General features: G+C 42.1%; 110 protein-coding genes and 2 other annotated features (1 of these 112 cut by a window edge). Of the genes, 22 read left to right on the top strand and 88 right to left on the bottom strand.

Annotated elements, in window-relative coordinates; translation table 11 throughout:
* Window positions 1–537 carry the 5' portion of an SPFH domain-containing protein gene (locus tag A5883_RS01515; RefSeq protein WP_060791488.1) on the bottom strand. It extends 339 nt beyond the left edge of the window, so the window shows 537 of its 876 coding nt (coding positions 1–537); it begins with the start codon at window positions 535–537; the stop codon falls past the left edge of the window.
* 165 nt (window positions 538–702) lie between these two features.
* Here A5883_RS01515 and A5883_RS01510 point away from each other — a divergent pair, with 165 nt between their 5' ends.
* Complete coding sequence (locus A5883_RS01510) at window positions 703–1,059, top strand: hypothetical protein (protein ID WP_005228172.1); 357 nt, start codon at window positions 703–705, stop codon at window positions 1,057–1,059.
* A 39-nt stretch (window positions 1,060–1,098) separates the two neighbouring features.
* Here the strand turns inward: A5883_RS01510 and queG are convergent, their stop codons facing one another.
* Entirely contained in the window at window positions 1,099–2,274 is a 1,176-nt protein-coding gene (gene queG, locus A5883_RS01505) for a tRNA epoxyqueuosine(34) reductase QueG (protein WP_005228165.1), read from the bottom strand.
* Between the two features lie 259 nt (window positions 2,275–2,533).
* Here queG and A5883_RS01500 point away from each other — a divergent pair, with 259 nt between their 5' ends.
* From A5883_RS01500 to dhaL, 4 genes are all read left to right on the top strand, one after another.
* Window positions 2,534–4,858 carry an HAD-IC family P-type ATPase gene (locus A5883_RS01500; protein WP_005228162.1) on the top strand — a complete coding sequence of 775 codons (2,325 nt, stop codon included), beginning with the start codon at window positions 2,534–2,536 and terminating at the stop codon, window positions 4,856–4,858.
* 199 nt (window positions 4,859–5,057) lie between these two features.
* The gene (dhaM, locus tag A5883_RS01495; protein ID WP_005228160.1) at window positions 5,058–5,462 is read left to right on the top strand and encodes a dihydroxyacetone kinase phosphoryl donor subunit DhaM; all 405 of its coding nucleotides are present in this window, start codon (window positions 5,058–5,060) and stop codon (window positions 5,460–5,462) included.
* Entirely contained in the window at window positions 5,459–6,442 is a 984-nt protein-coding gene (dhaK, locus tag A5883_RS01490; RefSeq protein ID WP_005228158.1) for a dihydroxyacetone kinase subunit DhaK, read from the top strand. Before dhaM ends, dhaK begins: the two co-directional genes overlap by 4 nt.
* 14 nt (window positions 6,443–6,456) lie before the next feature.
* Window positions 6,457–7,062 (top strand): dihydroxyacetone kinase subunit DhaL, encoded by a 606-nt coding sequence (gene dhaL, locus A5883_RS01485; RefSeq protein WP_005228156.1) that lies wholly within the window; start codon window positions 6,457–6,459, stop codon window positions 7,060–7,062.
* Between the two features lie 77 nt (window positions 7,063–7,139).
* On the opposite strand, the gene A5883_RS01480 is transcribed toward dhaL, so the two are convergent.
* The 4 genes from A5883_RS01480 to hisS form a co-directional block, all read right to left on the bottom strand.
* On the bottom strand, window positions 7,140–9,008 hold the full coding sequence (locus tag A5883_RS01480) for an acyltransferase family protein (RefSeq protein WP_074934116.1): 1,869 nt from the start codon (window positions 9,006–9,008) through the stop codon (window positions 7,140–7,142).
* 198 nt (window positions 9,009–9,206) lie between these two features.
* Window positions 9,207–10,082: a YitT family protein gene (locus tag A5883_RS01475; protein ID WP_010750004.1), complete on the bottom strand. Its 876-nt coding sequence runs from the start codon at window positions 10,080–10,082 to the stop codon at window positions 9,207–9,209.
* 155 nt (window positions 10,083–10,237) lie between these two features.
* Window positions 10,238–12,013 carry an aspartate--tRNA ligase gene (aspS, locus tag A5883_RS01470; RefSeq protein WP_086337869.1) on the bottom strand — a complete coding sequence of 592 codons (1,776 nt, stop codon included), beginning with the start codon at window positions 12,011–12,013 and terminating at the stop codon, window positions 10,238–10,240.
* Window positions 12,014–12,024: 11 nt separating this feature from the next.
* Window positions 12,025–13,323: a histidine--tRNA ligase gene (hisS, locus tag A5883_RS01465; RefSeq protein ID WP_060791494.1), complete on the bottom strand. Its 1,299-nt coding sequence runs from the start codon at window positions 13,321–13,323 to the stop codon at window positions 12,025–12,027.
* A 534-nt stretch (window positions 13,324–13,857) separates the two neighbouring features.
* Window positions 13,858–14,065 (bottom strand) — a binding site (T-box leader).
* A gap of 189 nt (window positions 14,066–14,254) precedes the next feature.
* Here hisS and A5883_RS01460 point away from each other — a divergent pair.
* Window positions 14,255–14,689 (top strand): acyl-CoA thioesterase, encoded by a 435-nt coding sequence (locus A5883_RS01460; RefSeq protein WP_086337868.1) that lies wholly within the window; start codon window positions 14,255–14,257, stop codon window positions 14,687–14,689.
* A 90-nt stretch (window positions 14,690–14,779) separates the two neighbouring features.
* The gene (locus tag A5883_RS01455) at window positions 14,780–14,950 is read left to right on the top strand and encodes a hypothetical protein (RefSeq protein ID WP_008379536.1); all 171 of its coding nucleotides are present in this window, start codon (window positions 14,780–14,782) and stop codon (window positions 14,948–14,950) included.
* Window positions 14,951–15,018: 68 nt separating this feature from the next.
* Here the strand turns inward: A5883_RS01455 and A5883_RS01450 are convergent, their stop codons facing one another.
* The 6 genes from A5883_RS01450 to A5883_RS01425 form a co-directional block, all read right to left on the bottom strand.
* Complete coding sequence (locus A5883_RS01450; protein ID WP_086337867.1) at window positions 15,019–15,657, bottom strand: PepSY domain-containing protein; 639 nt, start codon at window positions 15,655–15,657, stop codon at window positions 15,019–15,021.
* A gap of 107 nt (window positions 15,658–15,764) precedes the next feature.
* Window positions 15,765–17,123: a sensor histidine kinase gene (locus A5883_RS01445; RefSeq protein ID WP_086337866.1), complete on the bottom strand. Its 1,359-nt coding sequence runs from the start codon at window positions 17,121–17,123 to the stop codon at window positions 15,765–15,767.
* Window positions 17,113–17,820, bottom strand: a complete 708-nt coding sequence (locus tag A5883_RS01440; protein WP_008379528.1) for a response regulator transcription factor — start codon at window positions 17,818–17,820, stop codon at window positions 17,113–17,115. Before A5883_RS01440 ends, A5883_RS01445 begins: the two co-directional genes overlap by 11 nt.
* Before the next feature lie 141 nt (window positions 17,821–17,961).
* Window positions 17,962–19,398: an ABC transporter ATP-binding protein gene (locus A5883_RS01435; protein WP_086337865.1), complete on the bottom strand. Its 1,437-nt coding sequence runs from the start codon at window positions 19,396–19,398 to the stop codon at window positions 17,962–17,964.
* Window positions 19,395–20,096, bottom strand: coding sequence for an energy-coupling factor transporter transmembrane component T (locus tag A5883_RS01430; RefSeq protein WP_086337864.1), 702 nt, complete (start codon window positions 20,094–20,096; stop codon window positions 19,395–19,397). Before A5883_RS01430 ends, A5883_RS01435 begins: the two co-directional genes overlap by 4 nt.
* Window positions 20,093–20,692 carry an MptD family putative ECF transporter S component gene (locus A5883_RS01425; RefSeq protein WP_016609843.1) on the bottom strand — a complete coding sequence of 200 codons (600 nt, stop codon included), beginning with the start codon at window positions 20,690–20,692 and terminating at the stop codon, window positions 20,093–20,095. The genes A5883_RS01430 and A5883_RS01425 overlap by 4 nt, the downstream gene beginning before the upstream one ends.
* Window positions 20,693–21,244: 552 nt before the next feature.
* Between A5883_RS01425 and A5883_RS01415 the strand changes: the two genes are divergently transcribed.
* Complete coding sequence (locus A5883_RS01415; protein WP_086337863.1) at window positions 21,245–21,820, top strand: helix-turn-helix transcriptional regulator; 576 nt, start codon at window positions 21,245–21,247, stop codon at window positions 21,818–21,820.
* A gap of 24 nt (window positions 21,821–21,844) precedes the next feature.
* On the opposite strand, the gene A5883_RS01410 is transcribed toward A5883_RS01415, so the two are convergent.
* From A5883_RS01410 to nox, 5 genes are all read right to left on the bottom strand, one after another.
* Window positions 21,845–23,464, bottom strand: coding sequence for an ABC transporter ATP-binding protein (locus A5883_RS01410; protein ID WP_086337862.1), 1,620 nt, complete (start codon window positions 23,462–23,464; stop codon window positions 21,845–21,847).
* A 195-nt stretch (window positions 23,465–23,659) separates the two neighbouring features.
* Window positions 23,660–24,019 (bottom strand): 50S ribosomal protein L20, encoded by a 360-nt coding sequence (gene rplT, locus A5883_RS01405; RefSeq protein WP_010749133.1) that lies wholly within the window; start codon window positions 24,017–24,019, stop codon window positions 23,660–23,662.
* 63 nt (window positions 24,020–24,082) lie between these two features.
* Window positions 24,083–24,283: a 50S ribosomal protein L35 gene (gene rpmI, locus A5883_RS01400; RefSeq protein ID WP_003128650.1), complete on the bottom strand. Its 201-nt coding sequence runs from the start codon at window positions 24,281–24,283 to the stop codon at window positions 24,083–24,085.
* Window positions 24,284–24,343: 60 nt separating this feature from the next.
* Complete coding sequence (infC, locus tag A5883_RS01395) at window positions 24,344–24,865, bottom strand: translation initiation factor IF-3 (RefSeq protein WP_005228103.1); 522 nt, start codon at window positions 24,863–24,865, stop codon at window positions 24,344–24,346.
* A gap of 47 nt (window positions 24,866–24,912) precedes the next feature.
* Window positions 24,913–25,036: a sequence feature (ribosomal protein L20 leader region), on the bottom strand.
* Window positions 25,037–25,135: 99 nt separating this feature from the next.
* Window positions 25,136–26,470 carry a H2O-forming NADH oxidase gene (gene nox, locus A5883_RS01390; protein ID WP_005228102.1) on the bottom strand — a complete coding sequence of 445 codons (1,335 nt, stop codon included), beginning with the start codon at window positions 26,468–26,470 and terminating at the stop codon, window positions 25,136–25,138.
* A gap of 333 nt (window positions 26,471–26,803) precedes the next feature.
* On the opposite strand from nox, the gene A5883_RS01375 reads away from it, so the two are divergent.
* Window positions 26,804–27,439 carry a pentapeptide repeat-containing protein gene (locus tag A5883_RS01375; RefSeq protein ID WP_010749132.1) on the top strand — a complete coding sequence of 212 codons (636 nt, stop codon included), beginning with the start codon at window positions 26,804–26,806 and terminating at the stop codon, window positions 27,437–27,439.
* Here A5883_RS01375 and A5883_RS01370 read toward each other — a convergent pair.
* Together A5883_RS01370 and A5883_RS01365 are read right to left on the bottom strand one after the other, a co-directional pair.
* Entirely contained in the window at window positions 27,436–28,341 is a 906-nt protein-coding gene (locus A5883_RS01370) for a magnesium transporter CorA family protein (protein WP_060791518.1), read from the bottom strand. The two genes, A5883_RS01375 and A5883_RS01370, sit on opposite strands and share 4 nt — an antisense overlap.
* 89 nt (window positions 28,342–28,430) lie before the next feature.
* On the bottom strand, window positions 28,431–29,075 hold the full coding sequence (locus A5883_RS01365; protein ID WP_010749130.1) for a deoxynucleoside kinase: 645 nt from the start codon (window positions 29,073–29,075) through the stop codon (window positions 28,431–28,433).
* Window positions 29,076–29,380: 305 nt separating this feature from the next.
* On the opposite strand from A5883_RS01365, the gene mvk reads away from it, so the two are divergent.
* The 5 genes from mvk (at window position 29,381) to A5883_RS01340 (ending at window position 35,677) form a co-directional block, all read left to right on the top strand.
* Window positions 29,381–30,313 (top strand): mevalonate kinase, encoded by a 933-nt coding sequence (gene mvk / locus A5883_RS01360; protein WP_176323942.1) that lies wholly within the window; start codon window positions 29,381–29,383, stop codon window positions 30,311–30,313.
* Window positions 30,306–31,304, top strand: a complete 999-nt coding sequence (mvaD, locus tag A5883_RS01355) for a diphosphomevalonate decarboxylase (RefSeq protein ID WP_086337860.1) — start codon at window positions 30,306–30,308, stop codon at window positions 31,302–31,304. The genes mvk and mvaD overlap by 8 nt, the downstream gene beginning before the upstream one ends.
* 36 nt (window positions 31,305–31,340) lie before the next feature.
* Window positions 31,341–32,423: a phosphomevalonate kinase gene (locus A5883_RS01350; RefSeq protein WP_005228086.1), complete on the top strand. Its 1,083-nt coding sequence runs from the start codon at window positions 31,341–31,343 to the stop codon at window positions 32,421–32,423.
* Complete coding sequence (gene fni / locus A5883_RS01345) at window positions 32,420–33,460, top strand: type 2 isopentenyl-diphosphate Delta-isomerase (protein ID WP_086337859.1); 1,041 nt, start codon at window positions 32,420–32,422, stop codon at window positions 33,458–33,460. The genes A5883_RS01350 and fni overlap by 4 nt, the downstream gene beginning before the upstream one ends.
* A gap of 294 nt (window positions 33,461–33,754) precedes the next feature.
* Window positions 33,755–35,677 (top strand): heavy metal translocating P-type ATPase, encoded by a 1,923-nt coding sequence (locus A5883_RS01340; protein ID WP_086337858.1) that lies wholly within the window; start codon window positions 33,755–33,757, stop codon window positions 35,675–35,677.
* Between the two features lie 81 nt (window positions 35,678–35,758).
* Here the strand turns inward: A5883_RS01340 and celB are convergent, their stop codons facing one another.
* From celB to rpsO, 4 genes are all read right to left on the bottom strand, one after another.
* Window positions 35,759–37,099, bottom strand: coding sequence for a PTS cellobiose transporter subunit IIC (gene celB / locus A5883_RS01335; RefSeq protein ID WP_086337857.1), 1,341 nt, complete (start codon window positions 37,097–37,099; stop codon window positions 35,759–35,761).
* Window positions 37,100–37,101: 2 nt separating this feature from the next.
* Entirely contained in the window at window positions 37,102–38,502 is a 1,401-nt protein-coding gene (locus A5883_RS01330; protein WP_086337856.1) for a glycoside hydrolase family 1 protein, read from the bottom strand.
* Window positions 38,503–38,712: 210 nt separating this feature from the next.
* A complete protein-coding gene (pnp, locus tag A5883_RS01325; protein WP_005231801.1) occupies window positions 38,713–40,830 on the bottom strand; it encodes a polyribonucleotide nucleotidyltransferase in 2,118 nt (705 codons plus the stop codon).
* A gap of 470 nt (window positions 40,831–41,300) precedes the next feature.
* Window positions 41,301–41,570 carry a 30S ribosomal protein S15 gene (gene rpsO / locus A5883_RS01320; RefSeq protein ID WP_005228072.1) on the bottom strand — a complete coding sequence of 90 codons (270 nt, stop codon included), beginning with the start codon at window positions 41,568–41,570 and terminating at the stop codon, window positions 41,301–41,303.
* Window positions 41,571–41,786: 216 nt separating this feature from the next.
* Here rpsO and A5883_RS01315 point away from each other — a divergent pair, with 216 nt between their 5' ends.
* Entirely contained in the window at window positions 41,787–42,647 is an 861-nt protein-coding gene (locus tag A5883_RS01315) for a MurR/RpiR family transcriptional regulator (protein WP_005228070.1), read from the top strand.
* A gap of 226 nt (window positions 42,648–42,873) precedes the next feature.
* Here the strand turns inward: A5883_RS01315 and A5883_RS01310 are convergent, their stop codons facing one another.
* From A5883_RS01310 to A5883_RS01290, 5 genes are all read right to left on the bottom strand, one after another.
* Window positions 42,874–44,184, bottom strand: a complete 1,311-nt coding sequence (locus tag A5883_RS01310) for a family 20 glycosylhydrolase (RefSeq protein ID WP_086337855.1) — start codon at window positions 44,182–44,184, stop codon at window positions 42,874–42,876.
* A gap of 322 nt (window positions 44,185–44,506) precedes the next feature.
* A complete protein-coding gene (locus A5883_RS01305; RefSeq protein ID WP_086337854.1) occupies window positions 44,507–45,046 on the bottom strand; it encodes a flavodoxin domain-containing protein in 540 nt (179 codons plus the stop codon).
* Between the two features lie 33 nt (window positions 45,047–45,079).
* Window positions 45,080–45,649: a TetR/AcrR family transcriptional regulator gene (locus A5883_RS01300; RefSeq protein ID WP_086337853.1), complete on the bottom strand. Its 570-nt coding sequence runs from the start codon at window positions 45,647–45,649 to the stop codon at window positions 45,080–45,082.
* A gap of 281 nt (window positions 45,650–45,930) precedes the next feature.
* Complete coding sequence (locus tag A5883_RS01295; RefSeq protein ID WP_005228027.1) at window positions 45,931–47,112, bottom strand: AI-2E family transporter; 1,182 nt, start codon at window positions 47,110–47,112, stop codon at window positions 45,931–45,933.
* A gap of 15 nt (window positions 47,113–47,127) precedes the next feature.
* Window positions 47,128–47,481 carry a PTS glucitol/sorbitol transporter subunit IIA gene (locus A5883_RS01290; RefSeq protein WP_005228025.1) on the bottom strand — a complete coding sequence of 118 codons (354 nt, stop codon included), beginning with the start codon at window positions 47,479–47,481 and terminating at the stop codon, window positions 47,128–47,130.
* A gap of 118 nt (window positions 47,482–47,599) precedes the next feature.
* Between A5883_RS01290 and A5883_RS01285 the strand changes: the two genes are divergently transcribed.
* The 3 genes from A5883_RS01285 to A5883_RS19075 are packed head-to-tail and all read left to right on the top strand — an operon-like array spanning window position 47,600 to window position 49,187.
* Window positions 47,600–48,622 (top strand): lactonase family protein, encoded by a 1,023-nt coding sequence (locus A5883_RS01285; protein ID WP_060791538.1) that lies wholly within the window; start codon window positions 47,600–47,602, stop codon window positions 48,620–48,622.
* A 19-nt stretch (window positions 48,623–48,641) separates the two neighbouring features.
* The gene (locus A5883_RS01280; protein ID WP_005233740.1) at window positions 48,642–48,992 is read left to right on the top strand and encodes a hypothetical protein; all 351 of its coding nucleotides are present in this window, start codon (window positions 48,642–48,644) and stop codon (window positions 48,990–48,992) included.
* Between the two features lie 33 nt (window positions 48,993–49,025).
* A complete protein-coding gene (locus A5883_RS19075) occupies window positions 49,026–49,187 on the top strand; it encodes a hypothetical protein (protein ID WP_005228019.1) in 162 nt (53 codons plus the stop codon).
* A 43-nt stretch (window positions 49,188–49,230) separates the two neighbouring features.
* Here A5883_RS19075 and A5883_RS01270 read toward each other — a convergent pair whose 3' ends face one another.
* From A5883_RS01270 to A5883_RS01220, 11 genes are all read right to left on the bottom strand, one after another.
* Window positions 49,231–50,778, bottom strand: coding sequence for a bifunctional metallophosphatase/5'-nucleotidase (locus A5883_RS01270; protein ID WP_086337852.1), 1,548 nt, complete (start codon window positions 50,776–50,778; stop codon window positions 49,231–49,233).
* A 176-nt stretch (window positions 50,779–50,954) separates the two neighbouring features.
* Window positions 50,955–52,238: an ABC transporter substrate-binding protein gene (locus A5883_RS01265; protein ID WP_086337851.1), complete on the bottom strand. Its 1,284-nt coding sequence runs from the start codon at window positions 52,236–52,238 to the stop codon at window positions 50,955–50,957.
* A gap of 16 nt (window positions 52,239–52,254) precedes the next feature.
* On the bottom strand, window positions 52,255–53,547 hold the full coding sequence (locus A5883_RS01260) for an MBL fold metallo-hydrolase (protein WP_086337850.1): 1,293 nt from the start codon (window positions 53,545–53,547) through the stop codon (window positions 52,255–52,257).
* Complete coding sequence (locus A5883_RS01255) at window positions 53,531–54,349, bottom strand: carbohydrate ABC transporter permease (protein ID WP_005228015.1); 819 nt, start codon at window positions 54,347–54,349, stop codon at window positions 53,531–53,533. The genes A5883_RS01260 and A5883_RS01255 overlap by 17 nt, the downstream gene beginning before the upstream one ends.
* 4 nt (window positions 54,350–54,353) lie before the next feature.
* On the bottom strand, window positions 54,354–55,235 hold the full coding sequence (locus tag A5883_RS01250) for a carbohydrate ABC transporter permease (protein WP_005228014.1): 882 nt from the start codon (window positions 55,233–55,235) through the stop codon (window positions 54,354–54,356).
* Complete coding sequence (locus A5883_RS01245) at window positions 55,235–56,308, bottom strand: ABC transporter ATP-binding protein (RefSeq protein ID WP_005228012.1); 1,074 nt, start codon at window positions 56,306–56,308, stop codon at window positions 55,235–55,237. Before A5883_RS01245 ends, A5883_RS01250 begins: the two co-directional genes overlap by 1 nt.
* A gap of 474 nt (window positions 56,309–56,782) precedes the next feature.
* Entirely contained in the window at window positions 56,783–58,276 is a 1,494-nt protein-coding gene (gene abc-f, locus A5883_RS01240; RefSeq protein WP_086337849.1) for a ribosomal protection-like ABC-F family protein, read from the bottom strand.
* A 495-nt stretch (window positions 58,277–58,771) separates the two neighbouring features.
* Window positions 58,772–59,200: a hypothetical protein gene (locus A5883_RS01235; RefSeq protein WP_005228008.1), complete on the bottom strand. Its 429-nt coding sequence runs from the start codon at window positions 59,198–59,200 to the stop codon at window positions 58,772–58,774.
* A gap of 170 nt (window positions 59,201–59,370) precedes the next feature.
* Complete coding sequence (locus A5883_RS01230) at window positions 59,371–62,049, bottom strand: cation-translocating P-type ATPase (protein ID WP_005228006.1); 2,679 nt, start codon at window positions 62,047–62,049, stop codon at window positions 59,371–59,373.
* Window positions 62,050–62,311: 262 nt separating this feature from the next.
* Window positions 62,312–64,318 (bottom strand): methionine--tRNA ligase, encoded by a 2,007-nt coding sequence (gene metG / locus A5883_RS01225; RefSeq protein WP_005228005.1) that lies wholly within the window; start codon window positions 64,316–64,318, stop codon window positions 62,312–62,314.
* A gap of 328 nt (window positions 64,319–64,646) precedes the next feature.
* Window positions 64,647–65,135 carry an immunoglobulin-like domain-containing protein gene (locus A5883_RS01220; protein ID WP_086337848.1) on the bottom strand — a complete coding sequence of 163 codons (489 nt, stop codon included), beginning with the start codon at window positions 65,133–65,135 and terminating at the stop codon, window positions 64,647–64,649.
* 207 nt (window positions 65,136–65,342) lie between these two features.
* Between A5883_RS01220 and A5883_RS01215 the strand changes: the two genes are divergently transcribed.
* Window positions 65,343–65,618, top strand: a complete 276-nt coding sequence (locus A5883_RS01215; RefSeq protein ID WP_005228003.1) for a hypothetical protein — start codon at window positions 65,343–65,345, stop codon at window positions 65,616–65,618.
* Between the two features lie 50 nt (window positions 65,619–65,668).
* Window positions 65,669–66,499 (top strand): NUDIX domain-containing protein, encoded by an 831-nt coding sequence (locus tag A5883_RS01210; protein WP_005228002.1) that lies wholly within the window; start codon window positions 65,669–65,671, stop codon window positions 66,497–66,499.
* 145 nt (window positions 66,500–66,644) lie between these two features.
* Here A5883_RS01210 and A5883_RS01205 read toward each other — a convergent pair whose 3' ends face one another.
* From A5883_RS01205 to opp3b, 5 genes are read right to left on the bottom strand one after another with little or no spacing between them, the layout of a single operon-like run.
* A complete protein-coding gene (locus tag A5883_RS01205; RefSeq protein WP_015510419.1) occupies window positions 66,645–67,643 on the bottom strand; it encodes an RNA-guided endonuclease TnpB family protein in 999 nt (332 codons plus the stop codon).
* Window positions 67,644–67,673: 30 nt separating this feature from the next.
* On the bottom strand, window positions 67,674–68,612 hold the full coding sequence (locus A5883_RS01200) for an ABC transporter ATP-binding protein (RefSeq protein WP_005227998.1): 939 nt from the start codon (window positions 68,610–68,612) through the stop codon (window positions 67,674–67,676).
* Between the two features lie 14 nt (window positions 68,613–68,626).
* Window positions 68,627–69,679: an ABC transporter ATP-binding protein gene (locus A5883_RS01195; protein ID WP_216593164.1), complete on the bottom strand. Its 1,053-nt coding sequence runs from the start codon at window positions 69,677–69,679 to the stop codon at window positions 68,627–68,629.
* Window positions 69,679–70,722 carry an ABC transporter permease gene (locus A5883_RS01190; RefSeq protein ID WP_005227994.1) on the bottom strand — a complete coding sequence of 348 codons (1,044 nt, stop codon included), beginning with the start codon at window positions 70,720–70,722 and terminating at the stop codon, window positions 69,679–69,681. Before A5883_RS01190 ends, A5883_RS01195 begins: the two co-directional genes overlap by 1 nt.
* Window positions 70,722–71,663 (bottom strand): oligopeptide ABC transporter permease, encoded by a 942-nt coding sequence (gene opp3b / locus A5883_RS01185; protein WP_005227991.1) that lies wholly within the window; start codon window positions 71,661–71,663, stop codon window positions 70,722–70,724. Before opp3b ends, A5883_RS01190 begins: the two co-directional genes overlap by 1 nt.
* Window positions 71,664–71,747: 84 nt before the next feature.
* On the opposite strand from opp3b, the gene A5883_RS01180 reads away from it, so the two are divergent.
* On the top strand, window positions 71,748–72,083 hold the full coding sequence (locus tag A5883_RS01180) for a DUF3899 domain-containing protein (protein WP_005227990.1): 336 nt from the start codon (window positions 71,748–71,750) through the stop codon (window positions 72,081–72,083).
* Between the two features lie 100 nt (window positions 72,084–72,183).
* Here A5883_RS01180 and A5883_RS01175 read toward each other — a convergent pair whose 3' ends face one another.
* From A5883_RS01175 to A5883_RS01120, 12 genes are all read right to left on the bottom strand, one after another.
* Window positions 72,184–73,845 carry a peptide ABC transporter substrate-binding protein gene (locus A5883_RS01175; RefSeq protein ID WP_005227982.1) on the bottom strand — a complete coding sequence of 554 codons (1,662 nt, stop codon included), beginning with the start codon at window positions 73,843–73,845 and terminating at the stop codon, window positions 72,184–72,186.
* Between the two features lie 438 nt (window positions 73,846–74,283).
* A complete protein-coding gene (gene pcp, locus A5883_RS01170) occupies window positions 74,284–74,931 on the bottom strand; it encodes a pyroglutamyl-peptidase I (protein WP_005227979.1) in 648 nt (215 codons plus the stop codon).
* A 30-nt stretch (window positions 74,932–74,961) separates the two neighbouring features.
* A complete protein-coding gene (locus A5883_RS01165; protein ID WP_086337847.1) occupies window positions 74,962–75,882 on the bottom strand; it encodes a DUF979 domain-containing protein in 921 nt (306 codons plus the stop codon).
* The gene (locus A5883_RS01160; RefSeq protein WP_010749105.1) at window positions 75,883–76,566 is read right to left on the bottom strand and encodes a DUF969 domain-containing protein; all 684 of its coding nucleotides are present in this window, start codon (window positions 76,564–76,566) and stop codon (window positions 75,883–75,885) included.
* A gap of 195 nt (window positions 76,567–76,761) precedes the next feature.
* On the bottom strand, window positions 76,762–77,829 hold the full coding sequence (gene rlmN / locus A5883_RS01155) for a 23S rRNA (adenine(2503)-C(2))-methyltransferase RlmN (RefSeq protein ID WP_015510422.1): 1,068 nt from the start codon (window positions 77,827–77,829) through the stop codon (window positions 76,762–76,764).
* Window positions 77,830–78,129: 300 nt separating this feature from the next.
* Entirely contained in the window at window positions 78,130–78,426 is a 297-nt protein-coding gene (locus tag A5883_RS01150; protein ID WP_074934078.1) for a hypothetical protein, read from the bottom strand.
* An 8-nt stretch (window positions 78,427–78,434) separates the two neighbouring features.
* Window positions 78,435–78,806 carry a type II toxin-antitoxin system PemK/MazF family toxin gene (locus A5883_RS01145; protein ID WP_005227961.1) on the bottom strand — a complete coding sequence of 124 codons (372 nt, stop codon included), beginning with the start codon at window positions 78,804–78,806 and terminating at the stop codon, window positions 78,435–78,437.
* Window positions 78,807–78,815: 9 nt separating this feature from the next.
* Complete coding sequence (gene alr / locus A5883_RS01140; RefSeq protein WP_086337846.1) at window positions 78,816–79,937, bottom strand: alanine racemase; 1,122 nt, start codon at window positions 79,935–79,937, stop codon at window positions 78,816–78,818.
* Window positions 79,938–80,059: 122 nt separating this feature from the next.
* The gene (gene acpS, locus A5883_RS01135) at window positions 80,060–80,425 is read right to left on the bottom strand and encodes a holo-ACP synthase (RefSeq protein WP_015510424.1); all 366 of its coding nucleotides are present in this window, start codon (window positions 80,423–80,425) and stop codon (window positions 80,060–80,062) included.
* Between the two features lie 203 nt (window positions 80,426–80,628).
* The gene (gene cshA / locus A5883_RS01130; protein WP_074934076.1) at window positions 80,629–82,152 is read right to left on the bottom strand and encodes a degradosome RNA helicase CshA; all 1,524 of its coding nucleotides are present in this window, start codon (window positions 82,150–82,152) and stop codon (window positions 80,629–80,631) included.
* Window positions 82,153–82,647: 495 nt separating this feature from the next.
* Window positions 82,648–83,943, bottom strand: a complete 1,296-nt coding sequence (locus A5883_RS01125) for an ISLre2 family transposase (protein ID WP_086337845.1) — start codon at window positions 83,941–83,943, stop codon at window positions 82,648–82,650.
* A gap of 220 nt (window positions 83,944–84,163) precedes the next feature.
* A complete protein-coding gene (locus A5883_RS01120) occupies window positions 84,164–84,364 on the bottom strand; it encodes a hypothetical protein (RefSeq protein WP_086337844.1) in 201 nt (66 codons plus the stop codon).
* 389 nt (window positions 84,365–84,753) lie between these two features.
* Between A5883_RS01120 and A5883_RS01115 the strand changes: the two genes are divergently transcribed.
* A complete protein-coding gene (locus A5883_RS01115) occupies window positions 84,754–85,965 on the top strand; it encodes an IS110 family transposase (RefSeq protein ID WP_176323941.1) in 1,212 nt (403 codons plus the stop codon).
* Between the two features lie 596 nt (window positions 85,966–86,561).
* Here the strand turns inward: A5883_RS01115 and A5883_RS01105 are convergent.
* The 32 genes from A5883_RS01105 to A5883_RS00955 all read right to left on the bottom strand — a co-directional run.
* A complete protein-coding gene (locus A5883_RS01105; RefSeq protein WP_086337842.1) occupies window positions 86,562–87,188 on the bottom strand; it encodes a hypothetical protein in 627 nt (208 codons plus the stop codon).
* A 268-nt stretch (window positions 87,189–87,456) separates the two neighbouring features.
* Complete coding sequence (locus A5883_RS19070) at window positions 87,457–87,699, bottom strand: hypothetical protein (RefSeq protein ID WP_086337841.1); 243 nt, start codon at window positions 87,697–87,699, stop codon at window positions 87,457–87,459.
* Window positions 87,700–87,879: 180 nt separating this feature from the next.
* On the bottom strand, window positions 87,880–88,131 hold the full coding sequence (locus A5883_RS01095; RefSeq protein WP_086337840.1) for a hypothetical protein: 252 nt from the start codon (window positions 88,129–88,131) through the stop codon (window positions 87,880–87,882).
* A 17-nt stretch (window positions 88,132–88,148) separates the two neighbouring features.
* Entirely contained in the window at window positions 88,149–88,370 is a 222-nt protein-coding gene (locus tag A5883_RS01090) for a hypothetical protein (protein ID WP_086337839.1), read from the bottom strand.
* 2 nt (window positions 88,371–88,372) lie between these two features.
* Window positions 88,373–88,948, bottom strand: a complete 576-nt coding sequence (locus tag A5883_RS01085; RefSeq protein ID WP_086337838.1) for a recombinase family protein — start codon at window positions 88,946–88,948, stop codon at window positions 88,373–88,375.
* Between the two features lie 15 nt (window positions 88,949–88,963).
* On the bottom strand, window positions 88,964–89,569 hold the full coding sequence (fic, locus tag A5883_RS01080) for a protein adenylyltransferase Fic (RefSeq protein ID WP_086337837.1): 606 nt from the start codon (window positions 89,567–89,569) through the stop codon (window positions 88,964–88,966).
* Between the two features lie 231 nt (window positions 89,570–89,800).
* Window positions 89,801–90,058, bottom strand: coding sequence for a Txe/YoeB family addiction module toxin (locus A5883_RS01075; RefSeq protein ID WP_086337836.1), 258 nt, complete (start codon window positions 90,056–90,058; stop codon window positions 89,801–89,803).
* A complete protein-coding gene (locus A5883_RS01070; RefSeq protein ID WP_086337835.1) occupies window positions 90,055–90,321 on the bottom strand; it encodes a type II toxin-antitoxin system Phd/YefM family antitoxin in 267 nt (88 codons plus the stop codon). The genes A5883_RS01075 and A5883_RS01070 overlap by 4 nt, the downstream gene beginning before the upstream one ends.
* A gap of 122 nt (window positions 90,322–90,443) precedes the next feature.
* Entirely contained in the window at window positions 90,444–92,603 is a 2,160-nt protein-coding gene (locus A5883_RS01065; protein ID WP_086337834.1) for a DUF3991 domain-containing protein, read from the bottom strand.
* A 36-nt stretch (window positions 92,604–92,639) separates the two neighbouring features.
* Window positions 92,640–93,884, bottom strand: coding sequence for a MobP2 family relaxase (gene mobP2 / locus A5883_RS01060; RefSeq protein ID WP_086337833.1), 1,245 nt, complete (start codon window positions 93,882–93,884; stop codon window positions 92,640–92,642).
* Window positions 93,881–94,360 (bottom strand): hypothetical protein, encoded by a 480-nt coding sequence (locus A5883_RS01055; protein WP_086337832.1) that lies wholly within the window; start codon window positions 94,358–94,360, stop codon window positions 93,881–93,883. The genes mobP2 and A5883_RS01055 overlap by 4 nt, the downstream gene beginning before the upstream one ends.
* Window positions 94,361–94,364: 4 nt before the next feature.
* Window positions 94,365–94,637: a hypothetical protein gene (locus A5883_RS01050; RefSeq protein WP_086337831.1), complete on the bottom strand. Its 273-nt coding sequence runs from the start codon at window positions 94,635–94,637 to the stop codon at window positions 94,365–94,367.
* A 698-nt stretch (window positions 94,638–95,335) separates the two neighbouring features.
* A complete protein-coding gene (locus A5883_RS01045; protein ID WP_086337830.1) occupies window positions 95,336–96,184 on the bottom strand; it encodes a hypothetical protein in 849 nt (282 codons plus the stop codon).
* 58 nt (window positions 96,185–96,242) lie between these two features.
* Window positions 96,243–96,617, bottom strand: coding sequence for a thioredoxin family protein (locus A5883_RS01040; RefSeq protein ID WP_086337829.1), 375 nt, complete (start codon window positions 96,615–96,617; stop codon window positions 96,243–96,245).
* Window positions 96,607–97,230: a hypothetical protein gene (locus tag A5883_RS01035; RefSeq protein ID WP_086337828.1), complete on the bottom strand. Its 624-nt coding sequence runs from the start codon at window positions 97,228–97,230 to the stop codon at window positions 96,607–96,609. The genes A5883_RS01040 and A5883_RS01035 overlap by 11 nt, the downstream gene beginning before the upstream one ends.
* A 7-nt stretch (window positions 97,231–97,237) precedes the next feature.
* Window positions 97,238–98,926 carry an NlpC/P60 family protein gene (locus A5883_RS01030; RefSeq protein WP_254907810.1) on the bottom strand — a complete coding sequence of 563 codons (1,689 nt, stop codon included), beginning with the start codon at window positions 98,924–98,926 and terminating at the stop codon, window positions 97,238–97,240.
* Complete coding sequence (locus A5883_RS01025) at window positions 98,923–101,586, bottom strand: hypothetical protein (protein WP_086337827.1); 2,664 nt, start codon at window positions 101,584–101,586, stop codon at window positions 98,923–98,925. Before A5883_RS01025 ends, A5883_RS01030 begins: the two co-directional genes overlap by 4 nt.
* Window positions 101,583–101,912, bottom strand: a complete 330-nt coding sequence (locus A5883_RS01020; protein WP_086337826.1) for a hypothetical protein — start codon at window positions 101,910–101,912, stop codon at window positions 101,583–101,585. Before A5883_RS01020 ends, A5883_RS01025 begins: the two co-directional genes overlap by 4 nt.
* A gap of 76 nt (window positions 101,913–101,988) precedes the next feature.
* Window positions 101,989–104,367 carry a pLS20_p028 family conjugation system transmembrane protein gene (locus A5883_RS01015; RefSeq protein ID WP_086337825.1) on the bottom strand — a complete coding sequence of 793 codons (2,379 nt, stop codon included), beginning with the start codon at window positions 104,365–104,367 and terminating at the stop codon, window positions 101,989–101,991.
* Window positions 104,368–104,403: 36 nt separating this feature from the next.
* Complete coding sequence (locus A5883_RS01010; protein ID WP_086337824.1) at window positions 104,404–106,959, bottom strand: VirD4-like conjugal transfer protein, CD1115 family; 2,556 nt, start codon at window positions 106,957–106,959, stop codon at window positions 104,404–104,406.
* Window positions 106,956–108,518, bottom strand: coding sequence for an ImmA/IrrE family metallo-endopeptidase (locus tag A5883_RS01005; protein ID WP_086337823.1), 1,563 nt, complete (start codon window positions 108,516–108,518; stop codon window positions 106,956–106,958). Before A5883_RS01005 ends, A5883_RS01010 begins: the two co-directional genes overlap by 4 nt.
* Entirely contained in the window at window positions 108,508–108,705 is a 198-nt protein-coding gene (locus tag A5883_RS01000) for a hypothetical protein (protein ID WP_086337822.1), read from the bottom strand. The genes A5883_RS01005 and A5883_RS01000 overlap by 11 nt, the downstream gene beginning before the upstream one ends.
* Window positions 108,706–108,772: 67 nt before the next feature.
* Entirely contained in the window at window positions 108,773–109,792 is a 1,020-nt protein-coding gene (locus A5883_RS00995; RefSeq protein ID WP_086337821.1) for a hypothetical protein, read from the bottom strand.
* A 70-nt stretch (window positions 109,793–109,862) separates the two neighbouring features.
* Window positions 109,863–110,765, bottom strand: a complete 903-nt coding sequence (locus tag A5883_RS00990; RefSeq protein WP_086337820.1) for an LPXTG cell wall anchor domain-containing protein — start codon at window positions 110,763–110,765, stop codon at window positions 109,863–109,865.
* 66 nt (window positions 110,766–110,831) lie between these two features.
* A complete protein-coding gene (locus A5883_RS00985; protein ID WP_086337819.1) occupies window positions 110,832–111,698 on the bottom strand; it encodes a hypothetical protein in 867 nt (288 codons plus the stop codon).
* A 9-nt stretch (window positions 111,699–111,707) separates the two neighbouring features.
* Entirely contained in the window at window positions 111,708–112,052 is a 345-nt protein-coding gene (locus A5883_RS00980; RefSeq protein ID WP_086337818.1) for a hypothetical protein, read from the bottom strand.
* A complete protein-coding gene (locus A5883_RS00975) occupies window positions 112,006–112,263 on the bottom strand; it encodes a hypothetical protein (RefSeq protein WP_086337817.1) in 258 nt (85 codons plus the stop codon). Before A5883_RS00975 ends, A5883_RS00980 begins: the two co-directional genes overlap by 47 nt.
* 8 nt (window positions 112,264–112,271) lie before the next feature.
* On the bottom strand, window positions 112,272–112,448 hold the full coding sequence (locus A5883_RS19065; protein ID WP_176323939.1) for a hypothetical protein: 177 nt from the start codon (window positions 112,446–112,448) through the stop codon (window positions 112,272–112,274).
* On the bottom strand, window positions 112,441–112,803 hold the full coding sequence (locus tag A5883_RS00970; protein ID WP_086337816.1) for an HU family DNA-binding protein: 363 nt from the start codon (window positions 112,801–112,803) through the stop codon (window positions 112,441–112,443). Before A5883_RS00970 ends, A5883_RS19065 begins: the two co-directional genes overlap by 8 nt.
* 268 nt (window positions 112,804–113,071) lie before the next feature.
* On the bottom strand, window positions 113,072–113,263 hold the full coding sequence (locus tag A5883_RS00965; protein ID WP_086337815.1) for a hypothetical protein: 192 nt from the start codon (window positions 113,261–113,263) through the stop codon (window positions 113,072–113,074).
* Window positions 113,264–113,461: 198 nt separating this feature from the next.
* Window positions 113,462–113,833, bottom strand: a complete 372-nt coding sequence (locus A5883_RS00960) for a hypothetical protein (protein ID WP_086337814.1) — start codon at window positions 113,831–113,833, stop codon at window positions 113,462–113,464.
* A 206-nt stretch (window positions 113,834–114,039) separates the two neighbouring features.
* Window positions 114,040–115,343: VaFE repeat-containing surface-anchored protein (locus tag A5883_RS00955; protein ID WP_141108409.1), on the bottom strand; the 1,304-nt coding region annotated here is incomplete at its 5' end.

Genomic DNA, 115,343 nt, shown 5'->3' with positions numbered 1-115,343 from the left:
GACTTCACTTGTATTGCCTCGCAACGTCAGATCATCGTCATTGAACGTGTCATAGGGGTATTGCGTCGCAATATGACGAATCGCTGTTTCACTTTGGATCTCAATGAAATCTTGGTAATAATCGACATCAAACAATGCTTTTGCCGTATCTACGACTTTAAAAACCACCACCGCCGAGATCTCGATCGGGTTTCCATCTGAATCATTGACCTTCAACAGCGAACTGTTAAAGTTGCGGACTTTCAATGAAACATTGATTTTTTGGGTTAATGGGGTTGTCACGAACAAGCCGTTGTCTTTAATGGTTCCTAAGTACTGCCCAAAAAAGAGGATCGCTTTGGCTTGGTTGGGCTGTACGATCGTTAACGAACTAAGGAAAAGAAACGAAACGATCCATAAAAGAATGCTGAGAACGATTTCGAGAACGCTCTCATTTACGAACCCATGATAAAACAAATAACCGCCGCCAACTAATAACCCGATCAGCACAACCAGTGCTAAATACCCATTCACATGAAATGTCTGTTTTTCTGTCATTTTTATTCCTTCCCTTCTTGCTCTTATCTTACCTTGGTTAAAGCCGCTGTGCAAATGTTCTTGCGCATATCAGGGACGATTCCCAATCAAGCTATTTTGTTTTCTGCAACTTTCCCGTTACAATTAAGGTAGGACAAAATTTTTCTCAAAAAAGGGGTAATTCTTATGGCACAAAAAATTGACTTAGAAACGAGTAAATGGTCGTTGGAATCGATCATTAAAACGGTCGGCACCGATCTATCCTCTGTTGTAGAGGTACAAAACAAAGATGGCATTGACGTTGTAGTGATCTCGAAAGACGAGTGGCAACATCTTTTGGAATTACTCGATGCACGTCATGCAGAAGGCTATCGGTTGGAACAAGAGCTTCCTGAAGAAATTTTAGTTGACGTTGCCGATACCGACAACCAATACACCGAAGAAGGCGAGTTAGAAATGGAGCTGCCTGAGCGTGTGCATCCAGCACCTGATTTTGAACTGGATTCAGAAGAAATCGTTGAAAGTGATGACGTACTAGATTAAACAAAAAAGCAAAACGGCCACAGGCACGTTTTGCTTTTTTTATAGCTCTTTTTCCTGCTTTTTGGTAATGACCGCTTGCAATCGTTCGATAGCAGGTTGCAATTCTTGCTGTGCTTCTTCTTCGGGTTCTAACTCTGCACACCGTTGCAGTCGCTCTAACCACATCTCTGGTTCTTTGACGCCCAACTGTCCAATGGCCCAATAAGCCGTTCCTCGAATCACTGGCCGCACGTCTTCTGTCGCACAGCGCCAAATCGCTGGCAAGGCACTGCGGTCTCCCACATTGGCTAAGGCGATGATGGCATTACGCTGCAGCGGTTTTTTCCCCCGCCAAGAGCCAGATAGATGGCCAAATTGTTCTTTGAAGGCTTTGTTTGATAAAGATAACATCGGTTGCAGTTTTGGATAAACGGTATCGACTTCAGGCTCCATCTCTTGATGAAAATGGAAGTCCTTCCCCCGATTATAAGGGCAGACCAACTGACAAATATCGCAACCGTAAATCACGTTATGCATCTTTTTGCGGTACTCTTCTGGCATCATGCCCTTCGTCTGGGTTTGATAGGACAAACAACGCTGGGCATTCATCCGACCATCGCCCAATAACGCTTTAGTGGGGCAAGCCGTCACACAACGCATGCAATCCCCACAACCAAACGGGACTTCTTCATCTGGTTCAAGAGAGATATTGGTGACGATCTCCCCGAGATAAACAAACGAACCAAATTCTTCTGTGATCAGCAAGCCATTACGACCGATAAAGCCAAGACCCGCCCGCTGCGCTGCCGCCACATCCACCAATTCCCCTGTATCGACTTGCGGTGCGAAACGCCATTCGACTTGTTCTTCCATCGTTTGCGCTTGTTCTTTGATAAAGGCGATCAAGCGATCCAACCGTTCTCGCAAAATATCATGGTAATCGATGCCCCACGAGGCACGGGCAAACATGCCACGTTTTTCATCCCGCGGGACTTTCTCTTTGATTTTTGTCGGATAAGCTAAAGCGATCGCAATGATCGTTTGCGGATTTTCAAATGTCCGTTCAGGATAGATACGCTCTTCGATCACGGGATGCTCAAAACCAGAGGTATGGCCTTTGGCTTTTTGTTCCCGCAAGGAAGGCTCCAATGCCAAAAACGGCTCCGCTGAAGCAAACCCGATCTTGTCGATGCCAAGCCGCTTGCTTTCTGCAATAATTTTTTCTTTTAAAGACATGCTCGCTACCCTCTTTTGTCCGCTAAGCATCTGCTTCTCGGCTTTTTCTCTTCCCCTATTATACGTAAGCACCAGAAAAAAGTCGATGGTGCGGTTTGTTCCCCCAGTTTTTTTCTTTCTTTAAAAGAACACGTGTTGATTGTTTAAGATTTTAATTAATTTTATCATTATTTTCCTCGCAACGATTGCATTGAATTTTTCGAATGCTAGACTAGATAAAGGAATCAGAAAGAAATGAACAAATGAAATGGAGATGCTTATGACTCAATTACCCACCGGCTTGACTGCAGCAGAAGTCGCCAAGAAAACCCAAGAGGGGCTGCACAATGATTATGAAACAAAAACCAGTAAATCAACTGCTGCGATCATCAAGGACAATTTACTGACGTTATTCAATTTTCTCAACCTATTGATTGGCGTTTTTTTATTTGCCGTAGGCGCCTATTCCAACATGTTCTACTTAGCGATTATTTTTGTGAATATCACCATTGGGATCAGCCAAGAATTGCACGCACGTAATTTAGTAAAAAAACTCTCACTTGTTTCACCGCAAACGGTACGAGTGATTCGAGATGGTCAAACCCATGAGATTTCAGCCAAAGAATTGGTCTTAGAAGACTCAGTCATTCTTGGTGCTGGGGACCAAATCCCCGCTGATATGACGGTGCTTTCTGGACTAGTCGAAGTCAATGAAGCGATGCTGACTGGTGAAGCCGATCTGGTTGTCAAAGAAGCAGGTGCTTCCTTACTCTCAGGAAGTTTCATCGTCAGCGGTGAAGTGACAGGAAAAGTCATTCATGTCGGTGCAGAAAACTACGCAGCGAAACTAAGCAATGAGGCGAAGGTCCACAAACCGATCCGCTCTGAGCTGCTTGCTTCGATCCGTAGTGTATCCAAATTCACTAGCTATGTGATCGTTCCTTTAGGGGTGATTTTGTTCTTCCAAGCCTTTATGATGCGAGATGCTGGGATCAAGGAATCCGTCGTCGTTTCTGCCGCTGCCTTATTAGGAATGTTACCAAAAGGACTTGTCCTGCTGATCAGTATCGCCTTGACGACAGGTGTCATTAAATTGGCCAAAAAACGGATTTTGGTCCAAGACATGTATGCCGTTGAAACCTTGGCGCATGTCGATACCCTTTGTCTGGATAAGACGGGGACGTTGACGGAAGGCCATATGGTTCTCGAATCGATCGTTCCTCTCCAAGCTGGCAGCGACCCTAACATGCTCTTAGGGAATTATTTGGCAGCCAGCACAGATAACAATTTGACGATGCAAGCATTGCGTCAAGGCTGCCCTGAGCTAACGGATCATCAGCCGATCGAAGTCGCTGCCTTTTCTTCACAGCGCAAATGGGGTGCTGTAGCTTTTGAACATCTAGGAAATGTCTATCTTGGCGCACCTGAAAAAGTCGCTGGCTCTGCTGCCTTGCCGCAAGTCAAAGAAGCGCAAGAAGCAGGTCTGCGGGTGTTGATTTTAGCCGTAGAGACCGATCCAAAAGCGCCAGCATCCTTTGACCCAACCAATGCACAAGCGGTGGCTATCTTGATTTTATCTGATATCATCCGCCAAAACGCTGAAGAAACCTTGGCTTACTTAGCCGATCAAGGCATCGATCTAAAGGTGATCTCTGGCGATAATCCAATAGCTGTCGCTGCGATCGCCCATCGTGCAGGTCTTGCGAATGCCGATCAAGCCATCGATCTTTCTACCTTAACGACCGAAGCAGAAGTCCGAGAAGCTGCGACACGCTATACGGTCTTTGGTCGTGTGACTCCTGAACAAAAGAAACTACTCGTTCAAGAATTAAAAGCCAATCAACGGACCGTTGCCATGACGGGTGATGGCGTCAACGATGTGTTGGCACTACGGGAAGCCGACGTCAGCATTGCAATGGCTGCTGGCGACAGTGCGGCTCGTCAAATCGCTAACTTTGTCTTATTGGATTCTGACTTTACTACGTTGCCAGATGTTTTATTTGAAGGACGCCGCGTCGTCAATAACGTGACCAAAGCGTCGGGAATCTTCTTTATCAAGACGATTTACAGCTTCTTGCTCTCTTTGGTTTGTATCCTGACATCCAGCGCCTTTCCGTTCTTGCCGATCCAAATCACATTGATCGACTTAGCAATTGAAGGTTATCCATCTTTCTTCCTTTCCTTTGAAGAAAACAAAGCACCGATCAAAGGTCGTTACTTGCCGACAGTCTTGCTCAATGCGTTGCCAAATGCCTTGTTGGTGTTAGTCAATTACTTTGCGATCCGCTTTTTACAAACCGACTACGGTTGGTCGCAATTTGATACGACGACCTTGTTGTACTATTTGTTGATCGGGATCAGCTGTATCGCTGTGATTCGCGCTTGCTTGCCATTAAATCCATTGCGATTGTTCTTAGCGATTACCACTACCGTGGGGATCTATGTCGCAGCAATGCTTTTCCACGGATTGCTGGAAGTCGGTTTCTTGACCGCCGTAACATTGCCTTACTTCCTTGGCATGATGGCATTGAACATCTGCCTGTACGTGGGGCTTTCTTTCCTAACGAAGCGCTTTTCAGCCAAAATGCTTGTTAAACAATCCTAACCAATTCTGCCGCATCGTCTTTCTTTATCCAGAAAGACGATGCTGTTTTTTTGTCCTCTCCATAGGTGCAACCATACAAGAAGAAAGAAATTTGGTATACTGAACCTGTAGGCGGTTTCAACAAGGACGGTGTTTCTTTGGAAAAGGCAACCCCCTTGTCAAACAGCCAAATTTAATCAGAAAGTGTTGGTGAAATTGGATGAAAAAAAGTATTTTACTCGTTTCTCACAGTCAGCAACTCACCGAAGGATTAAAACAGATGATCGAAGAAATGGCTGATGGCGAGTCAGTCACGATCTATTCTTTAGGCGGGACAGCAGAAGGAGAGCTGGGTTCTGACGCCACGAAAATCGTGGATGCCGTCAACGAATCCGCAGACGCTGAACTGATCTTAGTCTTTGCCGATCTAGGCAGTGCCGTTTTGAATGCCGAACTTGCATACGACATGCTGGAACCTCAGCAACAAGAACGCTATCACCTGATCGACGCGCCGCTGGTGGAAGGTGCATTTGCTGCAGCGATCACCGCTGGTTTCAGTGATGATTTGGCGCAAATCGTTGCAGAAGCAAAAAAAGCAGCCGAGAAAGGATGGCATGAAGCATGAAAAAAATCATTAATGATCCCTCAATGATCGTAGAAGAAATGTTGGCCGGTATCGTAGGCAGTTATCCTGAACTGGTCCATCAAGTCGCCGACTCACGGGTGATCGCTAAAAATAATCAAAAAGAACAAGTCGGTCTTGTTTCTGGCGGTGGGAGTGGACATGAGCCGGCCCATGCTGGCTTTGTCGGTGATGGGATGCTTAGCGCCGCCGTTTTAGGCGATGTCTTCACCTCCCCGACCCCCGACCAGATTTTGACGGCTATCCAAGATTCTGATCAAGGACAAGGCGTCTTGCTGATCGTCAAAAACTATACTGGCGATATCTTGAACTTTGAGATGGCCAAAGATATGGCAGAAATGGAAGAGATCACGACGGAGATCGTGGTCGTGGATGATGATATCGCTGTTGAAAATAGCACCTATACTGCTGGCAAACGAGGAGTTGCCGGTACGGTCTTAGTCCACAAGATTTTAGGCGCAGCTGCTCGTAATGGTGCCAGCTTAAGCGAATTAAAAACATTGGGCGATGCCTTGGTTGCATCGATCAAAACCATTGGGGTCGCATTAAAAGCGGCAACAGTTCCTGAAGTTGGGAAACCAGGTTTTGACTTAGCCGATGATGAGATCGAGTATGGCGTGGGCATCCACGGCGAACCTGGTTACCGTCGAGAAAAACTGAAACCCTCACGTGAACTAGCACAAGAGTTGGTGGAAAAAATCTTAGCGGATTATGAAAAGACCCCAGAAAAAGTCGGTGTCTTGATCAACGGTATGGGTGGTACGCCGCAAATGGAGTTGTTCGTTTTTGCCAATGATGTCGCGAAATTACTCGCAGAAAAAGACATCCCTGTCTCCTTCCATAAAGTCGGCAATTTCATGACTTCCATCGATATGCAGGGACTTTCACTGACCATGATCGATTTCAGCGAAACGGATCACACCGATGCGTTAAATGAAGACGTCACAACAATAGCCTGGTAAAGGAGCGAATAGAGATGCAATTGACAACAGAAACGGTGCAAGCATGGTTAGATACCTTCACGAAAGAAATCGAAGCAAACAAGGCCTATTTAAGCGATTTAGATACACCGATCGGCGACGGGGACCATGGCAACAATATGGCACGCGGCGTAGCTGCTTATCAAGAAGCCTATGCCAAACAACAGCCAACGACGATCAGTGATACCTTTAAAGTCTTCTCAATGGCAATGATCTCAAAAGTCGGCGGCGCTTCGGGTCCCCTTTATGGTTCGGCGTTTATGAATATGACCAAAGCAACGAAGGAACTAGAAACAATCGACTCCTTTGAACAATTAGGTACGATCGTTGAAGAAGGCTTGACCGGCATCAAAATGCGGGGAAAAGCTGAGTTTGAAGACAAAACGATGGTCGATGTCTGGCAACCTGTCGCAGAAGCCTTGAAAAAAGGGGATTTGACCAAGGACACGATCGAAGCAGCGAAAGAACATACCAAAGAACTTGTTGCTAAAAAAGGCCGTGCCTCTTATGTTGGTGAACGTGCCATCGGTCATATCGATCCCGGATCAGCTTCTAGTGCGATTTTGTTTGACTCACTGTTAACGGTGATAGAAAAAGATTAAAAAACGATGCTCTTTCAAAGCACCGTTTAAGACAAAAGACAAACCTTATGATTGCGTAAGGTTTGTCTTTTTCTTGCTTATTCCTCTTGTAAAATCGTTTGGGCAACTAGCTTCACGTATTGATCCATGCCATCTGGATTTGGATGGACCCGATCTTCATAGAACCATGACTCTTGGTCATTACTCAAATCATACCAATCGATCAAGGTCATATTGTCGTATTTTTCCGCCATGCGCTCCAACATCCGATTGACTTCATTTTGCCAACGCTGTGTCGGCACCCGCACATTGATCCAGTAGACTTTGCGATCACCGATCTCATTCATAAAGCTATCAAATTGGGCTTCTGTAAAGGAACCATTCGTTCCAAGCCCCACAAGGACGGTATCCCGCAAAAGATTTTTTTCTTTCAAGTCTTTGATCAATTCAGGGCTCGCATACAGCTGGCGCCCAACATCCCCATCAACTACCGCTTGGGTAAAGACTTCTTTCAAGTCAGCCGTTGCATCCAGCATCACAGAATCACCAAAAGCCGTGATTTCAAGAGATTCCGCTTTTTTCACTTGGGCTGCTGTTAGATCATATTTTTCCATGATATTTTTTTCATCTTCACTCGTGTTCGCCTCATCGTCTGCTTCATTGCCTTCAGCATTCGCATTCTTTTGCGATTGCTCAGCCGCTTTTTTATTGGCCGCAATGTTGTCTTTCAACTGCTGCTGTTGGGCATCGACATAATTCGTCGGTGCAGTCACGACGCCAAACAAAGCAACGAGGGTAATGAGTAAGCTGGGCACTAACCACGGTTTTTTCCAACTAAAAATTGGTTTACTGAACCAACCGCGGACCGTTCTGAATGTATCTTTGTACTGGAATTTACGCATTGGGTTTTCGATAAACCGATAGGACAATTCACTGATAAACAAGATCAAGAATAGTTCCACTAACGTGTGCATCAGCACGTTCTCACCGATATTTCCCACTTTTGCTTCGTAAAATATCATCACTGGAAATTGATACAAATAGATCCCATAACTGCGCTTGCCGATATAACTGAAAATCGGATTACTCAATACCCGATTCAAACTGGCTCCGGGATGAGCGGTGACTGCCACAAGAATCGTGCATAGGATACTGATCAAGAACATGCCGCCATAATAGACAAAGGTCAAATGATCATCTAAGAAAAAGAACGCTGCGATCAGACCAGCCAAGGAAGCAAAACCAGAGATATTTAAGACCCGTTTGGCTTTTTGCGGTATCTCTTTCTTCAAGTGGGTACTTGGCCAAATGAATGCTAAGGCACTCCCCATCCAGATCGAAAAGAGTCGCGTATCTGTTCCATAATAGACCCGTGTCGGATCGGCGCCTGGTGTGTAAAGGACCGCTAACAGAACTGCCGATAAAATCGTGACTGCGGCAGTAAATTTAAAGGCGCGATGCCTCTGCTTGCCGATTTTCATCAACAAAATAAACACTAAAGGCCAAATCAGATAGTTCTGTCCCTCCACAGCCAGTGACCACAGATGGGTAAAGGGGGATTCATTGCCGAACCGATCAAAATAGGATAACCCATGATTGATCTGCCACCAGTTGTTGTAATACAGCAGCGAGCTAACAAAAACCCCGCGCAAATTATTCAGCAGGTTTCGCTGGAACAAAGTGATATACGCTGCTGAGATAAGCAGCATCACCACCATTCCTGGATAGAGCCGTTTCATCCGCCGAACATAAAAATCTTTGACTTTGATTTTGCCGTTTTGATCCCACTCTTGCCTCAGCAAGTCAGTGATTAAATAACCTGATACGACAAAGAATACTGGAACTCCTAAATACCCGCCTCGCATATGAGTAGGTAGTAAATGATATAAAATAACGCCGATGACTGCCAAGGTTCGAATGCCGTCAAACCCGGTAATATAGCGGCTTGTGCTTAAACGTTTATTCATTTTTCAACCACTTTTCTCTAATTGATCCAATTGTTTCATAAAAAAACAATTTCAGCATGAACGCTATTGATTCCATACTCTCATAATTTACCAGAAATCCCCCATATAAAGCTAGCAACATCTGCTATATTTCAAAAAAATTAATTTTTGGCGAAAAAAAAGTACTTCTATAAAGAAATACTTTTTTCAACTCCTTTTTCACAGTTCTTCTTCATAAAAGCGACCCAAAATCTGGACATTTTCTGCAATACTGACAAAGGCTTTTGGATCAGCTTCTTTCATGGCACTGCGCAGCATCGGCAGTTCAAAGCGTGTCACTACCGTCAGCAAAACCGTTTGTTTGTCATGCTTGTACGCCCCTTCGGCTTCATTGATGATGGTAATCCCTCGCCGCATATGTTTTTGGATCGTTTGAATGACTTCTTCTGGGTTGCGGGTGATGATCGTCACCTGCATTTTCTTTTGCTTCGTAAAGACCGCATCCGTCACTTTTCCACTGACAAAAATCGCGATCGCACTATACAACGCATATTGCCAGCCAAACAAGATCCCTGCGGCGAACAAAATAACAATGTTAAAGAAAATCGATATTGAGCCGATCGTCTTCCCTGTCCGTTTGCGGATGGCAATGCTGACAAAATCCAGCCCTCCAGAAGAAAGACCATTCTTCAAGGCATAGCCGATCCCCACTCCATTGATGGCACCACCGAAAATCGCACAGATCATCGGGTCCGTCGTAACGGTTTCTTCGGGTAAAATTTGCACGAATAAGGAGGTGAGTAAAACAGTAATTCCAGTAAAAATCGTAAACTTGTGGCCGATCTTAAACCAACCCAGGAAAAATAATGGCACATTCAACAATAAAAGCGCAAGGGATAAGGGGATATAAAACCCGAGCCCTTCTCTTGAGATCGTGGTGATGATCTGAGCGACACCGGTAATGCCGCTGGAATAAATATTACCTGGTTGATAGAAGAAATTGACCGCAATCGATGCCAGCAGCGCATAGACGATCGAAAACGAAAGTTTGTTGGCGTATTCTGGATGAGGGAGCCATTTAAACAGAGGAGTCATTGCATTTCATAGCCTCACTTTTTTGATTTGCCTTTATTATACTTCAGCTCATAAAAAAAGAAACGAGCAATGAAAGAAATGGGTGAATTCTCATGAACTTTTTTCATTCATTCACCAATTTCTATTTCATCACTCATTTCATCATGGTTTAACGCTTATTCGTTTTCTTCAACCGTTGTTACATCGATGTTCAAGTCAAACAATTGCATTGGCGAAACGGTACTTGGCGCTTGAGACATTGGATCAGCTGCTTTCCCATTTTTAGGGAAAGCAATGACTTCGCGAATGTTTTCTTCACCAGCCAAGAGCATGACTAACCGGTCTAACCCAAGGGCGATGCCGCCATGTGGTGGGAACCCATAATCCAAAGCATCCAATAAGAAGCCAAATTGATTTTGCATCTCGCGACGTGAGAAGCCTAGCGCTTCAAACATATGCTCTTGCACTTCCCGTGTATGGATACGCAATGATCCGCCACCTAGCTCGTAACCGTTTAGCACGATATCGTAGGCTTGCGCATAGACTTTTGAAGGGTCTGTCGTTAACAACGGCAGATCGCTTTCTTTTGGCAATGTGAATGGATGGTGAGCAGAAACGTAGCGGCCTGCTTCTTCATCGTATTCAAATTGCGGCCAATCAGTGACCCATAGGAAGTTGAATTTGCTCTCGTCGATCAAGCCTAATTCTTTTCCTAATTTATTACGGATCGCCCCCAATGTTGCTGAAACGATCGCAAAAGAATCGGCACCAAACATCAGAATATCGCCAACTTCCGCATTAGCTGCTGCAATGATCGCGTCGGTCGCTTCCGTCAAGAATTTAGCGATCGGTCCTTTCAATCCATCTTCTTCAACTTTGACCCATGCCAATCCTTTGGCACCAAATTGGCCAGCGTAATGACCTAGATTGTCCATGTCTTTTCTGGAGTATTTGTCTGCAGCCCCTTTGGCGTTCAAGACTTTCACAACGCCGCCTTTTTCAAGAGCCATTTGGAAGACTTTAAAATCAACGTCTTTCACAACTTCTGATAAGTCGATAAGCTCCATGTCAAACCGTGTATCTGGTTTGTCACTGCCGTAGCGTCCCATTGCCTCATCATAGGTCATCCGTGGGAATGGCAAGGTAACTTCGATGCCTTTGACTTCTCGCATCACTTTTGCCAACAGCTCTTCCGTATAGGTTTGGATTTCTTCTGCCGTCAAGAAAGAGGTTTCGATATCGACTTGGGTAAATTCTGGTTGACGGTCGCCCCGCAAATCTTCGTCACGGAAGCAACGTACGATTTGATAGTAGCGATCGAAGCCAGCACCCATCAATAACTGTTTAAAAATTTGTGGTGATTGCGGCAACGCATAGAAATGACCTGGATAGATCCGTGAAGGAACCAAATAATCCCGCGCACCCTCTGGTGTTGATTTTCCTAGATAAGGTGTTTCGATATCCAAGAAGTCGTTCGTATCTAAGAAATTGCGGATCGCTTGCGTCGTTTTCGCCCGCATCACGATGTTGTTCGTCATTTTTGGACGACGCAAGTCTAAATAACGGTATTTCATGCGAATCTCATCGCCAACGGTTTGATCATCTTCAATCAAGAAGGCTGGTGTTTTTGCAGTGTTTAAAATCGTGATTTCGCTGATCATCACTTCATAGGCACCTGTCACCATTTTCGGATTGATGGCTTCTGGTGCACGATTGATGACTTGACCTGTTACTTCTAACACATATTCACTGCGGCATTTGTCCGCGATTTCCCAGGCTTCTTTCGAAACCTCAGGATTGAAGACGATTTGCACGATCCCTTCTCGGTCGCGCAAGTCAATAAAGATCACGCCCCCTAAGTCACGGCGCTTTTGCACCCAGCCTTTTAGAGTCACTGTCTGGTTTAAATGGGTCTCATTTACTAACCCGCAATATACTGTACGTTTTGTCATTCTTTTTCTCCTCACTCAAACATTTTGGTTGTCATTTCATCGTAGATCTCATCGAAGCGGGCATAAAGATCCGCTAACGGAAATTGTTTTTCTTCACGGCTTGCCATGGATTTGATATTGATCACTTGTTCTGCTAATTCTGTTTCGCCTAGAGTCAGAACCAACCGTGCCCCTTGCTTATCAGCAGATTTGAACTGGGCTTTGGCTTTACGATCCATGAAATCACGATCGGCAGAAAAACCGAAATTACGAATCGCTTGCACGACTTTCAGCGCTTCTAAATTGGTTTCTTGTCCCAAACCAACCACATACGCATCTAACTCATTCAAAGCAGGAATCACAACTTCTTCAGCTTCCATAGTGATCAATAAACGTTCGATCCCCAAAGCAAAACCAAAACCAGGTGTTTCTGGTCCGCCTAGCTCTTCCACTAAATGATTGTAACGACCGCCGGCACAGATGGTGGCTTGCGCCCCCATTTTTGGTGCCTCACTCATGATCTCAAAAATCGTGTGAGTATAATAATCCAGACCGCGCACCATATTTGAATCGATCTCATAAGGGATCTCCAACGCATCCAGCATACTCGTTACGGTTTCAAAATGTGCCTTGGCATCTGGTGTTAAGTAGTCTAGGATCGATGGTGCATCCGCCACGAATTTTTGGTCACGCTTATCTTTACTGTCAAGGACCCGCAAAGGATTTTCATGCAAGCGGCGTTTTGAATCCTCACTAAGCTCCGCTTCATGGGGCGCTAGATAATCGATCAACGCTTGCCGATAGTTTTGGCGTGTTTCTTTGTCGCCTAATGAATTGATGACCAAGCGCAATTGACTCAGTCCTAATTGACGATAAAAATCCATTGCCATCGCCATTGTCTCAACATCGGTCGCTGGATTTGCTGAACCGAAAACTTCGACACCGATTTGGTGGAATTGACGCAAACGGCCTTTTTGCGGACGTTCATAACGGAACATTGGTCCCATGTAAAACACTTTATAAGGCTTCGTATGTTCTGGTCCGAATAGTTTGTTTTCGACATAAGAACGAGCGATCGGTGCGGTGCCTTCTGGACGCAACGTCACATGACGCTCTCCTTTATCGTAGAAATCATACATTTCTTTTGAAACGATATCCGTTGTGTCCCCGACACTGCGGGCGATCACTTCAAAGTGCTCAAAAATCGGTGTCCGAATTTCGTTGAATTGATAATCGCGAAACACTAAGCGTGCTGTTTCTTCCACAAATTGCCATTTTTCGGATTCTCCTGGCAAAATATCGTTGGTTCCTTTTGGACGTTGGTAACTCATCGTATGCATCCTCCTATTTGTTTCATGGTTGCCCATGTTCTTTGCTTTCATTGCTTGTTTGCTTATTCACCTATTGCTTGTTGCTCATTGATGTGGGTGGGTTGTTCTCGTGTTTGACTTTTGGGTTATTGCGCTCTTTGCCGTTGGTTGCTGGTCATCATTTCGTTGGCTTCGACTGCAATTGAACGAAGCAAAAAATGCCAAGTACAGCTTTCATGTCTCACTTCTTACGCCAGTCATAGTGATTCCTAGTTCGGTTACTACGCTCCCTACGTCGCCTAGTACTGTTCATCATCTATTCTGTCTTGCTCCGCAAGCCAATCCCAGTGATTCCTAGTTTGGTTATTACGCTCCCTACGGTCGCCTAGTACTCTTCATCATCTATTCTGTCTTGCTCCGCAAGCCAATCATAGTGATTCCTAGTTCGGTTACTACGCTCCCTACACTCGCCTAGTACTGTTCATCATCTGCTCTGTTCCGCTTTGCGGACCAGTCGCAGTGATTCACAGCAAAAAACTCGCCCTTGTTTTTTTATACAAGGGCGAGTTTTGATTACACGCGGTACCACCTAAATTCGAGAAATGTTCTTCTCCTTCGCTCGATTAACGCTCGGTCACGGAACAGCTTTTCTTCTGTTCATCTCCAGATTGTCTTTCCTTTACACGTCCTAAACTGCTTTCAGCCGGGGCAGTTTTCTCTTTTAAGGAGTAGAATAAAGTACTCGATCCTTCACTGATTTTTGATATTATCTATAAACTACAAGAAAGCTATGAAAAAGTCAAGGTGTTTCACTGTCTTTTTCACTCCGCTGATCTCTAGTAGCATTTTCTCTAGTGGCCAACGCAAAGAAGCTCTCCTTCTGTTTGCTTTTCTTCCTTTTTGCGTTATGCTGAATAACGAAGGTTTTGTTTCTATGAAAGGAGCTGTTTTTATGTCTTTATATTCAGGCTATATCCGTCAACCACACTACTATGAGACCGATCAAATGGCGATCATCCATCACGCCAATTATATCCGCTGGTTTGAAGAAGCCCGCGTGGAATTACTCGCGTTTTTGGATTTACCATATCATACCATCGAAGAAGCGGGCTTGATCGTTCCCGTGCTGGAAGTCAGTGCGCAATACAAAACGATGATTCGCTACGAAGATGAGGTGCGAATCGATGTTTTGGTCGACAAATATACTGGCACGCGTTTGGATTTTCGCTATGAGATCTACAAAACTAGTGATGGTCAGTTGGCAACGACGGGGACTTCAAAGCATTGTTTTTTAGCAAAAGAGACCAATCGCATCGTGCATCTGAAGCGTAGTTTTCCTGAAATCCATCAACGATTTGCTGATTATGCTGCCCTGTCAGGGGAATAATCAATTCTGATCACTCATTTAAGTCAAAATCCTTGCTTTTTGAAACGGCTTTCGTATAATCAAAAGTAATTTCAGGGAAGGATGATGGCGATGTACGTGATTAAAGTTTTGCATGGTTACATTGGCAAAGATGGTCGTCGCACTCGTGAAAAAATTCCAGACAAGTTATGGGTCTTTGAAGATCGGAAGCAGTCCGAAGCATTTGCAGATAAAATTGGTGGTCGCGTCAAACCGTTAACTGAAGTCAAACAGCATACGTAAAGAAATAAGCCGTTATCGTCTTTTGCGCATAGACGATAGCGGCTTATCTTTTTTACTGCAAAACAGGATTAGTCATCCAATTCGGTTTCTAGTACTTCACCTGTTTGGGCATTGATTTTCACATCTGTTTGTTTGTTGCCATCTTCTACCTTGACTTCCCAATAGGTTACATTCATTTCTTTGTCTAATGACCAATCTGTTGCTTGACCACCGCCAGCTTCTTTCACGGCGATATCAGAAATTTCTTCCAATGAAAGCAAGTTGGTTAGGTCCAATTGATCGGCATCTTTTTTGACACCGTTTTGTTCATCGGCATCCAATTTTTCCGTTCTTTCTTCAGAAGTTTCTTTGGTTTCTGCATCGATCTTTAATTCAAACTCATTCGTGTCATCCACGCCTTCTACTTGGTAGAAGTAATTGCCAAAAGAAGTATCCAAATCAATCGAAGTGATCGCTGCATCTGGGTATTTGTCTTGGAATATTTGGATCGCTTCTTCTACGGTCACCGTAGGTAAGCCGCCATTGGCGATCGCTGCACTGCTTGAAGAGCTGTCTGTTGCTTGTGACGACGTTGTTTCACTCGATGAGGCAACTGTTGTGCTTGAGCTGCTGTTTTGCACAGGTTCTGAATTTCCCGTGTTGTTTTGTGTACATCCTGCCAATAATCCTAATGCGGCAATTCCGAATAAAATAGTTGTTTTTTTCATGTTTCATTCCTCCAATTGTTTGTGTATTCCTTTTTTCTATATATTTAGAATAACAAGTTCCTCATGAAAAAGAATCAAAAATGCTTGAAGAAAATCTAAAAAAATCTTCATCTTTCTCTTTCATTTGGAAAGGCAAGTTTAAAGATACTGCCTTGCGGTTGATTGTCTGTCACGGTAATTTTGGCATGATACTTGTCTGCCAGCTGTTTTACCAATGAAAGCCCGATGCCTGAACCAGCAATCTGACTGGAACGAGAATCTTCTACTCGATAGAACCGTTCGAAAATCAAGGTTTTCTTATCATCGGGAATCCCAATGCCAAAATCGGCGACGGTCAAAGACATCTGTGTCTGCTCTTGCGTCAAGGTCACATGAATCGGCTGATCGGCAGGTGAATACTTCGCGGCATTTTCTAACAGGTTTTGGATGATTTGCTGGAAGTCACGTTTATGCCCACGTTTCATACATTGGTTCTCCACAAAATATTCAATCGATTGCGGAACGATCGTCGCTTGTTTTTCACACTCTTCTCGGACGATCTGGGAAATATCAACGAGGGTCATTTCATCTTGGGATTGATTTTTTTCTAGGTCCAACAATTGATTGCTCAATGTTTCCAAACGCTTCGACTCTTTGTCGATAAACGCCATTGAGGAAGGAATGACTTCGGGATGTTTGGTTCCACGCCGCTGGATCAATTGGACATGTCCGCGAATCGCAGCTAAAGGTGTTCGCAGCTCATGGGAAGCATCGGCAACGAACCGTTTTTCCCGTTCGATCGTCTCTCGCTGTTCTTTCAATAATTTATTAAAGGCCAATGCCACTGAACGAATCTCGATGGGCTCTTCAGAAACCGTCAGTTCTCCTGTTCGACTTTGTTCAATCGCAGCAATTTCTTGCGCCATACCCGTAAGCTTCTGACTCCATTTCCCGACACTCCAATAAATCAGCAGACTGCCCACGACAACAGCGATCAGATTCAAGAAACTGCTGATCATAAAGAGTCCATAGGCTAATTCCACACTATCCTCCCCATTGATAGCGATCGTCACCTGATCCCCATCGACTTCTTGGGTTTTCGTGTAATAGATGCCCTCCTCTGTAAAAACGATGTCTTCGAGAAAAGGAATCACTCGCCCTTGATTGATATCGGCAAAAATCTCTTCCGCATCTTCTGATGAAACGACACTGCCATCGGCTAAGATCACTTGCAGGGCGTCTTCTTCATCTGCCGAGACATAGGCATTGACGAGAAAGTCCCAGGCATCCCCTGATGCCTCACCTTTTTCGATGGCTTCAAGGATGTTGCTGGCACGATTTTCGATATGTTCAAACAAATAACCTACGGATAATAAAATAAACAGCAGATTGAAGAGAATCAGCAGACCAAAGAGAATCAAGGAAAAGCGGCTCGTCAATTGAAATTGGGCTGTTTTTCTACGTTGGTTGGCTGGCTTATTCTTCATGATCGGTCCTCAAGACATAGCCTAATCCACGAACGGTTGCGATCATTTTGCCTTTGCCGCAAACATCCAGCTTGTTCCGCAGTGTGCGGATATAGACATCTACAACATTCGTTTGGCCGTCGTATTCATAGCCCCAAATCTCATTCAATAGGTCATCTCTCGTTTTGACGACCTCGGGTTCTTTCATCAATTCATATAAAATCCCAAACTCTTTGGGCGTCAACTCAATGGTTTCACCGGCAACCTGAACCAAGTGCTTGGCGATGTCCATCATCAGCTCCCCCGCCACTAATTGGTTTTGCTGGTTCTTTTGTTGTTTGGCTTCTCGTTGCAACCGCCGCTCGATCACCCGAATTCTGGCAAACAGTTCTTCGATTTCAAAAGGTTTCGTTAAATAATCATCTAATCCGACATCCAGCCCCGTCACCACATCGGCGGTTTGATTTCTGGCGGTCATCATCAAAATCGGGATGTCGCTTTCTTTGCGTATCCGCCGCGCCACTGTGATGCCGTCATAGATTGGCAGCATCCAATCCAATAAAATCAGATCAAAGGCATTTGCTTGCTGATTGAACAAGGTCAATGCCTCTTGCCCATCTTTGGCCCAGACCGTGTCATATCCCTCAAAAGTCAATTCGGTCTGAATAAAACTGGCTAAACTTTCTTCGTCTTCTACTAGCAAGATCTTCAAGGCCATATGCGCTCCTCCTCCTGTTTTGCTTCTATCATAACGGATTTTTTCAAAACTTCCTAACTGATTGAAAGAAAAAAATCATGAAGATTTTTTCATGTTCAACCAAAAAAGACGGCATGAACCCAGGTCCACTCCGTCTTTCATTTATTCCATATTTTTTGCTAGCTGATACGTGCCAACGAGTTCCCCTTGTTGGAGTTGAAGCACGTAAGGACATGTTTCAGCTAAAAACTCACGATCATGACTGATCACCGCTAACAGATCAACTTCTTTAGCGACTGTTCGCAACAGTTTTACGACTTCTTCCATTTGCTGCAAATCTAACCCACTCGTTGGTTCATCGAAAAACAACAAGCGTTTACCAGAAAGCAGGGCACTGCCGATGGCAACTCGTTGTTTTTCCCCACCTGACAAGGTTTGCGGATGTCGGGCAAGGAGTGGTGTTAAGTGCAACAATGAAACAATTTCTTCAAAACGCGCTGGGTTTTGGGCTTTGATCAGCAGCTCTTTTTCCACTGTTTCAAAAAACAGCTGCAAGTTAACATCCTGCATCACAAGAAAGCTTTCCTGCAGCAGCTGCTTTTGGGTCCGCTTTTGTCCATTGATGGTAAATACTGCTTCTGGGCATTTTTTTAATCCTGACAGGACTTGCACCAACGTACTTTTGCCAGCACCATTTGGTCCAACGATCCCCACCGCTTGCTTCGTCGGCAATTGTAGTTCAGGCAAGTTGAGCGCCCAATTTCTGCTGTTTGCTGAGCGTTTCGATTGCTTGATCTGCAGATGCGTTGCCCTTAATCCAGTCTTTTCTGGCAAAGATTCTCGGCAGTGCTGAGTTTCCAATGCCGCCTCGCCTACTTTTCGCAATCCCAACTCGTGAATTGCCTCCTCGGGCAGTGACAAAAGCTGAGCTGCTGGATAAGACGCCCGCAATCGTCCTGCTTCTAATAGACAGAAGCGATCTGCCAGTGGCGCCAAATACGCCAAGCGGTGTTCGGCGATCACAATGGTTTTCCCTTGTTGTTTTAAAGAAGCCAATCCTTGAGTCAACTTTTGGATCGCTTCTTGATCCAAATTACTGGAAGGCTCATCCAATAAGAACACATCATGGGGCAACATCGTGGCTGCAGCGAGAGCAATCAGCTGCTTCTCCCCACCAGATAGGTCAAAGACACTAGCATCAAGCAACGGGGTCAGGGAAAACTGCTGTGCTACTTCGGTGATTCGCTGCCGAATATTTTCTGGTGCGACGCCCGCATTTTCCATCGAAAAAGCTAACTCCGAATAGACATCCGTGGTGAAAAATTGCGTCTTGGGGTTTTGAAAGACGACGCCAATCGTCTGGGCATAATGGGAGAAATCGGCAACTGGCAAGTCTGTTTCTCCGACACGGATCTTTCCTTGCACTTCGGCGGGATACAGCTCAGGGATCAAGCCATTCAAAACATTGAGCAAGGTCGATTTTCCGCTGCCGCTAGCGCCGCACAAAACGATGACTTCCCCAGCTGCGACCGTCAAAGAGAGCTCAGATAATACGGTTCGATTTTCTCGTTTCACTGACACTTGTTCTAATGTGATCATCCAAGCCACATCCTTTTCACGATAAAGCCGCATAATGCTAAAAAGACCAAGCCATCCCACCAGCGCAGCTTCAGTTCGTGGACGGTGGTATGGGGAGTTTCTGATGCTAGCCCGCGAACCAGCGCCGTAGCCGACAGTTCGGTTGCGGTCTTTTCAGCCGACATCAGTAATGGGATCAAAAAATACTCCGCACTTTGCAGCGGATGAAGCAAGATAGAACCTGCCGACAGCGAGATGCCGCGAAAGCGCATCGCTTGGCGAATACTTTTGAAATCTTGTACCAATGTGGGAAAAAAACGAAATAAGACTGCCAAAGGAACTAACAATACGTTGGGCACGTGCATTTTTTGCAGCGCAGCCATCCACTCACTGTTTTTCGTCCCGCTAATGGCAAAAGCCGCCGCCATGATCGTTGGTAATAAGCGGCGATAACCGACGGAAAAGAAATCCAGCAACACGATCAATGCGTGGTTGCCTTGGCGAAACAAGAAACTATCTGCCATTGTCAGCAAAACAAACACGCCATAGAGCAGCAAGCCTTTTTTCCAAAAGCCGCTGACTATAAATAGTAGCAGTAAGAAAGTGACAAAGGCAAACTCATCGATCCAGCTGATGGTCACCATCATAGTAAAACTAGCAAAGAGAATCACCGCTAATTTGCTGCGGGGATCAAACCTTGTTTTCGACACATTCCTCACCCTTTATGCGATTGGATCGTTGGTTGAAAATGTTTTTCCATCAAGCGACTGCCGATACCTAAACCAGCCACCGCACCAATCAAAACCGCCAGTGCACAAAGTCCTAACATCAAATTGGAGGTATGAGCAAACACGCCGGCAATGTAGGTTTCATCTTTTCCACGAGCCACTAATGAATCGATGTAGGCATTTTTCATAAACCACAGGGGTAAGATCGGACCCATCAAGCCAAAACTAAAGACGATATAACTCGCCAGTACGCGAACGTTCTCTTTGAGCTTTGTTTTGTATTGGATCAAATCAGCTGCTAAGGCACAAATCATATTGGGCAAAAAGGCCAATGGAAAATGTCCTGAAATCAAAAAAAAGAGCCCTACCACGGTACCCATAATGGTGATTGCGCCAAATTTCGGTACTTTATTCAATAAAATCAGATAGATAATGCCAGAAAACAAAGCGGTGACTGCTGGAATAAATAAATTATGAAAACCTGGGATCACAAAACGCAAAATCAATAGACAGACGCTCATTAAAAGAAAATAGATCGCTGTATAGATCCCTACTGCAATTAAATCTTGAACCTTTAGTTTTTTCACTGCGTATTCGCTCCTTCTTGCAAGCAATCAATGAAAAAATCGTTGCTGCTTGCTTGTACAAACTTATTTTTACAAAGCCTCAGTATAGCACAAAGCAGACGTTTTTATGGGGAGATATGCTTACCAACAGTCGATTTTCTTCTAAAACAGAACCAACAAATAGAGGTGTCTTCTGAATGGCTCCATTTCAACACACAGGTACCTTTAAAGAATCACTAATGGAAAAATGAATCTTTCACACGCTTAGTTGTTTTCTCCTCTTCCCATCTTTGCGAAATTAATGAATAATAGACAAGGACAAACACTTAAAATCAGCAAAGACTCGCCATCTTTTTTCTTTTTTTTAGAAACCAGCAGGTATGTCTAAAAAAAAACAATAACCAAGTTGACCGTCGCTTGTTAACGGAAGAAAATCAACGCTGTACCGCTATGTAAACACCCCAAACCCAACTGTAAAAACATTTTGACACTTGATTTCAAGGTATTGTCAAAGACATTTGATCGTTAGAATGCAGACATTGGCCTAAACTAATGGTAGAAGGAGCGGATAAAATGAACTTAAGCAAACAAATAAAAAAACATCGGGAACGATTAAGTCTCTCTCAGGAAGGGCTGGCAGAAAAACTCTATGTCTCCCGACAAACGATCTCCAATTGGGAGAATGAAAAAAGCTATCCTGATGTTCACAATTTATTATTGCTCAGTGTTCTATTTGATGTTTCTTTAGATGAATTAGTCAAAGGGGATGTTGAACAAATGAAAGAAACGATTGAGAAAACAGAAATGGATCGTTACACAAAAATGATGCTGCTTTTTATACTATTGACCGCACTCTCTGTTGGGCCTGCTCTTTATTTACCCGGATACTGGTGGATTGTCCCGCCTCTATGTTTTTGGCTCGTCTCCATGTATGCCGCATTAAAGATCGAAAAAATCAAGAAAACCCAAAATATCAAAACGTATAAAGAGATCGTTGCCTTCATGGAAAATCAAGACCTCGATGCCATTAGGATAAAGCGCGACGTCAAAAAAGATTTCCTTTCAACAGCAGTCATCGTCGTGGTCTTTACCTTGATCGTCGGTATCATCGCATGCCTTAGTACACTGCCGCATTTACTGATGCGCTGATCAAAACACAGGTTGAAGCTGCTTTTATGATGAAGCCGCTTCAACCTGTGTTTTTTTCAATTCAATGATCTCATCCGCATAAATCAAATTTTGCGGGCGATGGGTGATCATAATGACTAGTTTATTTTTCAATTGGTCTTTGATCGCTGCAAAAAGCTTTTCTTCTGTTGTTTCGTCTAAAGCAGATGTGGCTTCATCAAGGACAATGACTTCTGCGTTTGTGAAAAACAATCGGGCAAAAGCGATCCGCTGTTTTTCCCCACCAGAAAGGTTGGCTCCTTTTTCTCCAATTTCAGCAGACAGTCCTCCCTTGAGTGCCTGATAGAATGCGCCTAATTGACATTTTTCTAATACCGCTATGATTTCCTCGTCTGCGATTTCCTTATCAAAAATAATATTCTCTTTCAGCGTTCCTTGGAAGATTGGGGCATCTTGCGATAGATAAAAGATATGCTCATAGAAATCATTTAAGTTGTAAGCAGCTAAATTTTTGTGATTGATCAGGATCGCACCGGTCGTCGGCTGATACAAGCCTAAAATCGTTTTGACCAGCGTTGATTTTCCTGCGCCGCTTTCTCCTACTAACCCATAAATCGCTCCCCGCTTCAGCTCCAGTGTGCTATTGGTTAAGATTTGCTTTTCTTGAAGTGTGACGGATAGATCCTTAACTGTGATGCAGTTGATGGTCTCAGACAATGCATCGCCTTGTGTTAATGCTTTGTCCTCTGGCAGATAGAAAAATTCGTTTAACCGTGCAAAGGCAACTTTATCTAAGTTGTATTGAACAAAAATCACGTTAAATATTGCAACAGGCGTGTAGATTCGATCCACATAAATAATCAGTGCTGCTAAACCGCCCAAACTGACCGTAATCTGATTTGTAAATGCCAGTACCACAATTGCGACTTTGATCAATGCGACTAAAACTGCAAAAAAACCAAAGAAAAACTCATGGATCATCGTCATTTTTGTCAAACGTTCTGTTGTGTCAGCAGACATGTTTTTATATTGTGCGATCTCTTTTTCAAACCGTTTATTGATCCGAAACGTGACCATTTCCGTTAGTCCGCGAATAAAGGTGCTATTCATGGTTTCTTCTGAAACTAGCGCACGTTCTTTAAGAGAGCGTAAAACTTTCAAAAGCAGATTGGTCACGATAAACACCACTAGATAGCCTATAAGGATCGCTGGAATCAATCTTTTATCGATCATAGCAATAAAAGCTAAGTTAAACAGTGTTTCGGGAAGCAATTCTTTAAACAAGCGTCCGTAAAAATTCAAATGGATATTTCTGCCTGCCGTTGCTCCCGCTTCGGTTTTCTGTAAGAGTGCTCCAGAGCCGATCTGTAAGTATTCGGAATAGGCAATCTTGCTGATTTTTACTAAAGCTTGTTCTTTGAGATAGAAATACATGCTGTTGTACAATGTTGTTTTTGGTTTCTGCTCGAGATAGGACAAAAGTGGTACCAGTACTAGCGTTAACCCATAGATAAAAACAACTGGCCAATCAAGTGTCTTGCCAAATGAATCGAGTAGTTTTTGAAAATAAAAAACATTCGCGGCACTCAAAAATGAGACCGCAATTCCAATCCCAACATATACCGTCAATCCTTTTTTAAAATGCCGCCATAAATCAATTGCCATCGTATGCTCCTTTTGCTGCAGTGTTCGTGGAAAAATCGTAAGGTAAATAAAACAAACGCTTTCAAAAGTATAATCTATTTTTCGCTTAATGGAAAGAAACATATGAAAGATAGTGAGAAACCATTCTTCGGTCATCGAGAAAAAACAAAAAAACCCCGCTCAAAGAGCGGGGCTAACGTTGTTGCCAACGATTGATTATTTGTTTAAAGCGTCTTTTGCTTGGTCAGCTAATGCAGTAAATGCTGCTGCATCGTTTACAGCCAAGTCAGCTAACATTTTGCGGTTGATGTCGATTTCAGCTAATTTCAAGCCGTGCATCAATTTTGAGTAGCTTAAGCCATTCATACGAGCCGCTGCGTTGATACGAGCGATCCACAATTTGCGGAAGTCGCGTTTCTTTTGACGACGATCGCGGTATGCGTAGTTGTATGAATTCATTACTTGTTCTTTTGCTGTTTTAAATAGAGTGTGTTTAGAACCGTAGTAACCTTTTGCTAATTTAAGCACTTTTTTACGACGTTTACGAGTTACTGTTCCACCTTTAACACGTGCCATGTATAATTCCTCCTAATATGAAAATCGATAATTGTTTGTATACGTGAAGCTTGGGTTACGCACTTATTTCATGCGTGCTAGTTGTTGACGGATACGTTTGTAATCGCCAGCTGAAACCATTGAAGCTTTACGCAATTGACGACGTTGTTTTTTTGTTTTGCCGTGGAAACGGTGACTGGTAAAGGCACGGAAGCGTTTCAATCCGCCGCCGCCAGTGCGTTTTACGCGTTTTGCTAATCCGCGGTGTGTTTTTTGTTTTGGCATAACTAATTTCCTCCTCAAAATCTTTCGTTATCTGACTTTAAACTGAAACTCAGTGAGTCATTATTTATCGTTTTTTGGTGCTAATACTAAGAACATACTGCGGCCATCCATTTTTGGCTTTTGCTCAACAGTTGCCAAATCAGCAGTTTCTTCCGCCAAACGATCTAACACTTTCTGACCAATTTCTTTATGGGTAATGGCACGGCCTTTGAAACGGATCGAAGCTTTCACTTTGTCCCCTTTTTCAAGGAATTTACGTGCATTACGCAATTTTGTGTTGAAATCATTGACGTCGATCGTTGGACTTAAACGAACCTCTTTAATGTTGATTACTTTTTGTTTCTTACGAGCTTCACGGTCTTTTTTCTGTTGCTCAAAGCGGAATTTCCCGTAATCCATAATTCTTGCTACTGGCGGCTTAGCATTTGGTGCCACCAATACCACATCAAGGTTTGCTCGTTCTGCAATTTGCAATGCTTCAGCTTTACTCTTTACACCAAGTTGTTCGCCGTTTTGATCAATCAAACGCAATTCACGTGCACGAATGCCGTCGTTTACCATCATATCCTTTGCTATGGTCATTCACCTCCGAGTTTTTTGAGAGAAAGAAAAGCTTGTCGATTCGAAATCAGACAATAAAAAAACGAGTTCTTCACGAACCCGCACGTACTCCACACAAATAAATGGTAGGAATCCTATTCTGCCCAGCGATATCTTCACTCAGGCGAGAAGCGGGTGCTTCTGCTTTTATTTCTCAACTTTTATAGTATACTGTTTTTTTCTCTTATTGTCAACAGTTTTCATGATTGTTTCAAAAAAAAGCCGGAGCATACGCTCCGACTTTCGTGTTTCTTATTCTGCTTTCAATGCAGCCATCGTGATGTAGTTGTATGGTTGGTTGAAGTGAGGCAAGAAGAAGATATCTAATAGCTTCATCTTGTCGATCGTTACGCCTTCTTCGATCGCTAGTGAGAACATGTGGATGCCCATTGCGATTTCAGATGTACGTGACGCCATTTGTGCACCAACGATGCGGCGTGTTTCTTCTTCATAGACGATGCGGATCTTAACTGTCGCATTTTCTTTCATGAAGCCTGGTTTTTGGGTATCTTCGTAATCAGAGTATTTCACTTTCATGCCATTACGTTCGGCAGCTTCGACTGACAAGCCAGTTGAAACCATGTTGTAGCCGAAGATCGAAATCCCGTTTGATCCTTGAACACCTGTTGATTCTAGAGACGTTCCGCCGATATTATGGGCAGCGACGATCCCTGAACGTACGGCATTCGTTGCTAATGCGATATACGTTGTTTGTTGCAAAGCATTTGAATACACCGTTGCACAGTCACCGACTGCGTAAACATCTGCATCGCTTGTCCGTTGATGGCGGTCCACTAAGTACGCACCGTTAGCAAACAATTCCAAATGATCTTTGCCTAGCTCGTTGTTTGGTAAGAAACCGATCGCGTTGATCACGAGATCAACTGGGTATTCGCCGTTGTCTGTTACAACTGCTTCTACTTTCTCTGTTCCTTTGTATTCACGTGCTAATTCACCGAAATGCAATTCAATGCCATTGTCAGCTAAGTTTTTGTCCATATCTTCTGTAAACCATTTGTCATAGTAGTTTGGCAATGCCCGTGTCGCTGCATCAAAAAGCAACACATTTTTGCCACGGCGTTTTGCTGCTTCAGCAATTTCAACACCGATGTAACCAGCACCGATAACGGCAACGTTTTTCACGTCTTCTGATGCTAACTCTTTATCAACCGTTTGTCCGTCTTGGAATTTTTTCAAGAAATGGATGTTTTTCAAGTCACGTCCAGGTACTTTTGGTGAAATCGGTACCGAACCAGTTGCGATGACAACTTTATCATAAGATTCAACGATCGTTTCACCGTCATTGGTTACAGCGTGCACTTCTTTTTTCTCAAAATCGATATGGTCAACCACTGTTTCCATATGGATTTTTGCACCTTTTGCTTCAAAATCTTCACGTTTTGTATAGAACAAGCCTTCGTATGAATCGATTTGACGTCCAACCCATAAAGCAGTCCCACAACCTAGGTAGCTTAAGTTTGTATTACGGTCGATCATTACGACCTCTTGGTCTTTGTAGTTATCTAATAGTGTATTGGCAGCAGCAATCCCCGCGTGGTTTGCACCAATAATAACTGTTTTTGTCATGGAAAATTTCCTCCTTTTGTTTACATTGTCATTATAGCTTGCTTGTGAATTTGAAAACTATCAACTTTTTCGCGATTTTAAAAATTTATGACAGTTTTTCGTTGATATACGTCACTTTCAGCGAATCAAGTTTCTATATCAAAATTATTTTCGTCTTGCAAGCAAAAAGATTGTGAAAAATTATGTATTTAAACCTAAAGATTTCCCTTGTTATAAAAGCATTCTGCAAACCGATTGAATAAATTTCACAATATTTTACTGCTTTTTCGTACCTATTGCGGCAGCGATTCGCCGTGTTATACTGAAGAGAAAAACAGATAGGATGGGATCTTGATGAAGAAAAAAATCGTATTGCCACTACCGCCCTTATTGTCGGCATTAGAGCCACAGGATTTTTATTTAGAAGAAGAACTGCTTTTCGAAGGTGCTTTCTTCGAAGGCGGTGACTATAGCTATGATGCTTGCAAAAATCTCATCTTGAAGCAATGTCATTTCAAGAAAGTGACGATGCAAAAAACACGCTTGAGTCAATGGGAATGCCAAAACGTTCTTTTTGAGAATTGCGATTTTTCTAATCTGGAATGTTTTGGCGCCAGCTTTCATCGGGTTCACTTTAAACAGTGCAAATTGACTGGCACCAATTTTGCGGAAAGCTATTTCCGTGACTGCACCTTTGAAGATTGCGTGGCAAACTTTGCTTCTTTTAGCAACACCAATTTACGGACGATGCTGTTTCGTCAGTGCCAACTAAACGACAGTGAGTTTTATGAAATGGATTGGAAACACTTGACGCTACAAGAAAACCAGTTGAACAATAGCAACTGGTTTCACACAAAATTAGCAACTTTAGATTTTCGGACCAATCAATTTCAAAAGATCGCGTTGTCCTTTGAACAATTGCGGGGGCTAACGGTCGATCAAGAACAAGCCTTGGTCATCGCCGCCGGTCTAGGTTTGGTGATCGATTAACGAATTCTGCGCCATAAAGCAATCAACATCCAGATGGATAACACTAAACTGATCAATAAGGCAATCCCCCAACCGAAAATACTATTGGTAAAAGGCAGTGGAACATTCATGCCAAAGAAACTGGTGACGATGGAAGGCACAGTCAACAAGAGGGACCAAACGGTCAAAAACTTCATGGTATCATTCAAGTTATTGTTTAACAGATTATTGTAGGTTCCAGATAGTTGCTCTAAAATTTGAAAAGCCAGTAACGTCATTTCCACTGCCTGTTTGGCTTCGATCAGGGCATCATCCAGCTGTTCCCGCTCGTCATCATCCATCAAGCGATAAATGGATAACGCTTTGATCTGCTCCAAGAGGACCGCATTTTGTTTCGTGGCAGACACTAAAAAGACTAAACCGACTTCCAAATCGGACATTTGCAGCAGGTTTTTATTGGTGGTTTTTTCCCGTAGTCGCTGATTCAAGCGAATCCGTTCACTATTGACTTCTTCGACTAGCGGAAAAAACGTGCCTGAAATCAAGAATAAGCTTTGAAACAAAAAGTGCAGCGGTGTTTGCTGCGGCTTTTGCAGGATCAAGCGCTCCATCATCGGAATCACATAGCGGGTATCATGGGAGGCAAAAGTAAAGATCTGCTTCTTTTTTAAAATAAACGTCATTGGGCTGGTCTCAAAGTGATTGTCTCGCTTTTCTTGCTGAGGTACGTTGAAAACCAGCAGCAATGCTTCTTCTTCGGCATCGTATTCGACTCGTGCGCGTTCGTTTTTATCTAGAGAATACGTAAGCATCTCATCCGACAGATGATATTGTTTTTGTAGTGCCATCACGCTTTTTGCGTCTTGCTGGTCGACTTGAATCCATTCATAGTTTCCATCATAAAAGACATGTTTGTTTTCCACAGTCCATCCTCCACTCTTGCTTTCTTCTATTATAAAAGAAAACAGCCAGAAGCCCAATCAAAGGACTTTTCTGGCTGTATCGGCTATTGCTATTTGCGGGCGTCTTTCAAAGCATCTTCCACCATTGTTAAAACGGCCTGTGCCGCTTGCGGGTCTTCGACAAAATTGAATTGATCGCCATCGATCTGGATCTTTGGACTCTCATTGTATTCTTCGTACCATTGATCGTAGCGTTTGTTCAACTCTTTGTAGTAGTCGTATAACGAAGGATCAAAGGTCAACTGCTCATATTCCCGCCCACGTTTTTCAATACGCTCGAGCATCGTTTCAAAAGAAACGCGAATATGCACCAAAAGATCTGGATGCTTTTTGTGGGCTGCATACGGCAGCTCTTCCAACATATTGGCTAACAATTCATCATAGACTTTGACCTCGGTATCGGTTGCTCGCCCAAGGTCCGCATTTAAATGGAACAACAGTGAATCCTCATAAATGGAACGGTCCAAGACGTTATTGTCGTCTTTCATAGCTTGCTTGATACTTTCAAATCGTTTATTTAAGAAATAGATTTGCAGTAAAAACGCATATTTATTTGGATCTGCATAAAATAATGGTAACACTTCATTGTCATCGATCGATTCATAAAAGGCTTGGCTGCCAAAATGATTGGCGATCAATGCGGTCAAACTTGATTTACCGGCACCAATCGTTCCTGCTAATACGATCACGCTCATATCCCCCAACTCACTCATCACTAAATATTGTATGTTGCACTTGCGATATCAACTATACAATACTATATCTTGTGCCGTCAACTGAAACTTTTGAAGCACAGATCAAGAAGTTTTTCAATAAAAGTTTAAAGATTTTTGCTTTTTTTTGAAATCTCATACGGAATGCTTAACGAAAGAGCCTTCTTCTAGTAAAATAGGAAAGGATCTTTAATTAAATTGTGTTTTTGTCAGGAGATAGTTACAATTGACTGACAAACGATAAATGAATCATGTGGGGTAAGCTCCCTAGAGAAATGAGGAAAATAATGTCAATTGGTACTGGCATAGCTACAGGAAAAATCATCTTAATGGGTGAACATTCAGTTGTTTACGGTGAACCAGCAATTGCTTTCCCTTTTGCGGGAGCAAAAGTACAAGTCGAGATCACAGCAAATGAAACAAACACCTTGATTTCAAGTTACTATCACGGTCTGCTTGAAGAAGTCCCCAGCCACTTAAAAAATGTCAAAGACTTGCTGCATCGTCTGCAACAAGATTTCCACACGGGTCCTTTTGCAACCTCCATCGTCAGCACCATCCCTTCTGAACGGGGAATGGGTTCTAGCGCGGCGGTCGCTGTTGCACTGACTCGCGCTTTTTTTGATTGGATCAAAAAAGATGTTACAAAAGAAGAATTGATGACCTATGTCAACTTTTCTGAAAAAATCGCTCACGGCAATCCTAGCGGGATCGATGCTGCAGCAGCTAGCGGGACGGATGCCATTTACTTTATCAAAGGACATCCCATCACTTCGTTTCCCCTCACGATCGACGGTTATTTGCTCGTCGCTGATACTGGTATCAAAGGGCAAACGAGAGAAGCTGTCAAAAGTGTCGCCCATCTTTTTGAAACCAGCAAGCAGCTGGCCAGTCAAGCGATCCAGCGTTTAGGGATTGAAACCAAAAGAGCCAAAGAGGCCATCATAGCCAATCAATTAGAAGTATTAGGTGAAAGCATGAACAACGCCCATCAGGCCCTGCAGCAGCTAGGGGTCAGCAATCAGCAACTGGATCAGTTGGTTTCCTCAGCATTGGCACACGGGGCTTATGGGGCGAAGCTGACCGGCGGGGGCCGAGGCGGCTGTATGATCGCACTAACCAAAACGAAGGAACAGGCTGAGAATATCAGCCGTATTTTATTGTCCGATGGCGCTCGTGCGGCATGGATACAAGGATTAGGAGTTTATGAACATGTATAAGGGAAAGGCTCGTGCCTACACGAATATCGCATTGATCAAGTATTGGGGAAAACAAGACGAAACCTTCATTTTACCGATGAACAATAGTTTGTCCCTGACCCTCGATGCTTTTTACACAGAAACAACGGTGGCTTTTTCACCCGATTATACGCAGGATCGCTTTACATTGGATGGCGTGGTGCAAACAGACGCTGCCACAAAAAAAGTTGCGGACTTTTTGGATCTGGTACGAAAAAAAGCGGACTGCCCGTGGTATGCCACGGTGGAAAGTCAAAACTTCGTCCCAACCGCTGCTGGACTTGCCTCTTCTGCCAGCGGATTAGCGGCCTTGGCGGGTGCCTGTAGTGAAGCACTGGACTTAAACTTGTCGGAGCAAGAATTATCACGTTTGGCCCGTCGCGGTTCTGGTTCGGCGTGTCGGAGTATTTACGGCGGCTTTGCTGAATGGCATCAAGGCACCGATGAGACTTCTTTTGCCACCCAAGTGCCGTCGAATGGCTGGGAAGAAGAATTGAGTATGATCTTTATTTTGATCAACGCACAAGCCAAAGAAGTCTCCAGTCGTGAGGGGATGCGCCGAACCGTTGAAACCTCGAGCTTTTATCCGGGCTGGCTTTCTGCCACTGCGAGCGATCTCGTGAAAATGAAACAAGCGATTGCCGAAAAAGACTTTACTGCTTTAGGTGAAACGACCGAGGCCAACGCCTTGAAAATGCATGGAACGACCTTAGCCGCCGAACCACCTTTTACTTATTGGTCTTCTGAATCTTTACGAGCTATGGAATGTGTCCGAATGCTGCGAAAAAAAGGATTGGCTTGCTATTTCACGATGGATGCTGGTCCCAATGTCAAAGTTTTATGCCAAAAACAAGAAGAACAAACGATTTTACGTGAATTAAGTGCTCACTTTGCCTCAGAACAATTAGTAACTGCTCATGCGGGCAAAGGATTAGCCTTTTTACCGGTGGAAGAATCTTCCGCCATCAACTAAGAAGCCATTAAGAAGCCATCGATTAGGAGTGTCGAAATGATTGAACTATCCGTTCCCGGAAAACTATTTATTGCTGGTGAATACGCGGTTGTCGAACCTGGTCATCCTGCAATCATCGTTGCCGTTGACCAATTTATTACGGTCACTGTGGAAGAGGCCCGTAAAAACGGCAGCATCCAGTCTGCCCAATACAGCGACCTGCCGATTCGCTGGACGCGGCGCAAAGGTGAATTAGTCTTAGACCATCGGGATAACCCTTTCCACTATATTTTGGCAGCCATTCGTCTGACGGAAAAATATGCCCAAGAAAAAGGCATTCCCCTTTCCTTTTACGATTTAAAAGTGACCAGTGAACTGGATAACTCGAATGGTCGCAAATATGGCCTCGGTTCCAGCGGTGCCGTGACTGTTGCCACGGTCAAAGCATTGAATCTGTACTATCAAATGGACATGGATCGGTTGACCCAATTCAAAATTGCGGCTCTTGCCCATCTCGCTGTTCAAGGCAATGGGTCGTGCGGTGATATTGCAGCCTCTTGTTATGGCGGCTGGATCGCTTTTTCAACCTTCGATCACGACTGGGTCTTAGCCAAACAAAAAGACCATACCTTAACAGAATTGATCGCTTTCGATTGGCCAGGATTATCGATCCGTCCCTTGACGGTTCCGAAATCTCTTCGACTGCTGATTGGCTGGACAGGCTCTCCTGCCTCCACCTCTGATTTAGTGGATCAAGTCTATCAATCCAAAGAAGAAAAAGAAAACGCCTATGCCGCCTTTTTAGCAGCCAGCAAAGACTGCGTCAATCGATTGATCGACGGTTTCTTAAATGAAGACAGTCGCACGATCAAAAAAATGATCACGGAAAATCGAAAGCTCCTGCGGGAGTTGTCCGCACTGACTGGTGTGCCGATTGAAACTCCAGCACTTAAAAAGCTTTGTGATCTAGCAGAAAATTATTGTGGTGCAGCCAAATCTTCCGGTGCCGGCGGCGGCGATTGCGGTATCGTGATCGTTGACCAAAAAACCGGTATTTTACCATTGATGAGTGCGTGGGAAAAAGCCGAGATCACCCCCTTGCCGCTGCATGTTTACCATTACCGGGAGGACCTATCATGAATCGAAAAGATGAACATGTTTCCTTAGCAAAAGCGTTCCATAAAGAACACAGCAACGATTTTGATGCAGTTCGCTTGGTTCACCAGTCGTTTCCACAAATTGACGTGGCTGATGTGTCAATTGCGACGACTGTCTTTGACCGCTCATTTTCCAGCCCTTTTTTCATCAATGCCATGACCGGCGGCAGTGAAAAAACCTTAAAAATCAATCAAGAGTTAGCAGAGATCGCACAAGCCTGTGATTTGATGATGGCAACCGGCTCCGTTTCGGCTGCCTTAAAAGACCCAAGTGTCGCCGATTCTTTCCGTATCGTCCGTAAAGCCAATCCTGACGGCTTCTTATTAGCCAATATTGGCGCGGGCAGTCCCATTGAAAATGCACAACGGGCAGTGGAGCTCTTTGGAGCCGATGCCTTGCAGATCCATCTGAATGCACCGCAAGAATTAGTGATGCCAGAAGGCGATCGTCAATTTAGCCAATGGCTGTCCTTATTGGAAAAAACGATGGCTTCTGTTGCCGTTCCGGTTGTCGTAAAAGAGGTCGGCTTTGGGATGTCCCGTGAAACGATCCAGCAGTTACTGGCGATCGGCGTACAAACGATTGATGTTGCTGGCAGCGGCGGCACAAGTTTTACTCAAATCGAAAATGCTCGTCGAAAAAAACGTGAATTGGCGTATTTAGACACCTTTGGTCAATCCACAGTGATTTCCTTGCTGGAAGCAAATGAGATCCAACAGCCCTTTACCCGCATCGCTTCAGGCGGAGTTCGGGATGCTTACGATATCTTCAAAGCACTTTGCCTTGGTGCAAATAGCGTAGGACTATCCGCCACGATCATCGTGCTGCTTTTGTCAAAAGGCAAAGAAGAAACCATCGCCACCTTACAATCATGGAAGGAACAGCTGCAGCTGCTCTACACAATGGCAGGACAGACAAGCACCAAAGACCTTACCAAGGTTCAGCTGATTTTTTCTGGTGCTGTCAAAGAGTGGTGTGAAGCACGTCAGATTCCCTTAGCAACGTATAGTTTGCGTTAAGCGATCCAATCGCTGACTACCACATCGAATAAGCAAAAGCAGTACAATTCGTTTTTTATTGTGCTGCTTTTTTTGTGCGCTTTTCTTTATAATAGAGAATTATCCATTTAACATTTGGATATCGATGTTATTTAATCGCTACTTGATAATCACTTTCATTATCAGGTACGTTGTTTTTTTACCATCTTGTTTTCGAATGTGCTATGCTCAAGTTGAGGGAGGAACAATCGATTATTTCTTGAGAAAAGGATCGGTTTTTCATTCCTAGACTACATTCAAAAGGAGGCGTTTCTTATGAGTAAATCAGAATCGTCGGCTGTTTTTTCAACGATCGCTTGTTTGCTATTGATGGCAACTGGCTTTCTTATGGCATCTTTTTCCATTCCTTATAGCTTTGTCCCTTATCTGTTAGCGATTCTTGCTGGTGGTTGGAAACAAACCTGGGAAGGCACGCAAGAATTGGTGCACGACAAACGGTTGAACGTCGATCTATTGATGGCATTAGCCGCCATTGGTGCCTGTATCATTGGTCATTGGTTTGAAGGGGCGATGTTGACCTTTATCTTTTGTTTGAGCGGTGCCCTTGAGGAATATACGACCAACAAAAGTACGCGAGAAATCAGTTCATTAATGGCACTGCAACCAACGACTGCCTTAAAAATGATTGAAAGTGGCGAGCTCGTCGAAGTACCAGTGGAAGCCCTTCAGTTAAAAGATACGATTATGGTGGCAAAAGGCAGTGCGATCCCAATCGATGGTATCGTGATCCAAGGAAGCAGCAGCGTTGATGAGGCGGCCATCAGTGGCGAATCCATTCCTGTCGAGAAACGTTTAGGCAGTGAAGTCTTTGGCGGAACCATCAACCTCGGACAGCCATTGTACATTGAAGTTACTCAAACGAGTGAAAACACTCGCTTTGCAAAAATCATTCAATTGGTGGAAGAAGCACAGCAAATGCCAAGTCAAACGGCGACCCTGATAGAGAAAATCGAACGGATCTATGTGCCGATCGTCTTGATCGCCGTCCCGCTAATGATCGTTTTGTGTACGTTTTTCACGAATTGGGGGTTCCAAGAAAGCTTTTATCGCGGCATGGTCTTACTGGTGGTGGCATCTCCTTGTGCTTTAGTCGCCTCTGCTACTCCTGCGACCTTAGCAGCCATTTCTCACGCTGCTCGTTTGGGCGTTTTATGCAAAGGCGGACAAGCCTTGGATGCCTTTGCCAATGTTAAAGCGATCGCTTTTGACAAAACCGGAACGCTGACTCGTGGCAAACCTGCTGTCACTGATGTCCATCTGTTGCTGGATGAACCCTTTATTCCCCAACTGATCGTCGGGATGGAAAAACAATCAAATCACCCATTGGCTGAAGCGATCTTGGCGTATTTTCACGATGAAAAGCCATTGGAATTAGCCGTGGAAGAACAAGCGGGGGTCGGTCTAGCCGCCACTTACCAAGCTGCCCATTGGACGATTGGAAAAGAAGTCGATCTAACATCTGTTGCTGCCAGTGAGCAAACTCGCATCCACGAATTGAAAGCAACTGGAAAAACCTTGATTTATATCAATCGTGACCGTGTGTTAGCAGGGTATTTAGCGCTATTGGATCAGCCCCGTCCTGAAGCTCGCGAGAGTCTTGCCTACTTCAATGAGCAGGGGATTCACACGACGATGCTGACGGGTGATCATTTAGGTACTGCTAAAGTGATCGCAGCAGAAATCGGCTTGTCTGACTACGAAAGTGATTGCCTGCCTGATGAGAAAACCACTCGGATCAAAGAAATGAAAGAAACCTACAAAATCAATGCGATGGTCGGTGATGGGATCAATGATGCCCCCGCCTTAGCGACCGCAAGTGTGGGGATCGCGATGGGCGAAGGAACTGACGTCGCAATGGATGTGGCGGACATCGTCTTGATGAAAAATGATTTGCTGCGCTTGGTCGACAGTCACCGTTTGGCTAAAAAATTACAGCGGATCATCAAACAAAACATCGTCTTTTCTATCAGCGTCATCTTGTTGCTGATTGCTTCAAACTTCCTTGAATTTCTCACGCTGCCTCTAGGGGTCGTGGGTCATGAAGGAAGCACGATCTTAGTTATCTTAAACGGGTTGCGTATGCTTTTGCCATTACACAAAGAAACACCCCAGCAAGCCAAACCAACTCGCAAAGATTGTGATGATTGCGTCTTGTATCAACAGTCTTTGCATACGTGATCACTACTTGCATTAGAAAAACGCCCGTTGTTGGCACTTCACTAGAAGTCCATCAACGGGCGTTTTGCTGTTTTTTCCTATTTATGCGTGATTGGCAAGTTGTTCCGTGTAGAGTTTGCCATCGTACATCTTAAAGAATGGATAATAGCAGAGAATGGAAACCCCTAAATTGATCAAAGCGATCAGGATGGCTCGGAAATCACCGCCGGTTCCTAAAAACGCCCCAATTCCGACTGGCGAGATCCAGGGAATGCCAGTAATGACTTTATCGACAAAGCCAAATGAGCTAGCAAAGTAAGCAATCGTGACGTTGATCAAAGGGGTTACGATAAAGGGGATGATCAAATACGGATTGTAGACGATCGGTGCCCCGAAGATCACTGGTTCATTGATATTAAAAAGTCCTGGTAAGATCGCTGCTTTTCCTAAGACTTTGAGCTGTTGTGATTTTGCCACAAACAGCATCAATAAAACCAATCCAAGCGTACTTCCTGCGCCGCCCATAAAAATATACATGTTCACGAAATCCCCAGCAAAAATATTATTGGCACCATCGATATTTTCCGTTAGAGCCACCAACAGGATGGGATTGATGAAACTATTTTTAATAACAGCCGTCCCATGAACCCCCACTGCCCATAAGAGATGGATAAGGAGCATAATCACGATGATTCCTAACCAAGAACCCGTCAACTCTTTCACGAATTCAAAGGGTTTGGACAGCAATCCGTGAAGATCCGTGTGGAAAACCGCCAGTCCCCCGTTGATCGCCACCATCAAAAAGGCGATCAAAATCGCTGGGATCAATGACGCAAATGCTTTGCTGACTCCATCAGGAACTCCTTCAGGCATCTGGATGGTGATCTTTCTTCTTACACAAAAACGATAGACCGACGTAGCAAGCACTGCGGTGATGATCCCAATAAAGATGCCTACCCCGCTAAAGCGTGTGATCCAACCGCCTATGGCGATTCCATTGTAAACAATGGCAGTTTCGCTTTCTGACTGCAGCAATTGAGCTGCCCCGTCGGTAATGTCGACTTGAATGATCGTCATTAAAAAGGCAAACAAACTTAATAACGCCCCTACAAAACTGCTCATAGTCAAATGATCTTCTTTATGATAAATCTCAGTTAAATAATACCCTGTTGCTAAACAATAAAAAACAGCAATCGAGCCGACAGACATCGTGGTCACGACACTATAGAGCGGTGAAAATCGTAAAATCGTTTGTTCGAAAAAGCCAGCCAGTGGTGGAATGATCTGCGGTAAATTATTGATGATCAAAAAGATCGATCCGACGATCGTAAAAGGGACCGTAATGATCCCTGCTTGCATGATTGCGCGAATAAAGCGTAAATTCGCCAACTTATTCAAAGGCGGCATCAAACGCGTTTCTAAAAAGGTAAAAACACTTGTCATCGTTACTCCTCCAACGAAGGGATCGCCCCTTCTTCAATCAGCTTTTGATACCAATAAAAGCTGTCTTTTCTCACTCGTTTTTGTTCTTTTTCCTGTGCATCATTGCGATCCACGTAAATGAAGCCATACCGTTTTCGAATCCCCTCGTGTACACTGATCAAATCAATGGCAGACCACGGACTGTATCCGATCAGATCCACCCCAGCATTGATCGCGGCTAAGCATTGGCTGATATGCTGCGACAAATAATCGATACGGTACGGATCATGAACCGTGCCATCTGCTTCTAGATGATCTTCTGCCCCTAAGCCGTTTTCGGTAATGATGATCGGCAAGTGGTAACGATCATAAAGAGTCTGCAACGTCGTTTTCAGCCCCAAGGGATCGATGGTCCAATTGAAGGCATTTTTCTTCAAGAACGTATTGGTGAACCCTTTGTAAAAACCACGCTCCATAATGTCTTCACTTTGCTGATCGCTGATACCGTTTTTCATATCCCCGGCTTCCGTCGGCTGCTCCACTGTCACTGTGGTGTAGAAGTTCATCGCGACAAAGTCAGGCAGAGCCCGTTTCATCAACGCCTCATCCTCCGGACCAAAGTCAATCGTGAGCCCATTTTGGTTCAAATAATCTTGAAAGACCGTGTTGTAACGACCGAAGCAGGAAAAATCAAGGTAAGCCCAGTTCCGGACACTGTTGAAATACAACGCTGCTTGGTTGTCTTCTGGTCGACTAGTCGCCGCATAAACCAACGAAATATTCGGCACCGGTCCGATTTTGCCATTTGGAACGATTTCATGACACGCTTCGAAGGCATATTTTTCAGCGATCATCAGGTGATGAAATTGCTGGTATTTTTCTGATAATGGAATCTTTTTCCCTAATATTTTTTGATCCACCAGCAGCATGATATTTGGTTCATTGATCGTCAGCCAGTGCGTCACTCGATCCCCATAGGCTGTAAACAGCGTTTTGGCATATGCGGCAAATGCATCAACAGTGCTGCGTTTTGTCCAGCCGCCTTCGTCTTCCAATGCTTGCGGCAAGTCAAAGTGGTTCAACGTCACAAAGGGCTGAATTCCGTGTTTTAGCAATTCATCAATGACATCGCTGTAATGATCCAAGCCTTTTTGATTAATAGTACCGCGCCCTTCTGGAAAAATTCGCGACCAAGCGATCGAAAAGCGGAAAATTTTGATCCCCATTTCTGCTAACAAGGCGATATCCTCTTTGTACTTGTGGTAATGGTCGACAGCCACTGTAAAATCAGCAATCTCATGGTTGTCTCTTGGACGAGTATCTTGGACACTCAGCCCCTTACCGTCGGTTTGATACGCCCCTTCGGTTTGGTGCGCGGAAATCGATGCTCCCCACAAAAAATCGGTTGGAAATGTTTGTTTCATATCGTACTCCTTATCCTAAATAAGATGCGTTTGACATCTTAGAATTATTGCTTGCATGGCAAAGACAATATTCTGAATTATCTCTTATTTTTCGCGGTAACGCAAAAAATAACTCCTGTCAAGTAAGACCCTCTTGAAGAGCAGTTACTTAGACACAAAAAAAGCAAAGTCCAGTTTCCTAGACTTTGCTTATGATTTAGAAGTAGCAGCTTATTTTTTCTCTGCTTTGTCTTCGTTCAATAGTGCTTTTCTTGAAAGGTTCACACGACCTTGTTTGTCGATTTCTGTAACCTTCACTAAGATTTCGTCGCCTTCTTTGACAACGTCTTCCACTTTGTTGACCCGTTCGTTCGCAAGTTGTGAAATATGAACTAAGCCGTCTTTGCCTTTGATCAAGTTGACAAACGCACCAAATTTTTCAATACGGACAACTTTCCCAAGGTACACTTCGCCAACTTTTACTTCTTTCGTCAATTCTTCAATGATCTTGATGGCTTTTTGGATCATTTCTGCATCAGCAGAAGCAATCGAAACTTTTCCGTCTTGATCGATATCGATTTTCACGCCAGTTTCATCAATGATGCCATTGATGGTGTCGCCGCCTTTACCGATTACATCTTTGATCTTCGCAGGATCGATTTGGATCATTTCGATCTTCGGTGCGTATTGGCTTAACTCTTCACGAGGAGCAGCCAATGTTGATGTCAATTCATTTAAGATTTCCATCCGCGCTTTTTTCGCTTGATCTAATGCTTCTGTCAAGATTTGTTCAGTGATTCCTTGGATCTTGATATCCATTTGTAACGCAGTGATCCCATCTTTGGTTCCAGCAACTTTAAAGTCCATATCGCCAAGGTGATCTTCTAAGCCTTGGATATCAGTTAAGATCGTGTAGTTTTCACCATCAGATACAAGTCCCATTGCGATACCTGCAACTGGTGCTTTGATTGGCACCCCTGCATCCATCAACGCTAAGGTTCCTGCACAAATACTTGCTTGAGAAGAAGAACCATTTGATTCTAATACTTCTGCAACTAGACGGATTGTGTAAGGGAAGTCTGTTTCATCAGGAATCACTTGTGCTAAAGCACGTTCGCCTAATGCACCATGACCGATTTCACGACGTCCTGGTGAGCCAGCACGACCAGTCGAACCAACAGAAAATTGAGGGAAGTTGTAATGGTGGATGAATCGTTTTGATTCTTCAACCCCTAATCCATCAATGATTTGGTGTTCACCTAAAGGTGCTAACGTACAAGCAGACAATGCTTGAGTTTGTCCCCGAGTAAATAGACCAGAACCATGAACACGTGGCAATAAGCCAACTTCTGATGCCAATGGACGGATTTCGTCTAATTGACGGCCATCCGGACGAATCTTGTCGATGGTGATCAATTCGCGAACCACATCTTTTTCAAGATCTTCTGCGATTTGTTTCACTTCTTTCAAGAATTGTGCTTCCTCTTCATGTCCAGCAAATTTTTCTGCATATACTTCTTTCACTGTGTCTTTGACTTTATCGATCTCGTCTTCACGAGCCAATTTTTCTTCCGTCATAACAGCAGTTTTCATTGTTTGGTAGTAGCCGTCGAAAATTTCTTTTTTCAAGTCAGCATCTACTTGTAACAATTTGACTTCCATTTTTGGTTTGCCCACAGCTGCGACAACTTCTTCTTGGAAGGCAACCAATTCTTTGATAGCATCAAAACCGAATAATAACGCACCTAACATGTCTTCTTCAGAAACTTCTTTCGCTCCTGATTCAACCATGTTGATGGCTTTTTTCGTTCCAGCTACTGTCAATTCGATATCGGTTTGTTCTGCTTGTTCTACTGTTGGATTCAAGACGTATTCGCCATTGACCCGACCGACATCGACACCAGCGATCGGTCCGTCAAACGGGATATCTGAAATAGATAACGCTAAAGAAGAACCTAACATTGCTGCCATTGCAGGCGTACAATCTTGTTCAACACTCATTACGATGTTTGTAACTTGTACTTCGTTACGGAAGCCTTCCGCAAACATTGGACGGATCGGACGGTCGATCAAGCGGGCAGTCAAGGTTGCTTCCGTACTTGGACGTCCTTCGCGTTTGATAAAGCCACCAGGTACTTTCCCTACGGCATACATTTTTTCTTCGTAATTGATCGTTAATGGGAAAAAGTCGGTATCTTTTGCTTCCTTAGATGCAACCGCTGCACTTAGGACAACCGTATCGCCATAACGAACCAATACAGCTCCGTTTGCTTGCTTGGCTAATTGGCCAACTTCTACTTCTAATGGGCGGCCGCCCCAAGTTGTTTTAAATACTTGTTTTTCTGTCATGTTCTGCTCCTTTTCATCGGATCCCAGCAAGTCACTACTAAACAAATGAAAAAATCGGAATGTCGTTCCGCTGCTTTCATTTGGTTAGTAGGATGCTGCTTACAAGGACCCAAAATTCTTTTTGGCTGCGCTTTTTGATTCACCAGTCAAAAGGCCGCTATTTCGGTGTTTCACTTTTTAGATGGCTCAAGCTTACCTGTCAGACTGCATCAGCTGTTTTAGCCGACAATGCAGTCGCAGTGATTCCGCTGCTTGGTTACTACGCTCGCTGCTCTCGCCTAGTAGGTTTCATCATCTGCTCTGTGCGGCTTGCGCCGCTCAGTCGCAGTGATTCCGCTGCTTGGTCACTACGCTCGCTGCTCTCGCCTAGTACTATTCATCATCTGCTCTGTGCGGCTTGCGCCGCCCAGTCGCAGTGATTCATAGCAAAAAAGTGAGATTCGGGTTGAACCTCACTTTTCTTTGTTTGATTAACGACGTAATCCTAAAGCTTGGATTAATTCGCGGTAACGTTGTACGTCTTTTTGACGTAGGTAAGCTAATAAGTTACGACGATGTCCAACTTTTTTCATCAACCCACGGTATGAATGGTGGTCTTTTTTGTGCATACGTGCATGTTCGTTCAAATGGTTGATTTCTTCTGTTAAAACAGCGATTTGAACTTCTGGAGAACCAGTATCTCCTTCATGACGTGCAAATTTGTTGATGATTTCGTTTTTGCGTTCTTTTGAAATTGCCATGTTTTTCACCTCTTTTTCTTTTTCCCCTGCGACTGAGTAAAACGTTGGTGATTCGTTAAACCAAGTAACAGGTACTGTGCTTTTCACACGTAATTACTTTACTTGATTCTAAGTAAAAAAGCAAGTTTATCTACCTATTCTTTTCGTTTCTTTTGAAAGCTCCTCCAAAACTTATGTTATACTTAGGATACTACTCTATCTAAAGGAAGTGTAAGGATGAGCGTTCTTTCCCGAATCGAGAGCATGAAAAATGAATTATCGCTTTCTGAGAAGAAACTCTTCGCATTCATGGAGGCCAATCCTGAAAAAGTGCCGTCGATGACTGCGAGTCAATTAGCAGAAGCCACTGGGATCAGTGCACCAACCGTTGTACGTTTTGCGAAAAAAACCGGCTTTGCTAGTTTGACAGATTTAAAAATACAATTATCTGCCGAATCCGGCTTGCGCCACAATGCCAATGAGCATTTAGGTTATGCCGATGTTGAATTAAACGAGCCCTTTCATGCCATCACCTCAAAATTGAGCCACAATGCCCAGGTGACCATGAATGAGACGGCCCAATTATTAGAAGAACAGCTGATGTTGGCTGCCGCTGAACTGATCGCGACTCGTGAACGCATTTTTGTCTGCGGAATCGGTGCTTCCTCATTGATCGCACAAGATATCCAACAAAAATGGACTCGTTTAGGCAAGATCGTCGTGTTTGAAAATGACTACAATCTCTTGTTGCCGCAACTTGTCAAAAACGAGAAAAAAAGTCTGGTCTGGGTCATTTCCAACAGTGGACACACGCCTGAGATGGTTCACTTAGCCGAAATCGCTAAAAATCTTGGCGTTCCGATCCTGTCACTCACCCGCTTTGGTAGCAATCCGTTGACGAAGTTGGCGGATGTTCCCCTGCAAGTGTCCCGTTCCAAAGAAGCCAACCAGCGGAGTGCCGCTACCAATTCAATCATCGCCCACCTATTAGCGGTCGATGTCCTTTTCTATGTCTTTTTAAGTAAAAATGAAAAGCTGGCACGCAATATCTACGCGTCACGCCAAGCCATCGCTGATTTTCGTGAGAAGTATTTGTAAAATGTTAGGGAGCTATAGCCTCCTACTCTTTATTAAAGCGATGACTCTACCCATTGATGAAACGTTTTTTACCAATCAAAGACAAGAGGCTGAATGTCATCAGCCTCTATTTTTTATGCTAAGCAATGATCCCCGTTGTAGAATGAACTGGACGTTGCATTCATTCTTACTCTGTCTCGCTAGATAAAATCCGCTCCTGTTTTCTCCTTGCTCGCGACTACTTTCCTCATTGCCCCTCCTCCAAATACGAGACTACCCACGAATCAAATAGTTTTTGATACGCAGCTTTTGGGCGGTCTTTTTCTTGATACACCTTTTGTGCGATGGCCGCTTGGAGCCAAAAAATCGCTTGGATCACTTCACGACTAGTCTGAGCCTCAGGTACATCCGCCCAGACGGATAAAGCGATCGCCTGTGTTTGGGCAAGCTGTTCCTGTGCAACTTGTTGTCCATTGGCAAACGTCGTCAACTGGAATTCATTGCTGATTTTTTCGTAGGTTGGATAAGTATAGCCTGCCGCTTCTCCTAAGACATAATAGAAAAAATTATCATTGTGATTGATCATTGTATAGCCTTTTTCAAAAAAGACATCTGCCGGCGCCATATTCTGGTTCCACCGGGTCCAATAGGAGATTTGGCAATTCTCCGTCAATGTTGTCTGCTCTTGGCGATTCAAGCGGTAAAATCCATCATTCCAGACCCGCACAACAAAGCCGAGACTTTCAACAAAGGCCGCCAGCTCATTGACATAATCAATAAAGACTTCGATTCCACTTGCTTTTTCCCCATAGCGCTCGCGGGCTGCTTCGATCATTTGCGGAAAGTTTTCTAAATGATCAAAATCAATAAACTCATCGGCACCAATATGAAAATAGGTGCTGTCTTCAAACAGTTGCGCATATTCCCGATAAACTTCCTGAATAAAAGCTACCGCTTCTGAATCCAAAATGTTCAGTGCTCGATCATCACGCGTACCATCGGCTGTCGGTAATTGCCACTCGGGTTTTTGAGCCAACACTTGCCGCAAATGACCGGGAGAATCAAAGTCCGGAATGATGGCAATGCGATGTTCGTGGGCATATGCGATCAATTCACGGATCTCTTGTTTGGTCAAATACTCCTCCGAAACGATTTCTGGAAATTGCTCTGATTCAATGCGAAATCCTTCATTTTCGGAAAAGTGTAGCTGTAGATGGGTAAACTGGAAACAAGCCATACTACGAACGACAGCTTTTAAATCCATCAAGGAGTAAAATTTGCGACCAATATCGATCATTAAGCAACGTTCGGGGATAGCCGCCGTATAAGAACCTTCCCGCAACTGATCAGTAAAGAAATCTCGCCAGTATTTCGTTGTAGCAGGATAGACCTTCTCAGGAGTTGAGACAATAATCCGTTGCTTTTCAAAACGGAAATCTGCATCAAGTGATGGCCTGAGAACGATTTGGGGTTGGTGGTCTGGCATTTGCCAGCCCATTGTTGCAAAAATAGCGGTTGCTTTTTTATAATCTACGAATTCATTGTGTGCTTCATTCATCTTCGTTTCTCCCAGTACAATTAATAATTTGTTCCCTTTTATGAAGGTTCCTTTCTATCATAACACCTGATTATAAGAACGTTTTCATTTTGAGAGATTTCTTAATAAGTACTAATCAGAAAAGCCGGTCCTGTGTATGTTGGTTAATTGCCTATTCAAACGATCATCCCAGTAAAGCCAACAATTCTCATGTAGTTGTCGATCGATTCGTTATAACTTTTCTGGAAGGATGTGAATGGGAAAAAGAGCCAGCTTCCCAATGATGATTCTCTCCCCTACACTACTACAAAAGAAAAATCAGCTGAGCTGCAATTGGCCTTTACTATTGAAACAGTCCCTGCTCCAAATAATCCACCAACGGACCCAAGTACTTTTTATCTGTCCAATCACAATCTTGTCCGTTGGCTTCCATGAGCGCCTTCATCTGCGGATCATAGGTGTTAGGCGCTTTCTTAGCCGCAGCTTTTCTTAACATTTTCACTAAGTTTCGATCAAAGAAATTCATTTTGCTTTCCTGCCATTGTCCTCTGCCGTAAAAAAGGGGGATGTCTTTTAGCGGACCCGTGAGATTCTGTTCTCTGAGTTTTTTCACAACATCTTCTTCAGGAGCAGAGGCTCCCGCACAAAAGATAAGTATCTCTTTGTCTTTTAGCTGGTTGGTATTCTTTTTTAAAAAGGACAGTCCAGCAATACCCGAAGCATAGATTCCCCCACAGAAGATAATTGTGTCATAATCCATTACTTCAGCTATTTTCGCTTTTGGGGTTTCTAGGCTGGAAAAACCTGTTGCATCTTGAAGCCAGTGGACATACTTTTTGACAGCGCCGTATTTCGATTGATAAACAATCATGCCGTTTTTCATGGGGGAACTCCTCTCTGCAGTTAGGACTGCACCTTATGGTTTTGTGCCAGCTATTGCTTGTTCTAAAAACGTTTCGTACGCTTTTTCCTGTTGTGCATAGATTTCATCTAGTGGAATACCGGGTGTCGTTACTGAGAAAATCGTACCGATTCCGATCGTGTAAATGAGCATATGCATGTGTAGCTGTTTGGCGGTTTCTATACTGATAGTCAAATCGACGGCAATCCTTTGGGCTACTTGAGGATTCGTCTCCAACTGATACAGATCTTCTAATGACGAAACATTCGCTCTTTTTTGTAAGACAAAAATACTCAAAATATGGGGTTCTTCTTTCGCCAATTGCAAATACGCGTGTCCGGTACTGCGAAACAGATCCTGGGGGTCGCTATGGGCTTCTAGATACGCTTGTAAAAATTGCCGTGCTTTCTGCTCTACTTCTGTTCGCAGGCCCTCCATATTGGTGCAGTAACTATAAATGGGCTGGACTGAACAGCCTAACTTCTCGGCAATGTTCTTGACGATCACTTGCTCCATACCGCCTTTTCGTGCAATCTCAAAGGCGGCATCAACCACCATTTCCTTTGTTATTCGTTGTTTCGGCATTCATTGCCCTCCTTAAGCACAAGTTTCGTTATATAAACTCTTTATATAAATCGATTATATTCTTTAGTTCCTTCGAAGTCAATTGGATCCAAGCCACTATCCCTCGCTCTTTCTATTGAATAAAGAGCTGTCGCTTTCTCACAAATCATCGTTCATAGGGTGTAAATCTTCCGTTACTTTCCAATGATTGCTGGCTCTTTTATCCGCATAAAAAAGGTACAGCCCACAGAAAAAGGCTGTACCGTAGATAATACGTATGGGCTCTTTTACACTCGAAGCTGCTACACTTCTGGGGTGTCCTCTGGTGGCGCTTCGGGGATCGGTTCTTCCTCTTCATACAAGGAGGAAACCCGCGTATACCATTCAAACACATGGGTAATGACCACTTTAGCTGCCGCATACACAGGAATCCCTAAAATGACCCCAACAAGGCCAAACAGTTTTCCTGAAGTCAAGAGGACTAACAGGATCGTGACAGGATGAATCGACAACTCGTTTCCTAGAACTAATGGCGAAATCAAGCGGCCTTCAATGGTCTGCTCAATGACAAAGACGATCAGCACTTGGATCAGTAACACGGGTCCACCGACGATTCCTAAAAAGACCGCAGGGATCATGGCCAAAAAAGATCCTAAATAAGGGATCAAATTTAGAAATCCCGCTGCGATCCCCAGTGTGATGGCATAATCTAAGCCAATGATACTAAACCCGATCATAAACATCACTGCGACCGCAAACGCCACCGTCAATTGTCCCCGAATATAGGAGGATACTTGATCGTTCATCTCTTTTAAGACGACCAGTGATGGCTGGCGCATTTTGGTTGGCAGAAATTTAACAAAATAAGGGGCTAGTTTACGGCCATCTTTCAGTAGGTAGAACAAAATAAATGGCATGGTAATGACCGCTAAAACGATCGTTGCAACGGCGCCGAAGAAACTGCCTAGATTTTGAATCGTGCTGCGGGAAAGGTTTTGGACGATATCCGTCAAAGAAGAAATCAGCTTCTCATTGGAGGCTTCGATCTGCTCTTGGACTTGTGAGAAGATTGGATCAGAGAGGATCTCATTCACCTTATTCTCGATGATCGTCAAGTAGCCTGGCAAATTATCCGCAAAGCTCATGGATTGCTCTTGGATCTTAGGGATGATCACCACCACACCCCAGACGATCAGACCAACCACTAAAATAAAGAGACCAAAAATACTGTAGATTCGTTTGATTCCCTTGCGTTCTAAGTAGTCGACGGTGGGGTTCATCAAGTAATACAAGATCCCCGCCAAAATGATTGGCAATCCGACGATGGCTAAAAATTGCCAGACGGGTTCAAACAAATACGACACTTTCGTAAAGAGCAGCAAAATCAAGAGAATCAATAAAATGACCAGCAAGCTGGTCACTGCTTGATTGTTTAAAAACCATTTCCAAAACCAGGAATGCGGCTTTTTCTGCGTTTCTTTCATGACATTCTTTGCCTCCTAGTCGTACGTCACCTGCATGCCGACTTCTAGTTTCGGCAGAACAGTTGGCGTTAAATAAATCGCACTTGAAAGCTGATCTTCAGCCGGCACTTCGTCAAAGACAAAGGTCACATGCTGGATCGTTTGCAGGATTTGGTTTACGACCGTCCCTACATATTGGACTTGATAGGTCTGATCACCAAAAGTGATCTGGTCCCCTTTTGTGACGACTAACGCTTGCGAATCAGGAATCGTTTGAATGACTGAATATTCTCGCAGTGTGTCGGTCGCTTCTTCCCCAAAAAAGATGATCATTCTTTCTTGCGAATCGATCGCTTGTGGACCGATTTCTTTGATCGTCCCTTTTTTCATATGACAAACTCCCCTTTCTATCTTCTTGTTTATTATAACATAAAGAGTTTTTCTACCCGCCCAAAACCGCATTCTATGGTAGAATTAAATAGGAATGAAACTATTAGGAGGTTTTTTTATGTTGCAAACGATTTATTTAGGTACGTACACTCGTCGCGAAAGTAAAGGGATCTATTCGATCGCTTTAGATACGGAAAAAGGAACACTGACCGATTTGACCTTATGCGCGGAAGAAAAAAGTCCGACTTATCTTGCCCGCAGTAAAAAAGAAGCAGTTTACAGCGTCACAGAAGTAGATGGCAACGGCGGCGCAGCTGCTTATACCCCAGACTTTACCTTGCTGAATACCGCAACGGAAGAAGGCGCACCACTTTGCTATGTAGCAGTTGATGAAACCCGTCAGCTTTTATATGGTGCCAACTACCATAAAGGTGAAGTGAATGTTTATAAAATTCTAGAGGATGGCAGCATCGAAGCAACGGACAGCATCTACCATGATGAACCCGTCGGCTCTCATGAAAACCAAGACAAACCTCATGTCCACTATACTGACTTAACACCAGACCAACGTTTAGCAGTTTGTGACCTTGGAACAGACCGGGTATATACTTATGATATTTCAGAAGATGGCAAACTGACAGAAGTTTCCGTTTACGTGGCAGAAGACGGAACTGGTCCACGTCATTTGGTCTTCCATCCAAATAACCAATACGCTTACTTAGTGGGCGAATTAGACAGCTCATTGACTGTTTTACGCTACAATGAAGCAGATGGCAGTTTTGAGAAAATCCAAAAGGTGCCAACGATCCCTGCGGACTTTACGGATTTCAACAGTGGCGCTGCGGTACGTATCTCGAACGATGGCCGTTTTGTTTACAGCTCAAATCGCGGCCATAATTCAATCGCTGTTTTTGAAGTAACCGATGAAGGCGCTGGCCTGACTTTTGTTCAATCAATCTCGACTGAAGGCGACTTCCCTCGCGATTTCGATTTGGACCCGACAAACGATTATCTCGTTTGTGCCAACCAAAATTCTGATAACCTAACGTTATACAAACGCGATGAAGCCACTGGCAAATTGACTGTCTTAGAAAAAGACATCTACGCACCAGAATGTGTCTGCGTCTTATTCAAAAAATAAAGTTTTGGAGGATTCCCCCATGTTTGATAAAACACCAAAGGAACTTGTGCTCAAAGATTTTTCTAATATCTACAATAAATGTCAATCAACCTTTGAACTAGTGACGAGCCGCAAATACAATGAATCATTGGTCCTATTAACGACTGCAGAAACGTATGCGATCGCTGAAAAAGCCTATATTCGCTGCGATACTGCCAAAGAGCTGCAAACAGCGGAAGTCATTGCTTTCTTTGATGCTTTTGAGATCTATTATTTTGAATTAAAACAAGTCCTTTTTCATGATGACGATGATTTTGTTTCTTTAAAAAATCGTTTAGAAAAAATGAAAGACACTTACGAAGCATTGACAGCCTCATTTCATTTGTTATGATGAAATCAAATCAAATGTGAAAAAGGTGACGTTATGAACCAAGAACAAGTGTTGGATCGTTTACGAGAAGAATTGGCCATGCCGTTTTTCGAAGCAAAACTAGAAGACAAAGAGTATTCCGAAGAAGACTATCAACAAGTCAAAGCGGATTTGGTAAAATACTTTGATGACTATGTACGCAATGTAGAAAATTAAGAAACAGCCTGCGATGATTCCTTCATCGCAGGCTGTTTTACTGTTATAACGTCACTAGAAAGTTTTGATTCGTCGTAGCTTCGATTTGAGGATGCTGTTTTAAATAGTCAGCAATCAGTTCCGTCATATCGACTTGAATCTCACGAACGATTTTTTCGGCAGAAAACATGGCGTAGTTGCCACCACCTACTGCACGGTATTGGTTAATGACGATCTCTAATTCTTGATCCATCGCAATGGCTTTTTCTTCAAAGTCCAAGCGGGTGATTCGCTGACCGACGGGTTGACTAAGATCGATCGTATACTCGATGCCTTCATACATATCGTAGTTATAATATTGCGGTTTTGGCTCAATAAAAGCAGGATTGAAGACGATCTGACCGTCAACAACGGCTAAATAATCCGCCGTTTGTTCTAAAGCGGCTTTTAATTCGGCACCTGTTATTTTGACTACAGCTAACGTATTTGGGTAAATATAATTAGTGATCACATCTCGCATCGTGATGGTTGCGCCAAAGCCTTTGCCTTCATTGTTGAAAAGAGCAGTACCAGAAATTTTGGCGCCGCTGGCAGCCATCTGAACATGATTGATGAATTCAATATAAGGATGCTCTTTCAAGCGTGCCCCCATCGGATCGGTGATTCGCATATCCCCACTGACTTTGCCTAACGGCTGATCTAGCCAGGTTTGTAATTCTTCTTCGATGGGTGCTAACAAAGCCAACGTCTCTTGATCTGGGACAGCATCTGCAACAGGGATCAACGCAGCCGTACTGTTTGTGACATGAACCCCTGTCTGATTTTTTTCAACCGTCAATTCGATGGCGCCGATAAAGCTTCCACGATAACCGGGCTGTACAACGGGGACACCATTGATTTTTGTGGCGATCTCACGGTGCTGGTGTCCTGTGAAGAACGCATCGATTCCTGAGACTTCCTGCAATAATTGATAGCCCTCATTTTCACCAGTCAATAATTCGGTCGGTTCTCCAGTGACTAAATCACGCTCGAAGCCGCCATGGTAGCTGACGACAACGATATCGGCTTGTTCTCTTAAGTAAGGCACATAGTTTTTCGCTGTCTCAACGATGCTGACAAACTGCATCCCGCGAATCGTCGCAGGCTGTTCCCAATGAGGAATATATGGCGTCACCATTCCTAAGATCGCGATCTTTACCCCTTCTTTTTCAATGATGGTATAAGCTTGGCCAAAGAATGGTTCTCCCGCTTCATTTAAAATATTCGCTGCGAGTACTGGTGTTTGGTAGCTGGCGATCGCTTCTTGCAAATAAGGCAGACCGTAGTTGAACTCATGATTGCCTAAGACATGGACATCAACGTCCAGGTGGTTGACGACAGCGGTCAATGCGGCAACGGAGTGCTGGCTTTTGGCGATGTAATAGCTTAAGGGCGAGCCTTGGATAAAGTCGCCATTTTCGATCGTTACGACCGGTCCGGTGGCTGCTTGACGTAGCTCTTTCATTTTGGTAGCAACTTTTGCCACGCCGAATCCTTGTTCCGTGTCATCGGCAAAATTGGTTGGATAGACATAGCCATGCATATCGCTCGTTTCTAAAAACGTGATTTTCATTCAAAAGACTCCTTTTCCCATCAATAGACCAAAAGGGCATGCGCATAAGTCAAAAACCCTCGAAAGCCAGCATTTTCTGCTTCCTTGTGTCTTCAAACCTTATGGCACAAACCCTTTTGTCTTTCATTCTCAGGTGTTTCCCTGATTATACCCTATTTTGACGAAGAAATTCAGAATTATTGGTTCCAAGCATCTTCTAATTGTGGTTTCGCGTTTTCAATCAATTGATCGACATCTTGATCTGTATTAGACAAAATGTTTTCCATGATTGAACGCATTTCATTGTAAGCAGGATCAGCATTTTCAATCACTGGGATCGAGAACAATTCTTTGGTTGCATCTTCTAATTTGGCAGCGACTTTTGTTCCAGGATTGTTTTTGTATTCATCGCTTTCCAAAACAGATTCAACAACTGGCATGTAGCCGGTATCGATCGCCCATGTTTTTTGCGCTTCTGGCGAAGTTAGGTATTTCATGTATTCAAAAGCAGCGGTGCGTTGCTCTGGTGTTGCGCTGTTGAACATATACAAGTCAGTTCCTTGTTGCAAGTTGATTGGTTCTGGACGAGCTGCTACGTCATATTCAAATTTGCCTTCGGTATCTTTTTTAACAAAGCCTTCCCCTGCGATTGAGCCGACATACATTGCGACTTGCTCATTGGCAAATGGTCCAGACAAGTATTGATCAGAACCAGCGATTCGGAAGTAGCCGTCTTTGACACCATCTAGGTAGTAGTTGATGACTTCTTTTGATTCATCGCTGTCTAATTGCAAGTCTTTGTCAAAATCAACGCCTTGATTTTTCATTGCGATGGCATAGTAGTTGTTTAATGAGTCAAAACCAGCACCTACGACTTCACCGTTTGATTTTTCATAGATTTCTTGAGAAGCTTCTTTTAATTCTTCAAGGTTTGTTGGTACGTCAATACCATACTCGTCTAACATGTCTGCATTGTAAAACAGCATTTCTGTAGATTTGTTGAAAGGAATCCCGTATTGCACGCCGTCGATTTGTGCACCATCTAAAAGGGCACTGCGGATCTCTTCTTGGTCACCCCAACCGATAGTATCATCGTTGATGTATTCGCCAAGGTCAACTAGCATGTCATCTTGGGCAGCATTCCATAACCAACCAGGATATGCTTGGGTGATAGTTGGCAGATCTTTTGGTGAAGGCAAGGTTGAATTTACCTTTGCTTGCAGATCAGAGTAGCTTGATTGATTTTGCAATTCGATCTTGATGTTTGGATTTTCGTCCATGAATTGCTCGGTCAATTTCGTCAATGATTCTTCTTGCGCACCATTCATTGCATGCCAAAAGGTGACAGTCGTATCTTCGCTTAGTTCTGTAACGATTTCATCACTTTCGGTAGAACCAGATGAATCGTTGTTGTTTCCACAAGCCCCTAATACCAATGTCGCGGCTGCAGCTGCTGCAAATGCAAGTTTCTTTGTTTTCATTTTTTCCTCTCCTCTATCACGCTAAAATAATTTTTTCACCGCGTTGCGGCAATATTCTTTCACCATACGGATTCACCAGATTCTCTGGTTTCAGCGTATGGATTGGAACCAATCGTTGGGGCTCGATCCATGCAATGATCTGATCTAAATCAGCTGGTTTCGCATGTCCCGAGTTTGGCAAACGGACAAATTCGATCTCCAGTGCTGCCAATTGATCCAAAAAGACTTGATAAGCTGGATCAAAATCGCCTAACGGCTGCGCATCACTGTGAATATACAAACCACCCGTCTGCAAGTTTTCAAAATGCGCGACTGCTTGCCAAAGGTACTGGCTCGTGTCGGCACATAATGCCTGATAAGAAATCGCGAAGGCTGGATCGAGAGTCGCTGGTACTTGATCATCGATCGTATAGAACGGTACATCTTTATTGAAAATTTCTTTCAACAAAGCAGCTTGCGTCGCCTCTAAAACAACCGTCCGCGGCGCGGCTTCAACAAGCGCCATAAAGCGCTCGACATTGGCTGGATAGCCATTGAAAGTAATTTGTCGTTGGGGACTTTCTTTGACCAAACGCACGAAGGTCTCGATCAATTCTGTTTCACTTTCCACTGTGATCGCTTTGGGGTCCGGTTCTCTTTCTGGAAAGCTGATGCTGACCCCTTCCATCATCAATAAATCCGTGTGTTTGGCTAACTGACAGAATTCTTTGGTACGCTCTGGATGATAGCCATGCAAACGCAAATCACCGGTATAAGCGATAAAATGATCTGGCGTGCGAATCAACAAAGCTGCCGCACCGTACGCATCATGATCGACTGGAATGATCTCGACTTCGATTTCCCCGACCCGAATCACATCATGGGGTTCTAAGCCAATCAATTCACGGACAAAGCTTTTTTCTTCATGAGGAACGGGCAGCAAGAAGTCCCCTTTTTGATTCAACACTTCGAGGATCGCTTTGGTTTCCTTCAAGGTGTACATAGGAATATTTGGGTCTAAAAAGTTGATCATCTTGGAATGATCCAGATGGGCGTGGGAAAGAAAAACTGCTGTTTCTTGGTATTCTTTCGTTTCGCTTCCTTGGTACGTGTAATCTAAGCGTGGATCGTAGACATTTTTCAGTTCTGGTATCCAGCGATGCGCAACTAACGTTTGTAATTCTTCATCTGGTAAGGGTGTTTCTGGATGATACTCCGAACCGAAGTCAAAAAAGATATGGGCATCTTTGTACGCAACTTCGATGACGGTCCCTCCAATCGTTAAGATCCCGCTATGAAAGGTAATCGTCGTTTTATCCTTTGATGCCATCTTTAGCCACTCCTTTGATAATTTCTTTTCTAAAGATCAAGTAAATGATCAGAATTGGAATGACGGTCAAGGTCGCTGCCGCCATTTGTAAATGAACGTCACTGCCGCTTTCTGTGGTAAAGGCAGCCAATCCATTATTTAAGAGACGGTATTTTTTCTCATTCGTCACTAACAACGGCCATAAGAAGGAATTCCAGCTAGAGATGAAAGTCAAGATCCCGACTGTCACCAAGGCTGGTTTTGACATGGGGATCAAAATCCGCCGAATGTAAGCCAAATCGCTAGCACCGTCGATTTTGGCCGCTTTGTAAAAGGTATTGGAAATACTTTGCAAATAACCGTTTAAATAATAGATGTAAAAAATACTGGTCAGAAAGGGAATGATCAACGCACTATACGTATTCAATAAGCCCATTCGCGCAATCGTATTGTAATTGGTAAAGATGATGGATTCATATGGAACCATCAGTAAGGAGATCATCAAACCAATCACGAGACGCTTGTATTTGAATTCAAGACTCGTTAATGCAAAAGCAGCTAAAATTGCCGTGATCAGCGTCGCTATGGTAGTGACCGCTGAAACAAAGACCGTATTGAAGAAGTAGCGTAAAAACGGTGCTCGGGTAAAGACTTCCCCGTAGTTGCTCCATTGGAAAGACTCTGGCATGATCGTCGGTGGAATACTGGTTGCTTCACTGTAGGTCATTAGACCAGCTAAAATCATATAGACAAAGGGAAACAGCGTGATCACTGCTAAAATTGCTAAAAACAGCATCGAAACAATCGTGACAATTTTTTTCATTCGTTTATTCGCCCACTTTCTTCAAAAGTTTATTTTGGATAAAGGTGACGAGCAAAATAATGATAAACAAGATCACGGTTGCCGCCATTGCAATCCCCGGACGTCCGGCGATATGGAATTTGTCATAAATATAAAAGACTGCCGTGGTTGCACTGCGGGCGATCCCTGGCTGTCCGCCAAACAAGGCATATACTTGAGTATAGACTTTAAAGGCACTGATCAGATTGACCGTTAACAAGAAGGCAAAAGTCGGGATCAACTGCGGAAAGGTGATTTTCCGAAAAATCTCGCCATCGGTGGCGCCAAACATTTTTGCGATTTTGTAGTGTTCTTTGTCGATGTTGCGCATTCCTGCCAACAAGATAATAATGTTGAAGGCGAGGCTCGTCCAAACGCCAAAGATGATCAAGGTCGTCATACTCATATTGACATTATCCAGCCAGTTGACTGGTGGAATGCCGACAAGACTCAACAAATAGTTGATGATCCCGTAAGAGCCATTGAAAAAGTAGCGAAACACGATCCCGATGGCAATCGTACTCGTGACATAAGGCATAAAAAAGATCGTTTCAAAAAAACTTTTGTATTTGACTTTTTCAAAAATGATCCACGCAATCGCTAAAGAAAGGATCAACGCGATCGGTACGACCGCAAAAGCAAAGAGCGCCGTATTTTGCAGTGCTCGAAAGAAGACTGGGTCCGTTAAAACCCTTTGATAGTTCTCAAGCCCAGCATACTGTTGGTTAATCAAGGTTCCTTTTTGGAAACTCATGATGAAGGAACGAAACAGCGGATATACACTGAATAAGAAAATAATGACCAATGAAGGCAGTAAAAACAGCCATGCTTTCGGTTGGTTCTCAGGGTTATAATTTTTTTTGAACATTAGTAGACCCGCTCTCCTTTTTCATCAAAGATAAAGGCTTTTTTGTAATGAAAATCAAATGACACTTGCGCGCCTTCTTCAATGATTTCTTCAATACTAACGATCGATTTCATATGTTTGTCAGCCAGATCAAAGTTCAAGATTCGTTCTCGTCCGATCAGCTCCACACTCTTGACTTCCGTTTGGAACAAACCTGCTTGCAAGGTGGTCAGCACATCTTCTGGACGAATGCCTAACGTGTATTGGCCGTCTGTTAATGGTTTCTTGAAGCGAAGGTCAGTAAAACGGTCAACTGGTACAGTGAAGGCAGGATGGATCATTTGGCCATCTTTGACTTCTACTGGCAAGATGTTGATGATTGGATTACCGATGAATTTCGCTACAAAAAGATTGTTTGGTTCTAAGTAAAGGTTTTGCGGATCATCATTTTGTTGAATGATCCCCTCGTTCATCAAGATGATCTTATCACTGATAGAAAGAGCTTCTTCTTGGTCATGGGTCACGAAGATCGTGGTGATGCCCACTTCTTTGACTAACCGACGGATCTCTTCACGGATCTTCAAGCGCAAACGGGCATCTAAGTTACTTAATGGTTCATCCAGTAGTAAGACTTCTGGACTTTGCACCAAGGCACGCGTGATCGCTACCCGTTGCTGCTGTCCGCCCGAAAGGGTTCCTGGTTTTTTCTGACTTAACTCTTCAATATTGGTCAGTTTCATGAACTTTTCAGCAATTTTCTGCGCTTCGTTTTTCTTGATCTTTTTCTCTCCGACTGTCAGTGGAAACATGACATTTTCTAAAACAGTCATATGGGGATAAAGGGCATAATTCTGAAAAACAAACCCGATATTGCGGTCTTTTGGCTCGGTCTTAACAACGGAAGAACCATTAAAGCGGATATCGCCATCGGTGGGACTCAACAACCCCGCGATCAAATTCAATATCGTCGATTTCCCACAACCACTTGGTCCCAACAAACAAACCAAATCGCCTTTTTCTATTGTAAAATCTACTGCTTTCAAGGCTTCAAACTTATTATCGAAAACCTTCTTCAACCCGACTACTTCTATCAAAACTGCCCCTCCATTTTCTCTTTTTCCTCCGAATAGTTGACTGGCATTTCAAGTCACAAAAAAAACGAACTCTTGATGTTTCGGTCAAACGCTCAAAGAAATTCGGTTTTAATCATAACAAACGAATGTTTTTATTCGATACCATTATTGTAAATGTTTTGTAAAAATCATTGGGAATTATGAAAGAATTTTTAATTAATTTACCTTTTAATGAGAAAACAATGAGCCAAACAACGCAGTTTCTAGCCAGTAAACACGAACATTTTAACGTTTTTAGAAAATTTTCATGAAAAACGGGTAAAAATTATCAATCCTTTAGTATCCATTGATGTTAACACTATTTTTACGCGACTTTTTGTCCAAAAGCACCTTTAGTAATTGTTTACTAAGACCATCAGTATTTCTTCTTTTAAAATAACAAAAAAAGGATGATTATTAAAAAAACAATCATCCTTTTTCATTCTATCCTTCGCCTCAGTCACCCGTCAGCGTCAGCAATTTCGTTGAAACTTGCTCAAGAAAATAACGGTCGTGTTCAATGATTAGCATAGAAGGCTCCACCAAATGGATCACTTCCTCTAATTGCTTCTGATTGAAGACGTCCAAATAATTTAGCGGTTCATCCCAGATAAACAATTCTGCTGGTGTCGCTAATGATTTGGCTAGTTCCACGCGTTTACGCTGCCCCATGCTCATTTGCTGGATCGGCGTTTGAAAGACAGCTCTTTCCAAGCCAAGCTTTTTTAAGTTATTTAGCAGATCTTGATAATTCAAGCCATGCTCTTGGGCAAATTCTGTCAGCATCCCACAGTTGTCCTCGTAGTTTTGTCGGACATAACTGATGGTGATTCCATGGGCTGTTTTGATCGTCCCTGTCTGCTGTCCATCGAAAGTACCTAAAATACTCGCAATCAAACTGGACTTGCCAGATCCGTTGGCCCCTTGAATCCCCAAGCGCTCTTTTTGACGGATCGCAAACGTCAGCGGTTTAAACAAAGGCTTCTCATAGCCGAGCTGAAAATGCTCTGCTTCCAGCAACACATCATGATGGCTAACAAGCGGAGTCATTTTCAGAGGATCAATCCACTCAATGTCTTTTAACAACGCAGACTTGTCTTGAATTTGATCTTCCATCCGTTTAACGATCGCTTTCGAGCGCTTCATGGTCCGTGCCGCTCGGGCACCGATCGCCCCCGTATCATAGATTGCCCCGCTGCCTTTTTTGGTCGGCGACCCTAATTTGTCCCGTTCGCGTCCTCGGGACCACTCCGCTTTCTCGGCTGCCGTCTGCTTCAAACGACCGATTTCTTTTTTCAACTTGCTGTTTTGTTCTTGCTCATACGCATCTTTTTGCTGCTTTTGCAGCTCATAGACTGAATAATTCCCTTTGTACAACACCAAGCGGCTTTTTTCGATCGCCAATACATGATCGACGACTTCATCGACAAACTGTCGATCATGGCTCACAACAATAAACCCGGTTTTTTGCTGCAAATAGCGGGCAACATGTTCGCGAGCAGTCACATCCAAATGGTTGGTTGGTTCATCGATCAAAGGAAAATTCTCTTCATCAACGAACAACCGCGCCAACAGGACTTTCGTTTGCTCTCCGCCAGATAAAGTGGCAAAGGGCCGCCAAAGAACTTCTGGATCAAGCTGCAGCAGGTTCAATTCCCGTTCCAAACGCCACTGCTCAAATTCGCCAGATTCCTGTAAAACAAAAAGCGTCAGTTGCTTATCGTCAGCGACAGGTAAGGGAAAATAAACGAATTGCTGCTCATGGGTGATCGAGCCGCTATAAGGCAATTCATTGAGCAGCAGACGCAGCAAGGTCGTTTTGCCGCGACCATTTCTGCCAATCAACCCTAATTTCCATTGTGTATCAAGGTTCAAGTTGGCATCCTCAAAAAGCAACCGTTCTTGGCTGTCAAAGCCAAAAGTTAAATGATTAATACTGATATTCGACATAAATATACCTCGTCTCTATTCACGGAATAGAGTAGACCTAAAGCTATTTTCAGAATCAGTTTTTAGAGGTACACAAAAAGATCCCCCATCGAAAAAGTCAACCAATCCTGAAAATCTGCAGACTATCCCCTTGGAGGAACAGTTTCATGCAGCTTTCAACAAATTGGTTAATTTTTCAATGGAGGATCCCTCATTTCGTTTAATAGTGCCCTAAGTATAGCATTGATCGGCAAAAAAGCGCAAGTTCAGTACCCCCTGTTGCTTTTCCTTTATATTTTATTCACAAACTAAACCCGTTATCGCTGGAAACGTTCCATTAAAAAACACTTGAAACACAAAAAAACCATCAGGTTGGTTAGTCCTGATGGCAAAAGGAGTAAAATGAAAAATAAAAAGGTTGTTGGTTGTGAATTCATTATACCTCCGATAAAAAAACTTTACATGTGAAAAACATAACAGTTAAATTAAATAACTCTTGTTTAACTTGAATGTTTATCATTTTTTTAACAATAAAGCCGTCATCCGTTGAATGGCAAAAGAAATTTCGTCGGTTGCTTCATCTTGCTTGGCTTCTGCCGCATCAAAGGCTTCTTGGTCGATTTTGTTATCGAGACTCAAAATCATCTCATCACAGCCAGCAACATATTTCATATACGCCCGCTCGAATTTTTTATGGATCCCCATCACATTCGCTGGGGGACGTAATTTGCTGATTTTTTCCAGCATCAAACGGTATTTGTCCGTGCCTTCTTTAAAAATTCTAGTAATCTCTGCTAGCCGCTCAGGTGTTACCTCGGCTTCTTTCTTCTCGTCGATCGCTTTGCGGATCTCTTCATAATTGGGATTCATTTTCTCCCCGATCGCTTCTGTTTCTTTGACAAGATCGTTGATTGTTTGTACATAAAAACCTAAGTTTGGTCGCACAGTGGGTCCCCTACTTTCTTTGTTATTATCTCCTATTTTACCGTTTCTTACTGCAAATGAAAAGGTCAAGTAACAGCCGCAGGGTTTATCGAAAATAAGCCAGCAAAAAAGGCCTGCTGCCCAGGGAGAAGGACAGCAGACCATTGATTGTTTTTCCGTTTATTTTTGGCTTATTTGCGTCCCATTGCTCGTTGGATCGCTTTGACGATCTCAACGACTGGAATGATCGCAAAGGAGGCGCCTAAAACGATGCCCCATTGATACAAGTCAAGGTGTGCAACACGGAAGATATCATTTAATCCTGGCACGATGAAGATCACCAGCATCAACGCAAAGGACAACAGGATCGCCCAGTTGAAGGCTTTGTTTCTAAATGCCCCTACTTTAAAGAGCGACTGATGGATCGATTTGACGTTGAAGGCATGGAACAACTGCATCAATCCTAACGTGGCAAAGGCCATCGTTAAGGCATCGGCATGGATCGCATCGTACGTATTGTGAACGGGCCATTGGATCGCTGACCAATAAACGAACAGCACGGTTGCCGCTTCTAAGATCCCTTGGTAGATGATACTGCTCATCACACCACCAGAGAAGAAGTTGGAACTGCGTCCCCGCGGTGCATGTTTCATTAGATCTTTTTCAGCAGGCTCCATTCCTAAAGCAATTGCTGGGAATGTATCCGTTACTAGGTTGATCCAAAGCAAGTGGATCGGCAATAGCGAGTCCCAACCCCACAAGGTTGCTAAGAACAAGGTCAAAACTTCTCCTAGGTTAGCGGCTAGCAAGTATTGAATCGCTTTTTGAATATTGGAGAAGACTTTTCGTCCTTCTTCCACTGCTACGACGATCGTAGCAAAGTTGTCATCTGCTAGGACCATATCGGAAGCACCTTTAGAAACTTCGGTACCTGTGATCCCCATGCCGACACCAATATCGGCTTGCTTCAGTGATGGTGCATCGTTGACCCCGTCACCAGTCATGGCAACGACTTTGCCTTCTTGTTGCCAAGCTTTGACGATGCGAACTTTATGTTCAGGTGATACCCGTGCATAGACTGAGTAGTTCGCTACCTTTTGGGCAAACTCTTCTTCGCTCATTTTATTGAGTTCAGCGCCAGTCAAGACGGCATCATCATCGCCCGGTTTGATGATCCCTAAACGTCCCGCAATGGCTTCAGCTGTATCGCGGTGGTCTCCGGTGATCATGATTGGACGAATCCCAGCTTCTTTGGCTAAACGTACCGCATCGGCTGCTTCTGCCCGTTCTGGGTCGATCATTCCGACTAAGCCAGCAAAGACCAAATCATTTTCGACGATTTCTGATTCTAAGTTTTCTGGTACTTGGTCTACATATTTGTAGGCCATCCCCAATACCCGCAGTGCTTGTTTTGCCATATCGGTATTGTTGAATAAGATTTTTTCTTTTTCTTCATTGGTCATCGGCAGCTCTTGGCCGTCCAATAGTACTTTTGAGGTTCTGCCTAGCAAGACATCTGGTGCGCCTTTGACAGCAACTAAATAGCGGCCGTCTTCTTGTTGGTGGATCGTACTCATAAGTTTTCGGTCAGAATCAAATGGCAGATCTGCTACCCGTGGTTCTTGATTGACAAGATCTCGCACATGGAATCCTTGATCCATCCCGAATTGCACCAATGCGGTCTCAGTCGGATCACCGATCAAGTTGCCTTCTTCACCAAATTTTGTATCATTGGCAAAGTTCATGACTTTTAATGCCATGTTGTCTAACGGAATATCTTCTGAAGCAGCATGTTGCTTGTCATTGACATACAATTTTTCCACGGTCATTTGATTCAACGTCAACGTACCAGTTTTATCAGAAGCGATAATATCGGTTGCCCCAAGGGTTTCAACCGCTGGCAATTTACGGATCACTGCATTTCGTTTCGCCATTACTTGCGTACCTAAGGCTAAGATGATCGTTACGATCGCTGGCAGCCCTTCTGGGATCGCCGCTACTGCTAATGAGATCGAAGTCAATAGCATGTCGACCCATGACGTATTGTTAAAGATCGTTCCAACAAAGAACATGATCACTGCAATGATAATGATGGCGATCGTCAGGAATTTTCCTAGTTCATTTAAGTTACGCTTCAATGGTGTTTCGGTTTCTTGGGCGCTAGCCAGCATGCCAGCGATTTTCCCAACTTCAGTTCCCATCCCTGTATTGACCACGACCCCTTTGCCGCGGCCATAGGTCACATTACTGTTTGAATATGCCATATTGACGCGATCGCCGATACCGACATCCGTCCCTTCGATGACGGTCAATTCTTTTTCGACTGGTACGGACTCACCGGTCAAAGCAGCTTCTTCAATTTTTAAAGAACTTGCTTCTAAAAGGCGTAAATCTGCCGGTACGACATCTCCAGCTTCTAATAGGACAATATCCCCCGGCACCAATTCATCGCTCTTGATGGTGACGGTATGACCATTACGCAACACATTGGCATTTGGTGTAGACATTTCTCTTAGTGCTTCGATCGCCTGCTCCGCCTTCGCCTCTTGAACGACACCCATGATCGCGTTGATAATGACAACTGCTAAAATAATAATTGAGTCCACGACTTCATGGGAAACGACTGCTGAGATAATCGCCGCCGCTAGCAAAACAATGATCATTAAATCTTTGAATTGTTCAAAGAATTTTTGTACCATCGATTTCTTTTTGCCTTCTTCTAATTCGTTGGGACCGTACTCAGATAAGCGTTTTTGTGCTTCATCGTTCGTTAATCCATTGGCATCTGTTTGCATTTCTTCCAGAACATGCTGCGCTTCTTGCGCATAAAACGCCTGCGATAGCTGTTCCTTTTTGTTTTCTTCTGACATGTTTCTCCTCCTTTTATATTTACTCTTCCTTTATTGTACATGATATGAAAAAAAATAGACTTATGTATGCACTGTCTAAGCATACATAAGTCTCACTGTTTAAGACAGCACCAGAAATTTCTTTCAGGATGGTGATACTGCCGCAGATAAAATCCGCCAATTACTCCCTCATGTTCATGTCAATAACCTACATTATACAAAAACTTTTCAGGTCTGGCAATTTTAATTTTGCTGAAACTAGCAGAAGGATTTCTCCTAAGAATCAGGCGATGATCGAACCGTTTGGCATGCCTTTTGGTGCTTCCACGATTTGCAGACGACCGTCATTGTCTTCTGCTGAAAGGATCATTCCTTGGCTGACTTGTCCCCGCATTTTCCGCGGTTTCAAGTTAGCAACGATCACGACTTTTTTACCGATCAAATCTTGCGGTTCTGGATAAAATTCAGCGATCCCCGATAAAATTTGACGATCTTGATCATCTCCCGCAGCTAAGCGGAATTGCAGCAACTTGTCGGCGCCTTTGACTTTTTGACAGTCAACGACTTCTGCCACTTTTAATTCGATCTTGTCGAAGTCTTCGTATTTGATCTCGGCTTTTTCGGATTGCAATGTGGTTTCTTCTGGATTCCATTTGACTGTTTCTTCTGGACTTTGCGTCCCTTCAGCCATTTTCTTTTGGATGTAGGCTACTTCTGTTTCAAGTTCCAAACGAGGGAAAATCGGTGTGCCTTTGGCAACGACTTTCGTACCGCTTGGAAATTCACCAAAGCGTAAATCTTTCAGATCCATGGCAACAGAAGCCAATCCTAATTGTTGGAAAATATTGGCTGGTGTTTCTGTCATCACCGGTTGCAATAAGATCGCAACGATGCGTAAGCTTTCCGCTAAATGAACCATTACACTGTTTAATTCAGCACGCTTTTCTTCTTCTTTGGCTAATACCCATGGTTGAGTTTCGTCAATGTATTTGTTGGCACGGGAGATCAATGTCCAAACTTCTGACAATGCCGTACTGAATTCCATTTTATCCATGGCTTCATGGTAACGACCAACCACATTGGCCGCAGTCGTTGACAGCTCGCTATCAAAAGGCGTCACTTTTGAGGCATAATCTGGGACTAAGCCATCACAATATTTATTGATCATAGCGATCGTCCGATTCAACAGGTTGCCTAAGTCATTGGCTAGATCGTAGTTCAAACGAGAAACGAAATCTTCTGGTGTAAATACACCATCGCTACCAAAAGGAACCGCCCGTAAGAGGTAATAACGCAACGCATCTAAACTGTAGCGCTCCACTAACATTTCTGGATAAACGACATTGCCTTTAGATTTCGACATCTTGCCGTCTTTCATCATCAACCAGCCATGACCAAAGATTTTTTTCGGCAATGGCAAGTCTAATGCCATCAGCATGATTGGCCAATAGATTGTATGGAAACGCACGATTTCTTTCCCAACCATATGCACGTCAGCTGGCCAATATTTTTGGAACAAGGAATCGTCGTCTGAGCCATAGCCCAATGCCGTAATATAGTTGGATAACGCATCGATCCACACATACACCACGTGTTCAGGGCTAGCAGTGACTGGAATGCCCCATTTAAAGGTCGTTCTGGAAACAGCCAGGTCTTCTAACCCTGGTTTGATGAAATTATTCAGCATTTCATTTTTACGTGATTCTGGTTGAATGAACTCGGGGTGCTCATCATAGTATTCAACCAAACGATCGGCATATTTGCTCATGCGGAAGAAATAAGAAGATTCCTTCACCAATTCTACCTCATGACCGCTTGGCGCTTTACCGCCGATGACTTTGCCTTCTTCATCTCGGTAAACTTCTGCTAATTGCGTTTCAGTAAAGTATTCTTCATCAGAAACGGAATACCACCCTTCATATTCACCAAGATAGATATCTCCTTGATCAAGCAATTGCTGGAAGATTTTTTGAACAGCTTTTTTATGGTAATCATCCGTTGTGCGGATAAATTTATCGTAACTGATGTCTAGTGTGTTCCATAGTTTCTTGACGTCAGCTGCCATTTTGTCGACGTATTCTTGCGGATCTACGCCAAGTTCTTCTGCTTTTTTCTCAATTTTTTGACCGTGCTCATCGACACCCGTCAAATAAAAGACATCAAAGCCCATCAATCGTTTGTATCGTGCTACCGCATCACAAGCGATCGTCGTGTAAGAATTCCCGATATGCAGCTTGCCGCTTGGATAATAAATTGGCGTCGTAATATAGAATGTTTCTTTTTCAGCCATGGACGCAAGTCCTCCTTTTCACTAGTAAAGTGTATACTTAGGTAGTATACAGTTCGCAACCCAAAAATGCTATAATTTTAATCAAAAAAGCGGATAACCTAAGACCTTTTTCCATGGTCTACAAGGAACAAAGGAATCGTTTTGGTCCTTAACACGCAGCAAATAAACCAGCAGATTTGAGCATTTCTCTTCTACTAGTTATCATAGCGCAGATAGCCGTTCACTTCAATGTTCTAGGGGAAGAATCTTGCTTAGATACAAAGGGTGCTAGTGAGGGAGTTGCTTCTTTTTTCTGATCGTTTTGTGTCTTCCAAGCGGCAACTAGCGATTATTCGATCATAAATTCTATCATCAGCGTTTGTGGTCCCTCTTCTTCAATGGTCACTTCTTTGATCAAGCGATAGGTTCCTTTCGACAAGGTGCCAAAATACTCCGACCAATTGATTAATAAAGTTGTTTGACTGTGGGCAGAGGCATAAAGACCGATGTCTTGAAAAACCACGTCTTCTTTAAAAAGGAGTTCCCGCCATTCATCCCCCTCGAAAACATCCACTGCAAAATAGTTGTCGTAGATCACCCTCTGATCGGAATGATTGTACAGTTTGAAGCGTCCGGATGTTGCTGTGCTGATTTCCACTTCCAGACGAAGGGTTGCTTGTTGAGGGAATGGGGGCCCCATAAACGTATCGGCAGGGATTCGATTGACACTTTGCCCAACCATCAAATCCGTCGGCTGCTCTTGCAGCTGACGGAAACGGGTACAGCCACTAATGATCAACAACAGCAATAGAAAAACGAGAAACTTGATTGTCTTCACCTCTTTGTCCCCCCTCTCGAAAGAATTCTCTGCGGCTCACCTTCTTTCCTCTAGTATACCTATTTCGTGCCTTTTCAGCAGCATTTCTAGTCATTTATTGCTTTTTTTGAGAAAAAGGATCTGAAAAAGCTTCTTGCAGACGGTCTTTGATTAACAGGTGCTTCTTTTGCTATAATGAGGAAGACTTCACTTATAGAAAGGAACGCTATGACTCGAAAAAACAAACAGCATTTTTTGCTTTTAACTGTGCTTTCTGTGGGACACTTGCTTTTTTCAACCACAAGTTACCCCTTTTTGTTTGCGTACTTCAATAGCCATGATTATGCTGCGCTCTTTGCAACAGCGATGGCAGTCCTCCGTGTGCTTTTTTTGCTCTGGATCGCTCTTTGGGGCTATTCAGCACTCAAAGAACACCCGCCGTCTTCTTGGCTTTATCTCGCATTATTTTTCCTTAATTTGATCGTTCCTTATTTTTTCCGTTAAGGAAAACCGTCGCGTTCAGCTACTTACTTTATCTAAGGCAGGAGAAACCAATGAAAGAATTTACCTCAAAATCAGCTGAAAAACACTACTATGAAAAAGAAGCGTCAGAAGCAGAGTTTCTTACATGGTATCAGGCGCAAGATCAGCCGAAATACGAGAAACCTTCCGTAACCGTCGATATGGTTTTGATGTGTTACAACAAAGAAGAAGAACAATTAAAAATTGCGCTGATCCAAAGAAAAGGCCACCCTTTCCGTAATTCTTGGGCATTGCCGGGAGGCTTCGTCAATCCCAATGAATCGACGGGGCAAAGTGTGATCCGTGAGACGCAAGAAGAGATCGGGGTCACCATCTCCAAGCAAAACATCGAACAGCTGCATACCTTCAGCACCCCAGATCGCGATCCTCGCGGTTGGGTGATCACCGTCAGCTATTTGGCTTTTATCGGTGAAGAACCCTTAAGTGCCGGTGACGATGCGAACCAAGTACGCTGGTTCTCTTTAGAAAGAAAAGCCAATCAAATTTATTTGACCAGCGGCGAGATCGAGATCATTCTTGACCTAGTGACTGGCGCCTCTGTTGGAAAAGATACGTTGGCTTTTGACCACAGCGCGATCATCCTCAAAGCTTTCAAACGGGTTGCCAACAAGATGGAACACGAGCCACAAGTGCTGCTCGTGTTAGGCAAAGACTTTACGATCACGGAAGCCCGTAAAGTATTCGCCAAGTTTTTAGGGATCGATTTTAAAATGATCGATCATTCCAACTTTAAAAAATCCATGCTCCAATATTTTACGGAAGTTGGCGAAAAGCCCGTCGGCATCGGGCGTCCCTCAAAGATCTATCGCTTAAATGACGCATTTTTAGGTGACAAAATGTAAAAAAATACAACCCCCTGTCAGACCGTAGTTTGGCAGGGGGTTGCTGGTTAATCATAATTAGTGAACGTGGTTCCTAGAAACAAAAATCAGAAAGATTTTTTCTATACCCAAGGCGATCCCTGGCGTTCCTTCCAGTTCAAGCGGCTCAGCTGCTCATTTCGCCTGAGAGCCGTTCTAGCTTCTGTTGGTCCTGCGTATCCAACGTAACAAAACGCAGTTCTTTGCCGTACCACTGCGCTTTGTACTGGATTTTACGAACGAATTGATGCCAATCACTGATGCTGTAATGACCAGCTTTTAAAACCGTATCTTCTGCGATTTGTTCCAAATAGATCGTATCGTACTGTTTTACGAGATGGTAGCTGACTTGATCGATGAATTCCCGCTTTTGACAGCAGTGAAAACGATAAAGGCGAGCGACCTTTCCTTTTAGCTTCTGATAATTTCGCGCCTGGGTCAAAAGGATTTTTTTCCGTTTGACCGCCGTCGCTTTCACCTGAAGCTTGCGTTCTGCTCGCGTCAGCTTTTGCTTCGTTTGGATGGCATGTTCACAGGTGATGGGTATCGGCTGGTTGGCTTTGACCAACTGCTGCGGATCATAAACAACAGCGACAGAGGCTTGCTGCTTCGGCAATGGCGAGATCTCTTCCAAACAAAGGATCGAGATGTAAAACTCTTCGTTGTTTTTTGCTGAGATCGTTGCCGATTTGATCTTCCCTTTGATCGCCCGATGCTTTTTTACGGGAACCAATGTTTTAAGCTTTGGCAGCTTGATTTGATCGTCTTCAAAATAAATGGTGTGCTGCTGATTATTGGTGGTATACGATTGCCAGATACTTTTTTTGGTTTTCATTTTTGGAAAGCCAGCCCGCTTTTGAAAGTAATTTCGAAACGCTCGGTCCAGATTCCGTTGTGCATTCGCCAATGCCAAACTATCGGTCTCCTTCAAAAAAGGATACTCCTTTTTTAGTTTGGCTGGCGTCAACCCTTGCTTTGCTTCATTGTTGGCCAGCTCCTCCATCTTTGCCTCTAGCAGTTGATTGTACGTAAAACGTACACAGCCGAAGGTTTCGATGAAAAACTGTTTTTGCTGTCCATTAGGATAGATCCGAAATTTGTATGCTTTTAAAACACCCAGTTTCATCTCCTCCTAACACTCCCTATACCTTTGACGCTAGTTCCCCTTTTTTTGTGCTAACTTTTCTTGATAGATCTTGGCTTCTTTTTTCGTGGCATAAACGAAATGTCCTGGTGCGATCTCTTCCATTGCTCGTTCTTGGTTATCGTTTGGTTCGCTGACGTATTTGATCCGTTTGCGTTGACGCTCATGGTCAGGATCTGGCAGCGGAATCGCTGATAAAAGACTTTCAGTATACGGATGGACCCCGTAATGATAGATTTCATCGCTGGTGCCTACTTCTAGCAGTTTGCCGTTGTGCATCACGCCGATCCGATCGCTGATGTGTTTGACCATCGATAAATCATGGGCGATAAACAAGTACGTCAATTTATGTTCTTCTTGCAGATCTTGCAGCAAGTTGACGACTTGGGCTTGGATCGAAACATCCAATGCCGAGATCGGTTCATCACAGATGATGAATTTTGGATCGACGGCTAACGCGCGGGCGATCCCGATCCGCTGACGTTGTCCACCTGAAAATTCATGAGGATAACGGGTCCCGTGACTTGGGTTTAGTCCGACGGTTCGCAAAAGTTCATCCACCCGATCATTGCGTTCTTTTTCATTTTTGGCTAGTCCGTTAATATCGATCCCTTCGGCAATAATGTCCCGAACTTTCATCCGTGGATTCAAGGAAGCATAAGGATCTTGGAAGACCATTTGAACTTCTCGACGAAAATCAGCCAGCGGTTTCTTGCCTTTGATTTTCATAACATCTTGTCCATCAAAAAGAACTTCGCCTCCGGTAGGGTTATTCAAACGAATCACCGTCCGTCCAGTCGTCGATTTTCCGCTTCCGGATTCACCGACTAGACCAAAGGTTTCTCCTTCATAGATTTGGAAGGAGATATCATCGACGGCTTTGACTTCGTCTTTGCGGCCAACGTTAAAATATTGTTTGAGATTCTTTACTTCAAGTAAAACTTTTTCCAACCGTTTCTCCTCCTTTAGACAGATGCCTGAGTATTTTTTTCTTGGAATTTTTTCCAGCGAATCAAGATCTCATCCGGCGGAGTCACTTTCGGTGCTTGCGGCGCTAATAGCCAAGTGGCCGCTTTGTGCGTCGGTGAGACGTCAAAGAATGGCGGTTGCTGTTCAGCATCGATCTGCAAGGCAAACTCGTTCCGTGGATAAAAAGCATCGCCTGTTGGCGGATCTAACAAATCTGGAGGTGAACCAGGAATCGCGTACAAGCGATCGCCTGTTCCTTCTAACGTCGGCATCGAACCTAACAAGCCCCAAGTGTATGGATGTTGCGGGTTGTAGAAGATCTCTTCTGCGGTCCCCACTTCGACGATTTTCCCACCGTACATCACGGCCACCCGATCCGCCACATTGGCAACGACCCCTAAGTCATGGGTAATGAAGACGATGGACGAATTGATTTTCTTCTGGATATCTTTTAATAACTCTAAGATTTGTGCTTGGATCGTTACATCCAATGCAGTCGTTGGTTCATCTGCAATCAAGATCTGCGGGTAACAGATCAACGCGATCGCAATGACGATCCGCTGCCGCTGACCACCAGAAAATTGATGCGGATAATTTTTCAAGCGTTTCTCAGCATTCGGGATGCCGACAAGGTTCAATAGTTCCAACGCTTGTCGCAAGCCTTCTTTTTTACTGATTTTGTTGTGCTTCATCAATGATTCTGCCACTTGCTTGCCAATCGGCATCGTTGGGTCCAATGAAGTCATTGGATCTTGGAAAATCATGGCGATTTCCTTGCCACGGATTTTTTGCAGTTCTTTTTCGGATTTTTTCAAAATGTCCGTCCCATTGAAGAGGATCTGGCCATTATCGACATTGGCATTGCTGGCTAACAACCCCATGATACTGCGGGTCGTCACGGACTTGCCGCTCCCAGATTCGCCCACGATCGCCAAGGTTTCTCCTTTGTATAGATCGAAACTGACATCGCGGATCGCTTGGACTTTCCCAGCAAAGGTGTCAAAAGAAATTTCTAAGTTTTTCACTTCTAAGACTTTTTTCATAGCAATCACTCTTTCATTTTCGGATCAAAGGCATCACGCAAACCGTCTGCCAGCAAGTTGAACCCAATCATAATCACAGACAAGGTCACAGCTGGTACCCACATTTGGTAAGGCAGGAACAAGAAGGTTTTGTAGCCATCGCTTAGTAACATCCCTAAAGATGCTGAAGGTGGTTTTAATCCTAGCCCAATAAAGCTTAGGAAGGCCTCGAAGAAAATCGCCGAGGGAATACTGAACATCATTTGTACGATGATCACGCTGGAAATATTCGGTAATACGTGTTTCATCGCAATCTTGAGGCGACTTTCCCCCAGCGTCGTTGCGGCTAAAACGAATTCTTGATCTTTTAGTTTCATCGTTTGGGCCCGTACGATCCGCGCCATTGGAATCCAGTTAGTGATCGCCATTGCTGCCACGATCGAGAAGATCCCAGGTTCAAAAACCACCAACATCAAGATCATTACCACCAAGTTGGGAATACCAGATAAGATTTCTAGAAAACGTTGCATCACATTATCGATCCGTCCACCTAAAAGACCAGAGATCAGGCCATAGGTTACACCAAAGATGATGTCAAGCATTGCCGCGATAAACGCGATCAACAAGGAAATACGTGTCCCTACGAATAGACGACTCAATAGGTCACGACCCAAGCCATCCGTTCCTAAAAGGAAATACGTCCCGTCAGGAACATTGGCAGCTGCATACTTATCTACTAGCTCGCCTCCCACCATCGCATAGCCGTTTAAGCCATTGATGTTGATACCAGGAATTTTCGGCGGCAGATTTGTAAAGGTTACATTTTGCGCGGTTGGATCATGCGGCGAGACAAAAATCGTAATGATTGAGATCGCGATAATGATCAGCAACAAAATGATTGAGAAGACCGCGGCTTTGTTCTTTTTCAGACGACGCCATGAATCTTGGAAAAACGTTAATGAAGGGGTTGCGATCGCTTCACGCTCTTCATTGGTATTTTTTTGTAACGGTTGAAATTTGGCTGCATCGATGGCAGCAACATCATTTGCTGTGTAAGGTTTCTCTGCCATTAGCCACGACTCCCTTCTGAAACTCGGATCCGCGGATCAACGATTCCATATAAAATATCAACAACAAGAATAACAAAGACCAACATCGCGGAATAAAGAATTGTTACCGCCATGATCGTTGGATAGTCATTGGTCATGATTGATTTTACGAACTGTTCACCGATACCTGGGATCGCAAAAATATTTTCTACGACAAGAGAACCCGTCATCAAACCGACAGCTAGCGGTCCTAACAGCGTCAATAATGGAATCAAACTATTCCGCAAACCATGCTTGAAGGCAATTTCCCAGCGGCTTAACCCTTTTGCTCGTGCCAACTCGACATAATCACTATGCAGCACTTCCACCATCTCGGTTCGAATAAACCTGGCGGAATCCGCTAACGGCGACATCGCCAAGGCGACGGTCGGTAGGATCGTGCTGGCAAAAGTCTCCCACTTAGCAATCGGTAAGATCCCTAGTTTGATGGCAAAAATGTATTGCAGCAACACGGCAAAGACAAAGTTAGGGATCGAACGTCCTAAGATCGCCACTAAGGTAGACGTTGTATCGATCCAAGTATTTTGCTTCATCGCAGAGATCGTTCCTAAAATGATCCCAAAGAACGTACCAAAGATGATCGCTTGTAGCCCTAGTTGCAGTGAAGGTCCGATTCTTCCTGATAATAAATTCGCTACTGGCTGGTTTTTAAATTGGAAAGAGATCCCAAAGTCACCTTTTAGTAAATTGGTCAAATAAAGCCAATATTGGGTAATGATCGGTTTGTCCAATCCTGCTTGCTCATTTAGCAAGGCAATTTGTTCTGGACTTAATTTTTCAGCATTCGTATATGGTGTTCCTGGCAAAAATTGCATCAAGAAAAAGGTGATCGTGGCAATCAGCCATAATGTTAAGACCATGTAGAACACTCGTTTCAATAAATATTTCAAAAAGCTGTTCACGCAGTTTCCCCCTTAAGTATTTTGACTTCTATTCAATAATTATGTAAATTAACATAGTACGAATCATTAAAAAGGAGTCAGATCATGAAAATAAAAAAAAGTAGTGGGCTCATACCCCTCCTATGCCTCGCAATTTCTGGCGGATGGTTAGCCATAAAAAATGAATTTTCCATAGCAGCTCTTTCAGATGCCCTTTTCTTGTGGGCGCTGTTCTTTTTGATCATTGGCGGTTTTTTATGGGTATTTGCTTCTGGTTTCTTTGACCATTTTCAATACTCCATGAAGAAAGCTTTTTCCAAAAATAAAACAGATTATCTGAAATTATCCCAAGTCGGCAAACAGAGCTACGCCTTTTGGTTATGGCCTGGTGTCTTCTTGTTATTCCTTTCATTGCTCTTTTTAATGATTGCTACTAGTTAATTTCATTCTTATAGTTTTACTCATTGAAATGAGAAGCAAAAGGCTGAGACAAGAAATTGTCCCAGCCTTTTCTTCGGCATTTCAAGTCAACTACTCGTGATTATTCGATTGATGTCCACTTGTAGTCGTATTGTGCGCCCGCTGCGTGAGCAACAACACCTTTGACTTTTGTTGCACGTAAGTGTGCTTCCGCTTTTTGATAAACTGGAATGACACCTTGTTCATTCATAATGATTTTTTCTGCATTGACTAGATCTTCCCAACGTTTGTCAGGGTCATTGGCATTGGTTGTACCCGCTGCTTCAACGGCTGCATCATATTCTTCGTTGCTCCATTGCCCACGGTTGTATGAGTTGCCTGTCGTAAACAAGTCAGTAAAACTACTTGCATCGGCATAGTCAGCACCCCAACCACCCATTACTGTATCAAAATCACCAGCGTTTGAACGATCCAAACGAACAGAGAATGGTACTGGACTTAACGTGACTTTCACACCGTCCAATGTTTTTTCGATCGTATCTTGCAAGTACTCAATGATTTTCTTCGTTGAGTCTGTATCAGAAGCTAAGATATCAAATTCTAATGAATCGATCCCTAATTCTTCTTTGGCTTTTTCCCAATGTTCTTTGGCTTGTTCTTCATTGTATTCAATGACGCTGCCAGCTGCTTCCGTGAAGTCTGTATGATCACCAGGGCTGAAGGTCATGCCTTCTGGTACCAACCCAGTTGAAGCAATCGAACCATCCCCTAAGATCGATGTCACTAAGGCATCACGGTCGATCGCATAAGAGATCGCTTTACGTAAGTTTTCGTTACGGAAAGGTGAATCTTCATCACGTTGGTTCAATTCTAGGTAAGAAGTCGTTGCTTCTGGTTGAGAAACGAAGGCTTCATCGTTAGCCATTTGTTGCGCTAATTCACCTGTTAGGATGACATCATCTGCTTGTCCATCTTGGAAAAGGTTCAAGGCAGTTGAGGATTCCTTCACGACGCTTACGTTGATCGTTTGTAATTTAACAGTATCTTTGTCCCAATATTGGTCGTTCTTTTCATAAGCCCATTCCGTATCCGTTCCTGGTCCATCAAACCCAGTCAAGACAAACGGTCCATTATAGACAGCATTGTCGCTAGTTGACGCATATTGATCGCCATTTTCTTCTACCACTTTTTGATTTTGTGGGAAGAAGGATGGGAATGCTAATAAGTAGTCAAAGTAAGGTGTTGCTTTTGCTAGGGTGATTTCTAATTCATAATCCCCCACTGCTTTGATGCCTAGCTCTGATGGATCCGTATCACCTGCTGTGATGGCATCTGCGTTCTTAACTGGTGAAAATAGATACGCGTATTCTGATGCTGTTTCAGGTTTGACTGTCCGTTGCCAACCATAGACATAATCCGCTGCTGTAACAGGGTCACCATTTGACCATTTCGCATCTTCACGTAATTTGATCTTGTAAGTCAGTCCATCCTCGCTGACTTCAGCTGCTTCAGCTGCACCAGCAGGTTGTGGTGTACTGTCAGCATCCAAACGATACAGTCCTTCATATACATTGTTCAATGCACTGAAGCTGATCGTATCGGTTGCTAATGAGAGATCCGCACTTGGCATTTCTTGTGAAACCACTACGTTAAACACTTGTTCTGCACTGCTGTCGCCGCTTGCTGCTGTGTCATTGCTTGAACTATTTGTTCCGCCCGTTGTACAACCGGCTAACGCCACGCCACACACAGCCACTAAACCATAGGCCCATTTATTCTTCATCCTGTCCTACCCCTTAATTGAATTAATTTTCAGAATAATCATGCGATTTCTGAAGTTAGATAAGATTTTAATTAATAATTATTAAAAAAGCAATCCTTTTTTCGATAAAAAACACCTCTGACAGAAAGTTTTCTTGGTATTTACTTACCTTACTCTCATCAAACATTCGTTAAATGCTATTTTTCCTTTCTTTATAAGAAATAAAGCAAAAAAAATAATAAAAAAACATGGTTAAATGTAACTTACATTCATTTTCTGTCTTTCTTTTTCATTTGATCCGTCAAAATGAGAAATGTCTGATAGAAGGGTAAACATACAGAAATCGCCAATGATTTTTTCAAAATAGTCCAAAAAAAGACCTGATCGCATGCTTGCTGATCAGGTCTTCTCGCCTTAAAGACATTTGTTTCATCCCCGAAAGGATGTACTCTTTAATGATTAATGGATCGCGCCGCCAATTGCTTTTAGATCTTCTTTGTCGGCATAATCAACGATGGCTTCCACCGCTGCAGTCAATCCTTTGGCGATGTCTTCGATGCTCATTGCAGGCTGTCCTGCTTTATCGACGACTTGCTGAGGAATAAACGGCACGTGGATAAAACCACCCTTCATTTCAGGGTATTTTGTATCGATCATGTATTGTACTTGATACATGATGTGGTTGCAGACGAAGGTTCCAGCAGTATTAGAAACGGCTGCCGGTATTCCTGCTTTTTTCATGTTTTCTACCATTGCTTTGATCGGCAGTTGTGTGAAGTAAGCAGGCTTCCCTTCTGTTTGGATCGCTTCATCGACGGGTTGATTGCCTTCGTTATCAGGAATCCGGGCATCATCCACATTGATCGCCACTCGTTCTGGTGAGATGGCAAACCGTCCACCCGCTTGGCCAATGTTTAAAACGACATCTGGGTGGATCTCTTCAATTTTCTCTGCGACGATCGCTGCTGATTTCCCAAATACAGTGGGGATCTCTGCTTTCACGATCTGTGCACCATGAATTGTATCTGGCAGTAATTTCACTGCTTCTAAGGCAGGATTGATTGCTTCTCCGCCAAATGGATCAAATCCAGTAATTAATAGTTTCATTTCCATCATCCTTCCCTCTTTGTTTTACCACTAAAATGCCCAAAAGTACATTAAAGCGATGTGGATCACTAACAACAAGAATGCAATTGGGGCTTGTGCTTTAATGACGCCATTGGGGTCTTTCATCTCTAACAAGGCCACTGGCAGTGCATTGAAATTGGCTGCCATCGGAGTCAGCAATGTGCCACAAAAACCAGCGGTCATTGCCAACGCACCAGCAACGACTGGGTCGCCGCCTTGCGCCATCACAAAAGGTACACCGATGCCTGCAGTAATAACGGTAAATGCCGCAAAACCATTTCCCATAATCATAGTAAAGATCATCATTCCTAAACAGTAAGCCACGACGCCGATAAAACGATTGCCTTCTGGCACGACACCAGAGATTCCTTGAGAAATCACATCACCGACACCAGCAGCGTTAAAAATGACACCTAGTGCTGCTAATAACTGCGGCAAGATACCGGCAGTTCCGACTTGACGAAGCATCCGGTCGGAATCTTCCAGCACTGTTTTCGGTTTAGCGGAAGTTAGCACGACTGCCAACAAGAGCGCTAAGATCGATGCGATCCCGATTCCAACTTGGCCTCCTAATGGTGTATAAGAAATCACCACAGCGATCAATGCTAAGCTGATACATGGCACGAAGATCGTACTACCGATCCGTTTAGCCGATGCTTCTGCTTTTTCATCATCCACGTCCACGATTTTACCAATCTGCACTTGTTTGAAGAAGGTCAAACAGCCCATCAAAACGATCAAAATCCCGTCCACAAGATACGGCAAGAAATTCCCGAAAGCAAAGACGATCCCTAGCAGTAACCAAAAAGCAGAGGTGCCTAATCGGGTGGGATGATCCGCTTCGCGAAAAACCCGTACAGCCGTCATGATCGACAGCAATCCGATCAAGATATAAAAGAATTCCAGTAATCCGTTAACGATTCCTTCCATCTATTTGTCCTCCTTCTTGCCATATTTTTTTGCTAATTTACGATCAAAGAGCAAGTTCGACAACGTAGCAATGACTAAGACGATCAATGCGATCGGCAATGAGGCTTGCGCGATTGAACTAGCTGCCACATCGTAGCCAAGAGATTGCAATGTTCCTACGATCAATAGCACACCAGAAGCAGCCACAAAGGTATTTTGCGCAAAGAAATTCCCGAAGTTTTCGTTAGCGGCAGCCCGAGCTTTGATTTTTTCCTGATCTTTTTCATCCAGTTCCCCAAATTTGTTTTCCCCAGCAGCTTGCGCCATCGGGTTAACGATCGGGCGGATAAATTGTGTATGTCCTTGGATCCGAATAGAGAAAAAGCCAGCAAGTTCTCGAATAAACAAGTACAAGCTCAAGAACTTCCCTGGTGTTAAGCCTTTGATCTTTTCAATCAATATGACTGCCTGCTGCTTCAAGCCAAAACGTTCTGACAAGCCGACCATCGGTAGTGTCAGTAAGAACAGTGTAACGAGTCGATTATTGACAAACGCTTCTCCTAACATTGTTAAAAAATCAACAACAGAAATCCCCGACACAAGCGCGGTGACAAAACCAGCAACGATTACGACAGCAATAGTATCTAGCTTCAGCAAAAAGCCGACTAAAATAACTAGAATACCAATTAATTTAATCCATTCCATCAAATCATCCTTTCACGATATGTTATTTTTAATGGATACCAGCTTTTAGTATAATCTATTTTTTTCTTGTAAAACAATGTTTTTTGAATTTTCTTTCGAGGAATACGCTTTCTTTAATGTGTTTTTTAATTACTTTGATAGTAAATAAAAAAAAGAAGAACTGCGCTTGTGCAGTCCTTCTTTTGCTTTTTACGTTTAAGAAGCGGAGGCTTCTTTTTTCATTTGTTTGCTTCGTAGCTGTCCGCAAGCTGCGTCGATATCTGTCCCGTGTTCTTTACGGATCACGCAATTGATGCCGTTTTTCTTTAAAATGTCATAAAAGGCTAGCACATCGGCTTTTTTACTTCGAGCGTATTGGTCATGCTCACTCACTGGGTTATATGGGATCAAATTGACGTATGACAATTTCTTTTTATCCTTCAATAAAGCAGCCAACTGACGGGCATGTTCTGGCCGGTCATTGACATGATCCAGCATGATGTACTCAAATGTGATCCGACGATTGGTTTTTTCTAAATAATAGTCGACCGCTGCCATCAGCTTTTCAATCGGGAAACTCCGATTGATCCGCATCATGGAGGTTCTGACTTCGTTATTTGGGGCATGCAGCGAAATCGCTAGGTTCACTTGCAAGCCGTTCTCCGCAAACTCTCTAATTTTATGCGCTAAGCCGCTGGTTGACACAGTAATATGCCGCGCGCCGATCGCTAAGCCTTTCGGGTCATTGATGATCTGTAAGAAATGCATCACATTGTCATAGTTATCAAAGGGTTCGCCGATCCCCATGACCACCACGTGAGAGACTCGTTCCCCTTCATTGCGTTCATCAAAATAGTGTTGTACTAACATGATTTGAGCCACGATCTCGCCTGCCGTTAAGTCTCGTTGCTTCTTTAATAACCCACTGGCACAAAACGTACAGCCGATGTTGCAGCCGACTTGGGTCGTCACACAAACGGACATGCCATATTCTTGACGCATCAAGACCGTTTCAATCATGTGATTGTCTGGCAATTGGAATAAATACTTGACGGTTCCGTCACTGGCTTCTTGTACCACCATCTGTTTCAGGGGATTGATCACAAAGGCTGCCGACAGTTTCTCAATCAAAGGTTTCGGTAGATTGGTCATTTCTTCAAAGCTGGTTACTCGTTTTTCATAGAGCCACTCCCACACTTGGTTGGCACGGAATTTCTTTTCATTTTGTTCAGTTATCCACAAAGATAGATCTGATTTGGTAAGTCCATAAATCGATGGGTTCACTTTTTTCCCTCTTTTCAAACTAGTCGCTACATACTATAACTGAATTCTTTGTGAAAAGCAACCGTACATTGCCTGATCTTCAAAGCATTCTAGCCCCACGCTTTTGTGGTATTCCTCTTTTTTGAAGATGCTCTTTCTTCCATTCATTGAATCTTTGGCCATAGGAAACCTCTCACAAAGACCTGCATGAAAAAAACAAGCAGTGACAGAACCTGCTCCGATGTACGAAACAAAGCGGCTCTTTCCTGCTTGTTTTCATGAGGGGGCTGTTTCCTCGTGCGCGTTACTTTCATTACATGATCACATTTCAAAAGAAAGCACTCTGCCTTCTTTGGCGGTCAACATGCCCCGTTGCGGCGGCTGCAGTTGCAAATAAAGTTGTAGCGACATTTCTAGTATCAGCTCTTTGTCTCCCTGCTGAAAAACGCCGTAATAATGTGTCTGTTCCCGCTTTTCTTCATATGTATGACTCACAAGATAATATCCTTGTTCCATGGTTTCGTTGCGCTTTTTTGTTTCTGAAAGAAAACGGCGAATATGTTTATACGTAAAGAAACTCAATAAAATGATAACTGCTATTAATACTACATACCCCATTGACAGATTTACACCTCGATCGTTGATGTGGCAAAAGTCGGCTCAACACCAATACTGATCATCAAGGCAGCATCGACTTCACACATCACTTTATCATCTAAGTGACAAACCTTTTCTTTCAAACGGCTTTTGTCGATCGTGCGAATCTGTTCCATCAAAATGACGGAGTCTTTGCCAATCCCTGTGCAAGAAGCGGAAATCCCAATATGCGTTGGTAATTTCGGCTTCGCCATTTTTGCCGTGATCGCCGCAATGATCACAGTGGGACTGAAGTGATTCCCCAAGTCATTTTGAATGATCAAGACCGGACGTATCCCGCCTTGCTCCGATCCAACCACTGGTGAAAGATCGGCAAAATAAATATCTCCCCTTTTTACCATAGGACCACCCTAACTTTTATATTCTCGCGGAACCCTTGCTGAAAGGGTACACGCTACTTCATAGTGAATCGTTTCTAACTGGTCTGCAACATCCTGCATCGTAATTTGTTCCCCATGATTCTCACCGATCAAGGTGACTGGTGTACCGACAGCAAATGCCCGCGGCAAACGAATCATCAATTGATCCATACACACTCGACCGACGATCTCACAACGCTCGCCTTCTACTAAGATCGAGAAGCCTTGCATTTTTCGTAACCAGCCGTCAGCATAACCGATAGGCACGGTGCCGATCCATTCCTGACGTGGAGTGATATATGTTTCACCATAGCCAATCCCCGCTCCTTTTTCAAGTAATTTCACTTGTATCAGTTCAGAAACGAGCGAAAGCGCAGGTTTTAAGGAAAATGGTTCGCTCAGCGCATGACCTGATGGGTTCAAGCCATACATTGCGATCCCAAAACGGACCATATTTCCCACTGCTTCTTTGTGCCATAAAGAGGTTGCGCTGTTGCCTGTATGTATATATGTCGGCAAATAGGGCAAAACAGTTAAGACTTCTTTAAAACGTTGGTGCTGGGTTTCCCAATAGCTCGTGTCTGCTTGATCCGCTGTGGAGAAATGGGTAAAGATCCCTTCCCACTCAAAAGAGGGGTGATCTTCTAACCAAAGAACGGCTTGGCGCACTTCTTCGGCAGTCAAAAAGCCGATTCTCCCCATACCAGTATCCACCTTGATATGCACTTTAAGCGGCTTATTTAGAGGGTTCTCCTCTAAATAAGCGCCTGCTTCTATCAACCAGTCCATCGAAGCGACTGGAAATGACAAATCATAGGTCGTCAGCAAGGAAATATCACACACGTTCACGACACCTAAGATCAAAATCGGGTCAGTGATCCCTGCTTCTCTCAATTCGATCGCTTCATCGATCGTCGCAACGCAAAAACCATCTGCGCCGCCTTCTTTGGCTGCAAGAGCGGTTTGAACCGCTCCGTGTCCGTAACCATTCGCTTTGACCACCGCAAAAAGAAATGTCTCGCTTGGTAAGTGAGCAATCTCATGTTTGATGTTTTCGGTAATCGCAGTTGTATCAATTATCGCTTTCGTTGGTCTATGGTAAGCAACCACCATTTCCAGTTCCTTCTTTCTACTAGTGCTTGATCAGATGAACAAATTAAGTTGGTTTTATGTAGTCGGCTGTTCGTCCATGAAGTATCAAAGTCTTCTTGACTGACAGACTACTTCAACTTGGTTTATTCACTATCTAGTACTTCTAAAATAATTTGTGCAAAAGCAGTATCATTTGTATGGGTGATACTGACAAACGTTTTTTCTAAAGGATGCGGTGCTTTAGTAACGATCGGTGCACCGAATTCATTGGTCAAGACTTCAATATCATGAAAAGAAACTTTGCCGATCCCTGTCCCCCAAGCTTTCGAGAACGCTTCTTTGCAGGCATAGCGCCCACCAAGGAACTCTACCTGACGTTTCAGAGGCAAACGTGCAAATAATTTTGCTTCCTTCTCTGTTAAAATACGCGTTATAAACTGAGGTTTTTTTTCAATTAATTCTTTCATTCGAGGCAGCTCGACTGCATCGATCCCGATTCCTTTGATCATTCTTTTCTCTACCTTCACCTAAGATAGGGTTTTCCAAATTGGAAATACCCCTTGTTCAGCTAGTTACCATTCTACCAAAAAAATGGCGAATTACCATTCAAATCTGACGAGTTTATACGGAGATTAAGATTTTCAATCGCTCATATTTGTTTTTTATATAAAAAAAGACCTTGCAAGTTTCCTTACAAGGTCCACAAACTTAATTAGTCTTGGTTATTTCTGATTACGAAACCGCGTTTTTTGTCGTTGCTGCGGCGGTTGTTTTTACGGGCACCATCTTTTGAATAGTTGCCACGGGCTTTATTGCCGTTGCCGCCACGGTTCCCACCGTTTTCTTTGCGGTTACGATTGCCGCCATTGCTGTTATTGCTGCGACGTCCGTTTTTATTGAATGATTTTTTTCCTTGAGGTAATGGGCGCTCTGGTGTGATCTTCACTGGTGCTAAATCAGCTGGATCTTTCGCCATTGTTTTTAGAAGCAGTGCTGCTAAATCTTGTGCAGAATAACGTTCCAAAAGATCGTCGGCTGCTTGCAAGTATTTATCCAAACCATTTTCATCCAATTTTGTTTCAACGGCTTCGATTGCGGCACCTAATTGACCTTTAAATGCTTCTTTTTCGGTTGGTGGGCGCATTGGTGTCATCCGTTTTTTCGTTAAGTTTTCAATGACATGCAAGTAGCTCATTTCGTTTGGTGTAACGAAAGTCACTGACATTCCGCCTTTTCCGGCACGACCTGTACGTCCGATCCGGTGAACATAGCTTTCAGGATCTTGAGGGATATCGTAGTTGTAAACGTGTGTAACACCAGAAATATCTAATCCGCGAGCTGCTACGTCTGTGGCAACTAAGATATCTAATTGACCACTCTTAAATGAACGCAAAACGCTCATCCGTTTTTGTTGAGAAAGGTCCCCGTGAATGCCTTCAGCTTTGTAGCCACGGGCTTCTAAACCACGTGCCAATTCATCAACGCGACGTTTCGTACGACCGAAAACGATCGTCAATTCAGGTGATTGCACATCCAACAAACGAGTCATGACATCGAATTTTTCGTAATCTTTTGAGCGAACATAGTATTGATCAATCAAATCAGCGGTCATTTCTTTGGCTTTGATTTGAACATGTTCAGGCTCTTTCATGAATTTCACGCCGATATTTTTGATTGCTGGCGGCATTGTTGCTGAAAATAGCAACGTTTGACGAACATCTGGCACTTGGCTGATGATTTTTTCAATATCTTCCAAGAAGCCCATGTTCAACATTTCGTCTGCTTCATCTAATACAAGCGTTTCAACCGTACCTAATTTTAAGGTGTGGCGGTTGATATGGTCTAACATACGTCCTGGCGTACCAACTACGATATGGGGACGATCTTTTAATTGACGGATTTGACGGCCGATATCGGCTCCACCGTAAACTGCTTGAACGCGAATTTTTTTGTCTTTACCAAGACGATACAATTCTTCTTGGGTTTGGATCGCTAATTCACGGGTTGGGGCAATCACTAATCCTTGTAGTTGATGGTTCGCTGGGTCGATTTTTTCTAACATTGGCAAACCAAATGCGGCGGTTTTACCAGTACCGGTCTGTGCTTGACCGATCACGTCTTTGCCTGCTAAGGCTAATGGAATCGTTGCTTCTTGGATGGGTGTTGCTTCTTCAAAGCCGGCACGCTCAACAGAAGTCAATAATTCGTTGGATAATTCTAGATCTTTAAATTTCAAATGGATCCTCCTAGGCTGGTCATCTTTTCGATGCCTGTTTTTCTATCATCGAAGCGTAGGTTAGTTCTTCAGAAACACAAGAGTAGTCCCATTTACTCTTATCTTTCTCTCGGTACCGAAAAACCGCTTCACGAAGGCATTATAAAAGGCTAAAACAAGTGTTGTTTGTCTCAGCCATCATTTTATCTCAAAACGTCAATGTTTTTTACAGTAATCATTCTGTGCTTCATCTTTCGGCGTTAGATAAGTATAACACGTTTTGAAAGTTTCAGCAAGATTTCAACTCCGCTTGTATGTGTCGGAATTTTAGTTAGACGCTTATCTGATAAGAATTTTAGAAGTTTTTTAGAGGATTTTGAAGAAATTCGTTTTCATTTTATTGTACAAGAAATAAAACCCGAAAGCTTTACTCCTCGACAACCCGAGCTTACCTCTTTTTTTAGAAAATTGCAATAGTTTTATTTGATTTTTTTGAATATATGTTCTAATTTCTTTTTATTTCATTATTTTTCGAATATTATCCACCCGAATGCGAGTTAAATCTTTTTCTTCTCGTCCCTTTTTTAATTGTACTCTTGGCCGATCTAGTAATTCAAATTGGGCATACTCTTCCCGCCACTTGCCAAAAAAGAGTTCTCTTAACTGATTTTCCTTCACATCTACAATCATCCTTCCCATTGTCTCACCACCTAAGACAGACCAATACATTCCTTTTTTCTTCATGCGATTAGCAATCTTTGATTGTTGCGACTCCATAATCCCAATTCCATCACTAGAAAAACCATAGTTTTTAGGTGATTTTGTGTACACAAAATCCCGCAAAAATTTCTTGTTAAATTGTTCAAATCGAATCATTTCTTCCTCTGTTTCAACAATTGATTCGATCGTCTCTAACACCAAACGGGCTTCTTGCTTATTGTGTGTAGCAACTGCCTGAAAGAAACGTTCTTGCAACATCGGATGATAGCCCTTAAAAAAATCCTTGATTCGTTCGTTTAAATGATAGCGATCCCAAAAATGAAGATGCTTCCCAGAAAATCCCGCAACAAGCTCTTTGAAAACATACGGGGTATATCCCTTTCCCATATCAGAATTTGTAATTACCACCGTTTCCTCACCTAATTCATAGCGATTATAAATATAGTCCACAACTTCTTCTCGCGCTTTTTTATTACTCATTGATACAATCTCATGTTTATCAATTAATTGTTTTCGATTGCGATATTCTTCCTCACAACCTCGATGGATCACAAAATGAGCCAACTCAGCAGTCTGTTCCCCTTGGCGATTCGTTTTAATCCGAATCCCATCCCCTTCGATATATAAGACTGGAACTTTTTGCCGTTGGTTTATTTGGTTTTCCCCATAATAACGATAAGCTTCTCGTTCTTGATAATACACTCCTGCAAGCTGTACAGCCTTACTAACCGTATCCTTTGTGATATAGATACCTTTTAAAAGCTGAAATGTTTTTACAACTTCACGATAAGGCATTTTTGTCGCTAATTCTGCCACTTGCAACAATAATTCCATTGAAAACCGAGTATATTTGGGTAATCCTAATACTTCATCTACAGGATAGCGATACTCATGATTCCGTCGATAACACTTCCGAGAAAAAGTAATTTCACCAAAAGTAAAGACAACTGTTCGTTGAGCCGTTTTCACGTATTTCCAACCTTGCGCCTGAACTTCCATACCTACTTTCCGTTCAATGGCGTGGAGTTTTTCTAGAAATCGCTCAATCGCTTTTTCCTGGTATTCTCGTTCAAAATCCAATTCGTTAAACATACGCAAATTCCTTTACTGTAGTTCTTTTTCTTCAAGTATAGGAATCCTGCATTTTTTTACCAAATCCTTTTTTGTTCTGTCAAGCAAACAAAAAGACTTTTAAAAAACTCATTGTAAAAAGAGCGATTCAACAAGGATAGTTGATTTTGATAAAATCATAAACAATAAATGTTCCTCTACAAAAAAAGACTCTAAATAATCTTTTAGAGCCTTTTGATTGCTATTCATCTTTTTTATTCCATAATAATCCGATAAACGTAACCACAAACATGAGGCCAAACGTCAAAAGAAAATCATGAAACGCTTCTGAAAAAGAAGCCCCTAAAAATACCAGATTGATAATAAAATAGCCTAGCGGAAGAATGAGAGAAATTGCTGCACACGAAAGTATAAAAACAAGTACTTTTTTTATTATTTCCATACAGCTTTTATCCCACATTTTCCTGCACTAAAAATAATCTGTGCTAGAATGCCTCCAGGTACCATTTTCCCTATCATTTTTTCAACACTTTTGTCTCCTCCTACTACAATATATTTATAGGTTATAAGGCACTACTAGTATCATTAGTAATCCCTTTGATCTATCATGTTGCTTAAGCTGTTAGAATGAGAGGGCAATGGTCGGGCATTCTCCTCCTTGGACTTTACGTCCGTAAAAAAGTCTGCCAACCAGCTGCTCATTCACAGCGTTCGTTTTATGCAGGTTGAACTGCTGTTTCCCAGTACGTTCGTGTCACACCCCAGTAGATTGAATCGGCAATGTGTTTATGCTGGCTTTCCATTGCGAATAATCTGAAGGAGCTGATCATCTTGAACGCAGTAGGTATTGATGTTGCTAAAAGTAAAAGTGTTGTTTCGATCATTCGACCTTTCGGTGAAGTGATTTCTAGCCCTTTTGAACTCTGCCATACTTCTAGAGACATTGATGAATTTATTCATTCTCTTTCCAAACTTGAAGGAGAGGTTAGAATCGTCATGGAGTACACAGGCCGCTATCACGAGCCTGTCGCTCATTGGCTTACCGATGCGGGTTTTTATGTCAGTTTGGTCAATCCAAAACTCATTAAAGATTTTGGAAACAATTCCCTTCGTAAAGTGAAATCTGACAAAAAGGATGCCGTCAAAATCGCTCGTTATGCGCTTGACAACTGGAATGACCTGCGACAGTATAACCTTATGGATAAGACAAGAGACCAACTAAAAATCATGAACCGACAGTTTGATTTTTACATGAAACATAAAACAGCTCTCAAAAATAATCTCATTTCTCTTTTAGATCAAACGTTTCCTGGGGCGAATACTTTTTTTACCAGCCCTGTTCGAAAAGACGGCAGTCAAAAATGGGTTGATTTTGTCACCTCTTTTTGGCATGTCGACTGTGTTCGGAAAGGCTCTCTGGCTGCTTTCACTGAACGTTATCAGAAGTTCTGTACGCGTAAAGGCTACGACTTTCACCCAGAGAAACCAGTACAAATCTTTGAAGCCTCTAAAAAGTTGATTGCTCTTTTACCGAAAGATAAACGGACAAAAGGTCTGATTATGCAAGCGATTGAGCAGTTAAATACTCTTTCTAGGACTGTTGAGCAGTTGCGCCTACAGATGGATCATACAGCTGCGCAATTGCCAGAATATCCGATAGTCATGGCTATGAAAGGCGTGGGCCCATCATTAGGACCACAACTGATGGCGGAGATTGGCGATATTCGACGGTTTTCTCATCGAGGTGCTTTGACTGCTTTTGCAGGAGTAGATCCTGGTGTGAATCAATCCAGCAGCTATAATCAGAAAAGTGTCCGAACTTCCAAACGCGGATCTGCTCAACTACGTAAATCACTGTTTCAGGTAATGGACGTTTTAGTGAAAACTTCGCCTGAAACGGATCCGGTTTACGCATTTATTTCTAAGAAGCGAGCAGAGGGAAAACCGTACTACGTTTACATGACTGCGGGTGCGAACAAGTTTCTACGCATCTACTACGGACGAGTAAAAGAGTACCTTGCATCACTTCCAGGTGAGGATTGATCTTAGTTTTTAAGCATAAGTCGAAACCAGCGATAATCGGTGGTTCTATTTGTCATGCCTTCAATTCAGATAAATCTTTATTCATTTTCCTCTTGACTTTTTATTTGCAGGCTTTAGAAACAAAGTCTTTCTTTATTATCTAATACTTTATAGAAACCAAACTCCCGCTCTTCTTTGTCATAACAATCCTACAAAACACCAGCCCAACATGAAAAAACATGCACAGTAGCTAATTAAGAATTTTTATGTGACAATTCAAAATATACACTAACATCTATTTGTTTCTTTTTTTTAACTGTTTTTTCATAATACGTAACCCTACACTAAAAACATAAAGCTTATAACCAAAAAACAGACATGCAAATAAAAAAAGAAGAGTGGTCAAAAATATGATAACAGATTGACTTTCAATAAAAAAAACAACTAGTGAACCAAACAAAAAAAGACACAACAAAAAGAAAGCGAGAACAATAAAATAGACAAACCAAGAAAATAGATATAGAATTTTTGATTGCTTCTCTTTTTCGCCTATAGAAAACAACTCATCCGAAAAAGCAACGATTATTTCCAATAATAGAAGTATTATGTTCATAGGCTTATGTTAGTTCTATCCAACCGTTTCCAGGGATTTTATCTGCTTTATCAATTGCTTGAGCAATAGCTTTTCCTGGATCAGCTATCTTAGCAATAACTGTAGACAAGCCACTAATAATTTTCCCAAGCTGTTTTATCCTGATTGTAGCTGCCAATCTACTTTGTAACGCTACCGCAAGCGCTTGAAACCCATGTTTTCTAATGTAACTTGTTATAGCTCCTCCTGTAATTGATCCGAGGATTACATTAATCGTTCCGGCTAATACATTCACAGATACTAATCCATGTGCCGCCCTGAAACGTATATCGCCATCATTAACAGATTTATCAAGTCTTTCAAGGTTTTGAAAATCACTTGATGCGGAATCAAAAAAATGAATAAGAGACTGTCTATAATTATTTTTTTGTTCCGCAGACATTTCTCCATGCCTGTTCACTTCATCGTCAACTGCTTTATAAAAATCTCGTTTTTCTTCCTCAGTCATTTTTTGAACATCTAATGGATTCACGTTCAATTCTTCATTGCTGACCTTTTCAGCTGCATATACTCCTGTCCCAGAAGTTATAAACACACTAAATCCGATTATTAAAATACCTAACACAGAAAAAATCTTTGTTATTTTGAACATGTTTCTTGCCTCCTCACGATTTGTATTCTTTTGATCCGCTGTTCCCAAAGCTGAGTTTTTCCCGTTTTTTGTTTTACTCCTTTCCGCCTTGTAACAACCTTCACAAGCACAGATTTACATAGATTTAGAAGAAAAAACAGACTGTTTTTTCTTGTTTTTTTCATATATAATTTATTTTATAAGCATTTTTTATTGTGCCTCGTATATTTGTACTAGATTATCCAATTGCTCAGTAGACAGTCGCTCTAGTTCTTCATACGTCAATCTACTATTCTGAAGAATGCACATGATTTTTTCTTCTCTCAACATCTGCTTCCCATTCCTTCCAGTGTTTATATTTCCAATGATACGGCAAATCATATGCTTTAATCCAAATAAACGTTTTCTCTATCGGTGCTTCAACCAGCTCAGATAATTCGACAATAAGCAACTCTGGTTGTTTCTGACAAAGAGAACGCAGTAGGTCAATTTTTAATTGATCTTTCTTTGTTTCTTTAGCTACGTGCCTCATCTCTTTCACCCTCTCCTATTTTTTCTTCTAGAAAAATCATTCTCGAAAAACGACATGCAGAAATTGTTTCCATTTCCGCTTTTTTTCATTTTCATTTTTTGGTATGCTTTTCTTAGGTTGGCAATCCAAACTATGCAAATCTCACAAATCCACCTTGGCGCCAACCTGGCGGCTACTTTTTCAAGTAGTCGTTTTTTCTTTTTCTTGCGGAATTCGTATTTTGCGAATATACAAGTCAATCTGATTTGAGGTTTTTAAGCGGTATTTCCAACATTCGCCATCTACATAGTCACAGAGATAGCCCGCTTGTGACAAATAGTAATCCAACTCCCGCCAATCATACGCCAGATCATCAATCAACCACTCAATCATGCCATGCTCATTACGTTGTCCTAAAATATAACACTCAAAAGGTCGTTCTTCTTTACTCAATAAAAAGAGCAGATCTTTTATAGATCCGCCCCTTTGTTGTTGCTATGTTTGATCTTATCAAGAATCACTCCAAAAGCCTCAAAGGTATCTATATCGAGCTGGCACAACCAAAGCAAGTATTTCTTTTCTTTGTATGTCCAATCAATTGTGGAGTGTGAAGACAGGAGATTAATATATCTTGATCTTTGCTCATTTGAAGCTAGTTGCCAGCGTTTCTCAAAAATACTTTTTTCATCCATACTCAATCCCCCTCTTCAATTTTTTTCTTTATTCTAAAAAGTGTACTACGACTAAACCCAGTAATAACTTCTACTTCTTTGTATGACTTACCCGAAGTAAGAAGTTCATATGCATGTTGCTTCTTAGGTGTAATCGTGGCTTTCGGACGTCCCTCTCTGTAATTAGGATTATTCTTTTTTGCAAACATTTTTCCTTCTTGCGTACGCTCTACAATCATATCACGTTCCATTTCAGCAACACTCAACAAGGTACGAACGATCATTCTCCCCATCGATGTATTTTCAATCGTTCCTAAATTCAAAACCTTGATCGTAACGTTATCATCGAGTAAAGGCTCAATGATTTCTAATGCTTCCCGTGTATTACGAGCGAATCGATCAAGTTTAGTAACGACAATCTCATCTCCAGGTTTCAGACTATCCAATAACTGATTAAACTTTGGCCGATCTCGTTTTGTACCTGTAAATTTTTCAGAAAAAATATTCTTCTTCTCAACACCATTCTCAAGCAGCTGTTGGATTTGTTCTTTTGTACTTTGAGAAGCAGTAGAAACACGTGCATAGCCATATTTTGTCATTTGCTCCACCTGCTCCTACAAATCATCGATTGTGTACTCAGAGTATCCTTCATAGAAATAGCTAACATCAATACCCTTCATATACAACTCGCGATCGTTAATTTCATCAGTTAGAGCGTTAGAAATCAGATAGCGTATTTCTAAGTCATTTACCGGACTCCGCTCCATTGCAGAAAGATAGTCTTCTTTGTTAATCAAGTTCCAATCCACAACTTTTTGCAATTCTTCTTTCAAAATGAGATCCAACCAAATTCTAGTACTTCGTCCATTTCCTTCACGAAAAGGGTGAGCGATATTCATTTCCACGTATTTCTTGATAATCTCTTCAAAAGAAGTTTGTGGCATCTGATCAATATGCTTTAATGAATGTTCCAAGTACATGACCGGTGCAAATCGAAAATTTCCTTTTGCAATATTGACCGTCCGAATTTTTTCGGCAAAATCGTAAATTTCTGAAAAGAGAAACTCATGAATTTCAGATAAGCCTTTAAACGTGCCGACTTCGATTTCGTTTATTTTTCCTGAATCGTATAATTCCTTCGCTTTTTGCTTGCTGATTTTTTCTTCAGCCTTGGCCAACTTAACTTGATTGATCAAACCCAATTTATTCTCTAAAACCATGTAGAATCCCCTTAACTTTATGACATAAGTTTATGAAACGTTCTTAAACCTATTATATCGCAAATTTAACCACGTATCAAAAACTTATAAGTTTTTGATACGAAAATCAGATGAATTGTTGGTAAAAAAGTGTTCAGAAACTGGTCTGAACACTCGACACTCGCAATTCGCCTGTTTTCATAAATAAACGAGTATACTACAGAAAAAGTAGGTCTGATTCTCAAGTGAGAATCAATCATAATGATACCTAGCTTGAACAATAATTAAAAAATCCTCTTGTACTTTGTACACAAGTCTATGCTCATCTGTAATACGTCTTGACCAATAACCAGACCAAACATTTTTTAAAGGTTCGGGTTTTCCGATTCCTTCAAAAGGCTCTCTCTTAATTTCTTTTATAAGTCTCCGTATTTTTTTAGCTACTTTTTTATCTTGATCCAACCAATATTCGAAATCTTCCCACGCTTTTTCATGCCATAAAACTTTCATTCAAATTCCTCATCCAAATCGAATTCTTTAAGATTAGAGAGTGACCGTTCTACATCGGTAATTGCATCATCCAGTCGGGTTCTATTTAATTTTGATTGCATCAAATAAAAAGTTTCTTGCCAGGCATCATAATCTGATTTGCTTAATACTACTACATCAGTATTATCATTCGTAGTTACAACTAATCTCTCAGAATCATCATTAATTTGTCGCATTAGTCCTCTTAAATTTTGCCTAAAATTACTGTAAGTTACTGCTTCCATTATAATCCCCTCCATTGTACAACACCATTGTACAATCGTTTCCCTTGCATGTCAATGTTATCCACTCTACATTTCTAAACCTATACAGCTCCTGACACGGATTGATATAAAAAATACACTGGCTATATCCCCCTTCCTCTATTCCTAGTTAGTTTCTTATCAGTCCTAAATTCTGAAGGAAATTGCTGTGTACGGATCATTTCCTGGAGTTGTTCTTTTTTATGGCTTCGTTCCTGCTTCAATTGATTTTCTTCCAACCATGTTTTCCCAATCACCGGTAAAGCCGATTTCATAGGAATTACCACTCCTTCATCTGTCATAATCCCCTTTTCTTTTGGTTGATACGCAGAGAGTTGAGTGATCCCCTCAATGATTTCTTTCGATTGCTTTGTACGATCAAAGCCAAGTGTCACATGCTCAATGGATTTCCCTTCTGCTAAAGAGAAATTGATCCAATCAACCACTGAATCCGCAGATGGATCCGACAAACTACATAAAAAACAATCTTTTAAGCTGTTTTTGTGTAACGACCAATAGGACAATAAATCTTCTGGCGATTGAAAAAAGATCATTTCTCTTGCTTTCCCCAATGTCAAATTAAACCCATAGCCTGCTTTGGACTGATAAAGAATGCCGTGATCAACTTTTTGTCGCCCAAAGCTTTTGTCCTCTACCGTACCTGTATACTGACCACCAACCACTTGTCCCTTTTTTCCCCATAAATAAAGAATTCGGTCATTTTCATCTTGTCGAATCAATCCTTTTTTTATTAAAGCTTCTACAATTAATGGATCAATCCCAAATGTTTTTGTCAAATGTTCCTGAATAATCTGTGTGTGTGTTGCCTCTTGTACCGTATAACGAAACGATTCCTGCTTTTGCTTTAAAATACTCCCTTTAGAAAGAATAGGAACAATAAGCGGCGTTTTTCCTGTTCTTTCTCCTGATTGAATCGCTTGTTTTAACTGGTCATTCTGGTCTTTTTTCACCTCAGATACGATCTGAATATTCTCCAATGAGTCATACACTTTTTGCCATCGCAACTTCATTGCTTGGCGATCCATTTGAGAATGGAGATCATCTTTATATAGAGTATCCAAAGTTTCTAAGGTAATGGCTTGTTCGTGGATTTTTTTTGCTACTCTTCGTAAACATGTACCCAAGGAAATCGATTTTTTAGGATCTGCTTGTTTATCTTCTACTGCAAAATAACCGTACAAATTGAACCCATTCGCTATGACTTCAGACGTTGTCCAATTATTCTCCACTTTGTGGATCGTACTTAATAATTTCCAATCAACGGCATATTCTGCGGCAATTTGTTGCGTCAGTTCATACACTTCTTTCGACATGTCTTGATTGAAAGGAATCAATTCAATGTTCTTAATCAATTCATTTGACTCTTTTCCTTGTTTAAAATTCAAATCCCGATCCAGCCGATCATAAAACCGGTGCCCTGCCGCATCATTATCAACACCGTAATAAATCCCTTCATAAGGTAACATGTTCCAATGTTGGTAAGTCTCTTGAATAAAATGGATAACGGTTTGATCCTTTAATCCTTCCATGCAGATCAACCGCGCATTCGTTAACTCTTTATGCAACGACCAATAAGAGAGTAAATCGATTGCGGCTTCAAAGAAAAATAGTTTTCTCGGCTCTCCAAGAGTAAGGTTAAATCCATAATGCGAACGGGACGTTTTCATAATATATTTCCCTGAAGAGCCATTCTTTCGTTTTCCTGTCGTAATTGACGTCGCACCAACTGTTTTCCCATCGGGTTCTCCATATTCTTTCCAGTGAAAAACAGCACTATGATAGACGAGATCCTGAATTAACAAATCATGATCAATCAAATAGTCAACAATTTCTTGATCAATGTGCCTTTCATGAATTAAATAGGTTCTCACACGTTCGGTCGAATCCGATTTTACATATTGATAACGATAAGGTTCTTTCTTTTCTTCAACTGTCTGTCGTTGATCATGTTCATTCAGCTCTTCTCCCAAAAGCAGCCCAACTGCTTCTCTGAAACTATATCCTTCATAGTCTTGCAAAAGCTTAATAATATTATTCCCTCTGGACTGTCCATTATGATAAAAATAGTTTCGTTTTCGATCAATCACAATGGTTTCATGACCATTAATATAATATTTAGGGTATCGCCCACTTCCTTTCAATTGGCCTTTCCCAAAATGAGTAATAAAATCTACAATATCTACATTCGCGGCTTGTTGTATTTCCTCTTTCGAAAATATACGTGCCAGTTTCTTCTCGGTCATTTTCTGTGCCTCCTATACACAAAAAAAGGAAGCGACTTAATAGCCTCTTCCTCTTTGTTGCTCTTGTTTTCTTTTATATTCTGCTTGATACACATCACGTTCATAGGAACAACGGTTCAAAAAATCTTGATACGATTCTTTGACACTTTGCTTCAAAACAAAAACACTTTTTTGAGTCAATTGCCGTTTTGCTCGTTCTTGATGGAACCTCTCCATTTGCTCTGGAGTAAATGTTTGCGTTTGTTTCCACTCTTGGACACTGACTAAGTGACTTAAGTCTTTTAACAGCGCATTCCCCATCATCTTAGAAAGCTCTGCTCGCTTATTCTCTGCATAACGTTTTCCTTCATTTCCTTCTGGAGAATGTTCCCCATACACACGCAGATAAAATGCTGTTTGTTCGGTTAAAAGCTGTTGCAGTTCTTCATACGTTCCAGGTCGTTCCTGATGCAAAAGTTGTTCAGTTATTCCATCAATCATCGATTGATACGGTTTAATGGCAGAATGATTGTATCGCCATGTTCGACGATCCTTTGGCAGGTGATTAATCAGTTCCGTTAACTGTCGAAGCAACAAAATATTTTTTGAATAGCCTTGTTGAAAAAGACTCTTTGTTAACTCTTCTCGCATCAAATAGCTGATTCGTACCAATGCGGGTTCTCGGTTCTCGATCGTATTCGCAAACGTTGATTTCATTGCACGTCGAGTTTTAGGTGGAATCTTTCCCCGATAGACTTCTCTTCCATAAAAATTCATTTTGGGTAAAACATGTTCTGGTTGTCGAACCACAAGCATGGTATGCACATGAATATTTCCCGTATTGTAATGAATTGCTCCTGCCCATTCCACGCTTTCGCCTAACCCCATTTGGTCAATCATCTGTTGGATTGATTGTCTTGTCGCGTGTCGAACGGCCGCTTCGTTCAATGTATAATTTCCCTTTTCATGCAATAACCCCAACTCCTTTAAGTAGTTATTATCGAAAGAAAATACGGTCTGCCACATTGGACTTTCATTGGCCTGTGCTTCTAAAAAATGTTGCTTGATTTGATACTTCGTCTCTAGATCCACATAGTCTTGTCGAGAAGTAAATAATGTACTGATTCGCTCCCCACCATCTCGTAATTGAAGGGCAGGATCAGTGACAAATGCATGCCACTGATCCACAGTTTGTTTTCTTGTTGCTTCTGAACGATCAATATAGTCAATGGCTTTTCTAAACTTAGAACTCTTCGCAGAAATAAATTTTGTTTTTGTCACAACTCCTGGTGAAGCACTCATACTTCAATGCCTTCATCTTTCCTTCCCTCTTTCGCTGCTTTCTTTGCGGTAGCCTGTTGCTTAAAGTGAGCAATTTGTTCACTAATTCGCTTTTCTGCTTCATCCAATACATAGGTTTTTGAACGAGTCGTTAAAACAACATCTTCTGGCATTCGATCAATCTCCAGTGCGTTTACTATATGGTTCAAAACCTCTGTTAACACTTTCGTTTGTCGGTCTGCATAACCCGTTCGAACACGAATCACATCTAATTTTTCTTTCAACTCTTCTAGAATGTTATTCGTAACAACGTCAGAAATAATTTCAGCTAACTCATGGTGATCTTGCTCAGCTCTTGCTTGTTCAACTAGTTCCTCGATAGCTGTCCCATAAGATATTTTTTCATCCCTTCTATCCATATACTCCTTTAACCAATCCCTGGTTTGTTTTGACACATAGGCATTGATACGAACTGCTGTTTTTTCTTCTTGATTCATCTGGTCACTCTCCCATCACAAAGCGATACAATTCCTGTACCTTTTTCATTTCTTCTGTACATAAATTCAATGCAAAAACCACTTCTTTTACGACTTCTGCATACCGTTCATCTAACGCTTTTACTTCCGATCGTTCACTCAATTCCACTAAATGATCATAAAGAAATTGATTCAAAGACTTCTCCTCCTGACTGGCCAATTCCATCAGACGAACTTTCTTATCCAGCGGAAAATCTCTGACTCGCAATTCATCAAAATTCGACACTGTTTTCGCCATAGACAGACCTCCTTTCAAAAGATTTTCTGTTGAACGAATACGCCAACCGAGGCACAGCCGAGGGAGGCGTATTTTTGTTCAAGAGCATAAGGGAAAACTGTACCCATTTTTCAAATGGATCCTTGCAGTGCAAGGGGTTTTCATGGGTACAGATAAAAGCAAAATAGTGCCACTTCTTGCACTATAAATTTTGTGAAAAAGTAGTGTTTTGCACTAAAAAATAGGGAATAGTGCCAGTCTTGGCACTATTTTAAATAACAAAATTCACAGAAAAATTAAAACAGTGCTACTTTTAACACTATACTTTTTCTCTATAGTGCCGGTTTTAACACTATAATTTTTTCATAGTGCCACTTCTTGCACTACAAAAAATCGGATAGTGCCACTTTTAACACCATCAAATAGGCAAATAGTGCCAGTCTTAACACTATAAAAAAAGGATAGTGCCAGTTTTGGCACCATAAAAATATCCCCTAACATGCCCTTAGTGCCAGTTTTAACACCATAACTTTGTGAAATATCCTCTTTTTAAACTTTTTAGTGCAAAGGATTTTCGATACTTTTTCCATGTTATTTTTGATTTTTCTCGATTTTCCCCTTTTTCTTTTCCGGAAAAATCAGCAGCTTTTTAGAAAAATCTTCCTAATGTATTTGACACTTTTTCCAAATGAATTGGATTTTTTTCCTTGCTTCCTTCCTTATTTTTCTAAACTTTTTTCTTTCTCTTTTAGCTTTTCAATCTGCTGTTGATACTCTTCTTTTTGTCTTTGTTGCTCTTCTTGTTGGTTGATATATTCCCGAATCGTTCCTTCCAATTGTTCCATTTGACCATTGGTTTCCATCTGCTGTTTCTCCGTCTGATACGGTAAATCTTTCGATAGTTTGTCGATCGTTTGCGTCAATTCTGTCACACTTTGTTGCGATTTCTCAATGGCTTTTTCGCATTGTAAAATCGCCTTTTCACGTTGATGGATACTATACTGAATCGCTTCTTTTTCCACCATTTGTTGTGTAGGAATGTGTACTTTTTCTGGGTTTAAATCATCCTTACTAAAGACTAATTTCTGTTCAGTAGACTCCCCAGCTTGCGTAAAAGAAAGAGTCACTCGAAGTGCATCCCACTCCTTTGATAAGTGAGAAATTGCCAATACAGTATAGTCATTTTCTCCAGAAAATGTCTTAACTGTTGATCGATCTTTCTGCCCATTTTGATACTCTACAGACACATGCCATTTCCTTGTTTCAAACGAGGCAACTTCTAAGGATGGATTCCCTAACTTCAGTAAAAGTTGCCCTGTTTTTGGATCCATTTCATAGGAAACAAGCTCATATTGAACATCATGAAATTGTAAAAGTTGCCCTTCTTTGATGGTATGATAGACCGGATCTGTCGAAATAAAAAAGTTCAATCCAATCAACAAACTGTAAAACAAAACAATCTCTATCATCCATAAGAAATACCAAATCGATTGCCTCCGACGGAAGTGTAATTGCTTCTTTTCCCACCAATCACGGAAACGATCCATCCGTGTTTTCGGCTGTTCCATCGTGTCCCTCCTCATACAAAAAAAGAAGAAATGCCTCAAACACTTCTTCTCTCATTCACTATTTTTTCCATATAAATAAATCGATTTCCTGCCAATTTGTACTCGTTTCTTTTTTAGAATTTTTTAGCAATGTAGGTACCTGCTTCAACCCATATTTTCTAATATATTGCCGATTAAAGGTTTGATTCAGATTCACCCATTGAATCTTTTTTCCAAGTAATTTTTCCCCATAAATAAGTGGGAAAACAGATTGACAATCTGGACAATCATCTCGATAAAAGAAATAAATATCCCTCGATGAATCAGGGATAGAAATAGGAGGAGACTGTTTCATTTGATAGAAACAATCTCCTCCTAAAAAGAGAAAGAAAAAGAACAAACAACCAAGCGTTCTCATCAAAATTTTCTTCTTTGAAAAACGATTAATACACATCGATATCTCCCAAATTATCTAAATCCGCCAGTTTCCGTTCTTTTCGATCAAAGATTACTTTGTACAACGCATGCCCCTTTTGAGCATCACTTCCAGCTACAGAAAATTCAAATCGAACCATCACTAAAGCGAGCAATTTCCCATTCGTCACCTTTCTCATATCAGTCATCAAATAGACTTCAGGCTCTTCAGATAAATACGAACGAGTTTCTACCGAATACTCTCCTTGATCGGCATCATTTGGGAAAAGATCATTGATTCCCGTACTTGTAACCCACTGTTCCAATTTCTTTTTTCGATTCGCAACACTATCTTCCCTCTTCGTTGTATCATAGTCACATATCAAAGAAAATGTTTCATCAATGGCTTGATATAAAGCCTGCTTTTCAGGGCCATACGTCTCCCGATCCAGATCCTCATACTTTTGTTTTTCTTGCTCTAGTTCCTCTTGTAATTTGGCATTTTTCTCTTTTTCGTTTGCTAGCTGTTCTTGTATCCCTTCCTGCTCTCCTGAATAGTTTTCTCTTTCATCCACCGTTTGACAACCACTGACTAACACCCCTAATAATCCCATAAGCATCAAATACTTCCAACAACTTTGTCTTTTTTTCATCGTTAATCTATCCCCCTTTTCCTTGTATAAATTCTATTTGATCGACCGTGGTTTTGTCCAATACACGCCAAGAAAGAGTCCCAGATCCTGGATTCACCACATTGGTTTCACTCACTAAGATACTGCCATCTGGATTGACATATTCACACACGGCGATATGTCCATACGGTGGAGTTGATCCTGCTAAACCACCATAAATACTTGCGGCCCAACCAACTTGTGGCTTGCCTTTCACCACGGTATAGCCTCTTGCACGTGCAGAAGCGCCCCAGGAGCCGCCATTGCCACCGTCGCCTGAAAACCATTCGATCGGTGTTCCAAGCTGTGACATGCGATTATACGCTCCCCAAGTACACTGTCCAAAAGGATAATTATTCCCGGCATAGTTTTTATTATCTGGTGGCGGCAACGTTAATTTGCCTTTATATTCTGCTGGTACTTCTAATGTCGGCGCAGAATTTTGGCCTACCACTTGTGTCGTTGCTGTTTCTGTGGCACTTGGTAAAATACACCCCTCTTCATCGGTACCACTGTCTAAATCATTGGATAAACCATCCACCGAACCAAACCAATAATCCCCATACAATGCATTTTCTTTGCAGACTTCCCCCGGTTGTGGTTCTTCAATAATCTTCCCATCCCCAATGTAAATCGCTACATGATGGGACTGTCCCGTAGGCCCCCAAAAGACCAAATCTCCTGGCTTAGCCTGATCTTGTTCGATTCTTTTTACTGCGCTTGATTGTGTTTCAGCAGTCGGCGGCAAATCAACCCCCACACGTTGATATACCAACATCGTAAGTCCTGAACAATCCATCCCCGTTTCCCACTCACGGCCGCCCCAAACATAAGGTACACCAATCCGACTTTTCGCCAAGTCGACAAGCTTATTTCGTTTGGATGCATTGATTGTCGCTTGACTTTGTTTTTTAGGAAGAGAAACAATTGAACCATTTAATTCCGATTCATCCTTATAAGGCGCCGTGCCATACTTTGTAATAGCTTCTTGATCCAACCATTGATAGTTCTTTCCAAAAGTCTCATAAGCAGCATGTAATTTCATCAAATAGGACCCATCAGTTGCCCAACCGCCTTGCGCAATCGCACGTAGTGCAGCTAATCCATCTGTATTATTGATCGCGCCTTTATAAAGGCTTTGATGCGCCATAAATTCCGCTTTCCCGACAATCCCGGCACTATAGCTTTTGAACCACGTATACGCGCCCCCAGTGTTATCACCGACATTGGTTCCAGGTTTCGTGCCGGTAATATCCACCGCATCTTTGCCAAATGTTGCCAACGTGATAGGGAAGTCTTCTAAACGAGAAGTCTTGACACCTCCAAAATTGTGCGCTTGCCAAAAACTGGTTCCCGAAGGATTCGTAAAATTGAATCCATTTTCCACCATCGTCTGTGCAATACTTGCTGACGGCAAAAAGCCCCCCGCTTTCCAGGAAAGAATATACGCATCTTTGTGACTTTTGATAAATTCATCAATCGATTTAGGAACACCAATATTCTCTGTCTCCACTTCTATATTCGCAGGAATACAATCCTCTTGTGTATCCATATTTTGATAAATAGCTAATCCAATGATCAGCACAAAAAAACTAACCAGACAAAAAGACAGGATTCCACTAGACAATAAAATTGGCCACACATATTTTTTTACCAGAAAATGTTTCAAACGATTCATAGGCGATCACTTTCATTGATTTTACGTCCTCCACCATTGTACAAGGCCAACTCCTCATCTGAGGCATAGACAAACATTTCATAAGCAGCATCTTTTCCTACCCTCAAAAGTGTTTGTCCTTGGCCAAACTGCGCAATTTTTTCCGCTTGTACATCGGTTAATACGCCACCATTTGATTCAGACAATTCTTCCTCTTCTCCTTCTCCTGGGCGAAAAAAGAAACGATACTGCATAAAATCATAAATATCAGATGTCTCATCTGTCACGTTTGTCCGCTGTTTCTTTCTACTTTGTAGCGAACGTGCCGTTTGCGTATCTAAACAAAGGCCTGCAAAACGTTTCCGTGCTTCTCGAGCATAGGTATTAAAGTAATTGACCATTCGTGGATTATTTGGATTTAATAAATTGTGTGCTTCTGCCATAAAAAACATGCCTCGAGAAAGAAGATCAAACGACACTTCATTATTTTTATAGTTTTGTGCTTGAATCCGACCATGATTAAACAACGTGGAACTGAATAAGTTGAACGCATTGAATAATTGGGCATTGACGTACCGATCATCAAAATTCGTTAACCCATCAATATTGAAAAACAAAATTTGTTCTTCGGATAAGTCGGGAACCGTTGTTGGCCCATTAAACATATCACGCGTTTTTTTAATTAGATTCCTTAACGTCGTATGAATGTTGAAACAAAGATTCCGTTCAATTTCATACTCCGCTTGCGCCATTTTCTTTTCTACAAGCGCAATCAGATCTGCCAAAATGGGATATTCTTCCGGTTTTAGTCGCGTGACTTGGCCAACAATACCATCTTCATCTAGAAATCCTTTTTCAGTATACAAATCCGTTACGACAGTATCAAATAAATCTAATTCTTCAATCGGCGCCTGAGGCTTTAAAATCGAGTACCACGTCCCTAGTTTCGCTAAATGGATCGTCATAGAAGCACTCTCATTGATTTGTAACGTCTCATCATTGATGGCTAATGGAAAAACCTCAAAAATATTTAATCGGCCATCCTGCCCATCCAAACGGATAATCGTTCCCTTTCTTTTACGAATCAATTCCGTAAATTCGCCTGACTTATCAAACCCACGAACCATATAACCTAATGAAATACACATATCCATGATTTTTTTCATTAATGTTGTTTTTCCATAGCCCATTAACCCTGTAATCAGGATATTATAAAACGTTCGTGTTTCCGTATTCTCAAAGAAATCAATCAACATTTGGCCCCCTGTATTTGACAAGCCAAAATACTTCCCTCGCGTATCTTTTAAACTAACCTCATTTGCAGGATAACTGGAACCAAACTCCGTACTAGCAATATCTAAACCTGATCGACGATTAGGCAATAACTGTTGAGAAAAATAGTCTAAAAATAAAGACTGCCATTCATACTCTTGTTCCAAGGTATAAGTAATCAGTCCAAACTCTTCTTTTTCTATTTTTTTTCGTGTCTCTAACACTCGCTTTTCTAATGCTTGGAGAGATTCCGCATACAAATACAAACGAATACTGCAATACTTTAAAATTTCTCTTTTTCGTGTAATATCTTTTGAAAGATCCACCAACCGACGGTATTCTTCAAGTTTGAGTTCTTTTTCAGTTGGATCTTTTTCTTGTCGAATCGTACCTCCTAGCTGTCGAATGGCATTTCGAATATCCTGCCGCAAGTGCGTATCATCTTGAGTCGCAACATCAATTGTTAATAGCTTATCTTTTATTCGAGTAAACGGTAATAGCCATAACGGTGCTGGTTCCGATTGCAATTTATAGACATGCAAACATGCTTGATAGCCTGAACCCGTTTGCGTATAAGTTTCAGCCGCTTTAAAATTTCCTTGCGGTTGAATCCGTTGCAACAACTGAACATCTAATTTTTCTTCTAAAATCCGACGATTCTTGACGACAAATTCTTTCGTTGGTAATGGGGCAAATTTTAACATTGGATTGGCCATTCGAAATAATAATTGAACCTTTTCTTCTTTAGTCAATGACTCAATTTGTAAAAGCCCTTTACTACGGTAAAAATCCGCTAAATTCTCTCGTAGTTTTTCTTCATCATACCCATAGATGAAAATAAAAAATTCTTCACTTTGGCGATACTTTCCAATAAACGCAAGTTCTTCATAGTTATTAGACAACATTTTTCGCTGAATAAGTTCATTGCATTGTTGATACTTCGTTTGAAAAAACTTTTGTTGCATAGAGGTATCCACTGGCGAATGAATCGAAACTAATTTAAAAGGAGGCGCATATAAATTGGTTAACGCTGCATATGAATTAGTGATTTGTTGAAATTCTTTGGCTTTCATCCCAAAAAGATTATGTCCACGCATGCGAACAATTTCAAAATAACCATGCGTATACCGAATAAACCCTTCTTCTGGGTGGCTCCCCCAAGATTTTATCGGATGAATGGATAAAATCTTTTGTAATTGTTTTCGACTCTTTTTTTGTGATACATGTTGATTAATCGATTGTTTTGTCGTCAACAAAGTATCTTTTCGTGTCACATTTTCTTTCGTTGTTCGATCTAATTGTTCTTCTTTTTTCTCGCGTTCTTCCGGTAAAACCACCGAAAATGTCGGCTTTTTTTGTTTCTTTTTCGTTTGTTTACGTTGTGCTTTTTTTGAAAAATCTACTTTCACAAATGCTTATCCTCCTTGTCCTGAAAATCATGACTGTCAATGCTTCGGTACCACTTATATTGACCTGTAATAAATCGCCGAAGCGTTAAATACATCATTAACAAATGGGATTTATCTGGATTGCTTTTAGGTGGTTTCAATAAAAAAAGAAGCTGTATTCCAGTCCCAACCCAAAAGACTTCTTGCAAAGGCGGAAAAGCCACTTTCCGAATCGCCCAAAAAGCCGCTGTAATCAACACAATAAAAACGATATCTTGAATCGTTAAAAACCAAATAATTCGCATTTTGGGACGTAGGCTTTCAATATTTCGTAATTCTCTATCCATGCGTTACAACCATCCTTCTATACCTTTCATGAAAAAGGAGCACTACGGATACCCCTTTTTCATTTTTTAGATTCTATCATTTCTTTGATAATGAACGATCAAAGGCGTCAATTATCTTCTTTCCTGTGTTTTTTCCAACTTGTTGCCGAATAAGACGCGGCTTACGTTGCTTGGCTTGGTTGATTTGCCGATCAGCCCATTTTTCAGAAATTATTTCCGGAATCGTTTGTTCTGTTAACGGCTGATTCCCACGGAGAAGATCCGATTGTAGTTGTTGCCGCCCAGGGGCATTCTGAATGTTTGATGGAAGAGAGACCTGTTGGAAAGCAGGTTGAACAACTTCTGATAATGGTACGGCTGGTTTTAAAATAGAGGAAGCTAGTACATTAGCACTGGTCATTGGCAAATAAGCTTGTGTACCTGTATGTTGCGTAACCCCTAATTGTTTTGCAGCAGTAATCGATGCTGGAACACTGACTGTTGACAACAGGGGATTTGTAATACCTTTTAACGTTCTTGTAGAAGCCAGAGTTGGTTGAAAAACAGGCACTTCAGAAGATGCCGTCGACTCCGCTAAAAGGCTTGCTACCGGTTGTTGTAAAGTTTCTAATGGATCAGAAAGAACATGAGGCATCTTCGTATGTTGATACGCTTGAACCCCTGAATATTGACCCGCTAATTGTTGTAAAGGCACCTTTGGAATCGACTGAGCAAAACGCTCAGCTGTAGCAGATTTGGCTAATGGGTCATTATTGGCCAAATCTGCTACTCTTTCTTGTGTTGCTAGACTTATCCCATTAGGAACATTTCCTGGTAATTTTTTCTCCGTATTCTTATCAAGTTGAGTTTTCTCACCAAGAAGTTCTTGCATAGAAGCTGGAATCGTTGTTTTCCGATAGTCTTTCACCTCTTTATCCATTTCCTGTGCTTGATCTTTCACTTCTGCATCTGTTCGTATCGATTCCGATAAAACAGATGCTTCTGAACCTGTTGATTGTACTGACTCAGAACGTGGTACAGCTAATTCGTCTTTATCTACCGCAACATTTGATTCTTTCAATGTCTGTTGGTTTGTTGCTTTCGTTGGCTCTTTCAATGAATCATGTACTTCGCGAGCAAAAGTTTCTTTCTCTTTATCCGATAATTGCTCTTGAAGATTCAATCCTTCTGGTGCTTGATTTTCTTGTGCCTTTTCTGCTTGTAATTCTTTTCCGATTCCTGTTTTTTCTTTGAATTTTTCTAGCGATTCATTCATAGCACCTTTGACAGTGCCAGACGTATAATCAAAGCCTTTTTGCAGATTGTCTTTAAATTTCCCCAACGGTTCTTTTAGCGCTTTTTGTAAGCGGCTTGCTCCATAGAGCGCCCCACCCAATGTTGCTAACTGTGCTACAGAAGATTTTAAACCGCCTTGATAACCCGTTAATTCTTGAATAATCCATGGCCCTTCTAAAACCAATAATGCAAGAATTATTTTTAGTAATGTTGACGAAAAAGGATTCTTGACTTCGACACTAATATAATTAGAAAATAGTCGATACAGTTTCAGCGTAACCGCAAATAAGACAACATTCATAAGAAGATGAATGGTTCCTTGAATGATTTTACGCAATTTTGCTCCTTCTACTAAATCAGAATACGCAAAAAAGCCCATAATCATTGAATTATAGGCAATATTAAACATCACATGCAAGTATTTAAACGAAGCAAAGAGCAATACAATGATAGACGTCAGCAAAGCAAAGAAAATACGCCAAGGATGCCAGGAATACCGATAATAGTGTTCATCTACTTTGAACCAGCCAGCGTCCAATTCTTCTAATGACGTTTTATTGCTCCCATTTAAAACGATTTTATGTGAAAAAATCTCTTTCGTTCGACGATCTTTTGCCTCCAATTTATCTGGATCAATTTCTTCTGTAATATCTAAAAAATCATACTGGTCTGTTTTTAGATCAACTGGCTTTGCTTTTTCTATATCCCAAGCTTGTTTGTCAAAACTTGTCACGTCTGTGATATTCTCATTGAAGATTGCTGTTGCTGTAGAGCCATCTGCTGAATAAATGGATTTGGCTAAATCAAAAGCTCCCCCTGTCAGTGTCGATACAATGGTCAATCCCGACAATAAAACAACCGTTCCCAACAAAAAATGATCCACTAAACTTCGAAGTTGGATATTCCGATTGGACATATAGCGGAAAAAATAAACAATTAAGCAAACACCACCGATGCCAAATACCAAAACTTGATTTTTCGTCACCCAATTTGTTACTTTGTCTGAAACAGGAAAAGAAGCAAGCGAATACACACTATCTAATAGCTTTTCCATGCCATCAAGTAAAGCTTTAAATAAGCTTAAGAATAACCAGCCAATCTTTCGTAACGCCCATGAAACAATATCTGTGACATGAAGATACTCTTTGTATTGCTTCAAGAGCTCTAAAATGTCATCCATTTTATCCCCCTTCCTAGCCTCATTCTTGAGTTGGTATTATTCTTTCTTTTTATCCCCTTCTGGGACAAATCCAAATCCTTTCAACCGTTGGTAAAAAGCTTTATTTTCTGGTTTCAGTAAAAATGCAAGATACGTGTCATAATACTCATGATGATCCAAAAGATCTTGATAACAGGTTTCTTCTGCCTGCAAAAAATCTGTTAATCGAATAAACGTCTCCTGACCTAGTACTTCAATGACTTTTTTTCGCTCCCCTGGCAGTTGAATGGCTTCAATACCATCCAAATTTTTTTGTAATAGTTTTTGATCTGTTACCGTATCATATTGATCCAATACGGATTCTGGGGATTCTTCCATTTCCTTCAAAACTCCTTTCAATCGTTTGAGTTGTTCTTCCTTGTCCCGTTCTTTAAACGGTTCTTTGATTCGTTGTGCAAATGTTTTACTATAGGTTTCCAATTCAAGATTCGGAACCATTGGCAACGATAATTGGCGCCAATCGACATTCGGATCAAACTGATCCTCTAAATAACGAAACGCATACAATAGTTTTTGATCTTCTCCGGTATTAAAAATGGGATATGGTCGTACAGGGTTCCCCTTTAGATCTTGACGATGAATCGAACGCTCCACGACAACTTCCCCTTCTTCTAGCCGACCTAATTCATCTGGTGCAATCAATGGCCGCGTTTCCAAACTTTCCGTATATTGTTTATTTAAGTCTAAAACGCCGCCAGAGCGACTTTTTATAGTTACCTCCTGATCCCCTAAAAGTGCAGAAAAGTCTTCTCTAGCACGCTTAGAACCGCTTAACAAGAAATATTTATTCATGGACTCATCTGCAATAAATTCCCCTACTTTTTCGTTGTATTTATTGGTTAACTGGTTAGGATGTTGCACATAGAAATCGATTAAAATTCCTCGGCCAGCCCCAACAGATAACATAGAGCTGATATTACTAAATCCTGGTAAATTCCCAAATTCATCTAACCCACAACGAATCCGCTTTTTTAGTTTTCCACCAGGTAAATCAGCCGCAAAGTCACTCGCAACGTGGTACATTTGCGAAATCCAGGTACTAGCAATAATATAGTTTGTCTGAATATAATCGGGTAAAACTAAAAATACAGCTTGTGGTTTATAACGATAGATACAAGAAACACCTTCTCGCGGATCGAACTTTGCTCCTGGAGGCATTTCAATATGTTCAACACCAGAAAAATACGGATCTTTATTAGGCAATGTCTGGTAAATGAGACCTTTTCCCACCGTTATCATACGCTCTACTTGTACTTTTTCATCAAAATCATTGGTAATTTCATAGGTTAACGTATATTCCCCTTCTGTTTGAGTATCTACATACCCGCGGATAACAATATTTTCCGTCATATCAATCGGGGAGTCACCTTTGGTTAACTTTCGAAAATCAAACGTCGATTGTGCCATTAATTTTGCAACTTTGGGCGCAATAAATTGGCGTAATTTTGCTTGTGTTGTCGCAAAAATCGAAGCTTTCATTTGGCCATCTGCATATTGAACGGTTGAATATTCCATTTTTGCTGGATTCCCTGCAGGTAGTTGAGCAAAATAACGGTCTAAAAGTGTCTTTCCATTTTTTTCATCTGGCGTTCCTAATTCTACCAACATATTGGCCACTGCATATAGACTAACGTATTTTTCTGTTAACTCTGGTTGTTCACTACATTCAATAAACTCGTAACAAAGTGCTAAAATCACTGCATTCACTAAAGCCATGGCTGTTTCTTCCCATACAGGCTCCCGCGCTTCATCATTATGATAAAGGGGATAACTGAAGGTTTTACATAATTCAATGGCTTCATCGATATCACCCTTCAAATAGGCTTGTTTTACTAGATCCAAAGGATTATATTGAAACGAACGATCCAGATCAATTAAATTCAACACCGAACATTCATATCCCCGTCGCTGTAGCGTTTCTTTTCCCATGCCAGCCGCGGCTAATTCATATTTCCCTGAAGCATAAATCAAATGCGGCTTTTCTTCTGATCGTGAATACACATCCATATCTGGCAATACTTTGGTTTGTCCTTTCGCTGAACGTGAACGTCCTAAAATATAATTATGTGCAGGATCTGTATCAATATAGACTTTATCTTTATATCGAGCAACAATCGTACCACTAAGTCCTGGATACGTTTCCTCTGGGGTCTCTCCTTTAATCGGAACAGCTTTATACTGGGCAATTAATTCTTCTAACGTGGTAAAGCGACCGGTTGCTTTGTTTCCTTCTTCCAAAGAACCATAACTTAATTGAATTCGAAAAAGCAGATAATAATAAACCCCCACGCCACCAAGTGCCGTTAATCCATAAACCCATGGATAACGAATCAGATGAAACGAGAGCCAATGAACAGGCACTAACTGGTTAGGAAAACGATCAAAAAGATTGGTTAGTACGGAACTAAACACATTTGCAATAACCAAACACCCAATCACAACCACGCCGAATACAATCCGCTTTCCACTTTTTTGTGTCAGTTTTTCTTGCCAATGGGTCAATTTGCTTAAAAACAACTCATTTTTGCGCTCACGAAAAGCGTTCAATTTCATGTCATTGATCGCCCCGTCTCTCGTTCATACGTGTTCCGCATGACTTGATTATGGATGAGTTGTTGCTGGTATTGATGATTCGCATGTTCCACCAATTGTTTCAGTGAAGATAATTGGGGAACTGGAAAAGCACCAAGCTCTTGAAGCTTTTTGTAAGCTTCTTCCTGTGTTGGTACAGAATACGTGGTGATATCCCCCACTTGATCCATTATCCAAAGATCATAATTTCCCTGTTCCTTATCAGGTACAAGTAATAATTCTACTTGCTCATCTACTTGATAAAATGGATGCCCATCTATTATTTTCTTTTGAAGATGTAAGGCCAGTTCATCTTTGTAACGAGTAATGGTTTCAGGTGCTTTTGATTGATCAAAACTCCAGGAGACAATGGTTTCATTTCGATGCAAGGAAAGTTTGCTTAGTAACTGATTTTCATTTACTCGTTGAGAAAGTTGATAGAAGAATTCCCGATCCTCTTTTGTAAAAGCTGGATCATTAGTCAATGCATACTTTTCTAAAAACGACTCTTTCTCTTGATAACGTTCTAACAAAGGAGTAACAGTAGAATCAATCGTTTGAATAAATTGTTGGCTCGTGCGTTGGACTTCTTCTAATAATTGAATCTGAAAAGCTTCTTCTTGTGCTTCGATTTTTGTTAAATGCTTTGTCCAATGCGCTAAATAAGGGGTTGTTTCTTCCGCCGTATCAATACCGTAATGTTTGTTTACAATATATGAAACCAATTCTGCTTGAAATTCTTTTAAACTAGGAGTGTCTAAAATCTTGTCTTTCGTTGTATAAAGAGAGTCACCTTGAACAGTTGGATCATGCAATGCAGCATGTGCTAATTCATGAATCAACACATGGATACGTTCAGATGGTGTATTGCGTTGGGATAAAACAATTTCTTTTGTTCCATCTAGCGCATAGGCAAAACAGCCCTTGGCGACACCTAATTGATGGATCCCTAGAATCGATTCTTGTTCAGTATGAATGGGAACATGTAACGCTGTCGCAATACGTTTAATACCTTCTTCAAGGGACTTTAACATGTCCTCATCATGGATAGGAAACTCACTTGGACGATTGGGAAATAATTTAGGATAGTCTTCTGGGGTTGCGGTTGTTTGCGTGATATCCCAAACACTTGTTGGCCGAAAACTCTTTACTTCCCATGATTTTAATTCTTTCGAATGGATCTTTACTTTTTCTTCATTTGTTGCTTTCTTGATTGATTTCACCACACCGTTTTCATCTTGGAACAGACTATAAAAATTCGGCTGCAAAATACGAATGGATTTTCCTTTCTGATCTTGACGAGGGTAAAATCCTTTTTCGGCAAAAAATCGATAATTTCCTATAGCGGTTGCTCCTGGATATTGCGCTAAAATCATTAATTGATTGCGAAAAGAATACTGATAAAATTGTTGCATAAATGCCATTAGTCTCAACTGTTCTTCTGGCGACTGTGTATACTCCTTAACTGCTTGAAGCGCTTGATTGGATAGTTGTGTCACTTCTTCTTGGATTTCTTTTGTCGAACGTTTTTTATACACCATTTTCTCGCCTCATTTCTTGTAATACCTGGTCGTCAATCAATACTTCTTCTGCTTCTTTTTGTGCAAAAATCAATTCTCTTTGAAACTCTTCCGCAATGGACAAATCAACCTGATAGAATTGTGTGTTTCCTTCTATATCTTCAACAAATAATCGATTCTTCTGAACCGAAATCAGTTGGACAATCATACGAACGCCTCCTTTTTCCTATTGATACAAAAAAAAGAGAAGGAATCTTTTCTCCTTCTCTCTTCTCTCAGATTCTTTTTCGTTGTTTTTCTTGATAAACAGTAAATGTCCCATTCAACCGATCTTCTTCAGATAAAATCGAACAAGGAATTGTTCTCTTTTGCCAAGAATACCGTAAACAAATCGTTGCTTCTGCACGAATCGGAACAAATTCTCGATCAAGTGCTTTTTTTATCACGCCTGTCAATCGACGTTGAAACGCCACACTATAGACATAATCTCCTTGTAAAGAAAGGACTAATCGTTCAAATTGAAGAAAAGGAGCCCATGTTTTTGTTAGTAGAAATTGCTTCGCAAACGCTTCTTGTGTTAAAACACCTTGATTCAAAGAAAAAAGAATAGACACAAAAACCTGTTTTTGTACCATCTGCCAAAAGAATTTGTGGTAACATTTCCATAAAACAATCACACCAAAACTTAGTAACGCACCCACCCAATAACGATTCGAAATGTCTTTAAGTACATATATTTGTTCATAGGTGTGACTAGTAAATACTTCTAATCGAACACCTAATAATAAAACGAAAAGCTGTCGCCAAAACCTTCCCATCTCCTCGCGAAAACTCAATGTAGACAGGAAGCCAGACAACGCAAGAATAGCACTCGTTGTGTATATCACCAATAAAAGAACCATAAATGCCTCTATCGTCTGAAGACATGGCTCCAACTGTTCAACAGATAGATTGCCTCCTTCACGTGACTTTAATAAACTAACTCCAAGGGCTATTCCAAAAACTTTCAATGTGACTTTTGCCCAATAACGTAAAAAACAACTACTATTTAGCAGTTGGATATCCCAAAAAGGACGGGTTCGCCAGTTTTGTTTAAATGTTCGCCAAAAATTATATTGCCAATCTTTCCATAACTGAACCATTAGTGCAGGAAGTTGCTTCACTACTGGTAACCACTGTTGCCTCTCACGATAACATATATACAAATAACTACCAATTACTAGAACGATCATTAACCAAAAGACGCTTTCACTCACTTGATTAGCTAACGTATCAGATTGTCCTTCAAGAGACATAAAATCCCCCCTTCCCTAATCTAACAAAAGAAAAAAGCCCCTAACAAAATTAGGGGGCTACGGCTCTCTTTCATTTTAATCCACCACTGAATAAACGTTTAAAAAAATCTCGTCTCGCAAGAAAAAAGCCAGCAATACTTGTCAGAATTACCCCTAGAATAGAAAGTGCTACTTGAACTTCTTCACCCGTTTTTGGTAATACTTTTGTCTTTCCATCCGCTGTTTTGACTTCAATATTTCCGCTTGGGAGTTTCTTCACTGGAATTGAAACATCCTCTATCAAATTGCCCTGACTGTCTTGAACCAGTGGTACCCCGTCTTTTACCCCGACAATGGTTTGTCCACTAGCAGCTTTCAATGGCGTCGTCGGTGTTGGAATATGTGTTAACTCTTTTACATCACTAGTGACAATCGGTACACTAGTTCCTTTGGAACCCTCCGTTGCGATTTCACCCGTTGACGTAACCGATACCGTGACTTCTTTTGCCGGAGCTGTTGGTTTGTCTTCTTTTGGTTTTGTTTCTTTGTCTTCTTTCGGTTTTTCTACTGGTTGACTCAGTTCTTCTTTTGGTTCTTCACTAGTAGACGAGGTGGTTGGTTGTTCAGTACTTGATGAACTGGTTGATTCTTCAGAAGAACTGATCGTTCCTGGTTGTTCTGTCGTGGTACTTGGCTCTGTCGGTGTTGTAGCCGGTGTTTCTGCTTCCCCAACACCCGGTGGTGTGACAGGAACATCTGGTGTCTCTGGGACAGTTGGTTGAACTTCTTCACTACTAGTAGGTGGTACCACTGGATCGGTAGGCGTTTCTACACTTGGTGTTGTCGGTGTAGGCTCCGCAGGAACGACAGGATCGCTAGGAACCGCGACAGTTGTACTACTTTCCGTTGTGGCCTCCTCTGCCGAAGCAGTCACACCAACTGTTCCAAGCAAAATGCTCGTGCTAAATAAGCTTAAAAAAAGTATTTTTTTCATTGTCTATTCCTCCATTATTTGTTTTAAGTAAAAAAGTGCCAGCACTTTCCATCAAAGTGACGGCACTTATTGATTGATCTCAAAAGGTTCTTCTTCTGGGATCGATGTAACCCATATTTTTTCTTGTTCTTCTTTCAATTGAAAGGTCACTTTTTTCGTGATTACGGTCTCTTTATCCGTTTGTAATACTACAATATAGCTGACTTTCCAAGAATCGTTTTGCACCTTCACTTCCCAAGGAAACGTACTTTTCAATTGCACATCTTGTCCTTCCACCTTAGAAAGAAGTGTGTCTGAGACAAACCGCCGCACTTTTTCTTGAACCTGTTCTTTTTCCTTGGTTCCTGTGTAATAATTGGTCAAAAAATAGCGACTAAAGGTATCGATTTTCGTTTGATTTTCGATTTGATGTGCTTGTTCGTTGTTTTCTACAGTTAATTGAGCGATTTCTTGACTCGTACGATAGCAATGAACGCTTACTAAACTGCCCCCTATAAGAGAAAAAAGAAGAATCAGGACAAACAGGAGCCGTTTCCATAATCGAAAAGCTCGATTCGGCTGAATAGGAATCGTTTGAGAAATTGGTTGTGTCTTATTCAAGGAACGTTCCTGCGTCTTTAATTCTCTCGCCAATTGCCCTAGTAGATAGTGAATCTGTTCTTCTTCTCGTTCACTGGGATTCTGATAAATGGCATTCAGTTGACGTTCAATCGCAGAAAAAAGTTCAAATCCGTCCCCTTTTCCTAAGAGAAAATCTCCTTCATAATTCAATGGATCTCCTTCCTCTGTTTTTCCTGAAATGATGATCGAGATCCTCTGAGTTTGGTCTTTTTGTTGTAACGAGCGTTCGAAAGCTTCTAATTGATGGATCCCTTCAGCTAGAGGGTAAGTCTTTTTTCGTAGCTTTCCTTGCTTGATTGAAATAGAAATCATAGTTTCACCTTAAGAAAGAAATTGAATAACCATAAGCGCCATTGCATTCCAGGATTTTGCCTGAGTTTCTAAGTAGGTCATAATTGTTGCGGCTGAAAATGCGCCTACAAGCCCAATACATGCGCGCAACGCGTGATCTCTTCCTTGTGCTTGTTTCTGCATATCTTTTGACATGTAGTCAAACATAGCTAAAATAAATTGAACGACCGCATATCCTCCTGCAAAAGCTAACAACCATTTTTTTACATCACTCATGATCTTATTTCCGGTAGCTCCAGGATCATTTGCGGCAAGCAGCCACTCGGTTTTAGCTAGTAAAAGGATCCCTTTGGTTTGTATCAATAGATTGGTCATGTCGAAGTTGCCCCCCTTTTTGTTCTGTTTCCGTTAACAAACGATTGATTGTATCCATTTTGGATAGAAAATATTGAAATTCCTGTTCTGATAACCATTCTTCATAAGAGAGTCCCTCTTTTTGTAATAAACGTTTGACTGTTTTTCGAATGTCTTCTCGCTTGTTTTTCGTTAAACTTTTTGATAAATAGAGTTGTTTTTCTTTCCCCATTTTTCCTCCTAATAGCGTGTATTTCGAACCTTCCGAAACCAACCGACAGCAGCAATTATTCCCACGACTACCGTCCCCCCTAGTAAAGCAACCGTATTTCGTTCAACAAACGAAAAATAGTACCCATAAATACATAGGGCAATAAATCCTATCAACATAGCCAGTCCCTTTAAAATTCTACCCATTGTCTTCTTCTCCCCCTTTTCTATTCATTGCCTCATCATTCAATTCAGAACCTGGTACAAATTTCACATATCTTACTGAATGTCTTTCCTGTTCACCTGTTTCCGGATCTCGAATGCTCCATTCTTCCTCAACAAGCGAAAAACGCCCAAAATATCTGAATTCGATTTCTTCCCCGTTGTGTAAGTGTTCAATCATTTTATCCAACAATAAACTAAGCAAATTTTGAACCGTTTGGGCATCCATGTCTATCTCTGCAGCGACTTCTTTCGCTAAATCACGTCGTCCGATCACTTGCTTTTCGCCTTCTTTCTTCTCTTCGATATTTCCCACATTTATGCCAATATTTTCGATCACCTGCTCGTTTTGCCTCCCTTCTTTCCTTTTCTACCACCTCTAGGTTACGTAAGCGACTTTTCGTATACATTTTTTGGAGTGCTAGATACGTCACATCCAATCCGTTGCGTTGCAATTCTTCCACAAAAAAAAGATCTGGCGTGATTAACATGTTTCCTTTCTCCCTCTCCTAAAAATTTGTATTTCATCAAAAAACGACCTCGAGAATCGCTTTCTCTGAGGTTTTAAAAACATTTTCGACTGATTCTTCATCGATCGATTAAAACGTCTAAAATCGCAAAATAGAAGCGTTTTTATTCATCTTCTCTCTTTTATCCTCTTTTCGATCATTTTTTCTTTTCTCTGTTTCCTCCTTCCTTCTCTGACTTTTGACATACATCTTTTGTAGTTCTTCCAAGGTCACATGATACCCATTGCGTTGCAATTCTTCTTCAAAATAGCGGTCAAGCAACATCCTCATTCGAAATTCTCCTACTCTTTCTAAAAAATGTGTTTTATCAAAAAAGTGACCTCGAGAATCGCTTTCTCTGAGGTTTTAAAAACATTTTCGACTGATTCTTCATTGATGGCTTAAAACGCCTGAAATCGCAAAATACGACGCATTTTTAACCAATCAAATAGAATGAAAGAAATAACCGTTTTTATTCCTCTTGTTGTTCTAAATACACAAAAGATAACCCACTACAAGAAAGAAAAGAAGGACAAGGATAGAAAAAATCGTTTCTAAAGTATCTACTCGTCGTTCCTTCTTGCGCTGCTCTTCTTGTTCTTTGATTCGTTGTTGGTTACACACTCGTTGTTTTTCTGGTACAGAAATGAAGTAACACTTGTAATAACAAATTTGATGGTTCGCACCAAAATGCGCTTCACAAAAATAGCCCGCTTCTTCGATTGCTTGAATCACAGAAGAATCAATTGGTTCATATTCCCATGACAACCTGAGCGAATCTGCCCAATCATGTTCTTCTTGATACATTCGAATTCCTTCAAGTAATTCCTCTTCCGTATAACAATCACAACAAGAAAACATCCCGATTCACCTCCACTTATAAATAAAAGACAGCACACCCATAAGTTGTGCTGCCTTTTTCAGAAGAATAAGCGATAAGGAGCTTTCCCCCTTCCGGTTTTTAGAATGTTGTGAGTAATCTAATAACCCGCTCTCTTATTCTTTCTTGATCATTCCAAATTGTCTAAAAACAAGCGGCTAGTTGTCTAACCGCTTGTTCGTCCTTTTTAGTCTTTGACTTTATACAAATCATACCCGATCAAGCTTGCCGCAAGGACAAAGATTAGACCGATAATGATCCAGATACTATTATCTTCTGAACCTGTTTTTGGCAACATCGGCACTACAGAAGCTGCTTTCACTGGTTGTGGTGGTTTTGGTGCTTCCACAAATTGAACGGTTTGGTCTTTGTTTGTGAGATCCACGTTGTGTTTTGCGACTTCTTCAAACGGTTCTTTCTCGTCTTCGGTTTTGGCTTGGAGCCATTCCGCAAAGCTTAAGCCTTTTCCGGCAAGGTTCCGACCGTCTACTAAGAATTCAAACAAGAATTCCATGGTTTCTTTGTCTGCCGTAAAGACTTTTTCCGCATGGGTGCCTTCAAATGGTGTACCGTCTGGCGTTAAGTAGCCTTGAACAATCAATTGATAGATTTGACCAATTGCTAGACCATCTACTTTGACCCATTCAAGCACGGTTTGATTTGGCAAAGCCAAGATCTCTTTTCCACCATTCGCATTCGTTGCTTTGGTGGTAATGGTTGGATTAACGATTTTGATGGTTTGGTCTTTGTCGGTAATATCTGCGTGAGAGGCTAATCGTACGCCTTCTCTAAACAGACCTTCAAAGACCACGACTTCTTTGCCTCGCAACGCACGGGCATCTAGGATAAAGTCTAAGTTGACTGTACCGTCGGTACTTTCTGCCACAAAGGTTAACGTACTGGTGATTTCTTTGTCATCTACCAGGACTGGCTCTTCTGTTTCTTTATCCATTAAGATGCCGTTAACGGTATACGTCTTTCCTACAATCAGATCATGATAAGAAACAGCATCCGTAATCGTGACAACCGTCAATGGATCAATCACTTGTAAGCCGGTTTCTTTGTCTGTTGCTTTGGTGCCGATTGCTGGATTGGTGATACGTACGGTTTGGCCCTTGTCATTGAGGTCTTTGTGGTTTGCCAGCTCTTCGTCGTTTCTGAAGAGACTTTCAAACACAACGATTTCACGACCATTTAAGCCGGTTAGATCAAAGGTAAATGGTACGATCACCGTTTCATTTTCTGCTTTGGCGATAAAACCAACACTGGTTTCTACCGTATTTCCATGCACAAGCAATGGTTCACCGGTGGCTTTGTCCATTAAGATCCCTTTGACCAGATACGCTTTTCCTGGAAGGATTTCTTTGATTTCAACGGTATCGTTTAAGGTAAACAGCCCCGTTGGGTCTGCGACGGTTAAGCCATCTTCAAAGACAGCTGTCGTATGAACGCTTGGATTGTTTACTTTCACACTTTGGGCTACATCAGTAA

The sequence above is a fragment of the Enterococcus sp. 5B3_DIV0040 genome, assembly GCF_002140755.1.
Classification (GTDB): Bacteria; Bacillota; Bacilli; order Lactobacillales; family Enterococcaceae; genus Enterococcus_D; species Enterococcus_D casseliflavus.
Note: the sequence above shows the minus strand (reverse complement) of the source record. Positions and strands in the feature narration are given on the sequence as shown.

Coding starts and splice junctions, on each gene's coding strand:
- A5883_RS01510 (WP_005228172.1), top strand. CDS start 703: ATGGCACAAAAAATTGACTTAGAAACGAGTAAATGGTCGTTGGAATCG.
- queG (WP_005228165.1), bottom strand. CDS start 2,274: ATGTCTTTAAAAGAAAAAATTATTGCAGAAAGCAAGCGGCTTGGCATC.
- A5883_RS01500 (WP_005228162.1), top strand. CDS start 2,534: ATGACTCAATTACCCACCGGCTTGACTGCAGCAGAAGTCGCCAAGAAA.
- dhaM (WP_005228160.1), top strand. CDS start 5,058: ATGAAAAAAAGTATTTTACTCGTTTCTCACAGTCAGCAACTCACCGAA.
- dhaK (WP_005228158.1), top strand. CDS start 5,459: ATGAAAAAAATCATTAATGATCCCTCAATGATCGTAGAAGAAATGTTG.
- dhaL (WP_005228156.1), top strand. CDS start 6,457: ATGCAATTGACAACAGAAACGGTGCAAGCATGGTTAGATACCTTCACG.
- A5883_RS01480 (WP_074934116.1), bottom strand. CDS start 9,008: ATGAATAAACGTTTAAGCACAAGCCGCTATATTACCGGGTTTGACGGC.
- A5883_RS01475 (WP_010750004.1), bottom strand. CDS start 10,082: ATGACTCCTCTGTTTAAATGGCTCCCTCATCCAGAATACGCCAACAAA.
- aspS (WP_086337869.1), bottom strand. CDS start 12,013: ATGACAAAACGTACAGTATATTGCGGGTTAGTAAATGAGACCCATTTA.
- hisS (WP_060791494.1), bottom strand. CDS start 13,323: ATGAGTTACCAACGTCCAAAAGGAACCAACGATATTTTGCCAGGAGAA.
- A5883_RS01460 (WP_086337868.1), top strand. CDS start 14,255: ATGTCTTTATATTCAGGCTATATCCGTCAACCACACTACTATGAGACC.
- A5883_RS01455 (WP_008379536.1), top strand. CDS start 14,780: ATGTACGTGATTAAAGTTTTGCATGGTTACATTGGCAAAGATGGTCGT.
- A5883_RS01450 (WP_086337867.1), bottom strand. CDS start 15,657: ATGAAAAAAACAACTATTTTATTCGGAATTGCCGCATTAGGATTATTG.
- A5883_RS01445 (WP_086337866.1), bottom strand. CDS start 17,123: ATGAAGAATAAGCCAGCCAACCAACGTAGAAAAACAGCCCAATTTCAA.
- A5883_RS01440 (WP_008379528.1), bottom strand. CDS start 17,820: ATGGCCTTGAAGATCTTGCTAGTAGAAGACGAAGAAAGTTTAGCCAGT.
- A5883_RS01435 (WP_086337865.1), bottom strand. CDS start 19,398: ATGATCACATTAGAACAAGTGTCAGTGAAACGAGAAAATCGAACCGTA.
- A5883_RS01415 (WP_086337863.1), top strand. CDS start 21,245: ATGAACTTAAGCAAACAAATAAAAAAACATCGGGAACGATTAAGTCTC.
- A5883_RS01410 (WP_086337862.1), bottom strand. CDS start 23,464: ATGGCAATTGATTTATGGCGGCATTTTAAAAAAGGATTGACGGTATAT.
- rplT (WP_010749133.1), bottom strand. CDS start 24,019: ATGGCACGTGTTAAAGGTGGAACAGTAACTCGTAAACGTCGTAAAAAA.
- rpmI (WP_003128650.1), bottom strand. CDS start 24,283: ATGCCAAAACAAAAAACACACCGCGGATTAGCAAAACGCGTAAAACGC.
- infC (WP_005228103.1), bottom strand. CDS start 24,865: ATGACCATAGCAAAGGATATGATGGTAAACGACGGCATTCGTGCACGT.
- nox (WP_005228102.1), bottom strand. CDS start 26,470: ATGACAAAAACAGTTATTATTGGTGCAAACCACGCGGGGATTGCTGCT.
- A5883_RS01375 (WP_010749132.1), top strand. CDS start 26,804: ATGAAGAAAAAAATCGTATTGCCACTACCGCCCTTATTGTCGGCATTA.
- A5883_RS01365 (WP_010749130.1), bottom strand. CDS start 29,075: ATGAGCGTGATCGTATTAGCAGGAACGATTGGTGCCGGTAAATCAAGT.
- mvk (WP_176323942.1), top strand. CDS start 29,381: ATGTCAATTGGTACTGGCATAGCTACAGGAAAAATCATCTTAATGGGT.
- mvaD (WP_086337860.1), top strand. CDS start 30,306: ATGTATAAGGGAAAGGCTCGTGCCTACACGAATATCGCATTGATCAAG.
- A5883_RS01350 (WP_005228086.1), top strand. CDS start 31,341: ATGATTGAACTATCCGTTCCCGGAAAACTATTTATTGCTGGTGAATAC.
- fni (WP_086337859.1), top strand. CDS start 32,420: ATGAATCGAAAAGATGAACATGTTTCCTTAGCAAAAGCGTTCCATAAA.
- A5883_RS01340 (WP_086337858.1), top strand. CDS start 33,755: ATGAGTAAATCAGAATCGTCGGCTGTTTTTTCAACGATCGCTTGTTTG.
- celB (WP_086337857.1), bottom strand. CDS start 37,099: ATGACAAGTGTTTTTACCTTTTTAGAAACGCGTTTGATGCCGCCTTTG.
- A5883_RS01330 (WP_086337856.1), bottom strand. CDS start 38,502: ATGAAACAAACATTTCCAACCGATTTTTTGTGGGGAGCATCGATTTCC.
- pnp (WP_005231801.1), bottom strand. CDS start 40,830: ATGACAGAAAAACAAGTATTTAAAACAACTTGGGGCGGCCGCCCATTA.
- rpsO (WP_005228072.1), bottom strand. CDS start 41,570: ATGGCAATTTCAAAAGAACGCAAAAACGAAATCATCAACAAATTTGCA.
- A5883_RS01315 (WP_005228070.1), top strand. CDS start 41,787: ATGAGCGTTCTTTCCCGAATCGAGAGCATGAAAAATGAATTATCGCTT.
- A5883_RS01310 (WP_086337855.1), bottom strand. CDS start 44,184: ATGAATGAAGCACACAATGAATTCGTAGATTATAAAAAAGCAACCGCT.
- A5883_RS01305 (WP_086337854.1), bottom strand. CDS start 45,046: ATGAAAAACGGCATGATTGTTTATCAATCGAAATACGGCGCTGTCAAA.
- A5883_RS01300 (WP_086337853.1), bottom strand. CDS start 45,649: ATGCCGAAACAACGAATAACAAAGGAAATGGTGGTTGATGCCGCCTTT.
- A5883_RS01295 (WP_005228027.1), bottom strand. CDS start 47,112: ATGAAAGAAACGCAGAAAAAGCCGCATTCCTGGTTTTGGAAATGGTTT.
- A5883_RS01290 (WP_005228025.1), bottom strand. CDS start 47,481: ATGAAAAAAGGGACGATCAAAGAAATCGGTCCACAAGCGATCGATTCG.
- A5883_RS01285 (WP_060791538.1), top strand. CDS start 47,600: ATGTTGCAAACGATTTATTTAGGTACGTACACTCGTCGCGAAAGTAAA.
- A5883_RS01280 (WP_005233740.1), top strand. CDS start 48,642: ATGTTTGATAAAACACCAAAGGAACTTGTGCTCAAAGATTTTTCTAAT.
- A5883_RS19075 (WP_005228019.1), top strand. CDS start 49,026: ATGAACCAAGAACAAGTGTTGGATCGTTTACGAGAAGAATTGGCCATG.
- A5883_RS01270 (WP_086337852.1), bottom strand. CDS start 50,778: ATGAAAATCACGTTTTTAGAAACGAGCGATATGCATGGCTATGTCTAT.
- A5883_RS01265 (WP_086337851.1), bottom strand. CDS start 52,238: ATGAAAACAAAGAAACTTGCATTTGCAGCAGCTGCAGCCGCGACATTG.
- A5883_RS01260 (WP_086337850.1), bottom strand. CDS start 53,547: ATGGCATCAAAGGATAAAACGACGATTACCTTTCATAGCGGGATCTTA.
- A5883_RS01255 (WP_005228015.1), bottom strand. CDS start 54,349: ATGAAAAAAATTGTCACGATTGTTTCGATGCTGTTTTTAGCAATTTTA.
- A5883_RS01250 (WP_005228014.1), bottom strand. CDS start 55,235: ATGTTCAAAAAAAATTATAACCCTGAGAACCAACCGAAAGCATGGCTG.
- abc-f (WP_086337849.1), bottom strand. CDS start 58,276: ATGTCGAATATCAGTATTAATCATTTAACTTTTGGCTTTGACAGCCAA.
- A5883_RS01230 (WP_005228006.1), bottom strand. CDS start 62,049: ATGTCAGAAGAAAACAAAAAGGAACAGCTATCGCAGGCGTTTTATGCG.
- metG (WP_005228005.1), bottom strand. CDS start 64,318: ATGGCTGAAAAAGAAACATTCTATATTACGACGCCAATTTATTATCCA.
- A5883_RS01215 (WP_005228003.1), top strand. CDS start 65,343: ATGACTCGAAAAAACAAACAGCATTTTTTGCTTTTAACTGTGCTTTCT.
- A5883_RS01210 (WP_005228002.1), top strand. CDS start 65,669: ATGAAAGAATTTACCTCAAAATCAGCTGAAAAACACTACTATGAAAAA.
- A5883_RS01205 (WP_015510419.1), bottom strand. CDS start 67,643: ATGAAACTGGGTGTTTTAAAAGCATACAAATTTCGGATCTATCCTAAT.
- A5883_RS01190 (WP_005227994.1), bottom strand. CDS start 70,722: ATGGCAGAGAAACCTTACACAGCAAATGATGTTGCTGCCATCGATGCA.
- A5883_RS01180 (WP_005227990.1), top strand. CDS start 71,748: ATGAAAATAAAAAAAAGTAGTGGGCTCATACCCCTCCTATGCCTCGCA.
- A5883_RS01175 (WP_005227982.1), bottom strand. CDS start 73,845: ATGAAGAATAAATGGGCCTATGGTTTAGTGGCTGTGTGTGGCGTGGCG.
- pcp (WP_005227979.1), bottom strand. CDS start 74,931: ATGAAACTATTAATTACTGGATTTGATCCATTTGGCGGAGAAGCAATC.
- A5883_RS01165 (WP_086337847.1), bottom strand. CDS start 75,882: ATGGAAGGAATCGTTAACGGATTACTGGAATTCTTTTATATCTTGATC.
- A5883_RS01160 (WP_010749105.1), bottom strand. CDS start 76,566: ATGGAATGGATTAAATTAATTGGTATTCTAGTTATTTTAGTCGGCTTT.
- A5883_RS01150 (WP_074934078.1), bottom strand. CDS start 78,426: ATGGGGTATGTAGTATTAATAGCAGTTATCATTTTATTGAGTTTCTTT.
- A5883_RS01145 (WP_005227961.1), bottom strand. CDS start 78,806: ATGGTAAAAAGGGGAGATATTTATTTTGCCGATCTTTCACCAGTGGTT.
- alr (WP_086337846.1), bottom strand. CDS start 79,937: ATGGTGGTTGCTTACCATAGACCAACGAAAGCGATAATTGATACAACT.
- acpS (WP_015510424.1), bottom strand. CDS start 80,425: ATGATCAAAGGAATCGGGATCGATGCAGTCGAGCTGCCTCGAATGAAA.
- A5883_RS01125 (WP_086337845.1), bottom strand. CDS start 83,943: ATGTTTAACGAATTGGATTTTGAACGAGAATACCAGGAAAAAGCGATT.
- A5883_RS01120 (WP_086337844.1), bottom strand. CDS start 84,364: ATGGAAATAATAAAAAAAGTACTTGTTTTTATACTTTCGTGTGCAGCA.
- A5883_RS01105 (WP_086337842.1), bottom strand. CDS start 87,188: ATGTTCAAAATAACAAAGATTTTTTCTGTGTTAGGTATTTTAATAATC.
- A5883_RS19070 (WP_086337841.1), bottom strand. CDS start 87,699: ATGAGGCACGTAGCTAAAGAAACAAAGAAAGATCAATTAAAAATTGAC.
- A5883_RS01090 (WP_086337839.1), bottom strand. CDS start 88,370: ATGGATGAAAAAAGTATTTTTGAGAAACGCTGGCAACTAGCTTCAAAT.
- A5883_RS01085 (WP_086337838.1), bottom strand. CDS start 88,948: ATGACAAAATATGGCTATGCACGTGTTTCTACTGCTTCTCAAAGTACA.
- fic (WP_086337837.1), bottom strand. CDS start 89,569: ATGGTTTTAGAGAATAAATTGGGTTTGATCAATCAAGTTAAGTTGGCC.
- A5883_RS01075 (WP_086337836.1), bottom strand. CDS start 90,058: ATGAAAGTTTTATGGCATGAAAAAGCGTGGGAAGATTTCGAATATTGG.
- A5883_RS01070 (WP_086337835.1), bottom strand. CDS start 90,321: ATGGAAGCAGTAACTTACAGTAATTTTAGGCAAAATTTAAGAGGACTA.
- A5883_RS01065 (WP_086337834.1), bottom strand. CDS start 92,603: ATGACCGAGAAGAAACTGGCACGTATATTTTCGAAAGAGGAAATACAA.
- mobP2 (WP_086337833.1), bottom strand. CDS start 93,884: ATGAGTGCTTCACCAGGAGTTGTGACAAAAACAAAATTTATTTCTGCG.
- A5883_RS01055 (WP_086337832.1), bottom strand. CDS start 94,360: ATGAATCAAGAAGAAAAAACAGCAGTTCGTATCAATGCCTATGTGTCA.
- A5883_RS01050 (WP_086337831.1), bottom strand. CDS start 94,637: ATGGCGAAAACAGTGTCGAATTTTGATGAATTGCGAGTCAGAGATTTT.
- A5883_RS01045 (WP_086337830.1), bottom strand. CDS start 96,184: ATGGAACAGCCGAAAACACGGATGGATCGTTTCCGTGATTGGTGGGAA.
- A5883_RS01040 (WP_086337829.1), bottom strand. CDS start 96,617: ATGTGTATTAATCGTTTTTCAAAGAAGAAAATTTTGATGAGAACGCTT.
- A5883_RS01035 (WP_086337828.1), bottom strand. CDS start 97,230: ATGAAAAAAAGACAAAGTTGTTGGAAGTATTTGATGCTTATGGGATTA.
- A5883_RS01030 (WP_254907810.1), bottom strand. CDS start 98,926: ATGAATCGTTTGAAACATTTTCTGGTAAAAAAATATGTGTGGCCAATT.
- A5883_RS01020 (WP_086337826.1), bottom strand. CDS start 101,912: ATGGATAGAGAATTACGAAATATTGAAAGCCTACGTCCCAAAATGCGA.
- A5883_RS01015 (WP_086337825.1), bottom strand. CDS start 104,367: ATGGATGACATTTTAGAGCTCTTGAAGCAATACAAAGAGTATCTTCAT.
- A5883_RS01010 (WP_086337824.1), bottom strand. CDS start 106,959: ATGAAATTGAACGCTTTTCGTGAGCGCAAAAATGAGTTGTTTTTAAGC.
- A5883_RS01005 (WP_086337823.1), bottom strand. CDS start 108,518: ATGGTGTATAAAAAACGTTCGACAAAAGAAATCCAAGAAGAAGTGACA.
- A5883_RS01000 (WP_086337822.1), bottom strand. CDS start 108,705: ATGATTGTCCAACTGATTTCGGTTCAGAAGAATCGATTATTTGTTGAA.
- A5883_RS00995 (WP_086337821.1), bottom strand. CDS start 109,792: ATGTCTCTTGAAGGACAATCTGATACGTTAGCTAATCAAGTGAGTGAA.
- A5883_RS00990 (WP_086337820.1), bottom strand. CDS start 110,765: ATGAAAAAAATACTTTTTTTAAGCTTATTTAGCACGAGCATTTTGCTT.
- A5883_RS00985 (WP_086337819.1), bottom strand. CDS start 111,698: ATGATTTCTATTTCAATCAAGCAAGGAAAGCTACGAAAAAAGACTTAC.
- A5883_RS00980 (WP_086337818.1), bottom strand. CDS start 112,052: ATGACCAATCTATTGATACAAACCAAAGGGATCCTTTTACTAGCTAAA.
- A5883_RS00975 (WP_086337817.1), bottom strand. CDS start 112,263: ATGGGGAAAGAAAAACAACTCTATTTATCAAAAAGTTTAACGAAAAAC.
- A5883_RS19065 (WP_176323939.1), bottom strand. CDS start 112,448: ATGGGTAGAATTTTAAAGGGACTGGCTATGTTGATAGGATTTATTGCC.
- A5883_RS00965 (WP_086337815.1), bottom strand. CDS start 113,263: ATGAGGATGTTGCTTGACCGCTATTTTGAAGAAGAATTGCAACGCAAT.
- A5883_RS00960 (WP_086337814.1), bottom strand. CDS start 113,833: ATGTTTTCTTGTTGTGATTGTTATACGGAAGAGGAATTACTTGAAGGA.